Source organism: Acidisoma cellulosilyticum (genome assembly GCF_020621385.1).
GTDB lineage: Bacteria > Pseudomonadota > Alphaproteobacteria > Acetobacterales > Acetobacteraceae > Acidisoma > Acidisoma cellulosilyticum.
Window position 1 is genome coordinate 676,229 of sequence record NZ_JAESVA010000001.1, and the last position, 112,773, is coordinate 789,001.

Annotated in this window: 104 protein-coding genes, 2 tRNA genes and 1 other RNA gene (2 of these 107 only partly in view); 63 read left to right on the forward strand and 44 right to left on the reverse strand. The window is 63.9% G+C overall.

Annotation, left to right across the window (positions count from 1 at the left end):
- The 3 genes in view from purM to ACELLULO517_RS03175 are tightly spaced (at most 39 nt apart) and all read left to right on the forward strand, a layout consistent with a single transcriptional unit that may run on beyond the window.
- Positions 1-176: the end of a phosphoribosylformylglycinamidine cyclo-ligase gene (gene purM, locus ACELLULO517_RS03165; RefSeq protein ID WP_227305795.1), read on the forward strand. The gene continues 901 nt to the left of window position 1, outside the view; only the last 176 of its 1,077 coding nucleotides appear in the window; its start codon lies beyond the left edge, outside the window; it ends in the stop codon at positions 174-176.
- Entirely contained in the window at positions 176-763 is a 588-nt protein-coding gene (gene purN / locus ACELLULO517_RS03170; protein ID WP_227305797.1) for a phosphoribosylglycinamide formyltransferase, read from the forward strand. The genes purM and purN overlap by 1 nt, the downstream gene beginning before the upstream one ends.
- 39 nt (positions 764-802) lie before the next feature.
- Positions 803-1,096, forward strand: coding sequence for a GIY-YIG nuclease family protein (locus ACELLULO517_RS03175; protein WP_227305799.1), 294 nt, complete (start codon positions 803-805; stop codon positions 1,094-1,096).
- Positions 1,097-1,253: 157 nt separating this feature from the next.
- Here the strand turns inward: ACELLULO517_RS03175 and ndk are convergent, their stop codons facing one another.
- Positions 1,254-1,676 (reverse strand): nucleoside-diphosphate kinase, encoded by a 423-nt coding sequence (ndk, locus tag ACELLULO517_RS03180; RefSeq protein WP_227305801.1) that lies wholly within the window; start codon positions 1,674-1,676, stop codon positions 1,254-1,256.
- A 115-nt stretch (positions 1,677-1,791) separates the two neighbouring features.
- Here ndk and ACELLULO517_RS03185 point away from each other — a divergent pair, with 115 nt between their 5' ends.
- The 3 genes from ACELLULO517_RS03185 to ACELLULO517_RS03195 all read left to right on the forward strand — a co-directional run bounded on the left by ACELLULO517_RS03185 (position 1,792) and on the right by ACELLULO517_RS03195 (position 6,280).
- Positions 1,792-3,663 (forward strand): ABC-F family ATP-binding cassette domain-containing protein, encoded by a 1,872-nt coding sequence (locus ACELLULO517_RS03185; RefSeq protein WP_227305803.1) that lies wholly within the window; start codon positions 1,792-1,794, stop codon positions 3,661-3,663.
- 138 nt (positions 3,664-3,801) lie between these two features.
- Complete coding sequence (locus ACELLULO517_RS03190; RefSeq protein WP_227305805.1) at positions 3,802-5,850, forward strand: NAD(+) synthase; 2,049 nt, start codon at positions 3,802-3,804, stop codon at positions 5,848-5,850.
- 52 nt (positions 5,851-5,902) lie between these two features.
- Positions 5,903-6,280 (forward strand): response regulator, encoded by a 378-nt coding sequence (locus tag ACELLULO517_RS03195; protein ID WP_227305807.1) that lies wholly within the window; start codon positions 5,903-5,905, stop codon positions 6,278-6,280.
- A gap of 151 nt (positions 6,281-6,431) precedes the next feature.
- On the opposite strand, the gene ACELLULO517_RS03200 is transcribed toward ACELLULO517_RS03195, so the two are convergent.
- Positions 6,432-7,607, reverse strand: a complete 1,176-nt coding sequence (locus tag ACELLULO517_RS03200; RefSeq protein WP_227306067.1) for an MFS transporter — start codon at positions 7,605-7,607, stop codon at positions 6,432-6,434.
- A 199-nt stretch (positions 7,608-7,806) separates the two neighbouring features.
- Between ACELLULO517_RS03200 and ACELLULO517_RS03205 the strand changes: the two genes are divergently transcribed.
- Positions 7,807-8,352: a TetR/AcrR family transcriptional regulator gene (locus ACELLULO517_RS03205; RefSeq protein WP_227306068.1), complete on the forward strand. Its 546-nt coding sequence runs from the start codon at positions 7,807-7,809 to the stop codon at positions 8,350-8,352.
- A gap of 3 nt (positions 8,353-8,355) precedes the next feature.
- Here ACELLULO517_RS03205 and ACELLULO517_RS03210 read toward each other — a convergent pair whose 3' ends face one another.
- Positions 8,356-10,932 carry a DNA translocase FtsK gene (locus ACELLULO517_RS03210; protein ID WP_227305809.1) on the reverse strand — a complete coding sequence of 859 codons (2,577 nt, stop codon included), beginning with the start codon at positions 10,930-10,932 and terminating at the stop codon, positions 8,356-8,358.
- A 174-nt stretch (positions 10,933-11,106) separates the two neighbouring features.
- Positions 11,107-11,724 (reverse strand): hypothetical protein, encoded by a 618-nt coding sequence (locus ACELLULO517_RS03215; RefSeq protein WP_227305811.1) that lies wholly within the window; start codon positions 11,722-11,724, stop codon positions 11,107-11,109.
- 212 nt (positions 11,725-11,936) lie between these two features.
- Here ACELLULO517_RS03215 and ACELLULO517_RS03220 point away from each other — a divergent pair, with 212 nt between their 5' ends.
- From ACELLULO517_RS03220 to ACELLULO517_RS03255, 8 genes are all read left to right on the forward strand, one after another.
- On the forward strand, positions 11,937-13,412 hold the full coding sequence (locus ACELLULO517_RS03220) for a circularly permuted type 2 ATP-grasp protein (RefSeq protein ID WP_227305819.1): 1,476 nt from the start codon (positions 11,937-11,939) through the stop codon (positions 13,410-13,412).
- Positions 13,409-14,419, forward strand: a complete 1,011-nt coding sequence (locus tag ACELLULO517_RS03225; RefSeq protein WP_227305821.1) for an alpha-E domain-containing protein — start codon at positions 13,409-13,411, stop codon at positions 14,417-14,419. Before ACELLULO517_RS03220 ends, ACELLULO517_RS03225 begins: the two co-directional genes overlap by 4 nt.
- Positions 14,420-14,556: 137 nt before the next feature.
- The gene (locus tag ACELLULO517_RS03230) at positions 14,557-15,138 is read left to right on the forward strand and encodes a precorrin-2 dehydrogenase/sirohydrochlorin ferrochelatase family protein (protein ID WP_227305822.1); all 582 of its coding nucleotides are present in this window, start codon (positions 14,557-14,559) and stop codon (positions 15,136-15,138) included.
- Positions 15,139-15,149: 11 nt separating this feature from the next.
- Complete coding sequence (locus tag ACELLULO517_RS03235) at positions 15,150-16,952, forward strand: diflavin oxidoreductase (protein WP_227305824.1); 1,803 nt, start codon at positions 15,150-15,152, stop codon at positions 16,950-16,952.
- Between the two features lie 12 nt (positions 16,953-16,964).
- Positions 16,965-18,695 carry an NADPH-dependent assimilatory sulfite reductase hemoprotein subunit gene (locus tag ACELLULO517_RS03240; protein WP_227305826.1) on the forward strand — a complete coding sequence of 577 codons (1,731 nt, stop codon included), beginning with the start codon at positions 16,965-16,967 and terminating at the stop codon, positions 18,693-18,695.
- 148 nt (positions 18,696-18,843) lie between these two features.
- On the forward strand, positions 18,844-20,085 hold the full coding sequence (locus ACELLULO517_RS03245; RefSeq protein WP_227305828.1) for an arsenic transporter: 1,242 nt from the start codon (positions 18,844-18,846) through the stop codon (positions 20,083-20,085).
- Between the two features lie 59 nt (positions 20,086-20,144).
- Positions 20,145-21,353 (forward strand): MFS transporter, encoded by a 1,209-nt coding sequence (locus ACELLULO517_RS03250; protein ID WP_227305830.1) that lies wholly within the window; start codon positions 20,145-20,147, stop codon positions 21,351-21,353.
- Between the two features lie 76 nt (positions 21,354-21,429).
- Positions 21,430-21,645, forward strand: a complete 216-nt coding sequence (locus ACELLULO517_RS03255) for a hypothetical protein (protein WP_227305832.1) — start codon at positions 21,430-21,432, stop codon at positions 21,643-21,645.
- Positions 21,646-21,668: 23 nt separating this feature from the next.
- On the opposite strand, the gene folD is transcribed toward ACELLULO517_RS03255, so the two are convergent.
- The 7 genes from folD to dapA all read right to left on the reverse strand — a co-directional run bounded on the left by folD (position 21,669) and on the right by dapA (position 27,426).
- Positions 21,669-22,535, reverse strand: coding sequence for a bifunctional methylenetetrahydrofolate dehydrogenase/methenyltetrahydrofolate cyclohydrolase FolD (gene folD / locus ACELLULO517_RS03260; protein WP_227305833.1), 867 nt, complete (start codon positions 22,533-22,535; stop codon positions 21,669-21,671).
- A gap of 5 nt (positions 22,536-22,540) precedes the next feature.
- Positions 22,541-23,422: a formyltetrahydrofolate deformylase gene (gene purU, locus ACELLULO517_RS03265; protein WP_227305834.1), complete on the reverse strand. Its 882-nt coding sequence runs from the start codon at positions 23,420-23,422 to the stop codon at positions 22,541-22,543.
- Between the two features lie 112 nt (positions 23,423-23,534).
- Positions 23,535-24,236: a GTP cyclohydrolase II gene (locus ACELLULO517_RS03270; protein ID WP_227305835.1), complete on the reverse strand. Its 702-nt coding sequence runs from the start codon at positions 24,234-24,236 to the stop codon at positions 23,535-23,537.
- Complete coding sequence (gene ribD, locus ACELLULO517_RS03275) at positions 24,233-25,411, reverse strand: bifunctional diaminohydroxyphosphoribosylaminopyrimidine deaminase/5-amino-6-(5-phosphoribosylamino)uracil reductase RibD (protein ID WP_227305836.1); 1,179 nt, start codon at positions 25,409-25,411, stop codon at positions 24,233-24,235. The genes ACELLULO517_RS03270 and ribD overlap by 4 nt, the downstream gene beginning before the upstream one ends.
- Positions 25,408-26,055: a phosphatase PAP2 family protein gene (locus tag ACELLULO517_RS03280; RefSeq protein ID WP_227305837.1), complete on the reverse strand. Its 648-nt coding sequence runs from the start codon at positions 26,053-26,055 to the stop codon at positions 25,408-25,410. Before ACELLULO517_RS03280 ends, ribD begins: the two co-directional genes overlap by 4 nt.
- Complete coding sequence (gene smpB / locus ACELLULO517_RS03285) at positions 26,052-26,546, reverse strand: SsrA-binding protein SmpB (protein WP_227305838.1); 495 nt, start codon at positions 26,544-26,546, stop codon at positions 26,052-26,054. Before smpB ends, ACELLULO517_RS03280 begins: the two co-directional genes overlap by 4 nt.
- 1 nt (position 26,547) lies before the next feature.
- Complete coding sequence (dapA, locus tag ACELLULO517_RS03290) at positions 26,548-27,426, reverse strand: 4-hydroxy-tetrahydrodipicolinate synthase (RefSeq protein WP_227306069.1); 879 nt, start codon at positions 27,424-27,426, stop codon at positions 26,548-26,550.
- Positions 27,427-27,638: 212 nt separating this feature from the next.
- On the opposite strand from dapA, the gene ACELLULO517_RS03295 reads away from it, so the two are divergent.
- The 3 genes from ACELLULO517_RS03295 to ACELLULO517_RS03305 are packed head-to-tail and all read left to right on the forward strand — an operon-like array spanning position 27,639 to position 30,589.
- Positions 27,639-29,612 (forward strand): lytic transglycosylase domain-containing protein, encoded by a 1,974-nt coding sequence (locus ACELLULO517_RS03295; RefSeq protein WP_227305839.1) that lies wholly within the window; start codon positions 27,639-27,641, stop codon positions 29,610-29,612.
- Positions 29,613-29,617: 5 nt separating this feature from the next.
- Complete coding sequence (locus tag ACELLULO517_RS03300) at positions 29,618-30,073, forward strand: phosphatidylglycerophosphatase A family protein (RefSeq protein WP_227306070.1); 456 nt, start codon at positions 29,618-29,620, stop codon at positions 30,071-30,073.
- Between the two features lie 12 nt (positions 30,074-30,085).
- The gene (locus tag ACELLULO517_RS03305; protein WP_227305840.1) at positions 30,086-30,589 is read left to right on the forward strand and encodes a CinA family protein; all 504 of its coding nucleotides are present in this window, start codon (positions 30,086-30,088) and stop codon (positions 30,587-30,589) included.
- A gap of 243 nt (positions 30,590-30,832) precedes the next feature.
- Here the strand turns inward: ACELLULO517_RS03305 and ACELLULO517_RS03310 are convergent, their stop codons facing one another.
- From ACELLULO517_RS03310 to ACELLULO517_RS03345, 8 genes are all read right to left on the reverse strand, one after another.
- Complete coding sequence (locus tag ACELLULO517_RS03310) at positions 30,833-31,135, reverse strand: putative quinol monooxygenase (protein ID WP_227305841.1); 303 nt, start codon at positions 31,133-31,135, stop codon at positions 30,833-30,835.
- A gap of 128 nt (positions 31,136-31,263) precedes the next feature.
- Positions 31,264-32,136, reverse strand: coding sequence for a heme-dependent oxidative N-demethylase family protein (locus ACELLULO517_RS03315; RefSeq protein ID WP_227305842.1), 873 nt, complete (start codon positions 32,134-32,136; stop codon positions 31,264-31,266).
- A complete protein-coding gene (locus ACELLULO517_RS03320) occupies positions 32,129-33,130 on the reverse strand; it encodes an ABC transporter ATP-binding protein (protein WP_227305843.1) in 1,002 nt (333 codons plus the stop codon). The genes ACELLULO517_RS03315 and ACELLULO517_RS03320 overlap by 8 nt, the downstream gene beginning before the upstream one ends.
- Positions 33,127-34,170: an ABC transporter ATP-binding protein gene (locus tag ACELLULO517_RS03325; RefSeq protein WP_227305844.1), complete on the reverse strand. Its 1,044-nt coding sequence runs from the start codon at positions 34,168-34,170 to the stop codon at positions 33,127-33,129. Before ACELLULO517_RS03325 ends, ACELLULO517_RS03320 begins: the two co-directional genes overlap by 4 nt.
- A complete protein-coding gene (locus ACELLULO517_RS03330; protein ID WP_227305845.1) occupies positions 34,160-35,134 on the reverse strand; it encodes an ABC transporter permease in 975 nt (324 codons plus the stop codon). Before ACELLULO517_RS03330 ends, ACELLULO517_RS03325 begins: the two co-directional genes overlap by 11 nt.
- 5 nt (positions 35,135-35,139) lie before the next feature.
- Positions 35,140-36,177, reverse strand: a complete 1,038-nt coding sequence (locus ACELLULO517_RS03335; protein ID WP_227305846.1) for an ABC transporter permease — start codon at positions 36,175-36,177, stop codon at positions 35,140-35,142.
- A 165-nt stretch (positions 36,178-36,342) separates the two neighbouring features.
- Positions 36,343-38,013 (reverse strand): ABC transporter substrate-binding protein, encoded by a 1,671-nt coding sequence (locus ACELLULO517_RS03340; protein ID WP_227305847.1) that lies wholly within the window; start codon positions 38,011-38,013, stop codon positions 36,343-36,345.
- Positions 38,014-38,056: 43 nt separating this feature from the next.
- A complete protein-coding gene (locus ACELLULO517_RS03345) occupies positions 38,057-38,944 on the reverse strand; it encodes a proline iminopeptidase-family hydrolase (RefSeq protein ID WP_227305848.1) in 888 nt (295 codons plus the stop codon).
- Positions 38,945-39,143: 199 nt separating this feature from the next.
- On the opposite strand from ACELLULO517_RS03345, the gene ACELLULO517_RS03350 reads away from it, so the two are divergent.
- The 10 genes from ACELLULO517_RS03350 (at position 39,144) to ACELLULO517_RS03395 (ending at position 47,763) form a co-directional block, all read left to right on the forward strand.
- Positions 39,144-40,091 (forward strand): aldo/keto reductase, encoded by a 948-nt coding sequence (locus ACELLULO517_RS03350; protein WP_227305849.1) that lies wholly within the window; start codon positions 39,144-39,146, stop codon positions 40,089-40,091.
- 506 nt (positions 40,092-40,597) lie between these two features.
- The gene (gene ffh / locus ACELLULO517_RS03355) at positions 40,598-42,007 is read left to right on the forward strand and encodes a signal recognition particle protein (RefSeq protein WP_227305850.1); all 1,410 of its coding nucleotides are present in this window, start codon (positions 40,598-40,600) and stop codon (positions 42,005-42,007) included.
- Between the two features lie 71 nt (positions 42,008-42,078).
- Positions 42,079-42,435 carry a 30S ribosomal protein S16 gene (gene rpsP, locus ACELLULO517_RS03360; protein ID WP_227305851.1) on the forward strand — a complete coding sequence of 119 codons (357 nt, stop codon included), beginning with the start codon at positions 42,079-42,081 and terminating at the stop codon, positions 42,433-42,435.
- Between the two features lie 29 nt (positions 42,436-42,464).
- The gene (gene rimM / locus ACELLULO517_RS03365; RefSeq protein WP_227305852.1) at positions 42,465-43,049 is read left to right on the forward strand and encodes a ribosome maturation factor RimM; all 585 of its coding nucleotides are present in this window, start codon (positions 42,465-42,467) and stop codon (positions 43,047-43,049) included.
- Entirely contained in the window at positions 43,046-43,807 is a 762-nt protein-coding gene (trmD, locus tag ACELLULO517_RS03370) for a tRNA (guanosine(37)-N1)-methyltransferase TrmD (protein ID WP_227305853.1), read from the forward strand. Before rimM ends, trmD begins: the two co-directional genes overlap by 4 nt.
- Before the next feature lie 27 nt (positions 43,808-43,834).
- Positions 43,835-44,242, forward strand: a complete 408-nt coding sequence (rplS, locus tag ACELLULO517_RS03375) for a 50S ribosomal protein L19 (RefSeq protein WP_227305854.1) — start codon at positions 43,835-43,837, stop codon at positions 44,240-44,242.
- 142 nt (positions 44,243-44,384) lie between these two features.
- A complete protein-coding gene (gene leuC, locus ACELLULO517_RS03380; RefSeq protein ID WP_227305855.1) occupies positions 44,385-45,797 on the forward strand; it encodes a 3-isopropylmalate dehydratase large subunit in 1,413 nt (470 codons plus the stop codon).
- Between the two features lies 1 nt (position 45,798).
- Positions 45,799-46,419: a 3-isopropylmalate dehydratase small subunit gene (gene leuD, locus ACELLULO517_RS03385; protein WP_227305856.1), complete on the forward strand. Its 621-nt coding sequence runs from the start codon at positions 45,799-45,801 to the stop codon at positions 46,417-46,419.
- 72 nt (positions 46,420-46,491) lie between these two features.
- Positions 46,492-47,604 (forward strand): 3-isopropylmalate dehydrogenase, encoded by a 1,113-nt coding sequence (leuB, locus tag ACELLULO517_RS03390; protein WP_227305857.1) that lies wholly within the window; start codon positions 46,492-46,494, stop codon positions 47,602-47,604.
- Between the two features lie 82 nt (positions 47,605-47,686).
- Positions 47,687-47,763, forward strand: a tRNA-Arg gene (locus ACELLULO517_RS03395).
- Between the two features lie 124 nt (positions 47,764-47,887).
- Here the strand turns inward: ACELLULO517_RS03395 and ACELLULO517_RS03400 are convergent.
- Together ACELLULO517_RS03400 and ACELLULO517_RS03405 are read right to left on the reverse strand one after the other, a co-directional pair.
- Complete coding sequence (locus tag ACELLULO517_RS03400; RefSeq protein WP_227305858.1) at positions 47,888-48,214, reverse strand: zinc ribbon domain-containing protein YjdM; 327 nt, start codon at positions 48,212-48,214, stop codon at positions 47,888-47,890.
- 53 nt (positions 48,215-48,267) lie between these two features.
- Entirely contained in the window at positions 48,268-48,582 is a 315-nt protein-coding gene (locus ACELLULO517_RS03405; protein ID WP_227305859.1) for a hypothetical protein, read from the reverse strand.
- Positions 48,583-49,063: 481 nt separating this feature from the next.
- Between ACELLULO517_RS03405 and ACELLULO517_RS03410 the strand changes: the two genes are divergently transcribed.
- Positions 49,064-49,294 carry a DUF1902 domain-containing protein gene (locus tag ACELLULO517_RS03410; protein WP_227305860.1) on the forward strand — a complete coding sequence of 77 codons (231 nt, stop codon included), beginning with the start codon at positions 49,064-49,066 and terminating at the stop codon, positions 49,292-49,294.
- A gap of 1,100 nt (positions 49,295-50,394) precedes the next feature.
- Positions 50,395-53,061 carry a bifunctional diguanylate cyclase/phosphodiesterase gene (locus ACELLULO517_RS28840; protein ID WP_227305861.1) on the forward strand — a complete coding sequence of 889 codons (2,667 nt, stop codon included), beginning with the start codon at positions 50,395-50,397 and terminating at the stop codon, positions 53,059-53,061.
- Between the two features lie 259 nt (positions 53,062-53,320).
- On the opposite strand, the gene ACELLULO517_RS03420 is transcribed toward ACELLULO517_RS28840, so the two are convergent.
- Both ACELLULO517_RS03420 and ACELLULO517_RS03425 read right to left on the reverse strand, forming a co-directional pair.
- Positions 53,321-53,680: a hypothetical protein gene (locus ACELLULO517_RS03420; RefSeq protein ID WP_227305862.1), complete on the reverse strand. Its 360-nt coding sequence runs from the start codon at positions 53,678-53,680 to the stop codon at positions 53,321-53,323.
- On the reverse strand, positions 53,677-56,319 hold the full coding sequence (locus ACELLULO517_RS03425) for an MGH1-like glycoside hydrolase domain-containing protein (RefSeq protein WP_227305863.1): 2,643 nt from the start codon (positions 56,317-56,319) through the stop codon (positions 53,677-53,679). The genes ACELLULO517_RS03420 and ACELLULO517_RS03425 overlap by 4 nt, the downstream gene beginning before the upstream one ends.
- A gap of 126 nt (positions 56,320-56,445) precedes the next feature.
- Here ACELLULO517_RS03425 and ACELLULO517_RS03430 point away from each other — a divergent pair, with 126 nt between their 5' ends.
- The 3 genes from ACELLULO517_RS03430 (at position 56,446) to ACELLULO517_RS03440 (ending at position 58,923) form a co-directional block, all read left to right on the forward strand.
- Entirely contained in the window at positions 56,446-57,333 is an 888-nt protein-coding gene (locus ACELLULO517_RS03430) for an SMP-30/gluconolactonase/LRE family protein (protein WP_227305864.1), read from the forward strand.
- Between the two features lie 121 nt (positions 57,334-57,454).
- Positions 57,455-58,657 (forward strand): multidrug effflux MFS transporter, encoded by a 1,203-nt coding sequence (locus ACELLULO517_RS03435; protein ID WP_227305865.1) that lies wholly within the window; start codon positions 57,455-57,457, stop codon positions 58,655-58,657.
- Positions 58,658-58,722: 65 nt separating this feature from the next.
- Entirely contained in the window at positions 58,723-58,923 is a 201-nt protein-coding gene (locus tag ACELLULO517_RS03440; protein ID WP_227305866.1) for a DUF2934 domain-containing protein, read from the forward strand.
- Positions 58,924-58,969: 46 nt separating this feature from the next.
- On the opposite strand, the gene ACELLULO517_RS03445 is transcribed toward ACELLULO517_RS03440, so the two are convergent.
- Entirely contained in the window at positions 58,970-59,752 is a 783-nt protein-coding gene (locus ACELLULO517_RS03445; protein ID WP_227305867.1) for an SDR family oxidoreductase, read from the reverse strand.
- Positions 59,753-59,866: 114 nt separating this feature from the next.
- Here ACELLULO517_RS03445 and ACELLULO517_RS03450 point away from each other — a divergent pair, with 114 nt between their 5' ends.
- The 4 genes from ACELLULO517_RS03450 to ACELLULO517_RS03465 all read left to right on the forward strand — a co-directional run bounded on the left by ACELLULO517_RS03450 (position 59,867) and on the right by ACELLULO517_RS03465 (position 64,208).
- Positions 59,867-61,348: a mannitol dehydrogenase family protein gene (locus ACELLULO517_RS03450; RefSeq protein ID WP_227305868.1), complete on the forward strand. Its 1,482-nt coding sequence runs from the start codon at positions 59,867-59,869 to the stop codon at positions 61,346-61,348.
- 134 nt (positions 61,349-61,482) lie between these two features.
- Positions 61,483-62,367, forward strand: a complete 885-nt coding sequence (locus ACELLULO517_RS03455; RefSeq protein ID WP_227305869.1) for a sugar phosphate isomerase/epimerase family protein — start codon at positions 61,483-61,485, stop codon at positions 62,365-62,367.
- A gap of 21 nt (positions 62,368-62,388) precedes the next feature.
- On the forward strand, positions 62,389-63,741 hold the full coding sequence (locus ACELLULO517_RS03460; protein WP_227305870.1) for an APC family permease: 1,353 nt from the start codon (positions 62,389-62,391) through the stop codon (positions 63,739-63,741).
- A 200-nt stretch (positions 63,742-63,941) separates the two neighbouring features.
- Complete coding sequence (locus tag ACELLULO517_RS03465) at positions 63,942-64,208, forward strand: hypothetical protein (RefSeq protein ID WP_227305871.1); 267 nt, start codon at positions 63,942-63,944, stop codon at positions 64,206-64,208.
- A gap of 288 nt (positions 64,209-64,496) precedes the next feature.
- Here the strand turns inward: ACELLULO517_RS03465 and ACELLULO517_RS03470 are convergent.
- Positions 64,497-64,583 (reverse strand) — tRNA-Leu (locus ACELLULO517_RS03470).
- A 25-nt stretch (positions 64,584-64,608) separates the two neighbouring features.
- Positions 64,609-65,520 carry a 2-hydroxyacid dehydrogenase gene (locus ACELLULO517_RS03475; protein ID WP_227305872.1) on the reverse strand — a complete coding sequence of 304 codons (912 nt, stop codon included), beginning with the start codon at positions 65,518-65,520 and terminating at the stop codon, positions 64,609-64,611.
- Positions 65,521-65,723: 203 nt separating this feature from the next.
- Between ACELLULO517_RS03475 and ACELLULO517_RS03480 the strand changes: the two genes are divergently transcribed.
- Genes ACELLULO517_RS03480 through ACELLULO517_RS03490 form a run of 3 tightly spaced genes read left to right on the forward strand, consistent with a single transcriptional unit; the run spans position 65,724 to position 70,881 of the window.
- The gene (locus ACELLULO517_RS03480) at positions 65,724-67,610 is read left to right on the forward strand and encodes a transglycosylase domain-containing protein (protein ID WP_227305873.1); all 1,887 of its coding nucleotides are present in this window, start codon (positions 65,724-65,726) and stop codon (positions 67,608-67,610) included.
- The gene (locus ACELLULO517_RS03485) at positions 67,607-68,497 is read left to right on the forward strand and encodes an alpha/beta fold hydrolase (RefSeq protein ID WP_227305874.1); all 891 of its coding nucleotides are present in this window, start codon (positions 67,607-67,609) and stop codon (positions 68,495-68,497) included. Before ACELLULO517_RS03480 ends, ACELLULO517_RS03485 begins: the two co-directional genes overlap by 4 nt.
- Complete coding sequence (locus tag ACELLULO517_RS03490; protein ID WP_227305875.1) at positions 68,494-70,881, forward strand: hypothetical protein; 2,388 nt, start codon at positions 68,494-68,496, stop codon at positions 70,879-70,881. Before ACELLULO517_RS03485 ends, ACELLULO517_RS03490 begins: the two co-directional genes overlap by 4 nt.
- Here ACELLULO517_RS03490 and ACELLULO517_RS03495 read toward each other — a convergent pair.
- Positions 70,878-72,230: an MFS transporter gene (locus tag ACELLULO517_RS03495; RefSeq protein ID WP_227305876.1), complete on the reverse strand. Its 1,353-nt coding sequence runs from the start codon at positions 72,228-72,230 to the stop codon at positions 70,878-70,880. The genes ACELLULO517_RS03490 and ACELLULO517_RS03495 overlap by 4 nt on opposite strands.
- Before the next feature lie 182 nt (positions 72,231-72,412).
- Here ACELLULO517_RS03495 and minC point away from each other — a divergent pair, with 182 nt between their 5' ends.
- From minC to ACELLULO517_RS03520, 5 genes are all read left to right on the forward strand, one after another.
- Positions 72,413-73,108 carry a septum site-determining protein MinC gene (minC, locus tag ACELLULO517_RS03500; protein ID WP_319796407.1) on the forward strand — a complete coding sequence of 232 codons (696 nt, stop codon included), beginning with the start codon at positions 72,413-72,415 and terminating at the stop codon, positions 73,106-73,108.
- A gap of 41 nt (positions 73,109-73,149) precedes the next feature.
- Positions 73,150-73,965: a septum site-determining protein MinD gene (minD, locus tag ACELLULO517_RS03505; protein ID WP_227305878.1), complete on the forward strand. Its 816-nt coding sequence runs from the start codon at positions 73,150-73,152 to the stop codon at positions 73,963-73,965.
- Entirely contained in the window at positions 73,962-74,258 is a 297-nt protein-coding gene (gene minE, locus ACELLULO517_RS03510) for a cell division topological specificity factor MinE (RefSeq protein WP_227305879.1), read from the forward strand. The genes minD and minE overlap by 4 nt, the downstream gene beginning before the upstream one ends.
- Before the next feature lie 26 nt (positions 74,259-74,284).
- On the forward strand, positions 74,285-75,973 hold the full coding sequence (locus tag ACELLULO517_RS03515; protein ID WP_227305880.1) for a flavin monoamine oxidase family protein: 1,689 nt from the start codon (positions 74,285-74,287) through the stop codon (positions 75,971-75,973).
- Positions 75,974-76,064: 91 nt separating this feature from the next.
- Entirely contained in the window at positions 76,065-77,195 is a 1,131-nt protein-coding gene (locus tag ACELLULO517_RS03520; RefSeq protein ID WP_227305881.1) for an aromatic ring-hydroxylating oxygenase subunit alpha, read from the forward strand.
- On the opposite strand, the gene ACELLULO517_RS03525 is transcribed toward ACELLULO517_RS03520, so the two are convergent.
- The 7 genes from ACELLULO517_RS03525 to ACELLULO517_RS03555 all read right to left on the reverse strand — a co-directional run bounded on the left by ACELLULO517_RS03525 (position 77,172) and on the right by ACELLULO517_RS03555 (position 83,486).
- Positions 77,172-78,134, reverse strand: a complete 963-nt coding sequence (locus ACELLULO517_RS03525) for a phytanoyl-CoA dioxygenase family protein (RefSeq protein ID WP_227305882.1) — start codon at positions 78,132-78,134, stop codon at positions 77,172-77,174. The two genes, ACELLULO517_RS03520 and ACELLULO517_RS03525, sit on opposite strands and share 24 nt — an antisense overlap.
- 235 nt (positions 78,135-78,369) lie before the next feature.
- Positions 78,370-79,329: a phytanoyl-CoA dioxygenase family protein gene (locus ACELLULO517_RS03530; RefSeq protein ID WP_227305883.1), complete on the reverse strand. Its 960-nt coding sequence runs from the start codon at positions 79,327-79,329 to the stop codon at positions 78,370-78,372.
- A gap of 12 nt (positions 79,330-79,341) precedes the next feature.
- Positions 79,342-80,457, reverse strand: a complete 1,116-nt coding sequence (gene queG / locus ACELLULO517_RS03535) for a tRNA epoxyqueuosine(34) reductase QueG (protein ID WP_227305884.1) — start codon at positions 80,455-80,457, stop codon at positions 79,342-79,344.
- Positions 80,454-80,933: a preQ(1) synthase gene (gene queF / locus ACELLULO517_RS03540; protein ID WP_227305885.1), complete on the reverse strand. Its 480-nt coding sequence runs from the start codon at positions 80,931-80,933 to the stop codon at positions 80,454-80,456. Before queF ends, queG begins: the two co-directional genes overlap by 4 nt.
- Positions 80,926-82,050, reverse strand: a complete 1,125-nt coding sequence (gene tgt / locus ACELLULO517_RS03545) for a tRNA guanosine(34) transglycosylase Tgt (protein WP_227305886.1) — start codon at positions 82,048-82,050, stop codon at positions 80,926-80,928. Before tgt ends, queF begins: the two co-directional genes overlap by 8 nt.
- Positions 82,047-83,084, reverse strand: a complete 1,038-nt coding sequence (queA, locus tag ACELLULO517_RS03550; RefSeq protein WP_227305887.1) for a tRNA preQ1(34) S-adenosylmethionine ribosyltransferase-isomerase QueA — start codon at positions 83,082-83,084, stop codon at positions 82,047-82,049. The genes tgt and queA overlap by 4 nt, the downstream gene beginning before the upstream one ends.
- Positions 83,085-83,090: 6 nt before the next feature.
- Positions 83,091-83,486, reverse strand: a complete 396-nt coding sequence (locus tag ACELLULO517_RS03555; RefSeq protein WP_227305888.1) for a VOC family protein — start codon at positions 83,484-83,486, stop codon at positions 83,091-83,093.
- A gap of 174 nt (positions 83,487-83,660) precedes the next feature.
- Here ACELLULO517_RS03555 and ACELLULO517_RS03560 point away from each other — a divergent pair, with 174 nt between their 5' ends.
- The gene (locus ACELLULO517_RS03560) at positions 83,661-83,903 is read left to right on the forward strand and encodes a BrnT family toxin (protein ID WP_227305889.1); all 243 of its coding nucleotides are present in this window, start codon (positions 83,661-83,663) and stop codon (positions 83,901-83,903) included.
- Entirely contained in the window at positions 83,893-84,225 is a 333-nt protein-coding gene (locus ACELLULO517_RS03565) for a BrnA antitoxin family protein (protein WP_227305890.1), read from the forward strand. The genes ACELLULO517_RS03560 and ACELLULO517_RS03565 overlap by 11 nt, the downstream gene beginning before the upstream one ends.
- A 20-nt stretch (positions 84,226-84,245) precedes the next feature.
- Here the strand turns inward: ACELLULO517_RS03565 and ACELLULO517_RS03570 are convergent, their stop codons facing one another.
- Together ACELLULO517_RS03570 and ssrA are read right to left on the reverse strand one after the other, a co-directional pair.
- Positions 84,246-84,764: an SspB family protein gene (locus ACELLULO517_RS03570; RefSeq protein WP_227305891.1), complete on the reverse strand. Its 519-nt coding sequence runs from the start codon at positions 84,762-84,764 to the stop codon at positions 84,246-84,248.
- Between the two features lie 144 nt (positions 84,765-84,908).
- Positions 84,909-85,233: a transfer-messenger RNA gene (gene ssrA, locus ACELLULO517_RS03575) on the reverse strand.
- 6 nt (positions 85,234-85,239) lie between these two features.
- On the opposite strand from ssrA, the gene thyX reads away from it, so the two are divergent.
- From thyX to ACELLULO517_RS03610, 7 genes are all read left to right on the forward strand, one after another.
- Complete coding sequence (gene thyX, locus ACELLULO517_RS03580; protein WP_227305892.1) at positions 85,240-86,181, forward strand: FAD-dependent thymidylate synthase; 942 nt, start codon at positions 85,240-85,242, stop codon at positions 86,179-86,181.
- 102 nt (positions 86,182-86,283) lie between these two features.
- Positions 86,284-87,207 (forward strand): protein-L-isoaspartate O-methyltransferase family protein, encoded by a 924-nt coding sequence (locus ACELLULO517_RS03585; protein WP_227305893.1) that lies wholly within the window; start codon positions 86,284-86,286, stop codon positions 87,205-87,207.
- 197 nt (positions 87,208-87,404) lie between these two features.
- Complete coding sequence (locus tag ACELLULO517_RS03590; RefSeq protein WP_227305894.1) at positions 87,405-90,842, forward strand: transglutaminase family protein; 3,438 nt, start codon at positions 87,405-87,407, stop codon at positions 90,840-90,842.
- A gap of 38 nt (positions 90,843-90,880) precedes the next feature.
- Entirely contained in the window at positions 90,881-93,385 is a 2,505-nt protein-coding gene (locus ACELLULO517_RS03595) for a circularly permuted type 2 ATP-grasp protein (RefSeq protein WP_227305895.1), read from the forward strand.
- A gap of 13 nt (positions 93,386-93,398) precedes the next feature.
- Positions 93,399-94,277, forward strand: a complete 879-nt coding sequence (locus tag ACELLULO517_RS03600) for a transglutaminase family protein (RefSeq protein ID WP_227305896.1) — start codon at positions 93,399-93,401, stop codon at positions 94,275-94,277.
- Positions 94,278-94,355: 78 nt separating this feature from the next.
- A complete protein-coding gene (locus tag ACELLULO517_RS03605) occupies positions 94,356-94,889 on the forward strand; it encodes a hypothetical protein (protein WP_227305897.1) in 534 nt (177 codons plus the stop codon).
- Positions 94,886-95,341 carry a hypothetical protein gene (locus ACELLULO517_RS03610; protein WP_227305898.1) on the forward strand — a complete coding sequence of 152 codons (456 nt, stop codon included), beginning with the start codon at positions 94,886-94,888 and terminating at the stop codon, positions 95,339-95,341. Before ACELLULO517_RS03605 ends, ACELLULO517_RS03610 begins: the two co-directional genes overlap by 4 nt.
- 57 nt (positions 95,342-95,398) lie before the next feature.
- Here ACELLULO517_RS03610 and ACELLULO517_RS03615 read toward each other — a convergent pair whose 3' ends face one another.
- Positions 95,399-95,899 (reverse strand): hypothetical protein, encoded by a 501-nt coding sequence (locus ACELLULO517_RS03615; protein ID WP_227305899.1) that lies wholly within the window; start codon positions 95,897-95,899, stop codon positions 95,399-95,401.
- Positions 95,900-96,034: 135 nt separating this feature from the next.
- Here ACELLULO517_RS03615 and mscL point away from each other — a divergent pair, with 135 nt between their 5' ends.
- On the forward strand, positions 96,035-96,538 hold the full coding sequence (gene mscL / locus ACELLULO517_RS03620) for a large conductance mechanosensitive channel protein MscL (RefSeq protein ID WP_227305900.1): 504 nt from the start codon (positions 96,035-96,037) through the stop codon (positions 96,536-96,538).
- Positions 96,539-96,564: 26 nt separating this feature from the next.
- On the opposite strand, the gene ACELLULO517_RS03625 is transcribed toward mscL, so the two are convergent.
- From ACELLULO517_RS03625 to pdxY, 5 genes are all read right to left on the reverse strand, one after another.
- Positions 96,565-97,272 carry a hypothetical protein gene (locus ACELLULO517_RS03625; RefSeq protein ID WP_227305901.1) on the reverse strand — a complete coding sequence of 236 codons (708 nt, stop codon included), beginning with the start codon at positions 97,270-97,272 and terminating at the stop codon, positions 96,565-96,567.
- Positions 97,273-97,359: 87 nt separating this feature from the next.
- On the reverse strand, positions 97,360-97,815 hold the full coding sequence (locus ACELLULO517_RS03630) for a TspO/MBR family protein (RefSeq protein WP_227305902.1): 456 nt from the start codon (positions 97,813-97,815) through the stop codon (positions 97,360-97,362).
- Positions 97,816-98,006: 191 nt separating this feature from the next.
- The gene (locus ACELLULO517_RS03635) at positions 98,007-98,954 is read right to left on the reverse strand and encodes a CHAP domain-containing protein (protein ID WP_227305903.1); all 948 of its coding nucleotides are present in this window, start codon (positions 98,952-98,954) and stop codon (positions 98,007-98,009) included.
- 352 nt (positions 98,955-99,306) lie between these two features.
- Positions 99,307-99,657 (reverse strand): RidA family protein, encoded by a 351-nt coding sequence (locus tag ACELLULO517_RS03640; RefSeq protein WP_227305904.1) that lies wholly within the window; start codon positions 99,655-99,657, stop codon positions 99,307-99,309.
- A gap of 89 nt (positions 99,658-99,746) precedes the next feature.
- The gene (pdxY, locus tag ACELLULO517_RS03645; RefSeq protein WP_227305905.1) at positions 99,747-100,595 is read right to left on the reverse strand and encodes a pyridoxal kinase PdxY; all 849 of its coding nucleotides are present in this window, start codon (positions 100,593-100,595) and stop codon (positions 99,747-99,749) included.
- A gap of 188 nt (positions 100,596-100,783) precedes the next feature.
- Here pdxY and ACELLULO517_RS03650 point away from each other — a divergent pair, with 188 nt between their 5' ends.
- The 6 genes from ACELLULO517_RS03650 to ACELLULO517_RS03675 all read left to right on the forward strand — a co-directional run bounded on the left by ACELLULO517_RS03650 (position 100,784) and on the right by ACELLULO517_RS03675 (position 109,734).
- A complete protein-coding gene (locus ACELLULO517_RS03650; protein ID WP_227305906.1) occupies positions 100,784-101,875 on the forward strand; it encodes an NADH:flavin oxidoreductase/NADH oxidase in 1,092 nt (363 codons plus the stop codon).
- A 101-nt stretch (positions 101,876-101,976) separates the two neighbouring features.
- Positions 101,977-102,567, forward strand: coding sequence for a Spy/CpxP family protein refolding chaperone (locus tag ACELLULO517_RS03655; RefSeq protein ID WP_227305907.1), 591 nt, complete (start codon positions 101,977-101,979; stop codon positions 102,565-102,567).
- Between the two features lie 149 nt (positions 102,568-102,716).
- Positions 102,717-102,944: a 50S ribosomal protein L31 gene (gene rpmE, locus ACELLULO517_RS03660; RefSeq protein ID WP_227305908.1), complete on the forward strand. Its 228-nt coding sequence runs from the start codon at positions 102,717-102,719 to the stop codon at positions 102,942-102,944.
- A 168-nt stretch (positions 102,945-103,112) separates the two neighbouring features.
- A complete protein-coding gene (locus tag ACELLULO517_RS03665; protein WP_264481295.1) occupies positions 103,113-103,592 on the forward strand; it encodes an Hsp20 family protein in 480 nt (159 codons plus the stop codon).
- A 233-nt stretch (positions 103,593-103,825) separates the two neighbouring features.
- Positions 103,826-105,649: an autotransporter assembly complex protein TamA gene (locus ACELLULO517_RS03670; protein WP_227305909.1), complete on the forward strand. Its 1,824-nt coding sequence runs from the start codon at positions 103,826-103,828 to the stop codon at positions 105,647-105,649.
- Positions 105,649-109,734 carry a translocation/assembly module TamB domain-containing protein gene (locus tag ACELLULO517_RS03675; protein WP_227305910.1) on the forward strand — a complete coding sequence of 1,362 codons (4,086 nt, stop codon included), beginning with the start codon at positions 105,649-105,651 and terminating at the stop codon, positions 109,732-109,734. The genes ACELLULO517_RS03670 and ACELLULO517_RS03675 overlap by 1 nt, the downstream gene beginning before the upstream one ends.
- A gap of 114 nt (positions 109,735-109,848) precedes the next feature.
- On the opposite strand, the gene ACELLULO517_RS03680 is transcribed toward ACELLULO517_RS03675, so the two are convergent.
- Both ACELLULO517_RS03680 and ACELLULO517_RS03685 read right to left on the reverse strand, forming a co-directional pair.
- The gene (locus tag ACELLULO517_RS03680; protein WP_227305911.1) at positions 109,849-110,166 is read right to left on the reverse strand and encodes a hypothetical protein; all 318 of its coding nucleotides are present in this window, start codon (positions 110,164-110,166) and stop codon (positions 109,849-109,851) included.
- 146 nt (positions 110,167-110,312) lie between these two features.
- Positions 110,313-110,729: a DUF1489 family protein gene (locus ACELLULO517_RS03685; protein ID WP_227305912.1), complete on the reverse strand. Its 417-nt coding sequence runs from the start codon at positions 110,727-110,729 to the stop codon at positions 110,313-110,315.
- A 318-nt stretch (positions 110,730-111,047) separates the two neighbouring features.
- Between ACELLULO517_RS03685 and miaB the strand changes: the two genes are divergently transcribed.
- Together miaB and ACELLULO517_RS03695 are read left to right on the forward strand one after the other, a co-directional pair.
- The gene (gene miaB, locus ACELLULO517_RS03690; RefSeq protein ID WP_227306072.1) at positions 111,048-112,400 is read left to right on the forward strand and encodes a tRNA (N6-isopentenyl adenosine(37)-C2)-methylthiotransferase MiaB; all 1,353 of its coding nucleotides are present in this window, start codon (positions 111,048-111,050) and stop codon (positions 112,398-112,400) included.
- A 5-nt stretch (positions 112,401-112,405) separates the two neighbouring features.
- Positions 112,406-112,773 carry the start of a PhoH family protein gene (locus ACELLULO517_RS03695; RefSeq protein WP_406566237.1) on the forward strand. 709 nt of this gene lie beyond the right edge of the window, so the window shows 368 of its 1,077 coding nt (coding positions 1-368); the start codon lies at positions 112,406-112,408; its stop codon lies off the right edge, out of view.

The window sequence follows — 112,773 nt, forward strand, 5'->3', positions numbered from 1 at the left end:
TGCGCGTCTTCAACTGCGGCATCGGCATGGCGGTCATCGTGGCAGCCGAGCACGTCGCCGAGGCCCGCGCCATTCTGGAAGCGGAAGGCGAGCAGGTCTTCGAGATCGGCGCGCTTGAAGCCGCCGAGGGCGAGGCCCGCACCGACATCGCCATTCCTGCCGGCTGGCCTAGCTAATGGCAGCCCGCCGTCGCACGGCCGTTCTTATCAGCGGCCGTGGCTCGAACATGGTCGCCCTGATCGCGGCCGCCGCCGCGCCGGATTTCCCGGCCGAAATCGTGCTGGTTCTGTCGAACAACCCGGATGCCGGGGGGCTCGCGACAGCCGAGGCCGCCGGCATCGCGGCGATCGGGATCGATCACCGTCTGTTCGGGAAGGACCGCGCCGCGCATGAGGCCGAGATCGACGCGGCTTTGCGCGCCGCTGGCGTCGAGATCATCTGCCTCGCCGGCTATATGCGCCTGCTGACGCCTTATCTCGTGTCACGCTGGGAGGGCCGGATGCTCAATATCCACCCCAGTCTGCTGCCGGATTTCAAAGGGCTGCACACGCATGAGCGCGCTATCGAAGCGGGCGTCAGCGAAGCCGGCTGCACGGTGCATGTGGTGACGGAAGATCTGGACGCAGGCCCGATCCTGGCCCAGGCGCGGGTCGCCGTACTGGAAGGCGATACGCCCGACAGGCTGGCCGAGCGGGTGCTGGCCGAGGAGCATAGGCTTTACCCGGAAGCGCTGCGCCAGTTCGCGCTGTCGTTGGCGGATTAACGCCTCGCACCGACCATTTCGATATGACATCATATTGAAATGGTCGCCTGGGTCTATATCGTCAGCAATCAGCGAAACGGCACGCTTTATATTGGCGTCACCGCGCATCTCGCGGCGCGCATCCATCGGCATAAATCTCTGGATCAACCCGGATTTACACAGCGTTATAAGCTCACGAGGCTGGTTTATGCTGAGCGGCATGATGAGATTCTGAGAGCGATCCAACGGGAGAAATCCCTGAAACGCTGGCCTCGGACCTGGAAGCTCGCGCTCATCGAGCAACTCAATCCCGATTGGGACGATCTGTTCGGATCGCTATCGATGGAAATCTAGATGGGCGAGGCCTCAGATATTCGTCATCCCAGGGCTTGTCCCTGGGATCCATCCTGGGAGCGAAGGCAACGCCCCGTCCCGGCTGGATCCGCGGGTCAAGCCCGCGGACGACGATTTTAGTGGTCGCAGCCTTACGCGACTTTAGTGGTCGGTAATCTTACGCGACGATTTCGGTCTCGGCGAAGAAATAGGAAATCTCGGTCTTCGCATTGTCGAGGCTGTCCGAGCCATGCACGGAATTCGCTTCGATGCTCTCGGCGAAGTCGGCGCGGATGGTGCCGGCCTCAGCCTTCTTCGGGTCGGTGGCGCCCATCAGCTCACGGTTCTTGGCCATCGCATTCTCACCCTGCAGAACCTGCAGAACGACCGGGCCGGAGATCATGAAGCTGACCAGCTCGCCGAAGAAGGAGCGCTCGCTATGCACGGCGTAGAAGCCCTCGGCCTGCGCCTTGGTCAGCTGCACGCGCTTCTGGGCGACGATGGACAGGCCGTTCTTCTCGAAGACCGCATTGATAGCGCCGGTCAGGTTACGGCGGGTCGCGTCGGGCTTCAGGATGGAGAAAGTGCGCTCAATAGCCATGGGACTGTCTTTCTTTTTGGATAAGCAAAGTTGTGCGCGCGCCTTTAGAGGTTAAGGCAGAGCCCTGCAAGCCACACCGTTCCCGGCGCTGCCATTTGACGCTAGATGAGCCGCTATGAGCCTCCTGATCATTCGCAATCTCTCGATTTCCATCAAAGGCCGCCCGCTGCTGGAGAATGCCGACCTGACGGTCGATCCCGGACGGCGCATCGGTCTGATCGGCCGTAACGGCGCCGGCAAGTCCACGCTGATGCGCGCGATTTCCGGCGATCTGGCGGTCGACGGCGGCGATATCCGCCTCGCCAACCGCGCCAAGATGGGTGCGGTCGCGCAGGAAGCGCCGGGCGGCAGCATTACGCCGGTCGCGGTCGTGCTGGCTGCCGACAAGGAACGCACGGCTTTGCTGGCCGAGGCGGAAGCGGCGGAGACCGACGCGCTGCGCCTGGCCGAAGTCCATGAACGATTGAGGACAATTGAATCCGACAGCGCGCCCGCCCGCGCCGGCGCCATTCTCAGCGGTCTCGGCTTCAGCCTGGAACGGCAGCAAGGGCCGATGAGCGCGCTATCCGGCGGCTGGCGCATGCGCGTCGCCCTGGCCTCCGCGCTGTTCGGCAATCCCGACCTGCTGCTGCTGGACGAGCCGACCAACCATCTCGACCTTGAAGCCTCGCTTTGGCTGGAAGGCTGGCTGGCCAAATTCCCCGGCGCCGCGCTGATCGTCTCGCATGATCGCGGGTTGCTCGACCGCTCGGTCGAGGCCATCGCCCATCTCGATCGTGGCAAGATCACGCTCACCACAGGCGGGTTCGCCGAATTCCTCCGTTTGCGGGCCGAACGCTCGGCGCAGCAGAAGCGCATGGCTGAGAAGGTGACCGCGGAGCGCGACCGCATTCAGGCCTTCGTCGACCGGTTCCGCGCCAAAGCGACCAAGGCGCGCCAGGCGCAAAGCCGGCTGAAGGCGCTGGAGCGGCTGCCGCCCGTGGAAAACGTCATCGAGGATGCGCCGACCCGCTTCTCCTTCCCAGATCCGTCGCGCATCGCCCCGCCCATCCTGACGCTGGACCGCGTTTCGATCGGCTATGCCGGCAAGCCGGTGTTGAAAAACATCTCGCTCAACCTCGATACCGATGACCGCGTGGCTCTGCTCGGCGCCAACGGCAACGGCAAGTCGACGCTCGCGAAGCTCATCGGCGGGTCGCTGGAGGCGCTCTCGGGCGAGGTGCGGCGCGCCGCCGGCCTGAAGGTCGGCTATTTCGCCCAGGATCAGGCCGAGGCTTTGATTCCGGGGGAGACGCCGGTCGATCATATGGCGCGTGCTTTGCCGCGCGCCTTGCCACCGCAGGTGCGCGCTCAGCTCGCCCGTTTCGGCCTGGACGCCGACCGCGCGGATACCAAGGTCTCCGAACTCTCGGGCGGCGAGAAAGGCCGGCTGCTGCTGGCCTTGGCCACCCGCGACGCGCCGCATCTGCTGATCCTTGATGAACCGACGAACCATCTGGATATCGACGCCAAGGAGGCGCTGATCCGCGCGCTTGCTGATTATACCGGCGCGGTGCTGCTCATCACCCATGATCCGCATCTCGTGGAACTGGTCGCAGACAGTCTTTGGCTGGTCGCCGACGGCACGGCCGCGCAGTTCGACGGCGATATGGACGATTACCGCCAGCGTCTGGCCGGGCTGTCGAGCGGCCCCGGCAAAGTCGACACGGCACCCACGCGCCAAGACGACCGGCGCGAGCGCGCGGAAGCCCGCGCAGCCCTCGCCCCGCTCCGCAAAATCGCCCAGGACGCTGAAAAGAAAATCGCGAAACTGACGGCCGATAAGGACCGGATCGAGGCGATCCTGGCCGACCCCGGCTTTTACGAAAAGCATGGCGGCGCCGAGATTACGCGCGGCCAGCAGAAGCTCGCCGCCATCGCGCGCGAGATCGAGGCGGCCGAGGAAGCCTGGCTGGAAGCCCAGGGCGCGCTGGAGGAGGCGGGCTAGCAGACATTATCATCCCGCACCTTCCTTAACTGTAGAGAGGGGGACCGCGCAGGACATGGATTTGGGAAACCATGCCGCGAGTGCAGTGCAACACTGCCCCAGTTAACGACCGGCCCAGACCTCTGCTAATGTCGGCGCATGGAATTCCGCTCGCTCTACGCCCACGGCTTCGCCCGTGTCGCTGCCTGCACCATTCTGAGCCGTCCGGGCGATCCGGCGGCCAATGCGCGGGCGATTTTGGACGAGGCCAGGCTCTGCCACGATGACGGCGCGGTGCTTTGCGTCTTTCCGGAACTCTCCGTCTCCGCCTACGCCATCGACGATCTGCTGCTGCAGGATGTGCTGCTGGACGCCGTGCAAACGGCGATTGCCACCATCGTCGCGGGCAGCCGCGATCTGACGCCGATCCTGCTGGTCGGCGCGCCGCTGGCCCAGGGTACCAGGCTCTACAACACCGCCGTCGTCATCCATCGCGGGCGCATCCTGGGCGTCGTGCCCAAAACCCATCTGCCGAATTACCGCGAATTCTACGAGAAGCGGCATTTCGCTTCCGGCATGGGCACCGAAGGCCGCATGATCACGCTCGGCGGGGAGGACGTCCCTTTCGGTCCGGACCTGATCTTCGCGGCCGAGGACCTGCCCGGTTTCGTCCTGCATGTGGAAATCTGTGAGGATGTCTGGGTGCCGGTGCCGCCCAGCTCCCACGGGGCTCTGGCAGGCGCCACGATCCTGGCCAATCTCTCAGCCAGCAATATTACCATCGGCAAGGCCGAGACCCGGACACAGCTGTCCATCAGCCAATCCGCGCGCTGCAATGCCGCCTATCTGTATGCGGCTGCCGGTGCCGGGGAATCGACCACCGATCTCGCCTGGGACGGTCAGGCCTCGATCTTCGAGATGGGCGAGACCCTGGCCGAGACCGACCGCTTCCCGCTCGACGCCCAGCGCGCCATCGCCGATGTCGATCTCGACCGGCTGCGGCAGGAACGGCTGCGCATGGGCAGTTTCGAGGATAACGGCCGAGCCATCGGCGTCGAACCCGAGCAGTTCCGGCGCGTCACGCTGACCTTGGCGCCACCCGACCGCGACCTGGGCCTGAAGCGCCCGCTGCAACGCTTTCCCTTCGTGCCCGCCGACCCCGCGCGCCTGCATCAGGATTGCTACGAAGCCTATAACATCCAGATTTCAGGGCTTGTGCAGCGGCTGCGCGGCATCGGCTGCAAGCGGATGGTCATCGGCATTTCGGGTGGCCTTGATTCCACGCATGCGCTGATCGTCGCCGCGCGCGCCGCTGACCGGCTGGGCCTGCCGCGCACCAATATCCTGGCCTTCACCATGCCCGGTTTTGCGACCAGCGACGAAACCAAGGGCAATGCCATCCGGCTGATGGACAGTATCGGCGTGACCTGGAAGGAACTCGATATCCGTCCGGCCGCGACCCAGATGCTGGCCGATATGGGCCATCCCTTCGGGCAGGGTGAGCCGGTCTATGACGTGACCTTCGAGAATGTGCAGGCGGGATTGCGCACGGATTACCTGTTCCGTCTCGCCAATCATAACGAGGCGATCGTCATCGGCACCGGCGATCTGTCGGAACTTGCACTCGGCTGGTGCACCTATGGCGTGGGCGACCAGATGTCCCACTACAACGTCAATGGCGGCATCCCGAAGACGCTGATCCAGCACCTCATCCGCTGGGTCATCCAGTCCGGGCAGTTTTCCGAGGATGTCGGCGTGACGCTTGCTGCCATTCTCGACACCGAGATTTCACCGGAACTGGTGCCCGCCAAGCCGGGCGAAAAACCGCAGAGCACGGAGGCCAAGATCGGCCCCTATGCGCTGCAGGATTTCACCTTGTTTCACGTGCTGCGCTACGGCTTCCGCCCGTCCAAGATCGCCTTCCTGGCGATGACGGCCTGGGAAGATGCGGCCCGCGGCGCCTGGCCGCCGGGCTTTCCGGATGACCGCCGCCCGACCTATGCCTTGCCTGAGATCAAGCATTGGATGCGCGTCTTCCTGCAGCGTTTCTTCGCCTTCAGCCAGTTCAAGCGCTCGGCCATGCCCAATGGCCCGAAGGTCAGCGCCGGTGGCAGCCTGTCGCCCCGTGGGGACTGGCGCGCGCCCTCCGACGGCAATGCGACGGCCTGGCTGCATGAGCTTGAGACGATGATTCCTGACGAGCGCTAAGGCCATGGCGCAGCCTCTTGCCTTAATGCGCGCAGTCTGATGGAAGACCGGAATGGACAAAGAATCTCGACTGTCCGGCTTGCGCGTTCTTATTCTTGAGGACGAGGCGCTGCTGGCTATGCTGCTGGAAGATGTCTTGGCTGAATTCGGCTGCGTCCTGGTCGGGCCCTTTAGCCAGAATGACGAGGCCCTTGCCTTCCTCTCGGCCGAGCCTCAAGGCTGTGACATCGGCATTCTGGATGTCAATGTCGCCGGCCATCGCAGCGACGCGGTGGCGGCCGAGTTCGATCGCCTCGGCCTGCCTTTCGTCTTCAGCACGGGTTACGACGAATCCGCGCTGGATGAACGGTGGCGCAGCAAGCCCTGCCTGAGAAAGCCCTTCCGCCCGACCGATCTGGAACGGCTGCTGCTGGACGTTCTGCCGGTTTAGAGTCTGTCAGAGTTAAGTCGAATCGCGTCAAAAACTCGTCATGCCCGGCCTTGAGCCGGGCATCCATACGCGGTGACGCCCAAACATGGATAGCCGGGTCAAGCCCGGCGATGACGAGGAGAGAGGCTCTTCAGTCAGAGCCTTACAAACTCTAGCTGTGCCGCCGCTGGCCCGGCGGAAAGCCATGGCTGCGCGCACCCCACGCAACGGCCAGCGCGACCAATAGAAAAATAAGCAGAACCCAGGCGAAGGCGGCAATGCCCCATAGCGGCAACAACACGCCGCCCAGTAATCCGCCGGCTGCGATCGCCGTGTTCCAGACGACGACATTGATCGACAGCGCGACCTCGGCGCCCGGCCCCGCCGCGTCCGCGAGCGCGGTCTGCAGCAAGGTGGCCGCGCCGCCGAAGCTGAGACCCCAGATCGCCACGCCGACTATCACGAGCGCCGGAGAGAACGGCAGCATGCCGAAAGCCAGCGCCACCGCCGCGAACCCGCCAAGGCTCGCCAGCACGGCCGCGCGAAGCGCACGGTCGACCAGCCGACCGGTGACCCAGATACCGAGCAGGGCCGCGACGCCGAAAACCATCAGCATCAGATCGACGCGCGGCGCGAGGCCAACCGGCGCCAAAAATGGAGCGATATAGGTGTAGAGAAGATTGTGGCCGGTCATCCAGGCCATCACCACACCGAGGACAGGGATGACACCGGGCGTCGCCAGCACGTGCCGGATGGCCAGCCGGTCGCTCGGCTGCTGGCCGGGATAGTTCGGCATCACGATCAGCACCCAGCCCGCCAGCAGCAAAGCGAGGCCCGACATGATGGCGAAGGTCGCCCGCCATCCCACTGCCGCGCCAAGCCAGGTGCCCAGCGGCACGCCAATGGACAGCGCGATCGGCGTGCCGACCATCGCGACAGCCATCGCGCGTCCCTGCAACGGCCTTGCCACCATCCGCCGCGCATAGGCGGCAAGGATGCTCCAGGCGAGACCAGCCGAGGCGCCGGCCAGGAAGCGAGCCGCGAGCGTGACGCGATAATCGGCCGAGATGGCCGTCACGCCATTGAAGACCAGAAAGCCCGCAATCGTGAGCAGCAGGACGCGGCGCCTGGGCCATGCGCCGGTCAGGGTATTCAGCGGAATAGCCGCGACCACTGAACCCAAGGCATAGGCGGTGACAAGCTGGCCCGCGAGGGAGGGCGAGACCGCCAAACCATGGGCAATGCCGGGCAGAAGCCCGGCCGGAATCGTCTCCGTCGCGATGCAGAGAAAACCGGTCATAGCCAGCGCCAGCAGAGCCGCGATGGGCAAGGTTTCGGCTGCCGGCATCTTGCCGGCGGTCGGGGGAGAGGAATTGCTGGACAAATTGCGACTCACTTATGGACTGATCGATCCATAAATGAGAGCGCCGCAACGCTCTTGTCAATGACTTCCGGACTGATTAGTTCAAAAGTCATATCAGGAGATAATCACGGTGCGGACAGGACGCCCGCGCGGCTTCGACCGGGATGCGGCATTGGCAGGGGCGATGAACCTGTTCTGGGCGCAGGGCTATGAGGGCGCATCGCTGGAACAGTTGCGGCGCGCCATGGGTGGCCTGTCCTCCGCCTCCTTCTATGCCGCCTTCGGATCGAAGGAAGCGCTGTTCCGGGAGGTGCTGGATCTTTATCTCGGCACCCATGGCCAGGTTCTGAATGCGCTGCGCGATGAAACGCTATCGCCGCGCGCGCGAATCGAACTGGCACTGCGCCGGTCTGCCTGCATGCAGTCCGATGCGTCGCATCCGCCGGGTTGTATGATCACCCTGGCCGCGACCATCGGCTCGGCCGATTGCACCGCGATCCAGGCGCTGACAGCGCGGGAAAGGGCCGCGAACCGTCAGGCGATTCGGGCTTGTGTCGAGGAGGCGGTGGCGGCGGGCGCGCTGCGCGCCGAAACGGATGTTGCAGGGCTCGCCGCCGTCTTCGACGGCTTGTTGTTGGGCCTGTCGCTACAGGCGCGAGACGGGGTGCCGGGCAGCGCCATGGACGCCGGTATCACCGCCGTCCTCGCCGCCTGGGATAAGGCTGCCTGACCCTTACTCGTCCTCGTCATGGGTGCGGCGGACCAGCACCTCGCGCTTGCCGACATGATTGGCCGGCCCGACGATGCCGTCTTTCTCCATCTGCTCGATGAGACGGGCGGCGCGGTTGTAGCCGATCTGCAGATGGCGCTGGATGAAGCTGGTGCTGGCCTTGCCTTCGCGGGCGACGAGCGCGACGGCCTGATCGAACAACCCCTTCTCGCCTTCGCTGGCGCCCGGCATGGCCGAAGCACCGCTGCCGCTGCCGCTTGCCTCTTCCTGAGCCTCGGTCACTTCCTCAAGATAATTCGGCTCGCCCTGCTCGCGCAGGAAGGCGACCGCGTCCTCGACCTCGCGATCCGTCACGAAAGGTCCATGGACGCGGGTGATGCGCCCGCCGCCGGCCATGTACAGCATGTCTCCCTGGCCCAGCAGCTGTTCCGATCCCTGCTCGCCCAGAATCGTGCGGCTGTCGAACTTGCTGATCACCTGAAAGCTGATGCGGGTCGGGAAGTTGGCCTTGATGGTGCCGGTGATGACATCGACCGACGGGCGCTGCGTCGCCATGATGACATGGATGCCGGCGGCACGCGCCATCTGCGCCAGACGCTGCACCGCGGCCTCGATCTCCTTGCCGGCGACCATCATCAGATCGGCCATTTCGTCGATGACGACGACCAGGAAGGGCAGAGGCTCCAGCGCCAGCGCTTGTTCCTCGAAGATCGGACGTCCGGTCTCGGCATCGAAACCGGTCTGCACGCGGCGGGTGACGACCTCACCGCGCGAGCGGGCCTCGGCCACGCGTTCATTATAGCCGCCGATATTGCGGACGCTGAGCTGGCTCATGGCGCGATAGCGGCGCTCCATCTCACGCACGGTCCATTTCAGCGCCGTCACCGCTTTGGCGGGTTCCGTCACCACGGGGGCCATGAGATGCGGAATGCCGTCATAGACGGAGAGTTCCAGCATCTTCGGGTCGATCAGGATCAGGCGGCAATCCTCCGGCGACAGCCGGAAGAGCAGCGACAGGATCATGGCATTGATGCCGACGGATTTGCCCGAGCCGGTGGTGCCGGCGACGAGCAGATGCGGCATGCGCGCCAGATCGACGATGACCGGCGAGCCGCCGATATCCTTGCCTAGCGCCAGCGGCAGGCGGCCGGCATGGCTGCCCCATTCCTCGACCGACATCAGCTCGCGCAGAAAGACCGTCTCGCGCTTCGCATTCGGCACTTCGATACCGATGACATTGCGCCCGGGCACGGTCGCGATGCGCACGGCGGTGACGGACAGGCTACGCGCGACGTCATCGGCCAGGCCGATGACACGGGCGGAGCGGATGCCAGGTGCCGGTTCCAGTTCGTACAGCGTCACGACCGGACCGGGGCGGATTTCCACGATACTGCCCTGAACGCCGTAGTCCGACAGCACGGTCTCAAGCAGACGCGCATTGGCTTGCAAGGCTTCAGGGGAAATGCCGACCTCATGCTGGGCCGGCGGGTCCTTCAAAAGCTCGATCGGCGGCAGCTTCCAACCGGCATGGCTGACCGCCGGCGGCGGCTCAGGCCGCGTCGCCATGCGCGGCTTGTCGCGCTGGGTGCGGATGCGCGTGTCACCGGGGTTGGAAGCGGCCGCGGCGATGCCGGCCGCGCCGAATCCCGCCGCCGTCAGCTTCCCGCCCGGGGCCGTGCGCGGGGCCGGCGTGGCCATCACCGGCTCACGCCGGGCGTTGATCTGGCGATCGTCAGGATCGTCCGGGTCCATCGGCGGCAGGTTGAAGATCGGATGCGGGGACGCGTCGTCGGCGGGTTGCGCGCGGCCCCAGTCGGGGCGGCCCCAATCCGGCAGCCGGGAAAAGAGACCGCCGAGGCGATGGGTGACGCCGCCAAAACCGAAGCCACCGCGCCCGCTTCCATCATGGCCGTCGCTGCGCGACGTGCCGACCGATCGCATCGATCGCATGGAAAGGGAGGCAGCGCCCATGGCGCCGGACCGGGCGCGCGATCCGGCGGCGCGCCACTCCATCGCCGTCAGGCCGAAGCCGAAGGCGACCAGGCCAAGCCCCGCCAGCATCTCGATCACCCAGGCAATCGCCGTGCCGAGCGGACCGAAGGCGGAATGGGCCGTGCCGATGATCACATGGCCGACGCCATAGCCGACCGCACCACCCCAGCCGGCTGCCAGCCAGGCCGAGCTGCCGCTGGCCGGGACCGGCAAATTGGCGATTCCGCCGGCCAGCAGCGGCATCGCCGCGAGCAGCGCCAGGATACGGAAAGAAACATGGGTCAGACGCCGGTTCTCAGCGATACGCCAGCCCCACAGCAGCATGACCCAGACCGGCAGCGTTCCGACAACGCCGAACCCCTGCCAGGACAGATCGGCGATGACGGCACCGGTCGGGCCAGCCAGGTTTCGCACGACGGTTCCGGCCGTGTCGAAGGATGCGTCGGCGGGATGATAGGAGGCGAGTGCGACGCCAAGCCCGATCCCCGCGAAGCCGAGCAGCAGCCCTACCAGCGACGCGAGCCGGCGGCGCAGCACCGCCAGCATGGTCGGGGAGATAAAGCGGCGGGCTTCGGCGATGGCGGCCATCGGTATCCTTTCCAATGATGCCGGTGGTCCCCGGACAACACTCGATCGAGGCCGGGCCATGGTATCAGAAGGCTAATCCGGCGCAGGACTTTCCGCCGGCAAATATGGAGAGGGGGCCGTTCAGCCTTGCGGCAGCAGCCCCCTCTCCGTCACGACCAAAGCCGAGGCATCGGCCTAGAAAATGCTGGCGATGCCATGCCCGATATTGCCGAAGAAGCCGCGCTTGGGCTTGCCGTCGGGACCGGTCTGGGCAACGGCCGTCTGCTCTTTCGCGCCGGACGTGCCGGCACCGACCGGGGCCACCACCTGCACCAGGGTCGGGTGATAGATGTCGTGATGCGGTACGCCGCAGATGTCGTAGTTCACCGGCTGGACCATCGGCTTGTCATTGGCGAAGTCCAGCAGCTCCTTGGAGCTCTTCAGCGCCAGAACCTCACCGAACAGCGCCACGTTCTGCTGGCAGAACAGCGTGCCCTGCTTGATCGAGGCGTCGGACTGAACATTGGCAAGCTGGGTGATGTAGTCATCATGCTCGGACCGCCAGTTGCGGCCGTAATGATGGGAGAAATAGCTGTTCAGCGCCGTATCCTCCTTCACGAGGGTCGGGCGGAAATTGATGACGAAGCTGTTGTAGCGGTCGCGCGTATCGCAAGCGAGCGCCGTTACCATGAGCTGGCTTTTGAGGCCGGCCACATTCATCGCCGTCCCTTCGATGGGCTTCAAACAGGCGGCGGAGGCGATGCCGGGGGCAAGCATAGATGTTGCCACGAGGGTAGCGAACAGGCGGCGCATGGTTAACTCCGGGCCAAGGATAAGCGATTTAAGACGGCGACGCGGTTGACTGGGCGTGTGAGGTAAAGCCTGTATTCCTCAGATTTGCAAATAAATTTGTGCAACACAGGCCTCGGATCGAGATGATTTTTAGCCGCGAATTTTGCGCAATCCAACCCCGCCGAAAGACTGGCAGGACAGCGACAAACCGCTTATAGCCGAAAGACAGCCCCATGAACGCAGAGGTGGTTAAGATTCCCGAGGATCTCTTTCTGGACTGCGAGCCGGGCCCTTACGTCAGCGAGCTTGCAACCGACCGTCCCGGAGACAACGGCGCCGCACAGATTGTGCGAGACCGATTGAGTGCCATCGGGCTGGATGGGCTTCGGGCCCGGGCCAAGGCCGCCGAGAACGACCTCATGAGCCTCGGCGTGACCTTCACGGTCTATTCCGACGCGACAGCGATCGATCGTATCCTCCCCTTCGATTGCATTCCGCGGATCATCACCGCGGCCGAGTGGCGCAAGCTGGAAACAGGCGTTCAGCAGCGGGTCGCCGCCATCAACGCCTTCCTGCATGACATCTATCACGATCGCAAAATATTGCGAGACGGCATCGTTCCGGCTGAGCTCGTGCTTGGCAATGCCAATTACCGGCCGGAGATGGAAAATTTCCCGGTCCGATTCGGCACCTATGTCCATATCTGCGGCATCGACATCATCCGCGACCAATTCGGTGACTTCCGCGTGCTGGAGGACAATGCCCGCACGCCGTCCGGCGTGTCCTATGTCGTCGAGAACCGCCATCTGATGCGGCGCGCCTTCCCCGATCTGCTGGCGGGCATGTCGCTGATGCCGGTCGATGATTACGGCCGCCGGCTGCGCGAGGCGCTGACTGAAATCGCGCCCGAAGGCGTGGATGACCCGCAGGTCGTGCTGCTTTCCCCCGGCATCTACAACTCGGCCTATTTCGAGCATGTCTTCCTGGCGCGCGAGATGGGCGTACCCCTGGTCGAAGGCCCCGACCTTGTCGTCGAGGACGACCGGGTTTTCATGAAGACGACGGCCGGTCTCAGGGCTGTTCATTCCATCTACCGGCGCCTCGGCGACGATTTCCTGGACCCGACGGTCTTCCGGCCTGAAAGCCTGCTCGGCGTGCCGGGCCTGATCCGCGCCTGGCGGAAGGGCAATGTGGCCCTCGCCAATGCCGTCGGCACCGGCGTCGCCGACGACAAGGCGGTCTATGCCTATATGCCGCGCATCATCAAATACTACCTGGATCAGGATCCGATTCTGGCGAATGTCGAGACCAATATCTGTCGCGAGGCGGAGGGTCTGGCCTATACGCTCGACAATCTCGACCAGCTGGTGACCAAGCCGGTCGGCGAATCGGGCGGCTACGGCATCACCATCGGGCCGCGCGCGACCCGCGAGGAGCTGGAAGCGTCCCGCGCCGCCTTGATCGCCAACCCCTCCAATTGGATCAGCCAGCCCGTCATCGGCCTCTCCGTTTGCCCGACGCTGACCGATGACGGCATCCGTCAGCGCCATCTCGACCTGCGTCCCTTCGCCGTCACCGGCCGCAGCACCTGGGTTCTGCCCGGCGGCCTGTCCCGCGTCGCGCTGAAGGCCGGCAGCCTGATCGTCAATTCCTCCCAAGGCGGGGGATCCAAGGATACCTGGGTGCTGGCCGAGGAGTCGCGGCGATGACCCAGCAGATCCCGCTTCTGGCCCGCTATGCGGAAAGCCTGTTCTGGATGGCCCGCTACATGGAGCGGTTGGAGAATCTGGCGCGTCTCGTCGACGTCACCCAGACCTTCGAAAGCCCTGGCCTGGAGAACGAGGCCTGGGACTCGCTCATTCGCATCTATGCCAATGAGACCCACTTCGCGGAGACCCATGACGGGCTGGAACCGGATGCGGTCAAGCGTTACTACGTTCTCGAACGGCAGAATCCGAACTCTATCATCAGCTCGATCGAGGCGGCGCGCATGAATGCGCGCACGCTGCGCCCGCTGATCAGCACCGAAATGTGGAAGCATCTCAACGTTTTCCACCGCGACCTGCTGCAGATCGCGGAGCATGAGTTGCAGGGCGACAATTTGTCGCGCCTCTGCTCGCGCATCAAGGAAGGCGTGCAGGCCCATACCGGCATCACCGAAGGCACGCTGTTCCGCGACCAGGGCTGGCATTTCTACGAAATGGGCCGGTTGATCGAGCGCGCGGACCAGACGACGCGCCTGCTCGACATCAAATTCCACCGCATGCTGCCGAAAGGCTCCGAAGACCGCCGGCATGAGGAGCGGACCCAATGGGGCGGCGTGCTGCGTGCCGTCGCGGGCTACCACGCCTTCCGCCGCATCGCCCCGGTGGAGTTTTTGCCCCAGCATGTCGCGGGTTTCCTGCTGACCGATCCCTGCTTCCCCCGTAGCGTCTTGCTCTGCCTCAGCCAGACGGAATGGCACCTGACCCAACTGAGAACCAGCTATGGGTTGCGCGGCACGCGGACAGCGCTTGAGCAGATCGAGGACATGCGGGCAGCCCTGCTCGATCGATCGGCAGAACAGATCATTTCAATCGGCCTGCATGATTTCTTGGACGGGATGCAGCGTGACCTGATCGGCCTCGCGGCCAGCGTCGGCGATGCCTTCTTTCGCGATTGGAAGCCAAGCCTGCAACAAGCACAATCACAAAGCCAGTCGACCGCTCAACCATGAGACTGCCGGCGGATGGGGGTCCCGTCCGCCGGTTTCTCCCCGGCGTGACCGTAGAATTCGCCGCTTAATCACGCTCAATAGCCGTGAATGAGACGTGAATCTCTTGTCGCTGCCACCAAAGTCCTTTTTATGACGGCATGATCCCGGTCTCTCTCGATCCGCGGGCGTTGAACCTTGGCCTGGCAGGCCATGGACCGGCGGCCCTGCGTCGCTGGCAGCTTATCGCCGAAGGTGGCGCGATGCAGGCGCAATGCTTCGCGGATGCGCCGGACGCAGCCTTGCAGGCGAGCGCGGGGGAGGCCTGTCGGCTCGGCCTGCCGGATGAGGAAACCCTCAGCCGTCTCGACGTGCTCTGGATCGTCGGGATGCCCGACGATGAAGCCGCTGCCCTCGCCCAGCGGGCGCGCCGGCACAAGATTCTGGTCAATGTCGAAGACCGGCGGGAGCATTGCACCTTCCACAATGCCGCCGAGGTCCGTCGCGGCGCATTATTGCTGACGGTATCGACCGATGGGCGCAGCCCGGGCCTCGCCCAGCGCATCCGGGGCTTCCTGGCCCAGACCTTCGGCCCAGAATGGGGCGAAAGGCTGGAAATGATCGGCAACCAGCGGGACGAATGGCGCCGTGGCGGCGACGACCTTCCGGTTCTTGCCGCCAAGACTGAGACGTTTCTGCAGCAGAATGGCTGGCTCGCCGAGCTCACGCCCCATCGAAAGTGACCATCAAGACCATGGCAAGTCTGCCCATCCTGCCGAGCTCCGCGCCCTTCCGGCCTGAGGAGATCGCGGCGCTGAACGGCGTCATCACCAAGACCTCGCCCGAGCAGCGCGCTTGGCTGAGCGGCTTCCTGGCGGGCTTTCTCGCCGGGACAGGTGGCGCGCAAACCGCAACCGCTGCGGCGCCGCAGGCGCCGGCCAAAAAGGTGCCGCTGCTGATCCTGTTCGCGACCGAATCGGGCAATGCGGAAACCCTTGCGGCCCAGACCCGCAAGGCTGCCCAGAAGCTCGGCTTCGCCGCCAAGGTTTCTGACGTCGCCGACATCTCCCTCGCCGATATGGCGAAAGCCGAGAATGTGCTGATCATCGTCAGCACCTGGGGCGAAGGCGACCCGCCGCAGCGCGCCATGGACTTCTATAGCGGATTGCTGGCCGAGGATGCGCCGCGCTTCGATAAGACGCGCTTCAGCCTGCTGGCGCTGGGCGACCGCGCCTACGTCAATTTCTGCATGACCGGGCACATCATCGATGAGCGTCTGGTCGCCCTCGGCGCCAAGCGCTTCGCGCCGCTGGTGGAATGCGACGTCGATTTCGCGACGCCCGCCAATGCCTGGATCAAATCCACGCTCGACACGCTGCAAAAGGAAACGGCGGACGAACATGCCGTCATCCATGTCGATTTCGCACGAGCCGCGCCGGCCGAAGCGGAGACGGATGACGAGGCCGAACCGCTTTACACCCGCAACACGCCCTTCGCGGCGACGATCAGCGAGCTGATCAACCTCAACGGCAGCGGGTCTTCGTCCGAGACCTGGCATACGGAAATTTCGGTCGAGGGGTCGGGCCTTGTCCATGCGCCGGGCGACGCCCTCGGCATCGTCCCGGAGAACGATCCCGCCCTCGTCGAAGACATCCTCAAGGTCGCGGGCCTGACCGACGATGCGCTGGTCCGCGAAGCGCTGTCGGACGCGCAGGACATCACGACGCTGACGCGCCCGCAGGTCGAAGCCTATGCCAAGCTGACGGATAGCGCCCAGCTCAAGGCACTGACCGCCGACCCGAACGCGCTGACCGCCTGGCTGCAGGGCCGGCAGGTGATCGACCTGCTGGAAGCCGCACCCACCAAGCTGGACGCCACGACGCTGACCAGCCTGCTGCGTCCCCTGCCCGGCCGGCTTTATTCCATCGCCTCCAGCGCCAAGGCCGCCGAAGACGAGGTCCATCTGCTGGTCTCCGCCGTGCGCTACCAGACGCATGGCCGAAGCCGCGCGGGCGTCGCCTCGGTCGATATCGCCGAGCGCCGCAAGAAAGGCGGCTCGCTGAAGGTCTATCTGAAGCCCAACCCGCATTTCCGTCTGCCGGCTGATCCGGATCGCGCCGTCATCATGATCGGGCCCGGCACGGGCGTGGCACCCTTCCGCGCCTTCATGCAGGAGCGCGAGGCGATCGGTGCGACGGGCAAAAATTGGCTCTTCTTCGGCAATCGCCATTTCACCAATGACTTCCTGTACCAGCTCGAATGGCAGGATTGGAAAAAGAGCGGTCTGCTGACCCGTATCGAGACCGCCTTCTCGCGGGATCAGCGCGAAAAGGTCTATGTCCAGAACCGCATCTGGGAACAGCGCCGCGAACTCTATCGCTGGATCCAGAACGGCGCTGCGATCTATGTCTGCGGTGACGCGAATGCCATGGCGAAGGACGTGAACCACGCCTTGATCCGCGTCATCGCCGACCAGGCCGGCATCGATGAAACCGCGGCCGCCGCCAAGCTCGATACCATCCGCCGCGATGGCCGCTATCTGCGCGACGTCTACTGAAAGCCAGAGACCATGTCAGACGAAACCGAGAAGAAGCCGCTCTCCCGCAACGAAGGCATCAAATCCGCCAGCCGCGGCCTGCGCGGCGGCATTGCGGATGGCCTGACCGATGTCATCACCGGCCAGCTGGACGAGGACGATACCCAGCTGACGAAGTTCCACGGCATCTATCAGCAGGATGACCGCGATATCCGCGCCGAGCGCGGCCGCAAGAAGATGGAGAAGGCCTTCAGCTTCATGGCGCGCGTGCGCGTGCCCGGCGGGCAGATGACGCCGGCACAATGGCTGGCGCTGGATGACATCGCGGATGAGCGCGCCAACGGCACGCTGCGCGTGACGACACGCCAGGCGATCCAGTTCCATGGCATCATCAAAAGCAATCTGCGGCCCGCCATCAACAGCATCAACAAGTCCCTGCTGGATACGCTGGCCGCCTGTGGCGACGTGAACCGCAACGTCATGTGCGCCGTGAACCCCTACGAGAGTTCGGTTCACGCGGCCGCGCTGAAGCTATCGCAGGATATCAGCGACCACCTCTCGCCGCGCACCACCGCCTATCATGAGATCTGGATCGACGGCGAAAACGTGGTCGATACCTCCCGCGACGCGAAGGAGGAGGACGAGCCGATCTACGGCAAGACCTACCTGCCGCGGAAGTTCAAGATCACTGTCGCCGTGCCGCCGCAGAACGATGTCGATGTCTATGCGCATGACCTGTCCTTCGTCGCCGTGTTGAAGGACGGTGCGATCATCGGCTGGGACGTGCTGGTCGGCGGCGGCATGGGCATGACCCATGGCGAGACCGATACCTTCCCGCGCGCGGCCGATGTGCTCGGCTTCTGCACGCCCGAACAGGCGGTCGAAGTCGCTGAAAAGGTCGTCATCGTGCAGCGCGATTTCGGCGATCGGTCGGTGCGCAAGCATGCCCGCCTGAAATACACGATCGAAAACGGCGGCATCGGCTGGTTCCGCGAGCAGGTCGAAGCCCATCTCGGCTATAAGCTCGGGCCGGTGCATGTGCCGGACTTCAAAAGCCGTGGCGATCGTTACGGCTGGATCCAGGGCGATAACGGGCTTTGGCATGTCACGCTGTTCCTGGAAAGCGGGCGCGTGAAGGATTGGCCGGAGAAGAAGCTGCAGACCGGCATGCGCGAAATCGCCCGCATGCTGGATGGTGGCGTCATCATCCTGACCCCCAATCAGAACGTCACCATCGCCAATATCTCGGCCGAGCAGAAGCCGGCGGTGGAAGCGCTGCTGGCCGAGCATAACATGGCGATCACGGCCGATAGCGGGCTGCGCCGCAATTCCATGGCTTGCGTGGCGCTGCCAACCTGTGGCCTGGCTCTGGCCGAGAGCGAGCGCTATATGCCGGACCTGCTGACGGCGCTGGAAGAGAAACTGGCTTTGGCCGGTCTGACGGAAGACGAAATCACCATCCGCATGACGGGCTGCCCCAACGGCTGCGCCCGGCCTTATCTGGCCGAGATCGCCTTCGTCGGCCGTGGCCCCGGCACCTATAACCTGTATCTCGGCGGCAGCCTGGAGGGTGAGCGTCTGAACAAGCTCTACCGCCAGGATGTCGGCGAGGAAGCGATCCTGGCGGAGCTCGGCCCGTTGCTGCATCAATACGCGACCGAGCGGAATACCGGCGAAAGCTTCGGCGATTTCGTCATCCGCGCCGGTCATATCGCGGCAACCACGGCGGGGAACAACTTCCACGCCAATCTGCAGCTTGCGTGATTGACGATACGACTATCGTCAGTCGCACCCTTCCCACCGTCGCCCGCGGACTTGTTCCGCGGGTCTACCGGCGTTGGCGCCTCAACGCCGTCGCGGCGCCTCGTCGGGGAGTAGATGCGCGGAACAAGTCCGCGCCCGACGATCTTTCATGACGTCCCTCACCTGGCTGATCGTCATCCTCGCGACCGCCGGGGTTATCATCCGACCCTGGCGTATCCCCGAAGCCGTCTGGGCGGTATCGGGTGCGCTTATTCTGGTGCTGCTGGGCCTTGTGCCCATTGGGCAAGCGTTGCACGCCGTCGGGCGCGGCACCGATGTCTATCTGTTCCTGATCGGCATGATGCTGCTGAGCGAAGTCGCCCGGCGCGAAGGCCTGTTCGATTGGCTCGCCGCCTTCGCCGTGCGCCAGGCACGCGGATCCTCCCGCAAGCTTTTCCTGCTCATTTATGCGGTCGGCACTGTCGTTACGGCCTTTCTGTCCAATGACGCGACGGCGGTGGTGATGACGCCGGCGGTTTTCGCGGCCGCCAAGCATGCGCGCGCCGAACCGCTGCCCTATCTGTTCGTCTGTGCCTTCATCGCCAATGCGGCGAGTTTTCTGCTGCCCATTTCCAATCCCGCCAATCTCGTTCTCTACGCTGACCATGTGCCGCCGCTCTTCACCTGGCTCGGGCATTTTTTCATGCCGTCCCTCGCGGCCGTGGGCGCCACGCTTCTCGCGCTGCTGATCATCGAGCGGAAGCATCTGGCGGCCCCGATCCAATCCGAGATTCCGCAGCCGAAGCTGTCGCCGGGCGGCTTCGCCGCCGCCATCGGCATCGTGATGACAGCGATCCTGCTGCTGACGGCGTCCGCCGCCGATATCCAGCTTGGCCTGCCCACCGCCATTGCGGGCGGGCTCACCACCGGTTTCGTGCTCTGGCGCAAACGTGAGGCGCCTTGGGCGACGCTCCGCGGCATCTCCTGGCTTGTCCTGCCGCTGGTCGCGGGATTGTTCGTGCTCGTCGAGGGTCTGCGGCAGACAGGCGCTTTGGCGGCGCTGGCCACCTGGCTGCATCACGCGGCCGCCCATTCGGTGCAGGCGACCGCCTGGGGGTCCGGCATCCTGCTCGCCCTGGTTTGCAACGTCATGAACAACCTGCCGGCCGGGGTTGTCGCCAGTTCCACCATCGCGTCCGGGCATCTGCCGCAATCCGTGACCGATTCGCTGCTGATAGGCGTCGATCTCGGTCCCAATCTCTCGATCACCGGATCGCTCGCGACCATCCTGTGGCTGACGGCGATCCGGCGGGAGGGCGAGGACGTGACCTTCAAAACCTTCCTGATGCGCGGCGCCATCGTGATGCCGCCGGCCCTGGTGCTGGCGCTGGCCGGGTTGCTGCTGCGATAGAGATTGTCTGGGAAACGCAATGATGTCATTGCGAATTCGGCCGTCGGAGATCGCCCAGAATGAACCGCATGCTCGGAATGCTGCCTTTTCTGGCAGCCGTCTTCATTGATCTTTTTTCCTTCGGATTGATGTATCCCGTGATCGTCATCCTGTTCCGCAATGTCGCGGCCGATCATAGCTATGGTCCAGCGACGCTCAATCTGCTGCTGTCGCTGACCTTCTCGCTCTTTCCGCTCGGCATGTTCTTCGGCGCCTCGCTGCTCGGTGACCTGTCGGATGCGCTGGGGCGACGGCGGACGCTGCTGATCTGCATGACGGGCCTTGGTCTCGCCTATACGCTGATGTTCCTGGGCGTCGAGACGCGGTTTCTGGCTTTGCTGCTCATCGGCCGGCTGGTCTCGGGGCTGATGGCCGGTGCCGCGCCCATCGCGCAGGCCGCGATGATGGACCACAGCCGGCCCGAAGAGCGTGGCCGCGACATGTCCCGCGTCGTGCTGGTCAATTGCCTGGCCCTTGCCTCCGCCCCTGCCGCCGGCGGCGTGCTGACCGATATCTGGTTGCCGCTGCCCTTGCTGGTCACAATGATCCTGTGCGGCGCGGTTTTTCTGCTGATCTATCGCGCCAAATTCGCGGAAATGCCGTCGCGCAGCGCGCTCACCTTCAGTTGGCGCCGGCCGATGACGAATTTCGTTCTGGCGGCTCAGCATCCGCGCATCCGCTGGCTGGCGCTGGCCTTCTTCCTGTTCCAGTTCGGTTTCGCCATCTACTACGTCTATGTCATCGTGCTGATGGGCAATGTCTATCGGCTGGAACCGAGCTATCTCGGCCTCTTCAGCGCCACATTGGGTGTCGGCTTCGTCGTCGGCTCAACCTTGTTCTATCGGATTCTAGCTAAGCTAATCCCGAACGAGGTAAGGGCCTGCGGCTTGTCACTGGTTCTCTGCGGTGTCTTCGTCCTGTTCTCGGCCGGCGCCGGAGAGATCTGGCAATGGCCGATCGTCTTCCTGGCGGCCGTCACCAATTGCGCCTGCTATATCGCGCTGCTCTCGCTCATCAGCGGGGCTGCCTCCACGGATAGCCAGGGCTGGGCGATGGGCATCGGTTCAGCGGCGGTGGCGCTCGCCTTCTTCCTCTCGGGCCTCATCGCCAATGCGCTGGCCGTCATCCCACTGCCCGCGATCCTGGCCCTTGGCGGCATCGTCGTGGTGGCAAGCGCTTTGCCGCTCTTGCTCCTGCGGCAGCCGATGTCACGCGCCGAGTCAATTTAAACTAACAAAAATAGTTATTTTCTTCTGAATGGAGTTCTGTATCGTTAATTAAGTTAAATCCTATTCGGAGTGCCCAATGCGCCAGGCGGACAAACTGACAACGGTCGCAGGAAACGGAAAATTTGCGCTGACGCTATGGGCGCCAGCGCAGCATGATTCGCTCTCAGATGCTGTTTTTGTGGCTATCGATCGGGTCGAAGCCAGCAACCTTATCCGCTCGCTGGAAGAGTGGATTTTCCAGCAAAGCGTCATCGCCCGGCATCGCGATGACGGCGCCAGTGCGTCGCAGTGACCGCCAAACCTCAGCCGGCCCGATCAGCCGCGGCGAAGCTTCGCGGCTGTCAAAGTATTGCGCAGCAGGCAGGCGATGGTCATCGGCCCGACACCGCCCGGCACGGGCGTGATGCGGCCGGCGACCGCCACCGCCTCGGCGAATGCGACGTCACCGACCAGCTTGGTCTTGCCGGCGTCACCCGCGATCCGATTGATGCCGACATCGATCACGGTCGCGCCCGGCTTGATCCAGCTGCCGCGTACCATTTCGGCGCGGCCGACGGCGGCGACCAGAATATCCGCGCGCTGGCACTCCTGCTCCAGATCGCGCGTGCGGGAATGGGCGATCGTCACCGTGCAGCTTTCGGCCAGCAGAAGGGCCGCCATCGGCTTGCCGACGATATTCGAACGGCCGAGCACGACGGCGCGCAGACCTGACAGGTCACCCAGTTCCGCCTTCAGCATCAGCAGGCAGCCCAGCGGCGTGCAGGGCACCAGACCCGGCAGGCCGGTCGCGAGCCGGCCGGCATTGATGACGTGGAAACCGTCCACGTCCTTATCCGGCGAAATCGCGTCCAGCACGCGGGCGCTGTTGATATGCGACGGCAGGGGCAGCTGCACCAGAATGCCGTCGACCGCCTCATCATCATTCAGCTCGGCGATCAGGCTGAGCAGGGCTTGCTCGGTCGTCTCCACGCCCAGGCGGAATTCGAAGGATTCCATGCCGGATTCCTTCGTCGTGCGGCCCTTGTTCCGCACATAGACCTGGCTCGCCGGATCCTCACCGACCAGCACGACGGCCAGGCCCGGCGCCCGTCCGCCCGCCGCGCGGATGGACGCGACCTCGGCGGTCACCTCCGCCACAATGCCGGCCGCGAAGGCCTTTCCGTCGATGATCTTGGCGGCCATAGACTTTATTCCGTGAAGACGACGGTCTTGCCGCCATTGAGGATGACGCGTCCATCGAGATGGAAGCGCACGGCACGCGCCAGGACCCGGCGCTCGATATCGCGACCCTTGCGGACAAGATCGTCCGGCGTGTCGCCATGGCTGATCCGCTCGACATCCTGCTCGATGATCGGACCTTCGTCGAGGTCGCTGGTCACGTAATGGGCGGTCGCGCCGATCAGTTTCACGCCGCGTTCATAAGCCTGATGATAGGGCTTCGCACCCTTGAAGCCCGGCAGGAAGGAGTGGTGGATATTGATGCAGCGGCCATTCAGCTTGGCCGTCAGCCCATCCGACAGAACCTGCATATAGCGGGCTAGGACCACCAGATCGGTCTTGGTCTCGCGCACCAGGTCCCAAAGCTCGGTCTCCTGCTCCATCTTGGTCTGCTTGGTCACCGGCAGGTGATGGAAGCGCAGGCCGGAGAAATCGACGCCGGCATAGGTCTCACGCGGATGGTTGGCGACGATGGCGGTGATGTCCATCGGCAATTCGCCGTTCCGCCAGCGATAGAGAAGATCGACCATGCAATGGTCGAACTTGGAGACCAGGATCATGACGCGGCGCTTTTCCAGCCGGTCGCGCAGTGTCCAGTCCATGCCGAAGGTCTCGGCGATGGCCAGGAAATCCGTGCGGAAACGATCCAGATAGCCGTCGGTCTCGCCGACGGCCGTGAAAACCACGCGCATGAAGAAGCGCTTGCTCTGCAGATCGTCGAATTGCTGGGCTTCCAGAATATTGCCGCCGGCCTCGAACAGAAAGGTCGTGACGGCCGCGACGATGCCCGGGCGATCAGGGCAGGCAATGGTCAGGACGAATTGCGTTTGAAGGCTGGATGGCGAGGCCATGGCGGTCTTCCGGGTCAAAGTCAGGCAGTTGGAGAGGGAGGCAGGATGCGCGATCGCCGGTCCCAGGGGGCGGACGGTTGCGACCTGCGACTTGGTCTTTTGCGCCCAAGCGTTACTCGGACGCGGTGATACCTAGGCCCTCTTCACCCATACCCGCCGCAGCATCAGCGATCAGCGCCAGTGGATTGAGCAGATGGTGGTGGCGGACCTTCGCCTGCAGATAGGCGCGGTTCGCGTCGGTCACATAAACGCCGGTGCGGCTGACCTCGGCGACATCGATCCCCGCATCTTTTAACTGGGCGATCTTGTCGGGGTTATTGGTCAGCAGTCGGATATGAGTGACGCCGATCGCCTGCAGCATGCGCGCACCGATGGTGTAGTCGCGCGCATCCTCGGGCAGATGCAGCAAGCGGTTCGCCTCATAGGTATCGGCGCCCTGATCCTGCAGCCGGTAAGCGTCCAGCTTGGCATAAAGACCGATGCCCCGCCCTTCCTGGCGCAGATACAGCAGCACGCCGCCTTCTTCCGCCAGCATGCCGATCGCCTCATGCAACTGCTCGCCGCAATCGCAGCGGCGGGAGGAGAAGACGTCACCGGTCAGGCATTCGGAATGCAGGCGCACCAAAGTCGGACGCGCAGGATCGGAATTCCGGCCGGCGAAGCGGATGGCGATATGCTCCAGCCCGTCCAGCCCATCGAAACCGACGAATTCGGCCGGAATGCTGTCCGGGCCGAGCGGGATCATGACGGAGGTTCGGGCCTTGCACGCCAGCATCGGCTCACCCGGTCGGGCGATGGGCTTGAGATGGGTCATGCGAGGCTTCCAGACGACAAGGCAGGCGGGCTTTCAGGATCTATTTCACGCGCACGCGCGTGAGAAATAACATCATACGTTTCCAGCACGTCCTCTTCATACTCCTGCCGCGCCAAAAATCGCAGGCGAATTGCGTCTGTCAGCCTTTCGATGCCGAGGCCTTGAAGCGCCGGCAGACCGCTGTCGCCCAGCAGGATGGGGGCGCGATGCCAGGCCAGACGATCCACCAGCCCGGCCCGCAACAGCGCACCGGCCAATTGGCTGCCGCCTTCGTTCAGGATCGAGGTCAGGCCGACGCCCTTCAGCGCACGCAGCCCTTCCGTCAGATCCAGCTTGCCATGGGCATCGCGCGCGACCGTCAGGATGGTCAAGCCGGCATCCTGCAGAGCCCGCGCGCGGACCTTATCCGCATCGGGCGCGGCTAGCAGGATCAGCGAATGCGTTGCTGCATTCCGGACCAATTGGCTGTCCAGCGGGGTGCGCAGGGCGCTATCGGCGACCACGCGCCAGCGCGGCCGATCCGCGAAACCGGAGAGAGCCGAGCGCAGGCCGGGATCGTCGGCCAGCACGGTGCCGATGCCGACCAGGATGGCATCATGCTCAGCCCGCATGCGCTGCACGACCTTGCGGGCACCGGGACCGGTGATCCAACGGCTTTCGCCGCCCTTCGTGGCAATACAACCGTCCAGCGTGACGCCGAGTTTCACGGTGACCCAGGGCAGACCGTGGGTGACGGTTTTGACGAAACCCGCGACCACGGCCTGCGCATCGCGCTCCATCAACCCGGTCTCGACGGCAATGCCGGCAGCCCGCAGGCGTGCGGTGCCGCGGCCTTGGACGCGCGGGTCCGGGTCATGCGCGAAGGCAATGACGACACGGGCGATACCGGCTTCGATCAGCGCATCGGCACAAGGCGGCGTGCGGCCGTGATGGGAACAAGGTTCCAGCGTGACATAGGCGGTCGCACCCTGCGCGGCTGACCCTGCCTCGCGTAGGGCCATGACTTCCGCATGCGGACGGCCGCCGGGCTGGGTCGCCCCTTGCCCGACAACGCGATCCCCCTGCGCAATCACGCAACCGACCGCCGGATTGGGGGCCGTCGTACCCAGCGCGCCACGGGCGAGGTTGAGGGCGGCCATCATCATCCGCCGGTCGAGGGAGGTCCATTCGGTCATGGCGCCGGACGATCCTCTGTCGGCAAGGGAAGTGCAAGGGTGGCGCGTCCGCACAGGAAGCCTAGCAGGCCACCGGCAATGACATCGCCCAGGAAATGGACATTGCCGGCGACGAGGCCGAAAGCCGTCAGCCCGACGAGCAGCGCCCACAGCCACCGCAGGTGGGGAAGCCGCCACCACAACACGCCTGCGACGGCAGCGATCGCCGTCGTATGGCCGGACGGGAAGGACGACCAGCCCTCCCCGCCATGAAAGGGTGAAAAGCCGAAGACGCCGTCATGGATCAGGGACGGATTGTGATGCGACCAGGTTTCCGGCCAGGTGCGGCCAAAAGCCTCCTTCAGCAACCCTTTGAGCGTGATGGCAATCGTCACGGCCAATGCGACCGCGATCCAGGTCCAGCCGCGCGCCTGGGGGCGCCAGCCCCACCAGCCGGCGGCAGCCGCGATAACCAGTCCGGGCGCCGCGAAACTCAAGGGAATCTGGCCGATGGCGGCCAGTCCCAGAAACCAGGGGCTGTGATGGAACAGCCGGTGCATGAGAAATGCCAGCGGCCGGTCGACGAACAGGATGGAAATGACGATCAGCAGGAGGCAGAAACAAACGAGGATTAGCCCAGGGCTTAGCCGCGCCCTGGTGGTCATCCCTTGTTGCGCATCAACCGCGCCTTGTCCCGCTGCCAGTCGCGCGCCGCGACCGCATGGCGCTTGTCGGCCTTCTGCCGGCCTTCGCCGACGCCGAGCAGGACCTTGGCTATCCCGCGATCGTTGAAATGGATCTGCAACGGCACGATGGTGATGCCGTTGCGCGCGACCGACGCCGTCAACTGATTGATCTGCTTATGTTTCAGCAGCAGTTTGCGCGGCGCGCGCGGCTCGAACCGCGACAGCACGCCGCCCTGATATTCAGGGATATAGGCGTTAAACAGCCATAGCTCGCCGTCACGCTCGCCCGCCCAGGCCTCGGTCAAGGTCGCGCGGCCATGGCGGAGGGACTTCACCTCCGCCCCTTTCAGCACGAGCCCGGCTTCGACCGTTTCCTTAATGGAATAGTCGAACCGCGCCTTGCGGTTCTGCGAGGCGATGCCGTGCGAGATCAGGCCCGATTTGGATTTTGATTCTTTGGATTCGGCCATGTCAGTTCAGCAGGCCGACCTCAACCAGCGCGGCCCGCACCTGGTTGCGCGTCGCCTCGGTAATGGGGGCCAGCGGCAGGCGGCAATCCGGCGCGCCGAAGCCGAGCAGATGCGCCGCGTATTTCACCGGGCCGGGATTGGTCTCGACGAACATCGCGTCATGCAACGGCAGCAGGCGCAACTGGATCGCCATCGCCTCGGCCACGTCGCCACGCTGCCAGGCCATGTGCATTTCGGAGATCAGGCGCGGTGCCACATTGCCGGTGACCGAAATGCAGCCGACGCCGCCCGAGGCCAGGTGGGCTACGGCGGTGTGGTCCTCACCCGAAAGCTGGCAGAAATCCGGGCCGCAGGCGCGCAGCGTCTGCAAGGGCCGGGCGAGATTGGCGGTCGCGTCCTTCACGCCCACGATATTCGGGTGCTTCGCCAGACGCGCCATGGTCTCGACGCTCATATCCACGACGCTGCGCGGCGGCACGTTATAGACGATGATCGGAATATCGGCGCTGTCGGCGATGGTCTTGAAATGCAGATAAAGGCCTTCCTGCGTCGGCTTGTTGTAATAGGGCGTGACGACAAGCGCGGCATCGGCGCCGGCGTGCTTGGCGTGGCGGGCGAGGTCAACCGCCTCGGCCGTGCTATTGGACCCTGCCCCCGCGATCACCGGCACACGGCCCCCGGCGACCGCGATGGTAATCTCGACCACACGACGATGTTCCTCATGCGTCAGCGTCGGCGTCTCGCCGGTCGTGCCGACGGGCACCAGCCCATGCGTGCCTTCCGTGATCTGCCAATCGACAAACCGCTCCAGCGCTTTCTCGTCGATAGCGCCATCGGCCTGCATGGGCGTAATGAGGGCAACGAGCGAGCCCTTGAACATGGCGATATCCTCGACTGAGCACGGCTTAGGGTGGATGCGGAATTGCGGAAAGTAAGACCGGCCGCCTTGCATCGCAAGCCGCGCGCTGCTCGGCTGCGGCATGCGATAATGGTAGATGGCAAAAGCGTCACGCATGCATCGGCTCTCACGGCTTTGCGACGGGCCGCACATGCGCAATGATGCACAGGATTGAACGAGGTTTGCGGACGTCCATGCGCTTTCTTTCCCGATTGGGCTGCGCCAGCCTGCTGACCACCAGTGCTCTGGCTTTGCAAATCTCCGCAGCGTCGGCCCAGGGCGTGCAGACGCCGATGGATGCCGTGGCTGCCCGCAACTGGGACCAGGCCAATGCCATGGCGGCGCAATATGCCGACCCGGTGGCCACAAAACTCGTCACCTATTACCGGATGCTGACGCGCGGCCAGGCGAGTGCCGTCGAAATCCGCGCCTTCATGGATGCCAATCCGGACTGGCCGCAGCAGGCGCTGCTGGAAACGCGTTGGGAAGAGGCGCTGGCCGTGGAGCCTGATCAGGCGACAGCGCTGGCCCAGTGTCAGGCCCATATGCCCGCCGGGGCGCAGGCTTTGCTGCGCTGCGCGACCGCCTTCCAGACCGCGAATGACAGCGCCGATGCGGCGAAAGCCGTCCGTGCCGCCTGGACCGGCACCGGCATCACAGACCCCGGCGATGTCGCGGCTTTCCTCAGCCAATGGGGCAGCCTGCTGCAGTCGGATGACGCATGGGCAAGGTTCGTGGCGCTGGCCCGTATCGGCTCTCCCGCCGCCGGGGCGGAGATCGGCCGCTTGCCGAGCGACCGCGTGGCCGCCGCCTCAGCCTGGGTCGCGCTCAATACCGCGCAGCCCGATGCCGCGACCGCGCTGCAGGCGCTGCCGACCTCGGACCAGGAAAACCCCGGCCTGTTCCTGGCCGGCGCGCGCTATCTGCGGAAGAATGCCGGCGATCCGGTCGCTTTGCAGTTCTGGACCAGCCAAGGCTATGCCGCCTTCCAGGCGGGTGACGCCGTGCAGCAGCATGCGCTGTGGCACGAAGCGGCCTATCTCGCCCGCGATCTGATTTCCGACAATGACGGTCAGGACGCCTATGCGCTGGTCAAGCTCATCCAGCCCAGCGCGCCGGCTGACGCGGCCGACCAGCAGTTTCTCGCGGGCTTCATCGCGTTAAGGGTTCTGCATAACGCCAATAAAGCCGAGCCGTTCTTCCGCATGCTGACGACGCTCTCCACGGCCGCCATCACGCAGTCCCGCGCGCATTACTGGCTGGGACGGACTCTGGCCGCCGAAGGCAGCACCATGCAGGCGGCGAATGAATACAAGCTGGCGGCCGCCTATCCCACGACCTTCTACGGTCAGATCGCGGCACTTGCCTTGGGCGATACGCCGGCCGCGCTCAATGCGCGCATTCTGGCCGCACCGGAACCCGCCTGGAATGCGACCGATGCCATCGGCTTCGCCGGGCGAGAGACAGCGCGTGCCGCTGCCTTCCTGGTCGCCTGGAACCAACCGCGCCGCGCCTACGGCTTCCTGCTCGACGTCGCGTCCATCGCACCGGACCCGGCCGATTATGCCATGGCTGCGCAACTGGCCGTCGGTTTCCAGATCCCCTATGCCGGCGTCGGCCTGTCCCGCGTCGCTGGTCTGCACGGCACCATGCTGCTCGATGCCGGCTGGCCGATTCCCTTCCAGCCGCCGAGCAATGCCGGGATCGAACCCGCCGTCACCCTCGGGCTGATCCGCCAGGAAAGCAGTTTCGATGTCGGCGCGGTCAGCCCGGCGGGCGCCTTGGGGCTGATGCAGCTGATGCCGGCGACCGCCCGGCTGGTCGCCCATCAGCAAGGCACGGCCGTCTCGCCCTGGCAGCTGACGACCGCACCAGACGTGAACATGACGCTCGGCAACGCCTATTTCGCCGGTCTCATGGCGCGGTTCGACAATTGCCTGCCGCTGTCGATCGCGAGCTACAACGCCGGTCCCAATCGCGTCGACCAATGGCTGGCCCAGAACGGCGACTTCCGCACGCCGGGCGGCCCGGATGTGCTGGACTGGATCGAGCTGATCCCCTTCGACGAGACGCGCAACTATGTGCAGCGGGTGACGGAGGGCATCGCCATCTACCGTGCCCGTGAGGGCATCGCCGTGCCTTACCCGTTGCAGCAATGGCTGCATTGACGACCATGACCTTCAGCCGCGCCATCGCGAGCGTCGGCGGCACCGGGTTCTTTCCCTGGGCGCCGGGCACCGCCGGATCGCTGGTCGGGCTTGTCCTCGGCTGCGCCATCCTGGCCTTCGCCGGCCATTGGGTGCTGTTCATCCTCGCGATCATCGCCATGGTCGGCGGAATCCTCGCCATCCGCGCGGCGGAGGCGAAGGACGATCCGGGCTGGGTGGTGATCGATGAGGTTGCCGGGCAATGGCTGACCCTGCTCGGCCTCTCTCACGTCACCTGGATCGGCGCCATCCTCGCCTTCGCGCTGTTCCGGCTGCTGGATATCACCAAGCCCGGCCCGATCGGCTGGGCGGACCGGATGCACTCCCCCACCGGGGTCATGCTGGATGACGTGATCGCCGGGGTGATCGGTGGCCTGCTGCTTTGGGCCGTCCTGCTGTGGCACCCGGCTTTATTCGGTTAAGGACTCCACGCCATGTTCCCGACTGATCTTTTGGCCGAGGCTGAGACTCTATTGGCCGAAGCCCGCGCGCGCGGCTGGCGCATCACCACCGCCGAAAGCTGCACCGGCGGGCTGATCGCGGGATTGCTGACGGCCATCGGCGGATCATCGGACGTCGTCGATGGCGGGGCAGTCACCTATTCCAACGCCGCCAAGACGCGAATGCTGGGCGTGCCGGCGGAGACGATCAAAGCTCATGGCGCGGTCAGTGAGCCCGTCGCACGCGCCATGGCGGAGGGCGCGGGCTGGACGGCCGGGACCGAACTCGCCATCGCCGTCACCGGTGTCGCGGGTCCAGGCGGCGGCACGGCGGAGAAGCCGGTCGGCCTCGTATGGTTCGGCCTCGCCACCCCCGCCGGCATCATCGCCGAATCTCATATCTTTCCGGGGGATCGGACGGCCGTGCGGATGGCAACCGTCCGCCATGCGGTAGCGATGCTGCGGGCAGCCCTGGATAGCGGCCGCCGCTATGCCTGACCTCTGTCAGGTCTAGATTATTGTTTTTGTGAGCATCTTCACACAGTCAGACGATTCCCTCTGACTGTGATCTGCTCTAGAGTCCGTCAGGTTTAGTTGAAAACGCCACCAAATCTGTCGTGCGCGGGCCCCGACCCGCGCATCTACCCGGCGTAGCAAGCGATCGGCCGGCTGGCGCCGCGGCGGGTAGGTCCGCGCAACAAGTGCGCGGATGACAAATTATCTATCAAAACCTGACAGACTCTAGCCGGGCGCCTGCATCAGGTGGACATCGGCCTGGGCGAGGACGTGCTTGGCCGCTTCCAGGAAGGTCTTCAGCGCGTCGCCCTGGTTATGGGCATCCAGCGCCGCCTGATCCTGCCATTTCTCGATAACGACCAGCGTATCGGCGCCGAATTTGACAGAGGAATGGGCAAGATCGATGACCGGCTGATATTCGATGCAGCCCGGCTCGGCCCGCACATCGTCAATAACCGCGTTCAAAGCGGCCAGTAGAGCAGCGCGGTGGCCGATCTTGGCGGTCAAAATAGCGACGACGTGAATCATTCTTTTTCCCCGTTGAGCGGTCGGCCCTGCCAAACCAGCGGCCGAACATCCATGCCGATGTTTTAGCATCGCTGGCTAACGCTGTCCCCGCATAGCTCCGTGAAGAATCATGGCAAGCCAGCAATGGCTCAGACTGGGTCAGCCGCCTTGCTGTCGAGATAATCCATCAGCGCGGCGCGATAAGGCAGCAGGCTTTTATAGCGCTCCATCTCCGGCGGCAGACCGCGAATGGCCGAGGCCAGCTTCGCCGCCTCCCCATCCACTGCCACGACATCGGCGAGTGGCGTGATATGCAACCCGATGCCGAAGGCGACGACGCCGCTCTCGGGCAGCAGCCGGAAGGTCTGACGCTCCACCCTCAGCCACAGCGTCTCGCCGGCATTCGCCACCGTGATCGCGGCGTTATGGCCGGTCTGGCCATGGCCCTTGGGCTGGAACAGCTCGGGATCATCGATGAGCGACCAATTATAGCGCGTGGCAAGACGCCCGGACTTGATCGACGCCAGAAAACGATCGACCGGCTTGCCCAGCACCTCCTTATAGCCCGGCACCGGCACATGAATGGCGATCATCGGCCGGCCGATCTTATCGGCCAGCCGCCAGCGGCTGGGGAAACACAGGATGGCGGCGATCAGCACCGCGCCCTCCGGTCCCGGCTTCATGAGGCAGAAATCCTCGACCGCCCAAGGGCAGAGGGTCGCGAGCGGATGTTCGCCCGCATCCCAGGCCGGCCGGCGCCAGCCCGGACGATGCGCTTCCAGATGATCGGCCATCACATCGCGCAACTCCGCGCAGGCGGCCTCCGACCCCGGCGTATCGGCCAGTACTTCGACCCTTCGTTCGGCCAGAAGCTGCCCGCGATGGGCGATCTGGAAAGGTGCGCGCGCATCCCATTCCAGCCAATCCGGCTCCTGGATGGCGTTCAAGCCCATCACCATGCGCTGCTCGCCGGCTTCATACGGCAGGTAAAGCGGCGCAGGCGGCAATGCGGCGTCAAGCATGGGCGGCGACCGATCCATCCAGCGGGAAGTGACAGGCGACGGAGCGATTGTCGCCCAGGGACCGCAGCCGCGGAATTTCTGCCGAGCAACGGTCCTGCGCGACCGGGCAGCGCGTATGAAAGCGGCAGCCGGACGGCGGATTGGTCGGGCTCGGCGGCTCCCCGCGCAGGATGGTGCGGGCCTTGATATTGCCGTGCGGATCGGGCTCCGGCACCGCCGAGATCAGCGCGGCGGTATAGGGATGCGCGGGCCGGTGCAGAACGCGATCCGTCTCGCCCAATTCCACGATGCCGCCCAGATACATCACCGCCGTGCGCGTCGCGATCTGGCGTACGACGCTCAGATCATGGGCGATGAAGACATAGGTGAGGCCCAGCTTCTCCTGCAAGTCCATGAACAGGTTCACGATCTGCGCCTGCACCGAAACGTCCAGCGCGGAGACGGGTTCGTCCGCCACGATCAGACTGGGTGACAGCGCAATAGCCCGCGCGATGCCGATGCGCTGGCGCTGGCCGCCCGAGAATTCATGCGGAAAGCGCGTCAGGAAATCGGGCGAGAGATTGACCAGGTCCATCAGCTCGCGCAGCCGCGTCTGAATATCGCCAGCCGAATATTTGCCGTGGACGCGTAAGGGTTCGGCGATGAGGTCGCCCACGCGGCGACGCGGATTGAGCGAGGAATAAGGGTCCTGAAAGACCATCTGCATATCGGCGCGCAGCGGTCGCAGCTCCCGCTGGCTGAGACCTGTGATATCCCGATCCTTGAAGGTGATGCGCCCGTCGTTGACATCGTACAGGCGCAACAGGCAGCGGCCGAGCGTGGATTTGCCGCAGCCGGACTCGCCCACCAGCCCTACGATTTCACCCGGATAGACCTCGATCGAGACATCCTGCAGCGCGTGCAGGTGCTGAATGCCGCCGGCGCGAAAGCGGCTGCCGACCTTGAAGGTTTTGGAAACGCTGTCTGCCTTCAGCATGGGCTTGGCGGTGCTCATGCGGCTTCTCCCGTCGTGCGGATCGCCCGCTCATGCGCCCAATCGGGCAGGCCCTTGTCGGCCAGCCAGCAGGAGGCTTCCTGCATGCCGTTGCGGAACAGCGGCGGGCGCGTGGCGCAGGCATCCATGCGGAATTCGCAGCGTGGTTGGAAAGGACAGCCGGGCGGGCGGCCCATCGGCGAGGGCGGACTGCCGGGGATGGAGGGCAGACGATGCGGCTTTTCCCCATGCATCGGCGGAATGGAATGCAGCAGGCCGAGCGTATAGGGATGGGTCGGCTGCCCGAGCACATCGGGCTTGGGGCCACGTTCGGCGATAATGCCGGAATACATGACCATGACCCGGTCAGAGACGGTCGCGACCACGCCCATATCATGTGTAATCAGCATGACGGAGGAGCCGAAATCCGTCCGCAGCCGCTGTAGCAGTTCCAAAATCTGCGCCTGCACGGTGACGTCCAGCGCGGTCGTCGGCTCATCCGCGATGAGCAGAGACGGGTTGCAGGACAGCGCCATGGCGATCATCGCGCGCTGACGCAAACCGCCCGACAACTGATGCGGATAACGGGTGGCGGCCTTGGCCGGGGCCGGCACGCCCATCTCCCCCAACAATTCCACCGCGCGGGCGCGCGCGGCGTGACGGGACAGGTCCTGATGCGCGCGCAACTGCTCCTCGATCTGCCAGCCGATCGTATAGACCGGCGTCATCGCCGTCATCGGGTCCTGGAAGATCATCGCGATCTCCCGCCCGCGCAGGTCTCGCATCTCACGCGGGCTGAGCTTCAGAAGATCCCGGCCCTTATAGGTGATCGACCCGGTGATGATCGCATTGGGATCGGTGATCAGCCGCATGACCGCGAGCGAGGTCATGCTTTTGCCCGAGCCCGATTCGCCGACGATGCTGAGGATTTCGCGCGCACGGACGGTGAAAGACACATTCTCCAGAATGCGGATGATGCCGCGTTCGGAGCGGAAGGAGACGCAGAGATCCTGCACGTCGAGCAAGGTCTCCGCCGTATTGGGGATCTGATCAGCGGGCATCGCGCACTCTCGGGTCCAGCCAGGCATAGGCGATGTCGACCACGGCATTGGCGACAACGACGAAGAAGGAGGAATACATGACCGTCGCCATGATGAAGGGCAGGTCCAGGCTCTGCAGCGCGAGATAGGTCAGCCGTCCGACGCCGGGCAGGTTGAAGACGACCTCGGTCAGCAGCGCGCCGCCGCCGACCAGCGCGCCGAAATCCAGGCCGAACATCGAAACGAAGGTGATGAGCGAGGTGCGAAGCGCGTGGCGGAGCATGATCCGGGATTCCGACAGGCCCTTGGCCCGCGCGGTGCGGATGAAATCCTCCTGATAGGCTTCGACCAGATTGGCGCGCAGCACGCGGCCATAGAGGCCGATATAAAGGATCGCGAGCGTGACCCAGGGAATGACCAGGCCCTTGAACCACAGAAACGGATGCTGCGTCAGCGGCGTATAGCCAAGCCCCGGCACCCAGTGGAACAGCCAGGTATTATGGAAGCGCGACTGGGTAATGAGATTGGCGACCGATCCCACCCAGAAGACCGGCATGGATATGCCGACAAGCCCCAGGAACATCAGCAATCGGTCCGGGATACCGCCGCGCGTGGCCGCCGCAATCATGCCCATGATGATCGCGAAGACGACCCAGATGACGGCCGCACCGAAGACGAGCGAGAGCGTTACCGGTGTCGCTTCGACCACGGCCGGTATCACGCGCTCGCCGCGATTGACGAAGGAAGTCAGGTCGCGAGAGACGAAGAGCTTCTCCATCACCTTGAGATATTGCACCGGCATCGGCTGATCGAAACCGAAGGAGTGGCGCACCTGCGCCAGCACTTCCGGCGTCGCGTTGCGGCCGGCGATGCGGGCGGAGGGATCGGCGCCCGGGGTCGCGAAGAAGATGAGGAAAACGACGACGCTGATGCCAAACATCACGAACAGCATCTCGGACAGGCGCCGCAGAATGGGGAGCAGCATGGGGCCTAGTCCTTCTTCACGCGCAGCTTGGCACGCGGATCAAAGGCATCGCGCACGCCGTCGCCCAGGAAGTTGAGCGCAAGCACGGTGATGACGATCGCGAGGCCTGGCGCAATGGCGACCATGGGCTGGGTATAGAGCAGGTCCTCGCCGTCCAGGATGATCGTCCCCCAACTCGCATTGGGCGGCTGCACGCCGATGGACAGGAACGAGAGCGCGGATTCCGTCAGCATATTCAGCGCCATCATCAGCGGCGCGAAGACGATCAGTGTCGTCGTCACATTGGGCAAAATGTCGCGGATCAGGATGCGCGGCGCCGGCACACCCAGGCAGCGGGCGGCGAGCACGAAATCGCTCCGCGTCAGCGACATCACCTGGCCGCGGATCGGCCGCGCCACATAAGGCACGTAGACGATGCCGATGATCATGATCGGCAGAATCAGGCTGTTCGAGGGGATGTTGAAGGGCCCGATCTGGATGCCCTTGCTGATAAAGACGATCGAAAGCGAGATCGCGAGCAGATAGACCGGAAAAGCCCAGAGCACGTCGAGAAGACGCGCGAGCACCGTATCCGTCAGACCGCCGATGAAGCCCGCGATCGTGCCGACGATCGCGGCCAGCACCAGCGTCAGAACGGTTGCGAAAAAGGAAATGATGAGCGAGTTGCGGCCGCCGTACAGCATGCGCGCGGCAACGTCGCGGCCCTGATTGTCGGCACCGAAGAAATATTGCCCCCGCCAGGTCGGGCCGATCGGCGTCACGCCCAGGCCGAGGCCGGCCGTATCGGCCTGCATGATATCGACCGAATTGCCGCCGAGGGTGATCTGCCCGTCCAGATTGGACTGGAACGGATCGCTTTGCGAAATATGCGTGGCGTAAAAGGGCGCCGCACAACAGGCCAGGATGATCACGACCAGGACGATGATAGCGCCGACCGCGGTGCGGTCGCGCATGAGTTTGCGCAGCGCGACGCGCCAGGGGCCTTCGGGCCGCGCGGCTCTGGCCGTGTCGGGCAGGGTGGCGTCAGTGGTGGCGTCAGACATCGCACATCGCCTCCCGAAGTCGGAAGTCAGTCAAAGCATGCATAGGGTGGAGCCTCATGGGGCAGGCCGCAGCGGGCCGAAGGAGGTGAAGCGGCGTGACGCCGCCCCACCTTCTGCCGGAACATCCAAGCTTGGATGCCATAGTCGAAACAGGTCGGGCGTTAATTACTGAACCCAGACCTGGGAGTAGATCATGTGGAACTGGTCGCTGAAGGTGAAATTCTTCAGACGGCTGGAGACGAAATCGAGCTGCTTGGGCGTGAACATCGTGGCCCAGGGCGCCTGATCCGTCAGCTCATGATCGATCTTGCCCCATTCGGCATTGGCGGCCTTCTGGTCGGTGACGGCCGTGATCAGGTTCTTGTTGATCTCGGCGTCGATCCCCTTGTCGCAGAAGCCCGAGATATTGATCGAGGCATCCGAACCCGGATGGAAGGAGCCGCAGCTCAGCAGCACGTTGATGAAGTCAGAGGCGGCCGGATAATCCTGGTACCACTGGCTGATGCTGATCTGAACGTTGTTCTTGGTGTTCTGGATATAGGTGAACTGGATATTCGCCGAAATCACCTTCAGCGTCGCCTTGAAGCCGAGGCTGTTCAGCACGCTGACGAGATAGGTGCCAAGTGCCGGATCGACGTTCTGGTCATCCGCGATCACCGTCACCGGTGCGCCGGCCTGGCCGGAGGCCTTCATGAAGGCCTTGGCCTTGTCCATGTCAGGCGCGGACCATTTGGTGCCCGGATTTTTCGTATAGGGGCAATAAGCCGTGTAGCCAGGGAAGCCCGGCGGCAGAACCTGGCAGTTCGGCACGGCCAGACGCGGGCCACCATAGATATTCACGGCCGAGCGACGGTTCAGCGCGTAGTTCACTGCCAGACGCGCGTCCTTGTTGTTGAAGGGCGCGATATTGACGTTCATCGGCGCGTAGTAGATCGCGAACAGCGGGTTGATGTGGATGGAGCTCGGATACTTGGACGCCATTTCCGGCAGGCGGTCAGACGGCGGGCTGTCGAACATCCAATCCTGCTGGCCGTTCTCGATCGCGGTCACTTCGTCTTCCGGCTTGGGGCCGAAGGTATAATTGATCTCGTCGACATAGCCGGCCGGCTGAGCGTCCTTGTTCCAGACCTTGAAATAGGGATTCCGCTTCAGAATCATGTTCTTCTGCGGATCATAGCTCGTGATCATATAGGGGCCGGTGGCGGGCGCCGCTGTCGTGCCCAGATCCTTCGCCGGCGTGCTGGCCGGCACGATATCCGCGAAGGGCGTCGCCAGCTTGTAGAAGAATTCGGAATCCGGCTGGGTCAGATGGAAGGTGACCGTGTTGGCCGCGTCATCGGCCACGACACCGCCCGCGAGGGTGCAGGTCGCCGGGGTCTTCAAGCAGGCGTCAGAACCCACGATGACATTGTACCAGGAACCCGCGTTCGGGTTGCTGACCTTGAAGATGCGCTGGAAGGTCGCGACGACGTCTTCCGGCGTTATGTCCTGACCGTTCGAGAATTTGACGCCCTTGCGCAGCGTGAAGACATAGGTCTTGCCGCCGTCCTGGGGGGCTGGCACCGAGGTCGCGAGGTCGGCCACGATGTTGTTCGAAGCATCGCCGGAGACGTGCTTGAAGGCCACGAGGCCGTCATTGGTGATGAACAGCACCGACCAGAACTGGCTCGTATAGTTGATCTGAGGGTCGATCGTGCCCGCCGCCGCGGCGCCCGTCAGGTTGAGCGTGCCACCCATGTGATCAGCCGCCTGGGCGGTTCCCGCCGTGGCAGCAGCAAGGCCGCTCGCCGCGATCAGGGCCAAGGCTGAGCTATGGAGCCATCGTCGCAAAGTCATGGGTCTCTCCGGTTTTTTCGGTCGAGGGTTTGACGAAGGAAGTCTAAGCCGCGTCGAGGAAGGCAGCGACGGCCGCGAGGCACGCCTCCTTTTCCTCGACATGCGGCATGTGGCTGGAGTTCTCGAAAATCGTCCAGCGGACATCGGGGATAAAGTCGGCATAGGGCTGAACGCAAAGCGGCGTTGCCTCATCATGCCGGCCGGAAATAAGAAATGTTGGGACAATGATCTGGTGCAGGCGGCTCTCGATCGTCCAGTCCTTCATCGTGCCGATGACATGGAACTCGGTCGGGCCGTTCATCGTGTGATAGACGGTCGGGTCTTCAGCAATGGCGTCGAAGGTACGCTTGACCTCGGGCGGCATCGGCACGACGCGGCAGACATGACGCGCATAGAAGGCGTCGGACGCGGCCAGATACTCCGGACTGTCGATGGTGCCGGCGTCCTCGTTGCGCGTCAGCGCATCCTGAACGTCCTGCGGCATGTCCCGGCGCAGGCGGTTCGCCTCTTCGACCCAGGTCTTGAGCGAGGCCGGGGAATTGGCGATGACGAGACGACGCAGACCTTTTGGCTGGCGCACGGCGTGTTCGGCGCCCAGCATGCCGCCCCAGGACTGGCCCAGCACGTCGTAACTGTCGGCGATGCCGAGATGCGTCACCAGACGGTTCAGCTCTCCCAGGAACAGATCGACCGTCCAGAAGTCGCCGCCCTTCTCGGGCAGATGGGTGGAGCGGCCATTGCCGAGCTGGTCGTAATGCACGACGGCCCGGCCCGTGGCAGCCAGGTCCTTGAAACTGTCGACGTAATCATGCGTGCAGCCGGGGCCGCCATGCAGGATAACGAGCGGCGTCTTGGCTGCCCCAAGATCACCGGTGACCCGATACCAGGTGCGCCCGTGCGGGCCCTCAACATAGCCTTCGGTGAAATTCATGGGACCTCTGTTACGCGACACGGCGCCTTGGCGGCGTCTGGCCGGGGTCTATGCACGTCGTCGCTACCCGGAAGCAAGACCTGTTCCATCAGCCACCCTAACTTAAGCAAGGCGGCCATCTGCAATCGTTAGCCCCTGCATCGAGCGGCTGCGCTCTTATGTCCTTGTGATCGGCAACCAGATGAAGGCGCACGTTTCCATGGAAAAAAGACAGCTTGGACAATCCGATATCATTATTCCGCCGCTCGTCTTCGGCGGCAATGTTTTTGGCTGGTCCGCCGATGAGGCGGTATCGTTCCGGCTGCTCGACCAACTGGCCGAGGCCGGGCTGACTGCTATCGATACGGCCGATATGTACTCGGTTTGGGCAGAGGGGCACCAGGGCGGCGAATCGGAAACGATTATCGGCCGCTGGCTGGCCAGCCGGGGCGGTCGCGACAAATGCGTCATTATGACCAAGGTTGGCATGGATATGCCGGACGGCCGTGGTCTCTCGGCCGCCTGGATCAAGACCTCGGTCGAGCGCTCCCTCAAGCGCCTCCAGACCGACGTTATCGACCTCTATCAGGCCCATAAGGACGATGAGGCGACGCCGTTGGAGGAGACGCTCGGCGCATTCGCGGACCTGATCAAGGAAGGCAAGGTCCGGGCGATCGGCGCCTCCAATTACAGCGCCGCGCGTCTCCATGCGGCGTTGAAGGTCAGCGACGCCAACGGACTGCCCCGCTATGTCTCGCTCCAGCCGCAATACAATCTGGTCGATCGGCCGATGTTCGAGGATGAATTGGAGCCGCTCTGCCTTCAGGAAAACCTTGGCGTGATCCCTTATTATTCGCTCGCCGCCGGCTTCCTGACCGGCAAATACCGTAGCAAGGACGATCTTGGCAAAAGCGCCGTGCGCGGCGGCAGCGTCGCTAAATATCTGGAGGGACGCGGTCCGCAGGTCCTGACAGCGCTGGACGCCGTTGCGGGGGAAACAGGCACGAATCCGGCCCAGGTGGCGCTGGCCTGGCTGATCGCCCGGCCATCCATCACGGCGCCGATCGCCAGCGCGTCGAAGCCGGAGCAGATGGGCGATCTGGTGAAAGCCTGCTCGCTTTCCCTCTCGGCAGCGCAGATTTCCGCGCTGGACGCCGCGAGCGCTTAAGACAGACCTTGCTTGCGGGCCGACCCGTCAACGGAACTGCTGGAATTCGGAGCCGGAATAGCCTATCGTCCGTTCCGGTACATACGGACACACAGCACGCCTTCTACTGAAAGACCCTCGCCTGTTCCTGCAGGCGAGGGTCCATAGCCAAGGCTAGTGGAAGCTGGCGATGGCCAGGATGACCAGAATCAAGGTCATCACAACCATCGCCACGCGGTACATGTTATCGGGCACGAGCCAGCACCTCCTTCTGCCGCCCAGGATTCGACAGCACCGCTCTCGGCGGTGCTGTCCGAGCGGCGGTGACAGGAATACAGGGCCCAGCGCTGGCACAGCCAGCAAAAACGAGTCGAATTCGAAACAAAACCCCTTTCAGATGACACGCGCATGACGGCGTCTCATCGGCAGTTCTTGACTCCCACGTAGTCCGGGCGCAGAAGCCCCGCGATCTAAGACGTCGCTCCGCGAGTGTTCGCGCAGCGGCGCGCTTTGTTTTGGGAAGTCGGATGTTCGAAAGCCTCTCCAATCGACTCTCCTCAGTCTTCGACCGGCTGCGTGGCCGGGGTGCGCTGAGCGAGACAGACGTTCTGGAGGCCATGCGCGAAGTGCGCCTGGCGCTGCTGGAGGCTGACGTCGCCCTGCCGGTGGTGAAGGATTTCGTCACCAAGGTGCGGGAACGCGCCGTCGGCGTGGAAGTGCTGCGCTCCGTCTCGCCCGGCCAGCAGGTCATCAAGATCGTCAATGACGTTCTGATCGAGCAGCTGGGCGGCGAAGGCGCCGTTCCACTCAATATCAATGTGCCCGCCCCGGTGCCCGTCCTCATGGTCGGCCTGCAGGGCTCCGGCAAGACGACGACCGCCGGCAAGATCGCGCTGATGCTCCGCACCAAGGAGCGCAAGCGCGTGCTGCTGGCGAGCCTCGATACCCAGCGCCCGGCTGCGCAGCTTCAGCTCGCGCAGCTCGCGGAACGCGCCGAGGTCTCCTCGCTGCCCATCGTCCAAGGCCAGACGCCGGTGCAGATCGCCGTGCGCGCCATGGATGCCGGTCGTCGCGAAGGCTTCGATATCGTCATTCTCGATACCGCCGGCCGTCTCTCCATCGACGAAGAGCTGATGGATGAGGTGAAGGCGATCCGCGCGGCCACCAACCCGGCCGAGACACTGCTGGTGGTCGACGCCATGACCGGCCAGGACGCCGTGAATACCGCCCGCGCCTTCAATGAGGCCGTGGGCGTCACCGGCATCGTCATGACCCGTATGGACGGCGATGCCCGTGGCGGTGCCGCTCTCTCCATGCGCGCCATCACTGGCGCGCCGATCAAGCTGACCGGTTCCGGCGAAAAGCTGGACGCGATGGAGGCTTTCCATCCGGAACGTGTCGCCGGCCGCATCCTCGGCATGGGCGATATCGTCAGCCTGGTCGAAAAAGCGGCCGAGACGATCGACCGTGAGGACGCCGAGAAGCTCGCCGCCCGCATGGCGAAAGGCAAGTTCGACCTTGAGGATTATGCGAGCCAGCTGAAGCAGATTTCCAAGATGGGCTCGATCTCGGGCATCCTCGGCATGCTGCCGGGCATGGGCAAGATCAAGGAACAGCTCAACGGCGCCAATCTCGACACCAAAATCCTGAAGCGCCAGGCCGCGATCATCAGTTCGATGACGGTGGCCGAGCGTCGTGACCCGGACATCATCAAGGCCAGCCGCAAGAAGCGTATCGCGGCCGGCTGCGGCATGACGGTTCAGGAAGTGAACCAGCTTCTGAAGCAGTTCGACCAGATGTCGACGATGATGAAGCGCATGAACAAGCTTGGCCAGAAGGGCATGATGCGCGGCGGCCTTGGCGCCCTGATGGGCGGAATGGGCGGCGGCGGTGGCATGGGCGGCATGGGCAAGCCCGGCGGCCGACGCCCGCACTAAGAGTTTTCAACCTTTGCCCCCGGCCGTAGTGCCGGCAGGCAGTACCAACCACCAGTGGAGACCGACTTACTATGTCCGTGAAGATCAGGCTGGCCCGCGCGGGCGCACACAAGCGCCCCTTCTACCACATCGTGATCGCCGACAGCCGTAGCCCCCGCGACGGCCGTTTCATCGAGAAGGTGGGCAGCTACAACCCGATGCTGCCGGCCGACCATGCCGAGCGCGTGCGCCTGCATGACGACCGCATCACCCATTGGCTGAAGAACGGCGCCGTCGCCACCGACCGCGTTGCCCGCTTCCTGGGCAAGGCCGGTCTGGCCCCGATGCCGGCCTATACCGAGCAGCCGCAGCAGTCGGCACCGAAGAAGAAGGCCCAGGAGCGCGCCAAGGCCGCCGAGGCCGCCGCAGCCGCCGTCACCGGCGCCTGAGCCCTTAGCCGACCGAGGCAGATAGTCCTTTGTCTGAAGAGCGCATCTTGATGGGCGTCATCGGCCGGCCGCACGGCGTGCGGGGGCTTGTGCATGTCCAAAGCTATACCGCCGATCCCGACGACCTCGCCGATTACGGGGTGCTGTCGGACGATCGCGGCCAGCAGTTCAAGCTCGCCTGGGAGCGGGAGGGCGTTGCCCGCCTGTTTCAGAGCGTGAACGGACGCGACGTCCCGGTCTCTGACCGCGAAGCCGCAGCCGCGCTCACCAATACCCGTCTTTATGTGTCGCGCAGCGCTTTGCCGCCGGCAGATCAGGACGAGTATTATCTGACCGATCTGATCGGTCTGAAGGCTGAGGACCTATCCGGCCGCGTGCTTGGCACCGTGACCTTCGTCCATGACTATGGCGCGGGCACCAGCGTGGAAATCGCGTCGGCGCAAGGCTCCATGCCTCTGATCATCCCCTTCACGGCGCGTGCCGTGCCTGTGGTGGATGTCCCGGGAGGCCGGATTCTGGTCGACCCGCCGGAAGCCACCGACGGGGAAGAGCAGAACGGCGGCGGCCAAGGGAAGGCCGCGCCGGGCCAGGACGCGGGAGGACCAGACGCATGACGTGGCATGCGACCGTCCTCACTCTGTTTCCGGAGATGTTTCCCGGTCCGCTCGGCCTGTCCTTGGCCGGGCGCGCGCGGGACGACGGTCTTTGGACGCTGGACGCGCATGACATCCGTGCCCATGGCCTCGGCCGTCATCGCAATGTCGACGACACGCCGTTCGGCGGTGGCGCCGGCATGGTGATGCGCCCGGATGTGATCAGCACCGCAATCGCGGCTCATCGGCCCGAAGGCGATCCGCGACCGCTGATCTATCTGACGCCGCGGGGACGCCTGTTTTCCCAGGCTGATGCCGAACGCTTCGCGTCCGGTCCCGGTCTGATGCTGCTTTGCGGGCGGTATGAAGGTCTGGACCAGCGGATCATCGAAGCCTCCGGAGCCGAGGAGATCAGCATCGGCGACTATGTGCTGTCGGGTGGCGAACCCGCAGCCTTGGTGCTGCTGGATGCCTGTCTACGTCTTCTGCCCGGCGTCATGGGCGGTGCTGAGAGCGCCGAGGAAGAAAGCTTCGCCGGCGGTCTGTTGGAATACCCGCATTATACGCGGCCGGCCGAGTGGGATGGCCGCCCCGTGCCCCCCGTTCTGCTCTCAGGCGATCATGGCGCGATCAGCGCCTGGCGCCGGGCGCAGGCGGAGGACACGACCCGATTGCGCCGCCCCGATCTATGGGCGGCCCATCTCTCCCGACGCATATCTGGGCGCCAATCCCCCCAGGACATGACTGGATCTGTTGCAACGGCCTCGGCCGGACCCTAAAAGCCGCTTTACGAGAGGATTTTTCCCATGAACCTTATTCAGACCATTGAGGCAGAGCAGGTTGCTCGCCTCGCCGCCGCCCGCGCCGTGCCGGAATTCGAAGCCGGCGACACGCTGCGCGTCTCCGTCCGCGTTGTGGAAGGCGAGCGTACCCGCACCCAGGCTTTCGAAGGCGTCTGCATCGCGCGTTCGAACAAGGGCCTGAACAGCAACTTCACCGTGCGCAAGATCAGCTACGGTGAGGGTGTGGAGCGCGTGTTCCCGCTGTATTCCCCGGCCATCGCCGAGATCGCCGTCGTGCGCCGCGGCAAGGTTCGCCGTGCGAAGCTGTACTATCTGCGTGAGCGTAGCGGTAAGTCCGCCCGTATCGCCGAGCGTCCGCGTGATCTGCCGGCTGCGGCGAAATCCGAGGAATCGGCGGCTAGCGCCAGCTGATAAAAAGCCGGCCTGCCCTCAGAGCAGGCCGGCTCTGACTTTCACGGTCCTGGCAGATTCGGGCGCGCTGTCCCATTAATTACCTGGCGCACCCGTTGGCGCGCCCGGTTCTTTCCCAGAACCGAGATTTAGGAGAGTGAAAATGTCTGCCAGCCACCCCCGCACGCTATTCGACAAGATCTGGGCTGATCATGTCGTCGAGCAGCTCGAGGATGGCACCGCTCTCCTTTATATCGACCGCCACCTTGTTCATGAGGTGACCAGCCCGCAGGCCTTCGAGGGTCTGCGTGCAGCCGGCCGCCGCGTCCATGCGCCCGGCAATACGATCGCGACCGTCGATCACAACGTCCCCACCAGCGACCGCCGGCACGGCATCGCCGAGCCCGAAAGCCGCCTGCAGGTCGAAACACTGCAGGAAAATGTGCGCGAATTCGGCGTGCCGTTTTTCGACATGCTGGATGAGCGTCAGGGCATCGTTCATATTGTCGGCCCCGAGCAAGGCATCAGCCTGCCCGGCATGACGATCGTCTGCGGCGACAGCCATACCTCGACCCATGGCGCCATGGGTGCCTGGGCCGTCGGCATCGGCACATCGGAAGTCGAGCATGTGCTGGCGACCCAGACGCTGCTGCAGAAGCCGGCGAAGAATATGCTGGTGGAAGTGAACGGCGTGCTGCCGCCCGGCTGCACTGCGAAGGACGTGGTGCTGGCCATCATCGGTCGCATCGGCACCGCCGGCGGCACCGGCCATGTCATCGAATTCGCCGGTCCGGTGATCCGTAACCTCGACATGGCGGGCCGCCTGACGGTCTGCAATATGTCGATCGAGGGCGGCGCCCGCGCTGGCCTGATCGCGCCCGACGAGACGACCTTCGCCTATATCGAGGGCCGTCCCTTTGCCCCCAAGGGCGAGGATTTCGACCGTGCCGTCGCTTACTGGAAAACCCTGCCCTCTGACCCCGGCGCGCATTACGACACCATCGTCCGCATCGACGGGTCCGAGATCGCGCCGATGGTCACCTGGGGCACCAACCCCGAGGCCGTGCTGCCCATCACCGGTGTCGTCCCCAACCCGGACGAGGCTCCGGGCGAAGCCGAGCGCGCGCAGATGCAGCGGGCGCTGGACTATATGGGCCTGACCGCCGGCACCAAGCTCACCGATATCCCGGTGGACGTGGTCTTCATCGGTAGCTGCACCAATGCCCGGATCGAGGATATGCGGGCCGCCGCCGCCGTCGCCCGTGGCCGCCATGTGGCGCCCAATGTCCGCGCCCTCGTCGTGCCCGGCTCCGGCCTCGTGAAAACGCAGGCGGAGCAGGAAGGACTGGCCGAGGTCTTCATCGAGGCCGGTTTCGAATGGCGTGAGCCCGGCTGCTCGATGTGCCTGGCCATGAACCCCGACAAGCTGCTGCCCGGCCAACGCTGCGCCAGCACCTCGAACCGCAATTTCGAGGGGCGACAGGGCAAGGGTGGGCGCACCCATCTTCTCTCCCCCGCCATGGCCGCCGCTGCGGCCGTGACAGGGCGTCTGACCGATATCCGGGAGCTCGTGTGATATGCAGGCCTTCACCATCCTGACCGCGATCGCAGCACCGCTGCCGATCGCGAATGTCGATACCGACCAGATCATCCCGGCGCGCTTCCTCAAGACCATCAAGCGCTCCGGCCTCGGCAAATCGCTGTTCGCGGGCATGCGCTATGACGATGAGGGCGCCGAGCGGCCGGAATTCGTCCTCAATCAGGAGCCCTATCGCGGTGCCGATATCCTCATCGCGCATGAGAATTTCGGCTGTGGCTCTTCCCGCGAGCATGCGCCCTGGGCGCTGCTCGATTTCGGCATCCGCAGCGTCATCGCGCCGAGCTTCGCCGATATCTTCTATGGCAATTGCTTCAAGAACGGCATCCTGCCGGTGGTGCTGCCGCGCAGCGTCTGCGACCAGCTGATGGAAGACGCCAAGCTCGGCGCCAATGCGCGCATCACGGTCGATCTGGAGCGCCAGGTCGTCGTACGTCCTTCGGGAGAGGAATTTCCGTTCTCCGTCGATCCCTTCCGCCGCCACACTTTGCTGAACGGCTTGGACGAGATCGGCCAGACCATGCAGCACACGGCCGAGATCGCGACCTATGAGACTGTGCGCCACACGGCAAAGCCCTGGATGCCCTCGATCAGCCTCTGAACACCTGATTTCAAAGCGAGCGCTTCTTTTTCAAAAAAGAAGCAAAAACTTTGTTTCCTGAAAGATTGCACGATGCCCGCGAACAAGAAGCTCCTCATGCTGCCCGGTGACGGGATCGGCCCGGAAGTCATGCGGGAGGTCAGCCATATCCTTGAATGGCTCGACCGCCGCCGCATCGCGAGCTTCGACATCGGCCAAGGCCTGGTCGGCGGCGCCTCGATCGACGCGACCGGATTGCCGATCACGCCGGACGTGGTCGATCGTGCGAAGAACAGCGACGCGGTTTTGTTCGGCGCCGTCGGCGGTCCGAAATGGGACAAGATGGGCTTCGATCTGCGTCCCGAAATTGCGATCCTGACGCTGCGCCGCGAACTCGGCCTGTTCGCCAATCTGCGTCCGGCGACGGTGCTGGATCCGCTGATCGAGGCCAGCACGCTGAAGCCGGACATCGTTCGCGGCCTCGACATCATGATCGTGCGCGAAGCCACCGGCGGCATCTATTTCGGTGAGCCGCGCGGGATCGAGACCCTGCCGGACGGCCAGAAGCGCGGCATCAATACCGAGGTTTATACGACGAGCGAGATCGAGCGTGTCGCCCGCGTCGCCTTCGACCTTGCGCGTCAGCGTCAGGGCCGCGTCTGCAGCGTGGAGAAGGCCAATGTCATGGAGAGCGGGCTGCTATGGCGCCAGACCGTGACGGCGCTGGGTGCGGCTGAATACCCCGATGTGGCCCTGTCCCACATGTATGCCGATAACTGCGCGATGCAGCTGGTGCGAAACCCGCGCCAGTTCGACGTCATCGTCACCGGCAATCTGTTCGGGGATCTGCTGTCCGATCTCGCCTCCATGTGTACCGGCTCCTTGGGCATGCTGCCCTCAGCCACGCTGGGCGCGCCGGACAGCTCCGGCCGGCGCCTGTCGCTCTATGAGCCGATCCATGGCTCGGCGCCCGATATCGCCGGCCAAGGCATCGCCAATCCGCTGGCCCAGACGTTTAGTCTCGCCATGCTGCTGCGCTATTCCTTTGACATGAAGGAAGAGGCGGCCTTGGTCGAACAAGCCTGTCTGGCCGTGCTTGAACAAGGCCTGCGCACGGCGGATATCATGCAGGAAGGCAAGACCCGCGTGACCACCATGGAAATGGGCGCCGCCGTTATGCGCGAGCTGGAAAGGCTGGCGGCCTGACCTGCGTCTGGTGGGGGTCTTTTTTATGACACTGGGGGTTGCAGGACCCCCGCCCTTTCGGTAAATCCCCGCCCACGGCAATGCACCCGTAGCTCAATTGGATAGAGCACCAGACTACGAATCTGGGGGTTAGAGGTTCGAGTCCTCTCGGGTGCGCCACCTTCCTTGATTTTGGATTTTGCATAGTGCTGCAGGATAAATCCTGACAGGCGCATCATTGCGTTATGCAAAATATCATCGCCCCTGTCGCAGCCATGATCGGGCTGCGACGCGCGACGAACCCTTAAGATTTGCGCAGAAACTCCGCCTTCAGCATGAAGCCGCCGGCATCGACCGCATGGTCGCCGCTGCCGATACGGATGTTCTTGAGTTTGGTGCCCACCTTCAGCACCGTCAAAGATCCCTTCACCTTGAGATCCTTGATGACGGTGACGGTATCGCCGCTGGCGAGGATGACGCCATTGGCGTCGCGCACGGCCTCTTCCCCACTCCGCTCCTCTGCCACCTCAGCCGGCCATTCATGGCCGCAGGTGTCGCAGACATGGTTCGAGCCCAGGAGATGCGTCTCCGTCAGGCTGCATTGGGGACAGGCAAGGTCATCGGTGCTCATGCGGCGGACTTAGACCTTTGGCCTAGACCCCACAATCCGTCCTTCAATGAAGCTCAGGGCGAGGGTGCCCGGATCGCGGGCGAGCAATTCGTCCGACCCTGCATCACGCAGTCCTGTAAGGCGTCCGTCGTCCTTAAGGCCGTAATGATGTGCAGGCTGACGAAGATGAGCAGCGCCAGCAGGACCAGCGCCGCCAGGATGCCGCGACGGCTGGCCGAATGCTCCTCCGGCCCGCCATCGGGATCGGAGCGCCAGGGCAGAAACACCTGCCCTATCAGCCAGAGACAATTTAGCATCCTCACCCGACCGACCTCCGTAACCACACGGGACGACCGCACGGCCGCCGCGTCGCGCGGCGGGGTCATCATCCACAGCACAGTCCTCATACCACCGGATGCGCTCACAAACCGATATACTGTCGTGATTTTGAAGCGAAAACCGTCGCCTGGGCCTCGCTCATCACAGGCAGGCCTTCGTCCCGATGGCAGCGGGTGACCGCGCAACACCGTTTCCGATCTGCGGTCCGTCCCGCACCAGGCTTGGCAATCTCTCTTCGGACCGATTCGGCGCATTGTCCAACGGACAAGGCGATCCCTCCGCGGCAAAGCCAAGCGCGTGCGAAAATCGCCCCGGCCCAATCCAATCAAGCCCGTCGAAGCGATGTCTGGTTAAAGTTTTTTGAGAAAAACGGGCTGTCCGCCGACAAATTTCCACACCAACGGGCGAGTTCCGCAATTTGTGAAGGCGGACCCTTTTGCCTTGTCACCAATGTAACTTGCCGACGCGGAAGCCGCCAGCGCATCCTGAGCCTGAGGTCAGCCGCGAAGAGCGACCCAGGGGAATAATTCTATGTATCAGATCAAGGCCTATTGGGACGCGGACAGCCGAATGTGGCTTGGGGCCAGTGACGATTTGCCCAATCTATCGGTTCAAGCTCCGACGATGGAGGATCTGATCGTCGATGTCCGGCAACGGATCCAGGATGTCCTGCCGACCGACGATCATTGGCGCAACCATAACGACCCGATCTCCATCTCCTTCATCGCCAGCCGGTCCGAACAGGTCCAGCGCCGCTATTAGCGGTTGCGGGCGCGGCCGCCACCGAGGACGGACGGCAGCTCCACTCAGGCTGCCAAGCCGCTCATGTGCATGAGGACGAAAGCGATGAAGCCGGTGATGGCGGCAATAGACGCCACGTAAATCCAGCGTTTGGTTTTGCGCATGTTTTGCTCAGAGTTTGTTGACCCAGATCCAGATGAGCGCCCCGCCGATAAAAACGGCGAAAGGCGCCACCATTAGCATCGTCCTGACATCCATCAGAAATCAGCCCTCGGCCCTTGGATCTCGCTACGCTCACCACAAACGGCGGGCAGCGACCGAGATGTAATCTGCCCAGAAATCAGCGAAAGCCTCGTCCCGCGCATGGAAGGCCGGTGTTTTCAGAAAACACACTCATTCTCGGCTTTAGGATTGTTTTTGTTGAATTTTTCTTCTGCACCGCAGCATCCGCAGGGCTTCCATGTGCAGAATTTACCGCGCCAGACACTCGCGCCAGCGCGGGCTGGGCGCGATGGCCAAGCTGGAAGTCGGCGGCGGCGATCCTTAGGCACTTTAACTTCGGAGACCTGCCTTTACCCATACCGCAGCGTGCGTAAGCTCTTCGGACCGCCACGGTTAGGGAGGATCGCCTTGTGTTGGGCCGCCCTGCCCAAACTGGAGGAATGGCCTCTCCCGAGAGTTGTTTGACTTTGGCCTCTGCGGCTCGCGTTGAACAAGCGGATAGGACGTATAACAATCATGCGGAGGAGGACGGCGGTTCCCGCGTTGCGCGCATGCACAGCCCGTAATGCTTAGAATAATCGGGGAAAATCCCGTTACCTTTGGATAGGAAGGCAATGTGCACACACAGGATCGTGATGTGGTGCTTGTAGCTTGCGCGGTTTATGCAAATTGTAACGGATCAGAGACAAGGCTGCGTCGCTGAATGCATCATTACGACAAGCGTCGGTGTCATAAGGCAGGTTAGGTCTTAACGAGAGCAAGCGACCCTTACGGACCAGGACGAACCGATATCGAAATCGATAAGGCTCGTAAAAGGCCAATGGCTCATTCATTTATCCAATTGTTCCGAATGACTGACTAAAACCGGACGGAGAGCGGCGGCTTTGGCGAGATGGACCGTGAGCGGCCCAGGATTTTGGTCGGGCTTATCGCGCGCCAGTCGCAGGCTTCTGCTGTCCGGCGCGGTTCTGCTGCTTGCCATGATGGCAATGATCGGCCTCGCTATCGGAAGCATGCGCCTATCCACGCTGAATCTGGCCCAACACAGCATCGAACGAATCAGCTTTGCCGTCGCGGAACAATCGACCCGTGCCATACAGGGCGTCGATTTGATCCTGACCAATTTGCGTGACGAGGCGGAAAGACGGCACCCAACGCCATCATCCCTCGCGCCGCTGCTGCAAGATCCAGCCTCGAAAATCCGGAGCGACCTCAGAGACGCCGTTCTTCCTCAAGCTGATGGCTTTGCCATCATCGATGCGAAAGGCGATATTCTTGTCCATACATCGGCCTGGCCAGACAGCCTTGATCCCGGGCATGATCATGCTCGCCTGAATTACTTACGAATAAACAACGACAATCATATTTTTATCAGCCTGCCCTTCTGGAATGATTCCCGGCAGGATTGGTTTGTCTATATCGCCCGCCGCATCAACGATGCCGACGGCAATTACAGCGGGGCCGTGATCGGGGTCGTCAGCCTTGGTTATTTCCACAATTTCTATCGCACGCTGGTCGACGACGACCAGTTTGCCGTCACGCTTTTCAATCGCCAGGGCATTACCCTGGCAAGCTATCCTTTGGCGCTGCCCACCGGCCAAAGACCTGCCCGTCTCAGCAAACTCTGGGACCAGGTCGTATTCAGCGGCCAGGAACGCAGCTTCGAAGGGTCGGGGCTGACGGTCCAAGGTCGTCGCCTCATCGCGGTTCGTCCGATCGCCGCCTATCCTCTTGTCGTGAATGTCAGCATCGCCAAGGCCGCAGCACTCGCGACCTGGCAGAAACAGGCCTTGCTCGCCCTGGCTGGCGCCGTCTGTGCCACGCTTTGCACGCTGCTTCTGCTGCGCGCCGTCATGCTGCAGTTGCAGCGGCTGGAACAATCCGAATTCTCGCTCGCAGAACAATCGGCACGACTGGCCACGACCCTTGATCACATCACGGACGGGGTCGTCATGATCGATGCCGAGGACCGCATCTCGGTCTGCAATCAGCGCGTCCTGGAATTGCTGGATCTGCCCGCAGGGCTGATGTCGTCCCGCCCTACGCTGGAAACCGTCCTCGCCTATCACCGCGCGATCGGCGAATACCCCAACGAAGCGGTCGCCGATCATCTGCTGCAACAGCTTCGGGCGCGGACACCGAGTGTTGTCGAGCGACATCGGCCGAATGGCACCATTCTGGAAGTGCAGACCTTGCCGCTGCCGGAGGGCGGGCTAATCCGCACTTACACCGACATTACGGAGCGCCGCCGTTCGGAAGCGCAAATCCGTTACCTCGCCCATCACGATCCGCTGACCCATCTCGCCAATCGCGCTTTATTCCGCGACAGGCTGGAACAGGATATCGCCCGCGCGGATGCGGCCGGTCACCGGCTTGCGCTGCTCTATATCGATCTCGACCGTTTCAAATTCATCAACGACATGCGCGGCCATGAGGCCGGCGACAAGCTTCTGGTCGAAGTCGGACGCCGCATGCGCGCGATCACCAGCACGTCGGAAACGGTCGCCCGCATGGGGGGCGATGAATTTGCCGTCATCCTGCCGCTCGACCGGCCTGGGCGCACCGCTGCCGATCTGGCGAACGGCATTCTGCGCACGCTGCAGCGGCCGATGGAGATGGTCTCGGCCAGCTTTCACGTCAGTCTCTCGATCGGTATCGCGCATTATCCGGACCACGCCGGCAGTGCCGAGGATCTGCTGCGCAATGCCGATATCGCGCTCTATCAGGCGAAGACGGACGGCGTCGGCTTATGGCGGGAGTTCGATGCCACCATGCAAGCGCGTCAGGCCCTGCTGTTCGAGCGCGAACAGGATCTGCGCAATGCCTTGGGGAAGAAGCAATTCACACTCGCCTATCAACCCATTCTCGATACCGGCACCAGACAAAGCGTCGGTTGCGAAGCCCTGCTACGCTGGACCCATCCGACCCATGGCAGCGTTCCGCCGTCTGAATTCGTCGGCCTGATGGAAAAGCTCGGTCTTATCGTCCCGATCGGCCGCTGGGTGTTGGAAACCGCTTGTCTGGAAGCCGTCCATTGGCCCGCGGATACGCATGTCGCGGTCAATCTCTCCCCCATTCAAATGAACGATGAGGGGCTCGTCGACGAAGTCAAAGCCATCCTCATCCGCAGCGGCCTGCCGGCGCACCGGCTGACGCTGGAAGTGACGGAGACAAGCCTGCTGGAAGACAACCCTATCGTGCGCAACACCATGGATGCGCTGCGCGCCATCGGCATCCGTTTCAGCTTGGACGATTTCGGCACCGGCCATTCGGGACTCGGCTATCTGCGCCGTTTCCCTTTCGACGGCATCAAGATCGACAAGCTCTTCATACAGGATATGGTCGAACAGCCGGACGCCGCCGCGATCGTCAATGCTCTGCTCGCCGTCAGCGCCGAACTCAATCTTGATGTCGTCGCCGAAGGGGTGGAGACGGAGGCACAGTATGAGGCGCTCAGGCAGCGCCACTGTCAGTATGTGCAGGGCCATTATTTCGCGAAACCCTTGGCCGACACGGAGGCCCGCCGCTTCATCCTGACGCACCGCACAGCACCAATTCCGCTGTAGAGCAGATCACAGTCAGATGGAATCATCTGACTGTGTGAAGATGCTCGCAAAAACAATAATCTAGAGCGGTATCTGTGAGCGTAAGCGAGCAGGAAACGCTCTAGAGTTTGTCTGATTTTAACTGAAGCTTGTCCCTAATATCGTCATGCCCGGCCCCCGAGCCGGGCATCCATTCGTTGGGGCGCCCAAGGACTGGATGACCGGGTCAAGCCCGGCCATGACGGGGCAAGGGGTCGTTTCCACCTAAACCTGACGGACTCTAGATGCCCAGCGGTGGCTCCGGAATGCCAAGCTCTTCGCGCAGATGACCGAAACGGTCAGGGTCGAGATAACGACCGTCCTCATAAAGCCGTTTGAGCGCGGCCAGGCCCGTCTGCGTGAAGTACGCGCGCTGGCCAAGGTCTTCGGCCGGCATATCGATCAACCCGCGTTCGATCATGGCGCCCAGCACCGGCGGGATCTTGGGCTCGCCCCGCCGCGATCCGCTGGTCCAGAGATTGATGCGGATGCCCTTGGCCAAGGACGGGCGCACACCGAAGGCCGCAGCCAATTCCTGACGAATGAAGCTCCGCTCGGCCGCGGTGAAGGGTACGGCTCCAGGCGGTTGCCTTTCGGTCATCGCGCAATATCTCCAATCAATAGCGCGACCAGGCCGGTCCAGCCGGTCTGGTGAGAGGCACCGAGACCGCGCCCGTCATCGCCATCGAAATATTCGTAGAACAGGGACAGGTCGCGGAAATGCGGGTCGGTCTGTTCCTGCTGGGAATTCCCGATCGCCGCACGGCGGCCAGCTTTATCAGGCAGAAACAGGCGCGCGACGCGGCGCGCCAGTTCGTCGGCGATGTCATTCAGCGTCAGCTCGATGCCGGACCCGACCGGGTATTCGACCTTGAACTCATCCCCGTAATAGGCGTGGAACTGCCGCAGGCTGTCGATGATGAGATAGTTCATCTGCGTCCAGATCGGCCCGCGCCAATTGGAATTGCCGCCGAACAGCCCGGAATGGGATTCGGCCGGCCAATAAGGCAGCGTGAATTCCTGTCCGCCCCAGGCGAAGACATAGGGTTTCTTCTCATGCGCTTTGGACACAGAGCGCACGCCGTAGGGCGACAGAAACTCGTCCTCCGCCAGCATGCGGCGGAGCAGAGACTTCATGCGATGTCCGCGCAACATCGACAGCAAGGACACGCTCTGGACACCCGGCGTTTCCCAGTTCGAGACCAGCGCCGCCAGATCCGGGCGATGCTCCAGGAACCATTTCATCCGCGCCACCATTTCGGGCAGACGCGGCTGGTCGGAATGGCGCACGACTTCGACGGCAAACAGCGGAATCAGGCCGACGATGGTGCGGGCGCGGATGGGAATCTCCTGCCCGCCGGGCAGTTCCAGACGGTCGTAGAAGAATTCGTCCTGCTCGTCCCACAGGCCGCCATGCTTGGCCGCGGCTTCAACGATATAAAGGAAATGCTCGAAATATTTGATCGCCATATCCTGATAGGAAATATCGACGAGAGCGACTTCGATCGAAATCCGCATCAGGTTCAGCGCAGACATGGCCATCCAGGCAGTCGCGTCGGACTGGCTGAGCGTGCCCCCCATCGGCACTGGCGATGAGCGGTCAAAGATGCCGATATTGTCGAGGCCCAGGAAGCCGCCCTGGAAGATATTACGGCCGCCGGCATCGCGCCTATTCACCCACCAGGTGAAGTTGAGCATGAGCTTGTTCAGCATCCGCTTCAGAAATGTATAATCGGCAATACCCGTCTGATCTCGGTCTATCTGAAAGACGCGCCAGGTCGCCCAGCCATGAAGCGGCGGATTGGCATCGCCGAAAGCATATTCATAGGCCGGCAGCTGGCCATTGGGATGCATGTAGTTGTCGCCGACCAGAAGCAGCAATTGCTCCTTCGCGAAATCCGGATCGATCTTCGCCAGCGGCAGACTGTGAAAAGCCAGATCCCAGGACGCGTACCAGGGATATTCCCATTTGTCCGGCATCGAGACGATGTCGGCATTATACATATGGACCCAGTCCGCGTTGCGACCTTGCCAACGGCTTTCCGGCGGCTTTGGCTCGGCCGGGTCGCCCATCAGCCAGGCACGCACGTCGTAGTGGTAGAACTGCTTGGACCACAGCATGCCGGCGAAAGCCTGACGCTGCACAAGCCTGATCTCGGCATCGGTGACATCGGCCTGCACCGCATTGTAGAATTCATCGGCCTCGGCAATGCGCTTGGCAAAGACATCGTCGAAATCCGCGAAAGCAGGCTGTGCCGCTGTATCGGCCGCGCGGAAGCGCAGACGCAGCACCCGCTCCTCGCCCGGCGGCACCGTCATCTCATGCAGCGCCGCGCATTTGGTGCCCCAGCCTTCGGCGCGAACGGCGTCCGTCAGGCCGCCGATGACGTAGTCATGGATCCCGTCCTTGAAGGGGCCGGGCGCGTCCACCTCTCCATAAATGCGGCGGCGATTGGTCTCATTGTCGCAGAACAGAAGCTCGGCCGGCTGGCCGATATCGAGCCGCATCTCCGGCATCTCGGGATGCGTCGCCGAGGCCGCATTGTCCGTCACTGCGCGGATGACCGGCACGTCCGGCCGCGCCGTCCAATCCCAGATATTGCGCGCCCAAAGCTGCGGCAGCACATGCAGGCGGGCCTCATCCGGGCCGCGATTGGCGACCGTCACCCGCATCAGAATGTCATCGGGCCCGGCCTTGGCATATTCGACGAAGACATCGAAGTAGCGGTTCTCGGCGAAAATACCGGTATCGGTCAGCTCGAATTCCGGATCGTCATAGCCGCGCTTGCGGTTTTCCGTGAGCAGCCGTTCATAAGGATAGGTGCTCTGCGGATATTTATAGAGCATCCGCATATAGGAATGCGTCGGCAGCGCATCGAGATAATAATAGAGTTCCTTGACGTCCTCGCCGTGATTGCCCTCCTGGTTCGCCAGGCCAAACAGGCGCTCCTTCAGGATCGCGTCCTGACCGTTCCAGAGGGCGAGGCCAAGGCACCAGTGCAAATTCTGGTCGCCGAAACCAGCAATGCCGTCCTCGCCCCAGCGATAGGCGCGGCTGCGGGACTGATCATGCGTGAAATAGCCCCAGGAATCGCCGTTCGGACTGTAATCCTCCCGCACCGTGCCCCATTGGCGCTCGCTCAGATAAGGGCCCCAGACGCGCCAGGATTTGGACGAACGGGCCGCGATGAGCCTTTTGCCCTCAGCTGTGGCAAAGAGCGCGGCGGGAGAAGAAGGCATGGCGACGCTCCGATCTCGTCCGGGTTGACCTGCTATCGCCCGGACTGCTTCGTTCGTATAACCGGCTGATACGGATCGATAAACAGCGGAGCGCTCGGCTCTGCCTCCTTGCCGAAGGAATAGGCTGTGAGCACTGACCCTAGCTTGCTTGAAGCGACGCCGATCTGGACGGCACGCGCCGTGCTCGGCGAAGGCCCGCTCTGGTCCAAAAGACTGGGACGTGTCTTCTTCGTCGATATCCGCGGAAGCCGCATTCTGTCTTGCGATCTGGCCGGCGAGGCCCAGACCGAATGGGGAATGGAGCATCGCCCGTGCTGGATCATCGAAACGTCACATACCGATCGCTTCCTGGTTGGGCTGGAGCGCAGCATCGTCGTCGCCCGGCTGATCCCCGGCGAACCGGCTGAGATCCTGCACCGGCTGCCAGACGAATTGCCGGAAGGGATGCGTCTGAACGATGCCAAGGCCGGCCCTGACGGTCAGGTCTATTTCGGCAGCATGGACGATGCCGAGGCGGAAGCCTCCGGTCATTTCCTTATCCTGGCCGGTGACGGCCGCATCTCCCGTCTCGATCAGGGCTATACGGTGACGAACGGTCCTGCCGTCAGTCCCGACGGTCGGACCCTGTATCACACCGATTCCCCGGCCCGGACGATCTATGCTTTCGATCGCAGCCAGGACGCCAGCCTGACCGGCAAGCGCGTGTTCATCCGCTTTACCGAGGCCGACGGCTATCCGGACGGCATGACCTGCGATGCCGAGGGCGGTCTTTGGGTCTGCCATTGGGATGGCGGCCGCGTGACGCGCTTCCTGGCTGACGGCACGCGCGACCGGGCCATCGCCCTTCCCGTCTCCCGCGTCACCTCCTGCGCTTTTGCGGGTCCCGGACTGGATCAGCTGGTGATCACCACGGCTGCCTATCAGCGGGATGCGGAGCCGCTGGCCGGTGCCTTATTCGTCGTCACCCCGGGCATTCAGGGCCTTGCCGCGCATCCCGCGGCCTTCACGGGCTAACGCAAAACCCTTATGGCTGCGTCGCGGCCTATCCCTGCCGCGACCAGAGCGAGATAATTTCGGGTTCAATAAGCCTGAAATCTGAATCTCGCTTTCGATCGATAATTTATGAGGTTGGACGATGGCCGGCTCCGCGCTTTATCGCCGAGCGGTCGTGCTTGGGCTGACGATCGCCGTCGGCGCCTTCGCGATTGACATGTACATTCCAGGCTTCGCCGCGATCGCCCGGCAGTTGCATACCGATGCCGGTACCGTGCAGCTCAGCATGACCAGCTTCTTCGTGGCGCTCGCTTTGGGCCAGGTCATCTACGGACCGGTTTCCGATACCTTCGGCCGCAAGCGGCCGAGCTATGTCGGGCTGGTCATCTTCATTATCGCGTCCGTGGGCGCCGCTTTCGCACCCTCCATCCAGTTCCTGATTCTCTCGCGCTTCTTTCAGGGTCTGGGTGCCGCGGCGACGGCCGTCATTCCGATGGCGATCGTGCGGGACGAATATACCGGGCCGGATGCGGCCCGCCTGCTGTCCCTCGCCATGCTGGCGCTCAGTGTCTCGCCGATCCTGGCACCCGTCATGGGCGGGCTGGTCGTGCAATACCTGTCCTGGCGCCTGAACTTTGTCATTCTGATCGTCATCGCCGCCCTGGTGATGGTGATGATCTGGCGCATGCTGCCGGAAACTCTGCCGCCCGAGCGACGCGTCAGCGGGCGGTTGCTGAGCATCCTCTCGACCTATGTCCGGCTGCTGCGGCAGCGGATCTTCATCCTGCCCGTGCTGATCGCGGCCAGCGCGCAGAGCGTGCTCTTTTGCTTCATCTCGGGCTCACCCTTCGTCTTCGTCACGCTGCACCATCTGGCGCCCACGATTTACGGGATGCTGTTTGCCGTCCATGCCATGGTGCTGATCGGTATCAGCCAGTTCAACGCCCCGATGATGCGCTGGTTCGGCACCCGCCGGCTGCTGGGCTTTGCGACCGGAGCGGCGGCCTTGGCCGGGCTGTTGCTCGCCATCCTGGTCTTCTCGGGCATGACCATTCTCTGGCCTTTCGTGGCGCTGACACTCACGCTGTTCCTCTGCCTCGGCCTCATCATGGGCCCGGCCTTCCTGACAGCGATGGAGCCCTTCGGCGCAACCGCAGGGGCGGCCGCCGCGCTGGCTGTCGGTTTGGAATTCACCATGAGTTCGGTGACGACAGCGCTGATGAGCACGGTATCAGACGGCACCGCGCGGCCCATGGTCGCAAGCATGGCCGTCGTTGCCTGCTGCGGCTTCGCGATCTGGTGTGTTTTCATGAAATTAGTGCCACCTGCTGCTCGTTTCCCTTGAAGCCGAGGCCAAGCCACGCGATTTCTATGCTGCGCCATAGAGCGACGAAAAAGGGAAACGCGGCCATGTCCGACACTCAAGACGAAGATCGCCTGCAGCTTATCCGTGAAACCGCCTATGGGCTGTGGGAGCAGGAAGGCTATCCTGAGGGCCGCGAGCATGAATTCTGGCTGCGCGCCGAAAAGATTGTCGATGGCGAGGCTGAGGTCGACGCAGAGAGCGCCGACAGTTTTCCGGCCAGCGACGCGCCGTCCTTCAATCCGTAAGCTTGGCTGAAGACAGGGCGTCCCACGCGTGGGACGCCCTTGTTTGCTAGCCCATCGTAGAATTGAAGGCGCCGCCGTCGAGCAGCAGATTCTGCCCGACGATATAGCCGGCATGGGCCGAGCATAGGAACGCGCAGGCACGGCCGAATTCTTCCGGCTCGCCGAAACGCCCTGTCGGGTTCAGCTGGGCGCGGGCGGCCATCTCCTCCTCAACCGAATGACCGGCATTCTTGGCCGAACCTGCCATGGTCGTGCGCAGCCGATCCGTGGTGAAGGGTCCCGGCAGCAGATTGTTGATCGTCACATTATGCTTGGCCACCTGGCGCGACAGACCACCGACAAATCCGGTGAGCCCGGCACGCGCGCCGTTGCTCATGCCAAGGGCCGCAATCGGGGACTTCACCGAAGCCGAGGTGATGTTGACGATACGACCGAAGCGCCGGCCGATCATGCCGTCGACGACCGCCTTCATCATGGCGATGGGTGAGAGCATATTCGCGTCCAAAGCGCGCACCCAATCGTCCCGCTCCCAGTTACGGAAGTCACCGGGCGGCGGACCGCCGGCATTATTCACCAGAATATCGGGGTTCGGACAAACCGCGAGGGCTGCCGCGCGTCCGGCCTCGGTCGTGATATCCCCAGGGGCGATGTCGATGCGGCCGCCCGTTTCATGAGCAATTGCTCGCGCTGTCTGCAACAGCGTCTCGGCGTCTCGTCCCGTGATCGTGACGTCCACGCCTTCGCGAGCCAAAGCCGTGGCGCAGGCCCGTCCCAGGCCTTTGCTCGCGGCACAAACAATCGCTCGCCGTCCTTTGAGCTCTAAATCCATGACAATCTCTTCTCCAAACTGCGTTGAGACGGTATTGCTGGGGCGAAGGGCCGGCGGCAAGACCGGCTCTGACTATGCGTGCCGGATAAAGACGGACCGTTTTGGGAGAAGTCCATGATAAAACTCAGCAACGCCGCGCTGAGCGAGCTGCCGCCTGGCATCCAATGGGCGGGTTATGACCGCTCGCGCCTGACGGCTGGTATCGTTCACTTCAGCGTGGGGAATTTTCACCGCGCCCATCAGGCCGTCTATCTTGACCGTTTGATCGCTGGCGGCGGCCATGACGACTGGGCGCTCTGCGGGGTCGGGCTGCTCGACGACCCGCGCGAGCGGGCCAAGGCCGCCGCCTTCCCGGCGCAGGATTGCCTCTACACCCTCACCGTCTGCCCGCCCCATGGCGAGCCGGAAATCCACGTCATCGGGTCGATCGTCGAATACCTCTTCGCGCCCGATGATCCAGAAGCGGTCCTGGCGAAGCTCTGCGATCCCGCCATCCGCATCGTCACGATGACGCTGACCGAAGGCGGCTATAATATCGACGACGAAACCCAGGAATTTAAAACCGGCGCGCCGGACATCGTCCACGACCTCGCCAATCCGACGACGCCGCGCACCGCCTTCGGCTATGTCGCGGAAGCGCTGGCCCGCCGCCGGGCTGCTGGCCTGCCCGCCTTCACCGTGCAGTCCTGCGACAATCTTCGCCATAACGGCCATGTCGCCAAAACGGCCTTCGTCGGCTTCGCTCGCGCGCGGGACCCGGAACTGGCCGCCTGGATGGAGCAGGACGTCGACTTCCCGAACAGCATGGTGGACCGCATCACGCCTGCGACCTCGGACGCCGACCGCACGCGTCTGAATACGGCGAGCGATATCGAGGATGAGATCCCGGTCTTCTGCGAGGATTTCATCCAATGGGTGGTGCAGGATCAATTCCGCCTCGGCCGCCCGGCATGGGAAAAAGTCGATGCGCAGATCACCGACGATGTCTGGGCCTATGAGCAGATCAAGCTGCGCATGCTCAACTCCTCGCACAGCATGCTGGCCTTTCCGGGCACCAATGCCGGCTACCGCCTGGTGCATGAGACGGTGGCCGACCCGCTGATCGCGCAGCTGCTGTTCGATTACTGGAACAAGGACGTCATCCCGCTGTTGCAGGCGCCGCCCGGCATGTCGCTGGAAGGCTATCGGGACAAGCTGATGGAGCGCTATTCCAATCCGGCGACGCGGGACCAGACCATCCGCATCGCGACCGACGGCGCGTCGCGCATTCCGATCTTCTCGGGCGACACCATCCGCACGATCCTGGAACAAGGCGGGGATTTCCGCAGGCTTGCCTTCCTGGTGGCAAGCTTCGCTTTCTGCCTGGGCGGCGTGGACGACAAGGGCGTGCATTTCTCGACCCCCGAGCCGCGCCTGTCGGCCGCCGAACATGCGACGGCACAGGACCCTGACCCGATGGCTTTCCTCACCTTGCCGATCTTCGCCGGCCTGGGCATGGAGAGTTCACCGGACTTCGTGGCGACCTTCCAGGAATACCGGGAATCGCTCACCGCCAATGGCACGCTTGGCACGCTGAAAGACGTCCTTGCCGGCTAGGCCGGTATCGTTTCAGGATAAGGCCCGGGATGATGTCCCGGGCCTTTTTTGTTTCCAGGGCTTGGTCTCGCGCCTTGCCTGCTTAACCAAGAATAGCCGGCCCCAAAAATTGGCCGGCAAGGGAGATCGCGTCCATGAATCCATTGGGCATCCACGCCTTCGTCTGGTCGGGTGGGTCGACACCGGATGATCTCAACCGGTCGCTCGATCGCTCGGTCGAGACCGGATACAGCCTCATCGAATTCCCGCGCCTCGATCCGAAAAAGTTCGATGTCCCGGCTTTCGCGAAAAGCCTGGCCGCGCAGCGGATGGGCATTGCCGTCACCATGGGCCTGTCGCCGGCGCATGATATTTCGAGCGAGGATGCCGACACGGTGGCCAAGGGCGAGGCCGTTCTCCGCGAAGCCGTGTCGGTCGCGCGGGATCTGGGCGCCACCAAACTCGGTGGCATTCTATTCTCGGCACACGGCAAATACATGTCGCTGCCGTCCGCCCAAGGGCGACAGAACAGCATCGACACCTTGCGGAAAGTCGCGCGCTACGCGGCCGATGCCGGGGTCACGCTCAACCTCGAAATCGTCAATCGTTTCGAGACCAATCTGTTGAACACGACCGCGCAGGGCTTGCAGTTCATCGCAGAAATCGGTGAGCCGAATGTCTATCTGCATCTCGATACCTTCCATATGAATATCGAGGAGGCGAACCCGGCCGACGCCATTCGCGCGGCAGGCGACCGGCTTGGCTATTTCCATGTCGGCGAAAGCAATCGCGGCTTTCTGGGTGCCGGAACTATCCAGTACTCACCGATCTTCGATGCGCTGCTCGACAACGGCTATACGGATACGATCACCTTCGAATCCTTCTCGTCCGCCGTCGTTGACCGCGATCTTTCGATCATCACCGGCATCTGGCGCAATACCTGGGATGATAATGTGGCTCTGGCGAAACATGCGCGAAGCTTCATCACCGACCACTTGGAAAGTGCGGCGCGCCGTCGCAAAATAACGCGCACACCGTAACTTTACCGAAATGAGACCGCCATGGCCTTGCGCCGCAATCTGGGCCTGGTGGAGGTCATCGGCCTTTCACTGTCGATGATCGCACCGACAACGGCCATGGCGTTCAACGTCACCCTGACGGCCGGCGCCGCCGGGGTGGCAGCCCCCCTCGCCTTCGCGCTCAGCATTCCGGGACTGATCATCGTCGGCCTGTGCTTCGTCGCTTTCGCAAGACGCGTGGCGAGTGCGGGCTCGGCCTATGCCTATATCCGGCAGGAATTCGGCGCGCGCGCCGGTTTCCTGGCCGGCTGGGCCTTGCTGTTGACCTACCTCACCTTCGGCACCGGCATTGCCGTGCTGGTCGGCAGTTTTCTCGATGCGGCGCTGGGCAATTACCATCTCGGCCTGCCGCATTTTTGGATTCTGCACGGCACGCTCGCCATTCTGCTCGGCATCGCCTTTGCCTATCGCGACATGAAACTGGCGACGCGGCTGATGCTGGCGCTGGAGGGGATTTCGGTTCTCGCCATCATCGTGCTCGGGATCCTCGTTCTCGTCTCGGTCGGAAAGACGACCGGCCTGCCGATCACGCCCTTCCTGCCGGATCATCATTTCGGCTGGGCCGGCATCGGCTATGCGCTGGTCTTCGCCGTGCTGTCCTTCGCCGGTTTCGAAAGTGCGACGACTTTGGGCGAGGAAGCGGCCAACCCCGCCCGCGCCATTCCGATCGCGGTGATCGCGACCGTCATCGGTGCCGGCATCTTCTATGTCTTCGCGGCCTATACCCAGGTCATCGGCTTCGGCCTCGACAATATGAAGGGCCTCGCCAATGCGGCGGCCCCGCTCAATACGCTGGCGCTGAAATACGGGTCGCGCGATTTCGCGACCGTGCTCGATCTGGCGACCGCCATCTCCGCCTTCTCCTGCGTCCTCGCCTGCGTCAGCTCGGCCGCGCGCTTGCTGTTTTCGCTGGGACGCGCCGGGTTGGCGCCGGCGCTCGGCGTCGTGAACCCGACCTACGGCACGCCCAGCCGCGCGGTGCTGGCGGTCGGCGCCGTGATGCTGGCGGGTGCGCTAATCCTGGCGCCGCAGATAGGCGCCAATGACTATTACGGCGATATGGGCACGATCGGCGTGCTGGCCCTTATCCTCGTCTATGTCGGCGTGGCGGCCGCGGCCGGGCGCTATGCCTGGCAGCGAAAGAGCCTGGTCTGGGCCTCGTTCGGCCTGCTCGGCACAATCTTCATGCTCTGGCCGCTCTATAATTCCATCTATCCGGTGCCGGCTTTCCCCGGAAACCTCTGGCCCTATCTGGTCATCGCCTATCTTCTGCTCGGCCTTGGCATTCTGGCCTGTCGCCCCGGTCTCGGCCGGTACGTGCTGGAGACCGAATAGGCAGGGCGATTGAGCGCGCAGCATTACCTGCGCGGTCACCATAAGACCGCGATCGACCAAGGCTCGCGGCGGTCAAAAAAAAATCAACTCGACATAGGAACGTTCTCCAGGCAGCCTGCCTGACGAGAGGGACCAGCATGAATAGGTCGGGCAGCCAGTCATCCCTTGCAAAGGGTGATGGAGGGGACGATTTTGACAGTATGGATGAAATCTTAGCCTTAACCGCCAGGGTCGATGGCTTCGACAAGCGCATTGACCGCATGGAGACCAAACTCGATCAGGTCGATACGCGCCTGCGTGCGCTTGAGACAGGGGTGGCCAATATGTCCGGGAAGATCGATGTCCTTACCGGGCAAATCGTCGGGCGCTTGCCGACATGGTGGCAGCTCCCGGCGGTTATCGCGGGAACCGTCGTTTTACTGACGGCGCTGTATGCCGCGGCAAAGCACCTGCATCTTTTCAGCTAGAGTCTGTCCGAACGTGATAAAATCAGATACGAAACTCGTCATCCCGGCCTTGAGCCGGGATCTTCTTACTTGGGCGCCCACGAGAGAAGATCCCCCGTGACAAGCACGGGGATGACGTTGATTAAATGACAACCTGACAAACTTCAGATTTTTTAGGCTTAATATATATTTCGTCATCCGCGCACGCGTTGCGCGGACCTACCCGCCGTGGCGCCCAGACGGCCGCTTGCCTGCATGCAGGGGTAGATGCGCGGCATGAAGCCTCGCACGACGATGAATGCCAAAAAATGGTGCGGACGGCGGGGATCGAACCCGCACTCCCTACTGGGAGGCAGATTTTAAGTCTGCTGCGTCTACCGGTTCCGCCACGTCCACATCCATATCGGCTTGCGCCTCGGGACTACCCTTGAGCGAGGCGCTTCGCGATGTCCAGCCCCATCCGCACCAGATTCTCCGATGCCTCAGGCGTATTGAAGGCATCGTGGGAGGTGAGCGTCACATTCGGCAGGGTCGTCAGCACATCCGCCGCCGGCAGCGGCTCGGTATCGAAGACGTCGAGCGCCGCGTGGCTTATCTGGCCCGATTGCAGGGCCGCGATCATCGCAGCGGTATCGACAACGCCGGCGCGGGCCGTATTGACCAGGATCGCGCCCGGTTTCATCGCCGCGATGCGTTCGGCACTCAGGCTATGACGGGTCTCGTCCGTCAGCAGCAGATGCAGCGACAGCACGTCGCTCTGTGCCAGCAAGGTCGGCAGATCGACGAATTCGACCCCCGGATAGCTGCGCGGCGTGCGGTTCCAGGCGATGACGCGCATGCCGGAGCCGACGGCGATCCGCGCGACTTCGGCCGCGATGCCGCCGAAGCCGTAGAGGCCCAGCGTCTTGCCGGTCAGCTGAATGCCGCCGCCACGCGGCCAAGCGCCGGCCCGCACGCTGCGGTCGAGAAAGGAAATATTGCGCGCCGCCGCCCACATCAGGGCGATCGCATGCTCGCCCACCGCCGTATCGCCGTAACCGCGAATGGTATGGACCTGCAGCCCCAGCGCCTCGATGCCTTCGACATCCATATAAGAGCGCGCGCCGGTACCGAGGAAAATGACATGCTTCAGCCCCACGACCTGCGCCATCGCATCCGTCGGCAGAAAGGTATGGTCGTTGAGCATGAAATCATGACCGGAATAGAGGCCGGGCATCTGCTCCGGCGCGATCACGTCATGCTCATGCACCGTCACATGCGGATCGTCCGCCGTGTAGACCCGTGCGAAAACCTCAGCCAGACCGCCGCTCGCATCCGCATAGATGCCCTTCATACCCGTCTCCCGATCAAAATCCGGGGACAGGCTGCGTCGTCGTGACGTTTTCGGCAAGAGGCCCGCTTTTTCTTGACTGCATCCAGAGGTTGTCGCAAATCTCCCTTTGCACGTCCGGGTGATAGCGCGCTTCCTTCATGTTCAACATCAACTCGGGAGCCATGCGCTCATCGGCCTCGGTGCCTCCGCCCGAGGAAGATTACGTGCCAGCCCCCTACGCCCATACACCCTATGTGCCGCCCCGTTTTGCGACGCGGCCCTTCGAGGCCATGGAGGCGATCGATTACGAGGTGCCCGAACCGCCATTGGAGCGGGTCAGGCGCGCCGGTCGTGGATGGACGCGCCTGCTTCTGCCACTCCTGAAATGGTGCATCCTGATCGGCGTCTGGGGCGGTCTCGCCGTTGCTGTCCTGTTGCTCTGGTTCACCTGGGACCTGCCGAAACCCTCCGCCGGCACCGCGACGCTGCGTCGTCCGTCCCTGGTGCTGACGGATATGAACGGCAAGCTGTTTACCCATTTCGGCGATCTCTCCGGCCAGCCCCTGACGCTGAAAACGGTACCGGCCTATCTGCCGGAAGCGGTCGTGGCGGTCGAAGACCGACGCTTCTGGGACCATGGCGGCCTCGACTTCCTGGGCATGGCGCGCGCGACGGTGGTCGATCTGCTCGCCGGCCGTGTCGTGCAGGGTGGATCGACGCTGACCCAGCAGGTCGCGAAGACGCTGTTCCTCAGCAACGCGCGCACCTTCCGCCGCAAGATGCAGGAACTGCTGCTGACGCTTTGGCTGACGCATCACTTCACGCCGACCGAGATTCTGGAGATCTACCTCAACCGCGTCTATCTGGGGGCCGGCGCCTGGGGCATGGATGCGGCGGCGCTGACCTATTTCGGCGTGCCGGCCAGCCAGTTGAACCTATGGCAGGCGGCGATGCTGGCGGGCCTGCCGCGTGCGCCGTCGCGCTTCAATCCGCTGGCCGACCAGAGTGCGGCGACCGCCCGGACGAAGGAGGTTCTCGCCGCCATGGTCCGCTCGAACTACATCACCCAGGATCAGGCGGATGCGGCGGTCGCTGCCATCAGCTTCGCGCCGCATGCCGTCAGCGGCGACTACTGGTTCTCCTCCTGGGCCGCGCAGCAGGCCGGCCCGATGATCCCGGCGGATACCGATTCCCGACTGGCGACCACCTTCGACCCCAAGCTGCAGGCCGCCGCGCAAGCGGCGCTGACCGATATCCTGGCCGGACCCGGTGCCGCCGCGAATGCCCATCAGGGCGCCGTCGTGGTGCTGGATGCGGCCACGGGGGCCGTGCGCGCCATGGTCGGCGGATCGGGCGGCGGGCATGATTTCTTCAACCGCGCCGTGCTCGCCCGCCGTCAGGCCGGTTCCAGCTTCAAGGCCTTTGTTTGGCTGGCCGCGCTTGAGGCCGGAATGCAGCCGAGCGACATGGTGCTGGACGGGCCGATCCGTATCGGTGATTGGGCGCCGCAGGATTTCGAGCGCCGCTTCCGTGGCCCGGTGACGATGACGGAGGGGCTGGCATTGTCGCTCAATACCGTCTCCGCACGGCTGCTGATGAAGGCCGGCGGCCCGCTGGTGGTGGGCGCCGTCGCGCACCGGTTGGGTGTCACGGACCCGCTGCCGGATAACGCGACGCTGGCGCTCGGCACAGCCAGCGTCGGGCTGCTGGAAATGACCGGCGCCTATGCCACTTTCTTCAACGGCGGCCGGCGTGTGGTGCCGCACGGCATTACCGGGCTTTATGCGGATGGGCATGACCTGGTCGCGGCCCCGCCGCCGGCCACGCCCGTGATCAGCAGCGCTTTGGCGGGGGAGATGCGGCAGATGCTGGGTGCGGTCGTGGCTTACGGCACGGCGACGGCGGCGGCAGTTCCTGGCTATTTCGTCGGCGGCAAGACAGGCACCACACAATCAAGCCGCGACGCCTGGTTCATCGGCGGCGTCGACGGCCATATCATCGGGGTTTGGATCGGCAATGATGACAACAGCCCCATGTCCAAAACCACGACCGGCGGCAGCCTGCCGGCTGCGCTGTTCCACAGTGTCGCCTTGGCGGTGACGGGCCAGTGAAGCGCCGCACCCTCCTCGGCGGGCTCGCTGCCCTGCCCGCGCTGCCTGCCGCAACGGCCGAAGCAGCGCCGGGTTTCGTCGGCGCGAGCCGGAATTTTCGCACCAGCGACGGCGTCAATCTGCATTATATCGACGCCATGCCGGCCAGCGGCGCGGGCGCCGACCATGTCATGGTCTTCATTCCGGGCTGGACCATGCCGGCCTGGATCTTCGCCCCTCAGCTCACCTATTTCGCGCGCTATTGCCGCGTCATCGCGCTTGACCCGCGCGGCCAGGGCGATTCCGAAATCCCCAGCAGCGGCTATACGGCCCAGCGCCGGGGCCAGGATATCGCTGAGCTTCTGGCCGTGATCGGTGTGCCGAAAGTCGTGCTGATCGGCTGGTCGCTGGGGGTGCTGGACAGCCTCGCCTATGTCGCGGCCCATGGCGGCGGCCGGCTGTCAGGCCTCGTGCTGATCGACAATTCGGTCGGCGAGAACCCGCCGCCACGCGCCGAGCCGCAGCCGCGCGGTCGCTATCACAGGCCCCTCCCTTATCCGGTCCAGATGCGGGCCTTCGTGCGCGGCATGTTCCGCACGCCGCAATCCCAGGCCTATCTCGATCGGCTGACCGCGACCTGCCTGATCACGCCTGAGCCCGCCGCGCGCGCTTTGCTGAATTACCAGGTGCCGCGCGTCTTCTGGCGCAATGCGGTTTACGCCGCGCATGTGCCGATCCTCTATGTCGTGCGGCCGCATCTGTCGGGCCAGGCAGCGAACCTCGCCCATAACGACCCTGACGCCGAAAGCGTCATCTTCAGCGATGCCGGCCACGCCCTGTTCGTGGATGACGCCATCCGTTTCAACACCGTGCTCGCGAATTTCCTGCGTCAGAAAGTTTGGATTTGACCTTTTTGCTGCCTTTGCTTCTCGTCTCGCTTGCCTCCACCGGCATCGAGATCGCGCTGACGCGCTATTTCGCCGTCGCCTCCTGGTCCGAATATGGCTACTGGGTCATTTCGATCGTGATGGCGGGTTTCGCCCTCAGCGGTGTCGCCACCGCTTTGCTGCGATCCTGGCTTGAACGGCATAGCGTAAAACTCTTCGCTTTCCTGCCGGGACTGCTCATCCTGTCGGCCGCACTCGGCTATGCGGCGGCGATCCGCAACCCGTTCAATCCGCTGCAGCTGCAGAACCCGGTCACGATCGCGCCGCAGATCCTGTATATCGGTCTCTATTATCTTGAGCTGCTGCCGTTCTTTTTTCTGACCGGGCTGTTCATCAGCCTGTGTTTCGTCAGCGCACCGACGCGGACCACGCGGGTCTATGCCTTCGATCTTTGCGGCGCCGGCCTCGGCGCGCTGATCGTGCTCGGCCTGATGGCCGTGCTGCATCCCTTCAAGCTGATCCCGGCGCTGCTGCTGCCGCTGGCGGCCATGGCCTTCTTCGTGCCGCGCGATGCACACCGCCTCGGCGCCATCATCACAGCGGGACTTTGCCTGATCGCGGGCGAGACTTTGCTGATCGCCGGCGATGTCGCCGACTACAACCAGTTCAAGCCGATCTATGCGCCGCTGCATACGCCCAACGCCCGGATCCGCCAGCAGATCCTGTCGCCGCGCGGTGTCTATTCGCTGCTCGATGACTTTACCGAGCGCGTGGATACCGACCTGTCGAATGACAGCGCCATGATGCATCTGCCCGGCCCGCCGCGCACGCTGGGGCTGTATCGGGACGGTAGCCGCATCGCCGCCATCCCGCGTCCCGGCAAGCTCGATGTCGGTTACGCGCCCGGCACGCTGGCCGCCGCGCCCTATGAGTTGTTGAGCCACCCGCGCGTGCTGGCGATCGGCGACGAAGGCGGCTGGGCGGCAGCGCAAGCCCAGGCACTCGGCGCCGGCAGCATTCTGGCCGACGAGCCGGAGCCCGTCCTGCGCGCGGCCTTGCAGCCTCAGGACAGCGTCACCGTCAGTGGCGAAAGCCCGCTCGCCCTTGTCTCGGACGCGCCGTCCGGAAGATTCGATCTCATCGAACTCTCCGACAATTTCCTGGGCGCGGACCCGGCGGACGCGACCGCCTTCACCTCCGGCGCCATCGCCCTTTACCTGCATGCGCTGAGCGACCAGGGCATGGTTTCCATCCCCGTCTCGATCCGCGATTTTCCGGTCTATGCGCTGCGCATGATGGCGACGATCCGCGCCGGTCTGCTGCAGGCCGGCATCGCCGATCCGGGCGCGCATGTCATCGTCTATCGCTCGGCCTGGAACGTGCGACTGCTGATTGCCAAATCACCCTTCGACAGTGCGCGCATCAAGACCTTGCGCAAATTCTGCGACGACCGTTCCTTCGATGTCTCCTTCTTTCCCGGCATCGATGTCGCGTCGCTACGTGACGATATCTACAACGACCTCCCCGCCATCTCCTTCTCGAAGGGTGAGGTCGAAAGCGGCGGACAGGCCGATGATTCGATCGCCGATGAGGCTGTTGCCGTCATGAACGGCCAACCGACAGATTCGGCACGCGAGTTCGACCTGCGACCGGCGACGCTGGACCGCCCGATGTTCTTCGACATCCTGCGGCTCGATCACTTGGGCACCATCCTGAAGCGGCTCGAAATCCTGCCGCAGCAGGAGTTGGGGCCGCTGATCAATATCGCAGTGCTGGCGCAAGCTTTCGTGGTCGCCCTGATCGTGCTGCTGCTGCCGCTGGCCGCACCCCGCCGCATCGGCCGTGCGCGCGCGCCGATCGGCCGCGCGCTGCTCTATTTCCCGGCCCTCGGCCTCGGCTATCTGTTCATCGAAATCGCGCTGATCGGCGAGGCCAGCCTTTATCTCGACGATGTCACGACGGCCTTCGCGCTGGTGCTGTCCGGCATGCTGATCTTCTCCGGTCTCGGTAGCATGGCAGCGAACCGGATGCGGTTGCGCTTCGCCTGGCTTGTGATCCTGGCGCTGCTGATCCTGACGCTGGTCGCATTGCCCGCCATCATGCTGGCTACAATCGGCTGGCCGATGCCGCTGCGTCTGCTGGTTCTGCTGATCCTGCTGGCGCCGCTGTCGCTCGCCCTGGGCCAGCCCTTCCCCATGGGCTTGGGCGAGGCTGGGAAAACGGGCGCTGGCTTCCTGCCCTGGGCCTGGGCGCTGAACGGCGCCTTCTCCGTCATCGCCACGCCGCTCGCCAATCTGATCGCGACGGAGCTCGGCTTCCGTTGGCTGATCCTCGCGGCCTTGCTGCTCTATGGTGTCGCCTGGCTCAGCTTTCCGAAAACGGCAGATGCCCAGCCTGCCGCCTAATCCTGCGGCAGCGGGCGGCCTTTGGTCTCCGGCATCAGCGCCATGGCGATCACGCCCAGAATGCCGGAACCGATCATATACCAGGCCGGCGACAGCGGGTCGCCGCTGACGCCGATCAACCAGGCGAGCACGAATTGCGTCGTGCCGCCGAAAACCGTCACCGCAAAAGCGTAAGCCGTGGACAGGCCCGAGGCGCGGACGCTCGTCGGCAGCAGCTCGGGAATGGCGACGATGGCCGCCGCCGAACTCAGCGAACCCAAAGCCGACATCAACCCGGTCGTGATCAGCAAGGTCCAGATCGACGGATGACCGATCAGGAACACGAAGGCCGGATAGATCGCGAGGATCAGCACGATGCGCGGTACCAGCATCACGATCTTGCGGCCGTAACGATCGGCGAGCCAGCCGCCCAGCAGGGCGAAGATGATGGTGGTGAGACCGCCGATGAGCGGCGCGGTGATGGCCGACGGCGCCTTCAGCTTCAGCGCCGTCTCCCCATAGGTCGTCATATAGAGCCCGACATAGGTTGAGATGGTGCTCGTCATGATGGCGATCAGGCCAAGGAACAGCGGCCAGGGATGGCCCGACAGCAGATTGGTGAGAACGCGTGCTGCGCTCTGGCGGTGCGTGCGATCGCTGATCTGTGCCGATTCCGGGAGGCGCTGCCGGATGTAAAGGCCACCGGGGATGATGGTGAGGCCAAGCAGCAGGGCCACCCGCCAGCCCCATTCGGTCATCGCCTCCGACGACAGGGCATGCGCGAGCGTGAAACCGACGATACCGGCGGCGAGCAGCGCACAGCCCTGGCTCGCGATCTGCCAGGACGCCAAGCGCGCACGCCGGTCATCCGGCGCCACCTCGATCAGATAGCTGGTCGCGGGCCCGACCTCCCCGCCCAGCGCGAAACCTTGCAGCAGACGCGCGGCGACCACGATGACGGGCGCGGCATAGCCGATGACGGCAAAGGGCGGCGTCAGCGCCAGCATCAGCATGCCGACCGCCATCAGGGCGATGGTCAGCATCATCGCGGGCTTGCGGCCGGCATGATCCGCGAAGGCACCGATCACCAGCCCGCCCAGCGGACGGGTGCAGAAGCCGACGCCGAAAGTCGCGACCGAAATCAGCAGCGAGACCACCGGATCATGCGCCGGGAAAAAGCTGCGCCCGATGGCGACCGCGAAAAAAGTATAGGTCGTGAAATCGTAGAATTCGAGCGCATTGCCGAGCACGCAGGCAAAGACCGTGGCCGCAGGAAGCGCTGCCTTTTGGTTCGCGGTCGAGTCGGTCGATCCCGGAGGTGAGGGCAGCGGCGAGGAATGCGGCATCGGCAGTACAGGCTCCGTATCCATGCCCGGACTGGATGCCCAGAGCGCTATCACCACTTAACCCGAAACGGGCTCGCCTCAAGAGCCGGGGGCGAATCGATTCCCCACCCCAAGATATGGGCGGAACCCTGGCTTACTGCCCCATGATCTAGTGGAAGATTCGAAAAACCGTTGACCTTTGCTCAGGCCAGGGATACCCGTCGAGTGTGACAACGCTATCCCGCACCCGCCCCAATCTACGCGTCCGAGGCCGTTCTTTCATGGCCTTCGTGCTGTCGCCTGATGCGCCGCTGCGCAATTGGCTGGCCGAGCTTGACGCCCAAATCGAACGATCGGCGACCTTTTTTGCCGGGCGACCGATCGTGGTCGACCTCTCCGGCATCCCGGACAGCGACCCCGATCTGGACACCCTGTTCGATGAGTTGCGCAGCCGCGGCATTCGCATCATCGGGGCGGAAGGCGCTGACGGGCTGACGCCCGCTTTGCAATCCGTCGGCGGCCCGCTGATCGGCGGCCGGCCGCTCGGCCTTTATGAAGTGCCGGATGATCCGCCGGACGAACCGCCCGCGCCGGAACCGACATCGATGGTGCTGGACGAGCCCGTGCGCTCCGGCCAGACCATTTTGTTTCCGCAGGGCGATCTGACGATCAACGGGTCCGTTGCATCGGGTGCCGAGATCATGGCCGGCGGATCGATCCATGTTTATGGCGCGTTGCGGGGCCGGGCGATTGCCGGGGTGACCGGTAACCAGCAGGCCCGGATTTTTTGCAAAAAGCTCGACGCCGAACTCATTTCGATCGACGGCCTCTATATGACGGCCGAAGACATGGACAGCTTTAGAGGCAAGTCTATTCAGGCGCGCCTTGAGGGTTCCTCCATCATCATTACCGAGATCAGCTAGTTTTTCAGCTGAACCCGGGCGACGCGCATAGGGGTAAAGGCATGTCCAAAGTTCTCGTGGTGACCTCGGGCAAAGGTGGCGTGGGCAAGACGACGTCCACCGCTGCCCTCGGCGCTGCCCTGGCCAAGGCGGGTAAGAATGTCGTCGTCGTCGATTTCGACGTCGGCCTGCGCAATCTCGACATCGTGATGGGCGCGGAACGCCGCGTCGTTTTCGACATGATCAACGTCATCCAGGGCGATGCGAAACTGTCCCAGGCGCTGATCCGCGACAAGCGGGTGGAGACGCTCTCCATCCTTCCCGCCTCGCAGACGCGGGACAAGGACGCGCTGACCAGCGAAGGCGTGGAAAAGATCATCGCCGAGCTGCGCGAGAAGTTCGACTGGGTGATCTGCGATAGCCCCGCCGGGATCGAACGTGGCGCCACGCTCGCCATGCATCACGCCGATGTCGCCGTCATCGTCACTAACCCTGAAGTCTCCTCCGTCCGCGACAGCGACCGCATCATCGGCCTGCTGGACAGCAAGACCGAGCGCGCGGCGAAGGGGGAGCGGATCGAGAAACATCTGCTGCTGACCCGGTATGACCCGGTTCGTGCCGCCCGCGGCGACATGCTGAAGACCGAGGATGTGCTGGAGATTCTCTCCATCCCGCTGCTCGGCATCATCCCGGAAAGCCCGGAAGTCCTGCGCGCGTCCAACCTGGGCACGCCGGTCGTCCTGTCCAACCCGGACGCCGCACCGTCCCGCGCCTATGCCGACGCCGCCCGCCGCCTGATGGGCGAGCAGGTGCCGATGACGGTGCCCGGTGAGAAGACGGGTTTCCTGACCAAGCTATTCGGTAGGAGGGTTGCATGAGCTTTTTCAGCTTTCTAAGCCGGAAGCCGACTGCCGCTATCGCCCGCGACCGCCTGCAGATCCTCCTCGCGCATGAACGCGGGACCTTGGGCGGCAATAGCGACCTGGTGGCCATTTTGCAGGAGGAAATCCTGGCGGTCATCGCCAAGCATGTCTCCGTCGAACGCGAAAAGGTCCAGATCAAGCTCGACCGCGGCGATAGTTTCTCGACGCTTGAGATCGGCATTGAGATTCCGCCCGGTCTCGCGGAAAAGCAGGCTTCATTGAAACGGGCCGCTCTCCGGGCGTCCTGAGACGCTCGTGATGGGAGGCTGCCTGCATGTCTTTGTTGCCGGACACCGACACCGAAGCCAAGCCGCCGGTCACGACCTTCGGGCCTGATTTCCCGTTCGATTACGACCGCTGGATTTCCCATCCCGCAGGGTTAGGGCGCTTGCCCGATGCCGAACTAGGGCAGGAAGTCGCCGTCATCGGCGCAGGTCTTGCCGGTATCGTCGCGGCGCATGAGCTGATGAAGCTCGGCTTTAAGCCCGTCATCTACGAATCCTCCCGCATGGGCGGGCGCCTGCGCTCGGAACCCTTTAGCGGCGCCGATGGCGTCTTCGCCGAATTGGGCGGCATGCGCTTCCCGATCTCCTCGACCGGGCTGTATCATTACATCGGTCAGGTCGGGATCGAGACAAAACCCTTTCCCAATCCGCTGGATGAAGCGACGCCTTCGACCCTGATCGATCTCGAATCCGAGCAATTCTATGTCGAAGGCGCCGGCAAGGGTGAGCTTCCCCCGTTATTGCGCGAGGTGTCCGAAGCCTGGTCCGAGGCGCTTGAGGGCGGCGCCGATTTCACTGCCCTGCAGACCGCCGTTCGCACGCGTGATGTCGCGGCCTTGAAAGCGGTCTGGAACAAGCTTGTGCCACTTTGGGACGAGCGGACCTTCTATGATTTCGTCGCCTCCTCCCGGAGCTTCGCCCAGAAATCCTTCCGCCACCGCGAGGTTTTCGGGCAGGTCGGTTTCGGCACCGGCGGCTGGGACAGCGATTTCCCCAATTCCATGCTGGAAATCCTGCGCGTGGTGGTGACGGCGCAGGACGAGAACCAGCGCATGATGGTAGGCGGCGCCGAGCAACTGCCCCGACGCCTGTGGCAGCTGGCACCGACGACGCTGGCCCATTGGCCGGCGGGCACATCCCTCGCCTCGCTCCATGCCGGCGCGCCGCGACCGGGTGTCACCCGGATCGCGCGGGATGAGGGCGGCGCGATCGCCATCACGGATCGCTGGGGCGACACGCGCCGCTACAAGGCTGCCATCGTCACCTGCCATTCCTGGCTGCTGACGACCCATATCGATTGCGACGAGAGCCTGTTCTCCCAAAAGCTTTGGATGGCCCTGGACCGCACCCGCTACATGCAATCCGCCAAGACCTTCGTCATGGTCGACAAGCCCTTCTGGACCGAACGGGACGAAAAAACCGGCCGCTACAAGATGAGCATGACGCTGACGGATCGCATCACCCGCGGCACCTATCTGTTCGACAATGGGCCGGACAAGCCCTCGGTCATCTGCCTCTCCTATTCCTGGATGTCGGATGCGATGAAGGTGCTGCCGCTGGACGCCGAACGGCGGGTGCGGCTGATGCTGGCGGCTCTGCAGAAAGTCTATCCCGGCGTCGATATCGCATCCCATATCATCGGTGAGCCGATTACGGTGTCCTGGGAGAGCGACCCGAATTTCCTTGGCGCCTTCAAAGGCGCGTTGCCCGGCCATTATCGCTACAATCGCCAGATGTTCTGCCACTTCATGCAGGACAGCATGCCGGACGCCGAGCGCGGGCTGTTCCTGGCCGGCGACGGCATTTCCTTCACGCCCGGCTGGGCGGAAGGCGCGGTGCAGACGGCGCTCAACACCGTCTGGGGCGTGCTGCATCAATTCGGCGGCAAAACGCTGACCGAGAACCCCGGTCCAGGCGATGTCTTCGACGCCATCGCGCCAATCGACTTGCCAAATTGAGCCAAGCCCTCATCTGCCTAGGGAAGTTTACTTAGGGTAATCCCGGCCGCGGCCTATGCTGCGCGCTCTGCAGGCGTGAGGCTTCGTAAGCATGGACCACAGTTTTCTTTCCGATGACGAAGCGATCCCCTGCGCTGGCCTGGGACGGGATCTGCGGCGTGTCGGCGCCCATCCCGATCATTGGTATCCGCTCGCCTGGTCGCGCGAATTGAAGGCCGGAAAGACATTGGCCGTGCGTTTCGCGGACAAGCCGATCGTGCTGGCCCGGCCCAAGGACGCGGCCAGACCTGTCTTTGCGCTGGAGGATCGCTGCGCCCATCGCCAGGTACCGTTGAGCCAGGGACTGGTCGAAGGCTGCGCCATTCGCTGCGGCTATCACGGCTGGGCCTATGACCAGTCCGGCCAATGCACGGACGTGCCCTATCTGGGCAAGGGCAAGCTGCCCAATGGCGTGCGCGCCTATCCGGTCCAGGAGAAAGAGGGCCTTATTCTGGTCTTTCCCGGCGATCCGGCGCTGGCCGCGACCACACCCTTGCCGGCCTTAGGGTCGGTCGCCAACCCCGCCTACAAGACCCGCCGCTTCGGCCAGATCGTCGGCTGCCACTACACCTTCATGCATGAGAACCTGATGGACATGAACCATCAGTTCCTGCACCGCAAGCAGATGGGCCAGATGCGCCCGCGCTTCCTGGGTCAGGCGCAAGGCGAGGATTGGGTGGAGGCGCGCTACAGCTTCGCCCGCACGGACGGCAAGCAGCCCTGGGGCGAGGCCGCGATCTTCGGCCAGCGGCGCGGCACGCAGGCCGAGTTCGCGGATAAGGATGTCATGACCATCCGCACCGAATATCCCTATCAGACGCTGCGCATCCGCACGAAGGATGCGACCCCGGTCATGGATCTTTGGATCGCCTATGTGCCGCAGGACAGCGAGCAGCGCACCAACCGCACCTTCGGCCTGCTCTCCATCCACAAGCCGAAAATCCCCGGCATTCTGGAAGCGGCCTGGCCGCTGCTGATCCTGTTTACCGAGCGCATCTTCAAGGAAGACCGCGAAATCGTGGAACAGGAACAGGCCGCGCATGACATGCAGGGCCGCGACCTCAATCAGGAAGTCTTCCCGGTCATCCGCAATCTGCGTGCTTTGCTGATGGAGCGCGGCACGCCCGAGGATGTGCCCCGCGCCGTCAGCCGCGCACCCTCACTCGAACGCGTGGTCGAATAGGGCGTAGCTGCCGCCGCCGGCATGGGTGCTGCGGTACGGCATGTCCTTCCGGTGATTGATACCGGAATAATGCGTGATGAGGGATTTGCGCGGCATACGCGGAACGTTTGCGACGGACCCGCGGTGCATCAGCATGCCGTGCCAGATCAGAACATCGCCCTTCTTGCCGAGGAATTGCCGCACCGGCAGGCCCGTCTCCACGACCTGACGGTCGACGGCCGGGGTGATGAAGCGTTCGGCATATTTCTCCCAGGAATTATGCCCGGTCAGCGCCTCTTTCCGCTGCAATTCGTCATCGGTCAGATAGGCCAAGACCTTTTCGCGCCGCAGCAAGGGCCAGCGATGCGAGCCCGGCAGATATTCGAAAGGCCCGCTGTCGGGATGGATCTCGTCCAGCGCGATCCAGACGGCGGTGTACCAACTCGCGACATGGGGCGGGTTCAGATAATCGTCCTGATGCCAGGCCCTGGCCGTGCTGATCCAGCCGGTGAGCGCGAGATGCAGCATCATCGGTTCGCCGATCAGGCTCTGCATGATCTTCATGAGCGGCGGATAGAGGGCCAGGTCGCGCAGTTCCGGCACATGCAGATAGGGTGTGGCCTTCAGCCAACCGTGATCCGCGATGGGCGCACGCCGGGCAATATAGGCGTCCACAAGATCATCGGGCAGGAAGCCCTTGAGTTCGACCACACCCTGCTCGTGCCAGCTGCGTTGATAAGGCGTCAGCTTGGACAGATCGACGCCCGGCTGGTCGAGCGGCGGCAGTCTTGCCGGGTCCATGGGTTCTGAGAGATCGGCAAAGCTGATCGGGCGACCGTCGGGATGCGGCCCGGCATAGGGCACCGGACGCCTGAAACTGGCCGGTGGCTTTATCAGCCGAGAGCGGCGCAACCCGCACCGCCGCAGCAATTGGCGGACGCGCCATTTCAGATTGGCCATAACGAATCCTCTCTGCTGGCCCTTAATCCTGCCCAGAACAAAAACGACGGGCCCGAAGACGCGCCTTAACCCGGTCCTAGAGTTTGTCTGATTTTAACTGAAGCTTGTCCCTAATATCGTCATGCCCGGCCCCAGAGCCGGGCATCCATTCGTTGGGGCGCCCAAGGACTGGATGACCGGGTCAAGCCCGGCCATGACGGGGCAAGGGGTCGTTTCCAACTAAACCTGACGGACTCTAGCCGAAAGGATGGTCGAACAGGGCGTAAGTTCCGCCGCCCTCATGCTGCTTCCGCTTGGCCATGTCAGGCCGATGATTGATGCCGGAATAATGGGTGATGAGCGATTTGCGCGGCATGAGCGGAACATTCGCCACGGACCCGCGATGCATCAGCGCGCCGTGCCAGATCAGCACATCCCCCTTCTTGCCCAGGAATTGCCGGATCGGCAGACCGGATTCCGCGACCTTGCGATCGACCGCCGGGGTCACGAAGCGTTCGGCATAGCGCTCCCAGGAATTGTGCCCGGTCAGCTTTTCCTTCCGCTGCAATTCCTCATCGGTCAGATGGGTCATGACGACGTCCCGGCGCAGAAGCGGCCAGCGATGCGAGCCCGGAAGATATTCGAAAGGTCCGCTGTCGGGATGGATGTCATCCAACGCGATCCAGACGGCCGTGTACCAGCTCGCGACATGGGGCGGGTTCAGATAATCGTCCTGATGCCAGGCCCTGGCGGTGCTGATCCAGCCCGTAAGCGCGAGATGCAGCATCAGGGGCTCGCTGATCAGGCTTTCCATGACGGCCATGAGCGGCGGATACATGGCGAGGTCGCGCAGAGACGGCACATGAAGATAGGGGGTCGGCTGCAGCCAGCCGAGATGGTCGAGTTTCGAGCGCTCGGCGACATAGGCATCGACCAGGTCGTCGGGCAGGAAGCCTTTCAGCTCGACCGCACCATCCTGCCACCAGCTCCGCTGTTCGGGCGTGAGAGAAGGCAGATCAACGCCGGGCCTGTCCAGCGGCGGCAGCTGCGCCGGGTCCATATATTCCGCGAGTTCATCAAAACTGACGGGGTTCCCGTCCGGTCGCGGCGCTGCATAGGGCACGGGCCGGACATAGACAGGCGGCTTCGGTGTCGGGATCGGCCGCAACCCGGTCTGATGCAGAAACTGTCGGACGGTGGACCGCAAGGAAGCCATGGGCGAAAACCTTCACTCTGGATTGGCGGACCCTAGCGTCGGGACCCCCGCCTCATCAACACCCGGCAACAACTTTGGCATGGTACGCAGACGGACCGCAGCCCAGGCCGCAGCTTCCGCCAAGATGGCATCGGGGTCCTTGGCCAAACGCTCGACCTCGGGCAACAAAGCCGGATCGCCGCTATTCCCGATCGCTATCGCAACATTGCGCAGAAAACGGTCACGTCCGATGCGTTTGACAGGCGACCCCGCAAACCTGGCGCGAAAGCCTGCATCATCAAGACGCGACAGGTCGCGCAACGCAGGCGCTTCCAGATCGGCGCGGGCAGCGAGCTTCGCCTCGCGTCCTGCTTGCGCGAAACGATTCCACGGGCAGACGGCCAGGCAATCGTCGCAGCCATAGATGCGATTGCCTAAAGCTTCGCGGAATTCCTCGGGGATCGGGCCTTTATGCTCGATCGTCAGATAGCTGATGCAGCGTGTCGGCTGCAGCGTGTAGGGCGCGGTGATGGCCTCGGTCGGGCAGGCATCGATGCAGCGCCGACATGAGCCGCACCGGTCATCGTGAGAGCTGTCCGGTGACAGATCAAGTGTCGTATAAATTTCACCCAAAAACAGCCAGGAGCCGTGTTTGCGGGAGACGAGATTGGTGTGCTTGCCCTGCCAACCGAGCCCAGCTTGCTGCGCCAGCGGCTTTTCCATCACCGGCGCGGTATCGACAAAGACTTTCACCTGCGGCGTGCGCTCCCCCGCACGCGAAAGGACAAACTGCGCGAGGTGCTTCAGCTTTCCTTTGATAATGTCGTGATAGTCCCGGTTGCGGGCATAGACCGAAATATTGCCAGCCGTCTTATGGCCGAGCGTTGCCAGCGCATCGCCTTCCGGTGCGTAGCTCATGCCGAGAGAGATGACGCTGCGGACCTCTGGCCAAAGCCCGCGCGGGTCCGCGCGCTGCGCCATCCGCTCCGCCATCCAGCCCATCTCACCGTGATGGCCGGCGGACACGAGTTCGGCCAGACGCGCGCCCGCGGAAGGGGGCAGTTCAGCCCGCGCGAAACCCACCGCATCGAAGCCGAGCGCCTGCGCCTTGACGCGGATCTCGGCCTCAATGTCGGTGCGCGGCGTCATCCCCGGCCGCGATAGGTCGGCACGCCCTGGTCAGGCAGGAACACGCCCTCGGGCGGCTTGCCGGTCTGGTAAAACACGTCGATCGGAATGCCACCGCGCGGATACCAATAGGCGCCGATACGCAGCCAGCGCGGCGACAGCAGATCGATCAACCGCTGCGCGATCATCATGCTGCAGGCTTCATGAAAGGCGCCGTGATTGCGGAAGCTGGTCAGGAACAGCTTCAGCGACTTGCTCTCCACCAGCCATTCGCCGGGAATATAGTCGATAACGATATGGGCGAAGTCCGGCTGGCCCGTCATCGGGCAAAGCGAGGTGAATTCCGGCGCGGTAAAGCGCACGACGTAGTCCTGCCCCTGGTTCGGCGCGGGCACGCGTTCCAGCAGCGCATCCTCCGGCCGATCGGCCGGGCGCGCGTCCTGGCCAAGCTGCGTCAGACCCTCGTAGATCGATTCAGCCTTGGGCGACTTAGCCATCGTTCTGGTCTCCTTCCGCCCAACGGGCGCGGACGTCCGCGATATAGGCGTCGAGCCGTCCTTCGATAATGGCCGCACGGGCACCGGCGACCAGCGTTTGATAATAGGTCAGATTATGCCAGGTCAGCAGCATCGGCCCGAGCATTTCTTCCGCCCGGAACAGATGATGCAAATAGCCGCGCACATGGCGCTGACAGCCGAGGCAGGCGCAACCTGGGTCCAGCGGCTTGCCGTCATCGGCGAAGCGCGCGTTGCGCATGTTCAGAATGCCGCGCGACGTAAAGGCGCGGCCGGTGCGGCCCGCCCGCGTCGGCATGACGCAATCGAACATGTCGATGCCGCGCGCGATGGAGCCGAGCAGATCGTCCGGCGTGCCAACGCCCATCAGATAGCGCGGCTTGTCGGCGGGCATGATGTCCCAGGTCGCCTCGATCATGGCGAACATCATCTCCTGCCCTTCGCCGACCGCGAGGCCACCAAGCGCATAGCCCTCGAAGCCGATTTCCATCAGCGCCTCGATCGAGCGACGACGGAGATCGGGGAAGACGCTGCCCTGCACGATGCCGAACAGCCCGTAACCGTCACGCGGCACGAAAGCCGCGCGCGACAGGCCGGCCCAGCGCATGGACATTTCCATCGACGACTTGGCCTGTTCCTCCGTCACCGGAAAGGGCGGGCATTCGTCCAGCACCATGGTGATGGTCGCGTCCAGCTTGTGCTGGATCTGCACCGAGATCGCGGGCGTCAGCCGGTGCTTCGATCCGTCGAGATGGGATTGAAAGGTCACGCCGTCGGCGTCGAGCTTGCGCAGCCCCGCCAGCGACATGACCTGGAAACCGCCACTGTCGGTCAGAATCGGGCCCGACCAGTCCATCAGCTTATGCAGACCGCCGAAGGACGCGACCTTGTCCGCGCCCGGACGCAGCATGAGGTGATAGGTATTGCCGAGCACGATGCCGGCGCCGGTGGAACGCACGGCATCCGCCGTCATGCCCTTCACCGTCGCCGCCGTGCCGACCGGCATGAAGGTCGGGGTCGGCACATCGCCATGCGCGGTCTTCAGCGTGCCGGCGCGGGCATAGCCGTCACTCGCCGCTTTTTCCCAGGTCAGGCTCATGCCGCGCGCTCCAGCAAGGACGCATCGCCATAGGAGAAGAAGCGATAGCCTTGGCGTATGGCGTGGTCATAAGCGCTGCCCATGCGCTCCCGCCCCGCGAAAGCGGAGACGAGCATGAACAGCGTGGAACGCGGCAGGTGAAAATTGGTCATGAGCCGATCGACGATACGGAATTGATAGCCGGGAAGAATGAAGATGCTGGTGTCGCCCGCGAAAGCGCCGAGCGTGCCGTCCGCTGACGCCGCACTTTCCAGCAGGCGCAGGCTGGTGGTGCCGATAGCGACGACGCGGCCGCCGCCAGCCCGCGTGCGGTTGATAAGATCGGCGGTCTCAGCCGTCACGATGCCGCGCTCGGCATGCATGCGATGCTCGGTCACGTCATCGACGCGCACGGGCAGAAAGGTACCGACGCCGACATGCAGCGTGACGGTCGCACGTTTCACGCCACGCGCATCGAGCGCCGCCAGCAATGCGGGGGTGAAATGCAGCCCCGCCGTGGGGGCGGCGACCGCGCCATCCGGCTGGGCGAAAACGGTCTGATAGTCAGACGTGTCCTCCGGAGTCGGGCCGTCCGGCCGCTCGATATAGGGCGGCAAAGCCAATGCACCGGCCTGGGCCAGGGCGTGGGCGAAGGCATCCCCCTCTCGGTCGAAGCGCAGCGCGATGCTGCCATCCGCCCGGCGGTCGGCGACGGTCGCGGTTAGATCAGCGCCGTCGAAATCCAGCCGGTCGCCGTCATGCAGCCGCTTGGCGTTGCGGGCCAGCGCCTGCCAGGTGCCGTCGGCCAGCGGACGGTCCAGCGTGATGCCGATTCGCGCCTCACCGCGCTTGGCGGAAAGCTGGGCCGGGATGACGCGCGTATCATTGGCGACCAGGATATCGCCGGGCTGCAGCAGCCCGGGCAGGTCGCGCACGCTATGGTCGCCGAGCGCCGACGCGGTGACGTGCAGCAGCTTGGCCGCGTCGCGCGGCTTGACCGGGTGATGGGCGATGGACCCCGGCGGCAGATCGAAATCGAAATCGGAGAGGCGCACGGATGATCAGTCTTCGAGGTAGGAGGCGATCTCGATGAGATTGCCGTCCGGATCGCGGCAATAGACGGAACTCATCGGACCCAAGGCGCCCAGGCGTGGCACCGGCCCCTTCTCCACCGTCACACCGCAGCCAACCAGATGGCTGATGATGTCTTCGGTACCGACGCCGGTGATGAAGCAGATGGAGGCCGTGCCCGGACCCGCAGCCGCACCCGTATTCGTCGGGTCTTCGGACGCGGTGTAGAGGTTGATCTTCTGGCCGCCGAATTTGAGCGCGGTGCGGCCTTCCTGACCGAATTCCTCACGCTCCATGCCCAGCACGCGCTGAAACCAGGAGGCCGCGATTTCGACATCGCTGCAGGTGAGCGAGATATGATCAATCCGGTCGATGGTAAAACGCATGCCTCAAAGCCCTTCGATACGGGTGCCGGCAAAGCGGCTGAGCGCGGGCCATAGCGGAATAAGGCTGATGAGGGAATGTTTGGGGCGCGGGGCAGCATGTCCGCCTCCAAAAGCCTTGCTGAAATGTAGCTATGAGCGTAGCTACAACAAGGCTCCATCGGCAAAGGTTCCAGGATGGACATCGAATGGGATGAGGCCAAGCGGCGCAGCAATATCGCGAAGCATGGTCTCGATTTCATCGATGCCGATTTGATATTCCTCGGCGAGCATAAAATCGCCCAAGCACGGACAGTCAGCTGCGAAGAACGCTGGCTAGCGACCGGAATGATCCATGGCTTACGTGCTGCGGTGATCTTCACCATGCGCGGGCAGACAGTCCGGATCATCTCATTGCGGAGATCAAGACATGGCGAATGACGAAAACATCGTGAGATATACATCGGCCGAGCTAAAAGCGATGCGCGAGCGCGGCGAAAGCCAGACCGAATGGGAGCGCGTCCGTGCCAAGACGGAAGAACAACTAGCGCGTGATATCGCGTCTGATCCCGATTGGGCGGATATTCCGCGCGATTGGATGAAAGATGCCATCGCGGTCATGCCTGGACCGAAGCAACTGCTGTCGCTCCGGCTGGATCAGGACGTGGTGCAATGGTTCCGGGACCAGGGCCCAGGCTATCAGACGCGCATTAACGCCGTGCTGCGCGCCTTCGTGCAGGATCAAACCAAACGGCGCGCCTAGGCAGCACGACGCGACAAGCCTTATTCCTTGGGCGGCGACCGGCGGCGGAAGGCATCCAGGCTGACCACCTGCGGCGTCTCGGAAACCTCGGGGACAACCGGGGCGTCTTCGATCTCGCTCTCGACCTCGTCTTCGACCAGCATATCCTCGTCCTCGAAGGCGCGCGGCTGCATGCGCAGACCGAAGCGGACATGCGGATCGGCGAAGCCGATGATGGCGCCGGACGGGATAATGAGGGTTGCCGGAATGCCGGAGAAGGACAAGCCGACCGTCACCACCTCATCCTCGTCGATCTTCAAATCCCAGAATTGATGCTGAAGCACGATGGTCATCTCTTCCGGGTATTGCGCCGAAAGACGGGACGGGATCAGCACGCCGGGATAATCGGTGCGGAAGGTCAGGTAGAAATGATGAGCGCCGGGCAACCCATGCTCGGCCGCAAAGGCCAACGCACGGAGCGCCACCTGGCGCTGCGCCTCTTCAAACCAGCCGTCATACGGAAGCAGGCTGGGGGGCGGGTCGCTCGGCTCTTCTGTCACGCAATTCGTCTCCACATCAGCAGCACCCTGCGGCCCGCTCGGCCGCACGAAGACGGCCTTCAGAGGTTCGCATAGCGCGCTCGGCCAGAGAGGGCCAGACCAGCTGACATCAACCTGTCGAATTTAGGCAGTGTTGCGGGATTTAATAGGGGGCTTCTGTTGCCCGGTGCCCCCCGAACCGCGCTTGTCACTGCTTACGCAGCGATAGCGAATGCCTCATGGTTATCATTGGCATTTGTAAAATGACCCGATAACGGCGGTATCATGCCGAGCAAAAGATGTACCTTTACCGCGCGTGTCGAGCCTATTTCGCCCCCATGGGCCCCAGACCAAGGCCTGAGGTAAATGGTGGAGGCGCCGAGTACTGCCCCCGGGTCCACTACGCTTATTCCGAGCACCGTTTATCGCCATATCTGGCCACAGGGCCAGCGGATCGAATATAGGGCGCGGGACGTGTGAAGAGAAGAGGCATCCCGTGAGCGCCAGCGAAGACCAGACCATCGCGATACCCGCAGCTCCGGAGGCGACGCATACCACCCTGCGCGCCACGGTGCCCGCGCTGGAAGCCCGGCTCTATCAGCCCGTGGCGCTGCTCGACCATGGATTCGTCCGCGTCATCGACTATATGGGCGATGACCATGCCATCGTGCAGGCCGCCCGCGTCTCCTACGGGCGCGGCACCAAGAAGGTGAGCGAGGATACCGGGCTCATTCGCTACCTGATGCGCCACCGGCACACGACGCCCTTCGAGATGTGCGACATCAAGTTCCACGTGAAGCTGCCCATCTTTGTGGCGCGGCAGTGGATCCGGCACCGCATGGCGAGCGTGAACGAATATTCGGCGCGCTATTCCGTCATGGACCGGGAATTCTACATCCCCGAACCGGCGCAGCTCGCTGGCCAGTCCAAACTCAACCGCCAGGGCCGCGACGCGATCCTGGAGGGCGAGGACGCAGCCCGCGTGCTGGCACTGTTGCGCTCCGATGCCGAGCAGACCTACGACAATTACGAGTGGATGCTGAACGAGGGCAGCGCCGACAAGCCGGCCGACCCCGAGCGCATGGGTCTTGCCCGCGAACTCGCGCGGATGAACCTGACGCTCAACACCTATACGCAATGGTACTGGAAGACGAACCTTCACAGCCTCTTCCATTTCCTCTCGCTGCGCGCCGATCCCCACGCGCAATACGAAATCCGCGTCTATGCCGAAGCGATGCTCGACATCGTCGCGGCCTGGGTGCCGGTCGCCCATCAGGCCTTCCTCGACTACCGGATGGGGGCTGTGACCTTCTCCGGCCCGATGCTGGCCGTGCTGCGTCGCATGCTGAGCGGCGAAACGATCGCGCAGGCCGATAGCGGCCTATCCGTCCGCGAATGGCGGGAAATGATGGCGAGCCTTGAGATCGCGCCCAGCTGAACAGACGGCAATCCCTGCGACTTCATGATGACATGGCAAGGGTCGTTGACCCCGGCCTGGCTTTGCCGCATGCACCCTGCGCGAACGTGACGGAGGCCCCCGATGGCCAAGACGACCGACCTGACCCATGCCAATAGCCTGATCGGCCGGCGCTTGCTGCTGGCCGGTGCCGCTGCCGGCCTGGCTTTGCCGGCCTTGCCCGCTTTCGCGGATACAACCGCACCAGCGGTCTTGGGCACGGAGACCGAGGGCAAGCCTTGGACGCTCGCGCGCTATACACAGGCGATGGCCGAGTCGGACCGCCCGACGACGATCTCCCAGAATGAATTCGATGCCATCCAGGCGCGCAAGCCGGCCGCCATGGCGCTCATCAAAAGCTATCTGACGCAGCATTTCGGCTCGGCCGACCCGGCCGTGCTCGCCGCCTTTCAGCAGGTGCCGCGAGAATACTACCATTATATGTATCAGGAACATCTGGCGGCGCCGTCTGAGGCCTATGAGGCTGAGCCCAAACCCTGGGCCATCGGCTGGGGCTCCGCGCTGTCGGATTATCTCGGCCAGGCCTATATGACCCAGCTTCTGGCGCCGAAGCCGGGGATGGTATCGCTTGAAGTCGGCACCGGCAGCGGCTTCCAAAGCTCGCTTCTGTCCCGCATCGTCGATCACGCCTATTCGATCGAAATCATCGAGCCGCTGGGCAAAGCCGTCTCTCATATCTTCAAGCCGCTGGGCTATGACAATGTCACCACCCGCGTCGGCGACGGCTATTACGGCTGGCCGGAAGTCAAGGATGGTTTCGACGTCATCATCGTCACCTGCGCCGCGGAATTCGCGCCGCCGGCCTTGTTCGCGCAGCTGAAACCAGGCGGCAAGATGATCATCCCGATCGGCCAGCCCTTCAAGCGTGGACAGGTCCTGTATGTCTACCACAAGGACGAGAACGGAAAGATCCACTCCCGCCGCGACGTCGGCGTCTTCTTCATTCCGATGACCGGCGCCATCCAGAAGCAGCCGAAAGCGACCTGACGCGTCCGCCGCGCGCGCGATAGGGCGGACAGCAACCGCCCTTCGCCGCTCATTTCATTTGCGCGGTTAAACCACATTTATTGTCGCCAGCGCGTCAACGAGGCATCGACCCGGCTGGCGTTGTCAGGCAGCATTGTCGCATTAACCCGCCCGCTGACACCGCCCGCCCTACCCGAACGCGAGGAAGAGCCCGCCAGATGTCGATCCATGCTGCGCTGACGCATCGCACGACCTATACCTATGACAGATTGGTCAATCTTGGCCCTCAGACCATTCGGCTGCGCCCCGCCCCGCATTGTCGTACCCCTATTCTCTCCTATTCGCTGAAGATCTCGCCCGAACCGCATTTTCTGAATTGGCAGCAGGACCCGCAGGGCAATTTCCAAGCCCGTGTCGTCTTCCCCGAGAAGGTGCAGAATTTCGAGGTTCTGGTCGATCTCGTCGCCGATATGGCGACGATCAACCCCTTCGATTTCTTCATCGAGCCCGAGGCCGAGTTCTTCCCCTTCGCCTATGATCCGGTCTTGACCGAGGAACTGGCGCCTTTCCGCAAGATAACGCCGCCCGGTCCGGAACTGCTGCAGCTTCTGGCGGCGATCCCCCAGGATAAGAAAAAGACCGTCGATTTTCTGGTCGAGATCAACCAGCTGCTGGCCAGCCGCATCGCCTATATCGTGCGGTTGGAGCCGGGCGTCTGGACGCCGGAGGAAACGCTGACGAAGGCGACCGGCTCCTGCCGCGACAGCGCCTGGGTGCTGGTGCATCTGCTGCGCCATCTGGGTTTCGCCGCCCGATTCGTCTCAGGCTATCTCATCCAGCTGGTCGCCGATCAGAAGCCCGTCACCGGCCCCGCAGGCCCAACCGAGGATTTCACCGATCTGCACGCCTGGGCGGAGGTCTATCTGCCGGGCGCCGGCTGGATCGGCTTCGACGCGACCTCGGGCCTGCTGGCGGGCGAAGGCCATATTCCGCTGGCCGCGACGCCGGAACCTGCGTCGGCCGCACCGATCGAAGGCCTGATCGAGGAATGCGAAACCACCTTCGATTTCGAAATGAAGGTCGCGCGCATCAGCGAGACCCCGCGCACCACCAAACCCTATGATGACGCCACCTGGCAGGAGATTCTGCGCGCCGGCGCCCGCGTCGATCGCGCGCTGCTCGCCTCCGAAGTCAGGCTGTCGATGGGCGGCGAGCCGACCTTCGTCTCGGCCTCGGACTTCGATGCCGATGAATGGACGGTCGATGCGCTGGGCCCGACCAAACGACGCATGGCCGGACGGCTCATGCGGCGCCTTGCCCCGCTCTGGGCGCCGGGGGCGGCGCTGCAATACGGGCTCGGCAAGCACTATCCGGGCGAGCAGCTGCCGCGCTGGGCCTTGCATTGCCATTGGCGTAAGGACGGCGAACCGGTCTGGCTCAATCCCGATCTTCTTGCCTCCGACGACGATACCGGTGACGCGACGCCGGCCGATGCGGCGCAATTCGCGGCCCTTCTCGCCGAGCGGCTGGGCCTGGACCCGGCGCTGGTCATTCCGGCCTATGAGGATATCCACTACTTCCTGTGGCGGGAAAAACGCCTGCCCGCGAATGTCATCGTGGAAGACGCCAAGCTGAAGGACCCGTTGGAGCGCGCGCGGCTTGCCCGCGTCTACGGCCAGGGGCTGGCCGCCTCGGTCGGCAGCGTGCTGCCGCTGCGCCGCGTGGTGGATGGGGCAAACCTGCGCTGGGAGAGCGGCAAATGGTTCTTCCGCGATGGGCCGATGTTCCTGGTCCCCGGCGACAGCCCGGTCGGTTTCCGCCTGCCGCTGGAAAGCCTGCCCTGGGCTGATCCCTCCCACCTGCCTTACGAGACCGCGCGTGATCCCTTCGCGCCGGTCACGGCGCTGCCGCCGCATCCGCGACGGGACCGGCAGTTCCGGCTCCCGGTCGATGCCGGCACCGGCGCCCCCGGATACGGCACCTATGGCTCCGCCGCCAATTACGGCGCGGCCGGCTACGGCGCGGCCGGTTACGGCCTGGCTGGTTATGGGTCCGGTGCGAATGGTTATGGCGCGATCCCGGGCCAGAGGGTGTCGCAGGACCCGGATTGGGACCGCGAGCGCCCACGCGTCGGCCGGGAGGAGAGCGGGCTGGTCCGCACCGCCATGGCCATCGAAGCGCGCGGCGGCATGATCCATGTCTTCTTCCCGCCGCTGTATGAGGCGGAAGACTGGATCGATCTCGCCGCCGCCATCGAGGCGACGGCCGAGGAGATGGGCCGCAAGATCTTCCTGGAAGGCTATCAGCCGCCCTCCGATTCGCGCCTGTCCAGCTTCTCGGTCACGCCTGACCCCGGCGTCATCGAAGTCAACGTCCACCCGGCCGCGCATTGGGCCGAACAGGTGGAGCGTACCGAACAGCTGTATGAAATCGCCCGCGAAGAAGGCTTGGCGACCGAGAAATTCATGCTCGACGGCCGCCATATCGGCACCGGCGGCGGCAATCACGTCGTCATGGGCGGTATGGAAGTAGCGGAAAGCCCCTTCCTGCGCCGGCCGGATTTGCTGAAGTCGCTGCTCGGCTTCTGGCAGAACCATCCGAGCTTGTCCTACCTCTTCAGCGGCCTGTTCATCGGCCCGTCCTCGCAGCATCCGCGCATCGACGAAGCACGGATGGATAGTCTGAACGAGCTCGATGTCGCCTTCGGCCAGGTCAGTCCCTTCAAGGAAACGCCGCCCTGGCTGACCGACCGTCTGTTCCGCAATGTGCTGGCCGATATGACCGGCAATACGCATCGGACGGAATTCTCGATCGACAAGATGTATGCGCCGGAAGGCATTGGCGGCCGGCGCGGTCTGGTCGAATTCCGCGCCTTCGAGATGCCGCCGCATGCGCAGATGTCGCTGACGCAGGTTCTGCTGATGCGCTCGGCGATCGCGGCTTTCTGGCAGAAACCCTATGAGCGTCCGACGATCCGTTGGGGGGCGCGCCTGCATGACGAATTCATGCTGCGCCATTATGTCCAGCAGGATCTGCAGGACGCGCTGCTCGATCTTGGCGATCTCGGATTCCCGATCCCGGCCGCGTGGTTCGCGCCGCATATGGAGTTTCGCTTCCCCGTCATCGGCTCCGTCAGCGTGCATGGCACCGAGCTTGAGGTGACGCATGCGCTGGAACCCTGGCACACCCTGGCCGAAGACCCGGCAGCGGGGGGCACCGTGCGCTACGTCGATAGCTCGCCCGAGCGCCTTCAGGCCAAGGTGACAGGCTGGGTCGCGGAACGCTTCATCCTGTCCTGCAACGGGGCGGCGGTGCCGCTGCACGCGACCGATACTTTGGGCGAATATGTCGGCGCGGTGCGCTTCAAGGCCTGGAACCCGCCGAGTGCGCTGCACCCGACGATCAAGGCCCAGTCGCCGCTGGTCTTCGACATCTATGATCGCTGGAGCGGCCGGTCGCTCGGCGGGCTGACGCATTACGTCTCCCATCCCGGCGGGCTCAGCTACGATCGCTTCCCGATCAATGCGAATGAGGCCGAAGCCCGGCGTCGGTCAAGGTTCAGCGTCAATCGCCATAGCGCGGGGCCGATGCAGGAGCCGCGCGGTTGGGCGGGCCGCGAACATCCGCGCAGTCTGGATTTGCGTGCCTTTGCTTGAACAGGCCATAAGCTGTCCAAAATCATGACTGCGATGAGATGAACCTGTCCGGGCTCCGTGAAGGCGTTGATGAGATGGTGGATGGCACACGCCATGTCCGCCCTCATTGGCGCGCGGTGCTCGGCGGGCTTTCGATGCTCTCCGACAGCCTCGCCAACCGCCAGCGGCGGCTGGATCAGGCCTTTGAGGACGAGGGCGTGCGCAGCATCCTGCCCGGCGCGCCGCTGGACGGCGCGAACGAGGGCGACGGGCTGTGGCGCTGCGACCCCATTCCGCTGCCGATCTCGGCGCAGGAATTCATGGAATTGGAACAGGGGCTGAGCCAGCGGGCGAGCCTGTTCGAGGCATTGCTCGACGATTTATACGGTCGGCAGACCGCGTTGGCGGAAGGGCTGCTGCCGCCAGCACTCGTCTTCAACAATCCGGGCTTTCTCCGCGCCTGTCACACGCAGCCGACGGCCGATCACCCCAAGCTCAACTTTTATGCCGCCGACCTTATTCGCGGGCCGGACGGACAATGGCGCGTGCTCAGCGACCGCACGGCCGGTGCGGCGGGCGCTGGGATGGCGCGCGAAAACCGCCGGATTCTTTCCCGCGTCGTGCCGGAGATGTTCCGCTCCGTGCAAATCCGTCCGCTGCGGCCCTTTTTCGATCTCTGGCAGGATGCCCTGGTTAAGGCAGCCCCGCCCGGACGGCTGCATCCGAATGTGGCTTTGCTGACGCCCGGTCCCGGCAGTCCGCAATGGCTGGAACATATGCTGCTGAGCCAGGAACTGTCCTGCAGCCTGGTCGAAGGCGGTGACCTCACCATCCGTGGCGGCATCGTCTACCTCAAGATGCTCAACGGGCTGCACCGGATCGATGTCATTCTGCGGCGCATGAGCGGCCGCATGCTCGATCCGTTGGAACTCAATTCCGGCAGCCTGCTTGGCGTGCCGGGCCTGATGGATGCGGTGCGCGCCGGCACTGTGCGGGTCGTCAATCATCCCGGTTCGGGCCTCACGGAAGCGCCCGCGATCCCGCATTTCCTGCCTGGCCTGGCGCAGCATTTCCTGGGCGAGCCGTTGCGCCTGCCGAGTGTCGAGACCGTGTGGCTGGGTGACGCCGCCGGGCGGGCCAGGGTCGAGGCCGACCCGACCAGCTGGCACTTCCTGCCGGCCGTGGGCGGCAATGTCACGCTATGGCGGCCGCAGGACATGGCGCCTGCCGAGCGCGCGCTGCTGTTCAAGAAGATCGCAGCCCAGCCGCAGGACTACGCGGCCATGCTGGCGGTATCACCCTCCCTCGCGCCCTGTGCGCGTGGCAATGAACTGGTGCCGCAGCCGATCGTGCTGCGCCTGTTCCTGGTCAAAAACGGTGGCCATTGGCATGCCATGCCGGGCGGACTCGCGCGGCATATGGAGCCAGGCCAGCTCACAGGCCAATTGCCGGCGCGCGGTATCTCGAAGGACGTTTGGGTTCTGGCGGAGGGGATGGAGAATATCGTCGGTCCCGCCGCCGTGCCGCAGACGACCCTCGCCGTCCGCCGCACCTTCGGCGAACTGCCCAGCCGCACCGCCGATAACATGTTCTGGCTCGGTCGCTATATCGAGCGGCTGGAGACGGCGGCCCGGTTGACGCGCGCGATCATTCTGCGTCTTGGACGCAATCCGCCGATGCCGCGGGAACATCTGGAACTGCAGCTGCTTGATGCCTGCCTCGCGGCCGCACATCTCACGGACCCCGACCATTCCAGCAAAGGGTCGCCCACGGCCGCCGCCATCGTCGCCATGACGCGGGAAAACGGCCCCATCGGCCGGCTGCTCAGCCAGGCGGGAAGGTTGACCGGGTTGGTGCGCGACCGCCTGACCGGCGAAATGTATGCCGCCTTCATGCATATGCTGCGCGCCGCGACTGATGAGATCGCTGAGAGCGGCGGCAAGCTCGACGGTCTTGCCCATGCCATGGCAAGCATCCAGCGCTTCTCGACGGTCGTCGCCGGCCTTGCCGCCGAAAACATGGTGCGCGGCGGCAGTTGGATCTTTCTTGATATGGGCCGGCGGGTGGAACGTGCCGTGCTCACGGCGGACAGCCTCGCCATCGTCTTGGATCAGCCGGAACCGCGATGGGAGCTGGGCCTGCGCCTGGCGCTGGAGATTTGCGACTCGGCCATCACCTATCGCAGCCGCTATTTCACGACCTTGCAGGCGGGACCGGTGCTGGACCTCGTCATCGCCGACGACAGCAATCCGCGTGCGCTGGCCTTCCAGCTCGCCACGCTCAACCGGCTTCTGCACAGTATCGGCGACGGTGGCGATGACCGCGTCACCGCGCAGGCCGAAGCCTTGCTACAGTCGACGCAGGACATCGTCACCGATGTTCTGACGGCACAGGAAAACGCGGCCTCGCTCGCCGCCGTGCCGGATCAGCTGCACGCGCTGGCCGAAGGCATTCGCGGGCTGTCCGACCTCATCTTCCGCCGCTACTTCGCGCTCCTGCCCATGCCCCGCGCGGTGGGCGTGGAACAGGAAGACGAAGCCCCGCTGTTGCGCGGCGCGGCCTGATCGGCCCAGCAACATGCGGTTCAAACTTCGCCACACCACCAGCTACAGCTATGACGAGCAGGTCGATCTCGCGAGCCATATGCTGCATCTCAGCCCGCGCAGCCTGCCCTGGCAGCAGGTCACCGACGTCGCCATCCATTGCGACCCGACCCCGGCGCGCACAGCACAGGCGATCGATCATTTCGGCAATCGCGTCGAATGGATCTTCATCGAGGAGCCGCATGACCGGCTGGAGGTGACGGCGGTCTCCGAAATCGATGTCGCCTTCCCCAAGGCGCCTGAACCGGAAGCGACGCCGCCCTGGGAGACGGTCGCGGCGGAGGCGGCGGCCGGCGGCCTCCATGCCTGGGAAGCCGCCGAATTCACCTTCGCCGGCCCCCTGGTGCCGAACGATCAGGGCGCCGGCCCCTATGCGGCTGAATCCTTTCCGCCGGGGCGACCGATTCTTGCCGGGCTGATCGATCTCAATGCCCGGATCAAGCGGGACTTCGCCTTCCGGCCGCTCAGCACGACCATCACCACCTCGGTGGCCCGCGTCATGGCGCAGCGCGCGGGCGTCTGCCAGGATTTCGCGCATCTCATGATCGCCGGGCTGCGCAGCCTCGGCCTGCCGGCGCGCTATACCTCGGGCTATATCCGCACCTATCCGCGGCCGGGCCAACCCCGCCGCATCGGCTCGGACGTCTCCCACGCCTGGGTCGGCGCCTGGCTCGGCTCGGCTCTCGGATGGGTCGATCTGGATCCCACCAACAACCTTATCGTTCGTGACGAGCATGTCGTGCTCGGCTGGGGACGGGAATTCAGCGATGTTTCGCCGCTGCGTGGCATCATCCTGGGCGGCGGTCCGCACGGCTTGGACGTCTCGGTCGACCTTGAGCCGCTTGAGGATTGAGAGCGCTTGCAGGACAGGTTTTTCCGCGACACGGCGCGTGATGCTGGCGCAGACAAGCGGGTCAGGGCATTCTGGCTTATGGCTGACGAATCCGCATCCCCTTCCGTCGAAGTGCGCGACTACGGACCCGACCACTTGCTGTATCGTGTGGCCGTGCCGCCGGCCGCCATGCCGCCGGTTCTCCTGAAAGAGCTTGAAGCGGCCTGGGATGCCGCGCGCGCCCATTCCCTTTCGGCCAATTGGGGCGCTCAGCGCAGCTTTCGCTTCCAGAAGTCCGACGGGCAGATCGCCGATTTCGATCTGACGGACCGTGACGCGCGCTGCTGGGCCGGCGCCGTCGATGACGTGACCAATCTGGCGACGCTCGGCGGCGTTTCGCTTTGCCTGCGTCTGCTGGCCCTGGTCCAGCTTCTGGCGACGGCCCCTTGGGCCAAGCTCTATTTGTCATCGAAACGAGATGGCACGCGGATCGACCCTGCGCTGATGCGGGCGGCGGCGCGGGCGGATCTGACCGATGACGCCCGATTCGATGAAGTCTCCCTTCGCCGCAATCTGCCCGTGCGGCTTTCCGACCGCGATGGCGGCCAGACCTTTACTGGAGTCTCTGCATGAGCCCGACCACCGCTTCCCGCCGTCTCAGACAGAGCCTTGCCACACTGGCCGCTCTGGCCTTGCCGCTCGGCCTGCTGGCCGCCTGCGCGGAGGCGCCGCAACAGTCCCGCAGCGAGCAGTCGCAGTATGACGCTTGCCACCGCATCGCGGATCAGGTGGTGACCCATGCCAATGCCGATGCGCTGGCACAAAGCGACCCGACCAGCTCGCCTTTCGCCGCCACGTCCACCTTGCCCAATTCGACCAATGCGCTGGCGATCGAGCATCAGCGCCAGGACGTGATGACGGATTGCATGCGCCATCTCGACACGCAGCCCGCCAATGTCGGGGATATCACAGCGACGCCGCAGGGCGGCGCTACGGGCCAGCCGATCACGCCGCCCCCCGCGGACCTGGCGGAACCGACCGGCAGCGATCTCACCAAGCCGCCGATCCTGCCGCCCGCCCAGTAAGCCAGGGCGACAAGCCGCACAAAAGGCGAGTCCCGACCGGGACTCGCCTTTTGTGTTTTACGGCGAAAGCTGCGTCGGCTGGCCGCCGGGTGGCGGCGTCAGGGACTGGCTTTGAATCGCGCCACTCGGCGGCATCGCCTGGGCTCCCGGCGAGGGGGCACCCGGCGAGGGCTGCTGATATTGCTGCTGATCCTGGTACGGCGCCGGGCCGTTGCTTGTCAGGGGCTGTGGCGGTGGCATGCCGCCATAGGCGTTACCACCGGCCACGGGCGTGCTGGACGGGACAGGCGGCGCGCCATGTTCCCTTGCCCAAAGCGGGTCACCGAGATCGAGCTGCTTCGGCGTCGTATTGGTGGCGGTCAGCGCGCCGGCGCCAGCGCCGACAGCGGCACCGACGACAATGCCGATCGGACCACCGATGATGCCGATTGCGGCCCCCGTGCCGGCACCGGTCGCGACCCCACCGGACGTTCGCCCGGGATTGCTCGATCCGCAGGCCGTCAAAAAACCCACTGCGGCCAAGGCCAGACTGTAACGGATCGTGAGCTTGCTTGTCATGCTGACCCTTCTAAGGTTGGGATCTGCCTCTTCCCTTCAGGCATTCCGAACCCATTGTCGAGTAAGCCGAACGGAAGAAGCGTTTCAGGGTGCTGCCATGGATTGAGGCGGCACATGTCAAAAGGAGGAATCGCGATGGCGCAATTCGACTTGAAGGGGCTGCCGCAGCGCCCTGCCTGGGTACAGGAATTTCAGGCTTTCATCATGCGGGGCAATGTTATCGACCTCGCGGTCGGTATCATCATCGGTGCCGCTTTCACGGGGATTGTCAGCAGCCTCGTCAAAGACATCCTCAATCCGATTCTGGGTCTGATCGTGGGCGGCATCGATTTCAGCAATCTGTTCCTGACGCTGAAGGGTCCGCATGTGGCGACGCTGGCCGATGCGCAGAAGGCCGGCGCGGTGACGATGAATTTCGGCCTGTTCATCAATGCCGTGATCAATTTCCTGATCGTGGCCTTCGCTATCTTCTGGCTGGTGAAGATGATTTCCAAGCTCCACAGCAAGCCTGAAGCCGCTCCCCCGCCGGGGCCTACGCCCAGCGAAGTGCTGCTGACGGAAATCCGGGATCTGTTGAAGGCGCAGGAAGGTCTGGCTGGGCCGACCGTCGTCAGCCCGAAGTTGATCGACCCGACCTGACGGCCGATGGCTGGGTGTGGGCGCGCTTACTGTGCGCCTGCACCGAAGCCCACGAAACCGGCCGACGCGTTGGGGGAACCGGAACCGCCGGAAGACGTCGGTGCGCTCTCGGCAAAGCTGGTCGTGCTGGCGGACGGGCGGGCCGCGACCGTCTGATAAGATTTCGACTTGCCGGTCTTTGCCTTAGCCGCCGGTTGCGGCGCATCGAAAAAGCCGACCGGCGTGGTGACCGTCTTCTGATCCTTGGAGCTGAGGCCCAGCGTATTCGCCGGCGGCTGGGCCATCGGGCCCTGCGCATCGGTGATGTCGCCGCCACCGGCATGCAGCAAGGTCACGAGCAGGAAGGTAATGCTGTTGCGGGCGAGGGAGACCGAGAGGTCGATCGGCGTCTGCCCCACGGCATCCGTCGCACTCAGATCGGCGCCGCGCGAGAGCGCATCGCGCGCGGCCGTGATGTCGCCGCGGTTGATCGCGTCGAACAGCTCGTCATTCGGGGAAAGCAGGGTCGCGTCGATCGTGCCCTGATTGACCGGGCCGGACCGGCGCGCACCGGGCAGACCGGCGACGGACGGCTGCGCCGCCTGACCACCATTGCCGCCTTGCACGACGGGACCCATGGAGGTCGGTTGAGGAAGGGCCGCCTGGGCCATCGCGGAATGGCCCGGCAGGGTCGCGGCCGCGACGAGGCCGATGAGCAAGCCGGGCGCAACCCGCGTGATGATCCGACTGGTCATATCTTAATCGTCTGCTCCGTCCCGGAAAGCGGAGGGCAAAGGCCGGCCCCGTCTTTCGCGTTATGATGGCGTCCGCTGCAGGCAAGATCAGCCGAAAGCGGGGTTCAGCCACCAAAATCCTACATTGAGATAGGCTCCATAGCAGAGCCAGAGCAGAGAAGGGAGTAACAATGCGCCCGCAAAGCGGTGCCGATACCAAAAAGCATAGGTAGTGGCGGAAGCGGTGCCGATCAGCAGGAGCATGACGACAAGCCCGGCCCCCGGCGAGTGCAATCCAAAAAAGACCGGTGCCCAGAGCGCGATGAGCGCGATTTCCCAAGCCCAGAGCCGAAGAGCCGCCCGCGGGCTGAGGCGCCAGGGGTCCATTTGGCGCCATAACACCCAGGCCGCGATACCAAGGCTGACATCGGCCAAGGCCCAGATCAGGGAAAAGACGTGACTCGGCGCGGTAAAGGGGGGCCGACGCAGCGAAAGATACCAATGCGTCAAAGCATGGTCAGCGACACCCGAGGCCGCCACCTGCACCAGCAGAGACAGACCCACGAATCCGACCAATCCCAGGATCTGGCCGCCACGGCTGTGGCCGCCGCCGAATTGCCCCAAATTCTGGAAAACACGCCCCCTTCCGTGCGCAAGCGTTGCTTTTGCCGGAGCTTAGGGGGCGATTATGAAGCTTGGAAGACCGTCATGACAGAAAGCGGACGGGTGAGCGGCTCAACCCGTCGTGATCGCTGTCAGCGCAGGTTGCGGTCAGGCGCGCTGGCTGCGATTGCCGGACCGTTGAAATCCGGTGCGGCGGCCAATTGGACGCTCTGCGTGAACAGCGCGTTGTTATGACGGCGCTGCGCGGGGCTGCGCAGATCCGCCGGCGGGCGATCGCCCAGCGCGATTTGCGGCGCCGGCCCGTTGGACGCCATCAGGGTCGCCGGGGCGCCATGCGCATAGATGAACCCGTAGGTCGGGTAGACGGACCCGTAGGTGGCGGCGTGGCCGAGCGCCATGCGCACCGCCGTCCAGTCGTTATTCGGAGAGACGTCGACGACGGAAATATCCGAGGAAACGCCGCCACGCACGAAGCCGGGGCCGCCCCAATTGGCCTGAGTGATCAGGATTTCACGACGGTTGACCACTTCCTGCACGACAGCGACATGGCCGAGGCGCATGCGGCCATTGGCGCGGAAATTCAGCACGCTGCCGGCCTCGGGGCTCTGGCCACGCTCATAACGGCCGGCGGCCTCGTTCCACCAGGTAAAGGCATTGCCGGAGAGCGAAATGCCGGAAACCTGGCGGGCATAGGGCACGCATTCCAGGTAACCGTGATGATAGACGCCGTCGCCGTAGAGCGCGACCGCATTGCGGGTGCGCCAGATCGTACGGGTATAAAGCTTGCCGTGACGGCGATAGCTGTAGCTGACCCGCTCCTTCGTCGCATGGCCATGCGCATTCGCGGACGCAACGGCATTGCCATGATGGCGATCGTTATGCGCGATTACGCGGCCATGATGCTTACTGCTCGCGACGCGCGTCGTCCCATGCTTGTGGGATGCGGCAGCATGCAGATGGTGGTCAACTTTGTGTGTGTGTGCGAAAGCCGAGACGGAAACCAGCGATGAGCCTGCAACCAAAAATGATGCAAAAACACAGACTTTTCTGAGCATGTTCTGCATCGGTTTAAGGGCCATCCGTCTGAGGGTCTTCATCAGTTCGTGAGACCGGGGTAACGGAGCCGTGTTTCCCTGACAACCGCAGATCGACAAAAATGCATGTCAAGGCGCGTTTTAGACGAATTTCGCTACAGAACGTGATGGGTTTTTAGGATCAAATTCCTAAAAACTACCCCTGACAGACTTGAACGCGGTTCAAGACGCCCACCAACCGTGAGAATTCCAGATTCGGGTGCAGTGCAGCAAAACGGTCGGGCAAGGGAAATCGGCCACAGACGGCCAGATGGGTTCAGCACGAAACGGGTCCGATGCGGGTCCCGATCGGCAGACACAGAGCCGCCGCGCACGGCCGCTCTGTGTCGTCAGGCGGTTACTTGCAGGCAGTGACCATGATTTCGACGAGGTGCTTGTCATCGGCCATATTGGCTTCGACACAGGCGCGGGCCGGCGCCATGCCTTCCGGCAGCCAAGCCTGCCACACGGCATTCATGGCCGGGCGATCGGTGATGTGCTTCAGCCAGATCTGGGCGGTCAGCAGGCGGGTCTTGTCGGTGCCGTGCAGTTCCAGCAGCTCATCGATCTGAGCCAGGACTTCTTCGGTCTGACCGGTCACGTCCTTGTCGAGGTCCTGGCCCGTGCAGCCCTGGAGGTAGACGAAGCCGTGATATTCAACAGCGGCCGACAGGATCGGGCCGGCATTGGTGCGGAGAATCTTGCTCATGAGAAATCCTCGGAGGTGAGAATAAAGCGCGCGGCGGTTGCGCGCCCTGGCGACCTATAGCGCCCTTCCCGCCGCCGCGCGACGTGCCGTCAGACGGAAACCGGGCGCAAAACGGTCGAAGGCGAGACAAGCTCCTGCTGCGCGGCGATCAGCGCAATCTCGCGCTGCCCCAGTTCGGCCGTCCGGCGCAGGATGCCGAAAATGGCGGAACCCGCCGCACTCAAAGCGTCCGCCGCCGATTTCCCTTGCAGCGTATGGACCAGGAAAAGTGCCGCGACGGCGTCACCCGCGCCATTGACCGACAATGGCAGCAGCGGCGCACGAAGCCGATGATAGTCTCCGCCCTCGGCCGCCAGCATATCCAACTGGTCGTCCGGCGTTTCCGGCGTGCGCAGGCTGGTCACCAGCACGCGGCGCGGGCCGCGGGCCTGCAATGCCGCGACGGCATCTTTGACGCCTGCCAGCGTATCGCAGGGCAGACCGGTAAGATGGCGCAACTCGAACAAATTCGGCGTCAGGATATCGGCGGCCGGGACGATCTGGTCCCGCATCAGCTCGGCAATCCCCGGGCGCACATAGACGCCGGTATCATCGTCGCCGATCACGGGGTCCGCGCAATAGATCGCGCGCGGGTTCGCGGCCTGCAGCCGGGCACGCGCATACAGCACGGCCTCGGCCACCTGCGGATCGCCGAGATAGCCTGACAGCAGCGCGTCGCAGCGCGGCAGCGCTCCCCGCTCCTCGATACCGGTCACGACCTCGCGGATCAGGTCCGGCGGCAGCACGCTGCCGCGCCAGCTGCCGTAGCCGGTATGGTTCGAGAACTGGACCGTATTGATGGCCCAGACCTCCGCCCCCAGGCGCTGCATGGGGAAGACGGCGGCGGCATTGCCGACATGCCCGTAGGAGACCCAGGACTGAATCGAGAGAATGTTCATGACATTCTGACTAACACGGGTTTGTGCGGCGGCTGAGAGGCGCCTGCGCCATACGCGCCATGAAGCCGCCTCATGTCGGTTTCAGTCTCCCGCTCGTCAGCGGTGGCAAGAATCACTCGCCCCCCCATATGCCGCCCGACTAAGCCGGTCGTCACCGAGTTTTGCCCCCTCCAGCTGAGGACGCTTCCATGGCGCGCACGCCGCTTCTGTTCCAGCCCATCAGTTTTCGGGGCGTCACCGCCCGCAATCGCATCGCGGTCTCGCCCATGTGCCAGTATTCGGCGAGCGACGGCGTGCCGAACGACTGGCACATCCAGCATCTGGGCGCCCGGGCCATGGGCGGCGCCGGCATCGTCTTTACCGAGGCGAGCGCGGTTTCGGCCGTCGCCCGCATTACGCCGAACGATCTCGGTCTCTATAATGATACGCAGCAGGCGGCTTATGCGCGCCTGGCTGCGCTGATCACGCTGGGCGGCGCCGTGCCGGGCATTCAGATCGCCCATGCCGGCCGCAAGGGTAGCTGCACCCGTCCCTGGGAAGGTGATCGCTATATCCCGGTCGCCGAAGGCGGCTGGCAGTCGGAAGGCCCGACCGAGCAAGGCTTTTCGGAGACGAAGGACCCGGAGCCTCATGCCCTGACGCCGGCCGAAATCGGCACCGTCGCGGCGCAATTCGCGGGCACCGCACGGCGGGCGCTGGCCGCCGGCTTCAAGATCGCCGAAATCCACGCCGCCCACGGTTATCTGCTGCATTCCTTCCTGTCGCCCATCAGCAATACCCGCAGCGACGCCTATGGCGGCGACGTGCGCGGCCGTGCCCGCATGCTGATGGAAGTGCTGGACGCGGTGCGGGCCGTCTGGCCGACCGAACTGCCGCTTTTCGTGCGCCTGTCCTGCTCGGACTTCATTCCCGGCGGTCTGACGCCCGACGGCGATATCCTCACCATCGCGCGCATGATCGCGGCGCGCGGCGACGTCGATCTTATCGATTGCTCGGCCGGCGGCATTTCGCCCGAGCAGAAAATTCCCTCGCTGCATCCCGGCTATCAGGTGCCCTTCGCGGAGATCATCCGCCGCGAAGCCGGGATCGCGACCGGCGCGGTCGGGCTGATCGAACAGCCCACCCATGCCGCTGAAATCATCGCCAACGAGCGGGCCGATATCGTTCTGCTCGCTCGTGCGGTGTTAGCCGATCCTGCCTGGCCCCTGCGCGCGGCGCGGCGTCTGGGGGTGGAGGTCGACCTGCCCGGTCCCTACGGACGGGCGACGGTCCACGAATAGCAGGCGGCCGGAACGATAGTCACAGGATGACATATCGTTTCTAATATGAAATAAAATGACGACCTCGCACCGGGTCGCTCCCTACCCAAGGATGAAAGCCGATGAAGTTCACCGCACCTGCCTCGCCGCGTCTGGTCCTGGCCCTCGGGCTTGCCGCCGTCTGCGGCTTGGGCCCGGTTCGCGTCATCACCGCGGCCCATGCCCAAACCACGCCAGCACCAGCCGCCGCGACCGCGCCCGCCGCCGCCAGCCCGACCACGCCGGCCGAGGTTCCTGCCCCGTCGAAAACCTCTCCCACCGCCAGCGCCACCGGCGCAGCCCATCGCCACGGCAGTCAGGCGCTGAACACCTACCTGACGGCGCTCCATCAGGACCTGAAGATCACGGCGGACCAGGAAACCCAATGGACGGCCTTCGCGGATAGCATGCGCGATAACGCGGCCACGTTGGGGCAAGCCTATCGCACCCGGCGTCAGCAATTGCCGACCATGGACGCGACCCAGGACCTCAGCTCCTTCATTCAGGTCGAACAGCTGCGGCTGGACGGGCTGAAGAAAAGCTCGGATGCCTTCTCTGCCCTCTATGCCGTGATGCCGGCCGAGCAGAAAAAGGTCGCGGATGCGGTCTTCCTGTCCGATCTGCCGGGCGGTCCGCGCCATAAGGCGCCAGCCAAGGGCAAGACGACGCCCTGACACCAGCCGTCGCCTGCCTGCAGGGCGCGGGGCTGACCCTACTCAGTGGCAACTGGCAATCTCGCAGTTGCCATAAGCCTTCGCGCCCTTTATAGGCGACCGCTTCCGCGCTTCCGGTCGTATCGGCGGCGCCGACTGGAACGGAAGCCATGAAAGCCAATATTCATCCCGACTACCACGAGATCAACATCATCATGACCGATGGGACCGAGTATAAGACTCGTTCATGCATGGGGTCTGCTGGTGACACGCTGCGCCTGGACATCGATCCGAAGTCGCATCCGGCCTGGACGGGCCAGCAGCGCATCATCGATACCGGCGGCCAGATCGCGAAGTTCAACAAGAAATTCGCCAGCATCGGCGTCCGCAAGGGCTGATTTCGCTAGTTTCTAGCGTCTGACGATTTTTTGAGAGCCGCTTCTTGAACGAGAAGCGGCTCTTTCTATTTCTAGATCATCGAGGCGCCCCTGTGGGCCTTGATACTAAAGGGACCGGCCAATCGGCGGTCCAGGCAGCATGACCTTGCTTTATCAGGAGGTTTTATAATGACCCGTGATTTCACGCCCTTATTCCGTACTGCGATCGGCTTTGACCGCCTTGCCCAGATGGTCGAAGGCTTGCAGGACACATCCCCCACAACCTTCCCGCCCTATAATATCGAGAAGACCGGCGACGAGAGCTATCGCGTCTCGGTCGCCGTTGCCGGTTTCGCGCCGGACGATCTTGATGTCACCGTGCGCGACAATACGCTTCTCGTCTCCGGCCGCGTGCAGCCGGCACAAGGTGAAAAGGTCGCGACCCTCTATCGCGGCATTGCCGGGCGGTCCTTCGAGCGTCGTTTCGCGCTCGCCGACCATATCGTGGTCGAAGGTGCCAATCTCGATAACGGGCTTCTGCATATCGCCCTGAAACGAGTCGTGCCCGAAGCGCTGAAGCCGCGCCGCATCGGTATTTCGACCGGCGCCACGCAGAAGGTGATCTCGGCCGACTTGCCTGCGGCCGAGCAGCCGGCCCAGGCAGCGTAACGACACGGCGCTGACACTGACGATTGGAAAAGGGCCGGGCAACCGGCCCTTTTTCATGTCCGGGCAAAAACGGCCCTTCCGCCCTCACGCGACCTTGACCCGTTTCGCTTCGCCTCCACCTCATAAGCGACTGGATAGGCATCGACCATCGCCGCCGGACGAGGTTAAGGAAGAGCTCGGCGAAGGAGGGTCGGAGTCTGGTTTTTCACCTACGAATCCGCCGGCTGCCCGCCGTGCCGCCAACCGTCTGGCTGGCCTCCGCCGTTATCGGCTTGTCGCTTGCGTCACCGACGCGGGCTGCCGACCCGCAGCCTTACGCCGTCACCTTCAAGCCCTCCGGCGACAAGGCGATGGACAAGCTGGTGTCCCAGACGTCCAATCTCGTCGCACTGCGCACCAAGGCGCCAGCCGGCCCCTTCGCGCTGGTGCTGCGCGCGCGCGGCGATGTGACGCGACTTGAGACCGTGCTCAACAGCGCAGGCTATTATGATGGCGCCGTCACCATCACGATCGACGGCAAATCGCTCGACGATCCCAATCTGCCGCAAGCGATCAACGGCTACGGCGGTGCGACGCCGATCCCGATCGTCGTCACACTGACGCGCGGGCCGCTATTCCATCTCGGCCGCGTCGATGTGAAGGGCGACGTACCGCCGGCGGCGATGAAAGTCTTTCACCTGAAAACCGGCGACCCGGCGCAGGCCGCGAATGTCATCGCGGCGGGCGCCGACCTGCAAAGCGAATTGCAGAACGAGGGCTATGCCTTCGCCAAGGTCGCGACGCCGGCGGCCTATGAGAATCCGGGCAAGCATACGATCGACGTCACGTACAAGGTCACCCCGGGCCCACGCGTTGATATCGGCCCGATCAATATCGCCGGCCTGAAGAATGTCCATCCGGGCTTCGTGCGGCGGGAACTGACGGTCAAGGACGGCCAGCTATACAATGCCGGCGATATCGAGACGGCGCGGCAGAACCTCGCGGGGCTCGGCGTCTTCTCCTCCGTCCAGGCCGTGCCAGCGACGGCGGTGGGGCCTGACGGGCGGCTGCCCATCACCTTCGTCATGCGCGAAGGTCCGCCGCGCACGGTCAGTTTCACGGCCGGCTACGCGACCGATACCGGTGGCGTGCTGGGCGCCAGCTGGACGCATCACAACCTGTTCGGCAATGGCGAGACGCTGCTGCTGAGCGCCCAGGCGACAGGCCTCGGCGGGTCCAGCACCACCGGGCTCGGCTATAATATCGGTGCCACCTATACGCTGCCCGCGTTCTTCCGGCGCGACCAGCAGCTGAGCTTCAACATCAGCGCCTTCAAGACAAACTACACGGCCTATCAAGAGACGGGCGAGACCCTCGGCACCACCTTCACCCGCCAGCTCGACAAGAATTGGAGCCTGTCGGCCGGCCTGTCCGGCACGACGGAGGAAGTGGAACAGGAGGGGGCGAGCAATCACTATCTTCTCGTCCAGCTGCCGCTGACGCTGAAATACGACAGCACCAACTCGCTGTTCGACCCGACCAAGGGTGTGCGCGCGACGGCCAGCATCACGCCGAGCGAATCGCTGCTCTCGCCCTCCGCCTTCTTCACGAGCATGCAGCTTTCGGCCTCGACCTATCTCGACCTCTCCGGAAAAGGTCGCAGCGTCATCGCGCTGCGCGGATTGGTGGGGACGGTGCAAGGTGCCTCCACCTTCCAGCTGCCACCTGACCAGCGCTTCTATGCCGGCGGCAGCAACACGATCCGCGGCTACGAATATCAGTCGGTCGGGCCGCAATTCGCCGACGGCAATCCGATCGGTGGCACCTCGATCGATGCCGGCACCGTCGAATACCGCCAGCGCTTCGGCAAAAGCTTCGGCACCGCGCTTTTCGTCGATGCCGGTCAGGTCGGCGCGACCTCGGCCCCCTTCCAGGGCGGCATCAAGGTCGGTGCCGGTATCGGGCTGCGCTATTACACGCCGATCGGGCCCATCCGTGTCGATTTCGCGGTGCCTGTCGTCCATCAGGACAATAGCGGCAATTTCCAGATCTATATCGGCATCGGGCAGGCCTTCTGATGCGCATCGTAAAGCGCATCGCCAAATGGCTAGGCATCGCCATCGGCGTCCTGCTGCTGCTCGTCCTGATCATCATCGGCGGCGTCATCGGCGCGCTGAACACCCTGGCCGGCCAGCGCTATGTCGAAAACCTCGCCAATACATACGGCGGCGGAACCTTCCGCATCGAAGGTCTTAGCGGCACCGTGCCGACCGACCTGCATGTGGCTCATCTGCTGCTCCTCGATCATGACGGCACCTGGGGCGAGCTCTCCGGCGTCGCGCTGACGCTGCAGGCGACGCCGCTGATCCATCGCACCCTCGTCATCGACGCGGTTCATGCCAACAGTATCTCTCTCCTGCGGCCGCCGGTGGCAGCGCCCAACGCCAAACCGGCACCGCCCTCGACCGCACCGATCTCGGCCTCCATCCCGCCGCTGCCGATCAAGGTCTATCTCAAGGACCTCAGCATCCCGAAGGTCAGCATCGCCAAGGCCTTCACCGGCAAGGCCGCGATCGATGTCAGCATCAGTGGTCATGCGCAGGTGACCGGTGAGAATGCCGGCAACGCGCATTTGGCGATCGCCGATCTGGACGGTGCCGGCCGTTATGGCGCCGATGTTGCGCTCGACGGAAAGACGCTGACGGCCAGTCTTGCCGTCGATGAACCGGCGCATGGCATGATCTCGCGCGTCGCCGGCCTGCCCGACCTTGGCGCGCTGCATCTGGCCGCCAAGCTGGACGGTCCGCAGAATGCGGCCCCGCTGACGCTTTCTCTCTCGGCCGGCGAGCTGACGGCTAAGATCGACGGCACCGTGGATATTCCGGGTGAGGCAGCGGATCTCGCCATCAAAGCCCATGCCCCGGCCATGAGCCCTGCGCCCGGCCTGCACTGGCAAAGCGTCGATATCGCGCTGAAGACCAGCGGTCCCTTCACCAAGCCGAACGCAACCGGTCATGTCAGCCTTCAGGGCCTGGCCGCGCAAGGCATCGCGCTCAAATCGCTCGACGCCGATCTGCAGGGCAATCTCGGCGCCGTCGCGCTGAAAGCGAGCCTCGCCGGCCTCGTCGTGCCTGGCCTGCCGGCAAGCCTGCTGGGCGATACGCCGATCGCCATCACAGCCGGCGCGCGGCTGGACCAGCCGGATGAACCTGTCCAAGTCACCATCGACCATCCGATCGCGCATCTGGCGCTGACCGGCCATCTGAAACCGGCGATGGCGGCCGATGTCACGCTCGACCTGCCCAATCTCACGCCGCTGGCAGCCCTCGGGCAGCAGGATATAGCGGGCAGCGCCCATATCACCGCGCATGCGACGCGCAATGCCGATGGCACCGACACCCAGGCGACGGTCGCGGCCGATATTGCCCTGACCCGCGCTCTGCCCCAGGCCATGGCACTGACCGGCGGCAAGGTTCATCTCGCCCTTGCCGCCGATATGGCCGGGCAGACGGTCAAGCTCTCCAACCTGACCCTGCATGGCGCGCATATCGATCTCGGTGCGAAGGGCAGCCTGGAACAAGCAAGCCAGACGGTGGCGCTCGACTGGCAATTGGCCCTCAGCCGGCTCGCCGATATCGCGCCCCAGGTGACGGGGGCCTTGGCCATGACCGGTCATGCCGCCGGTACCTTCAAGAACCTCGCGCTCCAGACGGAGGTGAAGGGAACGGTCGGCACCACCCAGGGCGGTAAAGCGGTCGAGCAACTGTCCGGCCCGATCGATCTGAAGGTCGATGCGACCGGCCTGCCGAATGCGCCGAAGGCCGATATCACGCTGACCGGCAAGCCGGCGGGCTCGGCCGCCGACATCGCGATCGAGGCCGCCCGCAGCGCCGATGGTGCGATCACCGCCAGGATCGACCGCATGAGTTGGAAAAGCCTGTCCGGCCAGGGGTCCGTCGCACTTGCCAATGGGGCGAAACTGCCGACCGGCAGCATCGCGATCGACCTCAAGCGCCTCGCCGATTTCCGCTTCCTGATCGCTGCCCCGCTCTCGGGCAGTCTGGCGCTGAAGCTGGACGCGCCACCGCAGAAGGCCGCCCATCTGGTGCTGCAAGGCCGCAGCCTCGCCTTCGGCACCAACCGGGTCGCGGCGGTGGACCTGACCGGTGACGTCACCAACCCGACGACGGCGCCTGATATCAATGCGCGGGTGACGCTTGGCGGCATCGATGCCGCGAGTGTACGCGGCAATGCGACCGTCACGGCCAAAGGCCTGCTTTCGGCCCTGGTGCTCACGCTCGACGCCAAACTGCCTGATCTGCAGGGTGCGCCGGCCAGCGCGCAAACCCGCGCGACGCTGGACCTTACGCATCGGCGCGTGGCGCTCGCCGCGCTCACCGCCGCCTGGCATGGCGAGACGCTGCGGCTGCTCGGCCCGGCGCATATCGATTTCGGCAAAAGCATGGGTGTAGACCGGCTGCGGATTTCGCTCGGCACGGCAACTATCGACGCTGCCGGCACCGTCAGCCCACGCCTGAACCTGCATGTGGCCCTGGCCAATGTGACGCCGGCGCTGATCAAACCCTTTGCGCCGACATTGCAGGTCGCGGGGCGGATCGACGCTGACGCCCGCCTGTCCGGCACCATGGCCGCGCCCGGCGGCACGGTGACGCTGCAAGGCCGTGGCCTGCGTGAAACCTCAGGGCCGGCGGCGTCCCTGCCGCCCGCGACGATCGACGCCAAGGCCAATCTTGCCGGACGGTCCGCACGCGTGCAGGTGCAGGTGGCGGCGGGATCGGCCAGTCATATCACTCTCTCCGGCACAGCGCCGCTGTCGATGACGGGCGAACTGAACCTGGGCATCAACGGGCCGCTTGATCTCGCCCTCATCAATCCGATCATGGAAGCATCGGGCCAGCAGGTGGCAGGAAAGCTCAACCTGGCCCTGCGCGCCTCGGGCAGCGCGAAAGCGCCGCAGATCGCGGGGTCTATCACGCTGGCGGGCGGCCGTTTCCAGGATTTCAGCCAAGGGCTGACGCTCTCTGCCATCACGGCCCATATCAGGGCCCAGGGTGAGCAGCTGATCATCGACAGTTTCTCGGCTCAGGCCGGCAGCGGCAAGATCGGCATCAGCGGCTCGGTCGGCGCACTGGCACCCACGATCCCGCTCAACCTGACCGTCACAGCCGAGAATGCGGATCCGATTCAAAGCGACCTGCTGACCGCGCATTTCGATACGCAGATCCATGTCTCGGGCGCGGTGACGAGCGGTATGAATGCGGCCGGCACCATTCGCATCCGCCGGGCGGATATCAATATCCCGAGCAACCTGCCGCCCAGCGTGGCCGTGCTGCATGTCATCCGTCCGGGCGACAAGCCGGCGCCGCCCGCCGGCCCTGGGCTGCCGATCAATCTTGACCTGACGCTGATCGCCCCGCGCGCGGTCTTCATCCGCGGCGACGGGCTGGAGGCCGAACTCGGCGGCCGACTGCATCTCGGCGGCTCGCTCGCGGCGCTGAAGCCCTCCGGCCATTTCGATATGATCCGGGGTCAATTCTCCCTGCTGACGACGACGCTCAATTTCACGACCGGGCAGGTTGGTTTCGACGGCGGCGACATCACCGATCCTTCGATCGATTTCGAGGCGGTCACGGATAGCGGCAACTACACCTGCACCCTGGCCGTGACGGGCTATGCGAGCGCGCCCAAGATCACCCTCAGCGCGAACCCGAGCCTGCCACAGGACGAAATCCTGTCGCAGATCCTGTTCAAGACGAGCACAACGAGTTTGAGCCCGTTTCAGCTGGCCGAGATCGCCTCGGCGCTCGCCTCGATCGCCGGTGTGAATACCGGTGGCACCGCCGGCATTCTAGGCAGCGTGCGCAAGGGTCTGGGGCTCGATCAGCTGTCCATCGGCAGCGGCATGGGCAATCCGACCGGCGCCACCAGCACGACACAGACGAAGAACCAAAGCGCACCGACCCTGCAGGCGGGACGCTATGTCGCACCGGGCGTCTATGTCGGTGCCGCGCAGGGCACCAGCGGCGGGTCGAACAGCACGGCCGCCCAGGTGCAGATCGACATCGCCCGCGGGTTGAAACTGCAGACCCAGGTCGGTGGCGACAGCAACGGCGTCGGCGTGACCTATCAGTTCAATTACTGAGACGGGATTCGGCCGGGAACCGTCCTCAAACGAAAAACCCCCGGGCCGAAGCCCGAGGGTTTTTTGAAGCAATTCTGATGACAGCCCTCGAAAGAGGTTTGCCGCCGATTTCGCTTAGTTCGTGCCGGTCGTCTTCAGGTGGGTAGCGCTCGGCCCCTTCTTGGTGCCGCCACGGACGTAATCGTAATGCTTGCCATAGGCCTTCTTGTGGGCGCGCTTATGGGTCTTGCCGTGGGCCGTCTTGTCGATGGACGGACCGCCCGTCGGCACCGAATTGGTACCCTGACCCGACTGCCCGACCGGATTGGTGGTGGTGATGGAGGCCTTCGGGTTCGGCGGCGGCACAGAGCTGTTGGAAGCCTGGGCCAGGGCAGCCGCGGGAGCCAGGGCTAGACCCAGAACGATGGCGAGGGAGGGTTTAAGGATACGCATCAATAACATTCCTGTTGAAATGGAGGACATGCGGTCTGGTTCGGCTCTACCGTGGAAGAGGGTGTCTCCCTGGTCAGGCATATCGCCTATATTCTCGTAACAACTCAAGGGATTTTGAGCATCAGTTGTCTACTTAAATCATGATCTTACAGCAGACACAGTTCCCGCAGTGCAAGACGGAGCCCCGGCGGCAGATCCGCCCCCGCCTCTCCAGGCTCACCAAGGTCCTGCGGCGCGTCGTTCCGGTTGAGATAGCGCCAGCCCTGAAACGGCTTGGTGGGCCGTGGTTCCACAAGGACGAGGTTCGGGTCGAGCACGAATGCCGTCGCGGCGCTGCCATCCTCATAGGGCGCGGACTCGATATCCAGGACGCGCTGACGAGCCTGCACCATGCCGGCGATAACCCAGTAAATGGAACCGCCGTCCAGAATTTCCTCGCGCCGCTTGGGCCCGTGGCGCGTCCGATGCCGCAATGGCGGGTCGGACAAAGCCCGCTCCCGTTGGGCCGCGCGCAGATGATCGACATCCCGTATGCCGACGCTGAGTTTGATGAGATGGACCATGGCTTGTCCAATTAAGCCAAGCGAACCCGATTCGACACCTGCGGAAGAACCGGTTCAGAACAGCCAAACGCGATCTTGTCATGATGCAAAGCTTGACAGTCTCCCCCCTGCCTCTGCGAAGCTGCATAGGAGGAATAGGAGTCGACAAGCCTCATTGCGCTTGACCCTAAGATTGCGGAACGCGATTGGTCCGATGCCGCCGGTGATTCTGGACGGCTGGACAGGATCTTTCGCCCTATGAGCCTCCCGGAATTCCGCTTGACTGCTGCCTCCGCGACCCTTCCGGCCGCTGACCAAAAACCGCTGCGCCGCCTGCACATGATCACCTGGGGTTGCCAGATGAATGTGTATGACAGCGGGAAGATGGCGGATGTCCTGGCGCCGCTGGGTTACGGCCCGGCCGACGGTCCGGCCGACGCGGATATGGTCATCCTCAATACCTGCCATATCCGGGAACGCGCGACCGACAAGGTCTTCTCCGAATTGGGTCGCCTCCGGGTGATCAAGGAAGCGCGCGCCGCCGACGGCAAGCAGACCATCCTCGCCGTCGCCGGCTGCGTGGCGCAGGCCGAAGGCGCCTTCATCACCGAGCGCGCGCCCTATGTCGATATCGTGCTCGGGCCGCAGACCTATCATCGTCTGCCGGAAATGGTCGCCCGCGCCCACCGCGCCGCCGGCCCGGTGATCGAGACGGATTTTCCGGTCGAGCAGAAATTCGACTTCCTGCCTGAGACAGCGCCAAGCCAGGACCGGGCCGTCACCGCCTTCCTCACCATCCAGGAAGGCTGCGACAAATTCTGTTCCTTCTGCGTCGTGCCCTATACGCGGGGCGCGGAAGCAAGCCGCCCTGCGGCCGCGGTGATCGCGGAAGCAAGACACTTGGTCAGCCTTGGCGCGCGCGAAATCACGCTGCTCGGCCAGAACGTGAACGCCTATCACGGCGCCGGCGCCGATGGGCGCGATTGGGGCCTGGCCCGCCTCGCCTATGCGCTGGCCGACATTCCGGGTCTGGACCGCATCCGCTATACGACCTCGCATCCGAGCGACATGGATGACGCGTTGATCGCGGCGCATGCCGAGATTCCCGCGCTGATGCCCTTCCTGCATCTGCCGGTGCAGTCGGGCTCGGATCGCATCCTCGCCGCCATGAACCGCCGCCACACCGCCGACGCGTATCGCCGGCTGATCGATAAACTCCGCACGACGCGGCCGGATATGGCATTCTCGTCGGACTTCATCATCGGGCATCCGGGGGAGACGACGGCAGATTTCGATGCGACCCTGCAACTGATCCGCGACGTCGGCTTCGCGCAGGCCTATAGTTTCAAATACTCGCCGCGCCCCGGCACGCCGGCGGCCGGCGCCCCCGGTATGGTGGCGGAGGCCGAGAAGGACCGACGCCTGTCGGAATTGCAGATCCTGGTGCGCGAGCAGCAGGATGATTTTAACGCCCGCACCGTGGGATTGGAGATCCCGGTGCTGGTGACCGGCCCTGGCCGCCATGCGGGCCAGATCGGCGGTCGATCTCCTTATCTCCAGGCCGTGCATATGGATGGACCGATCTCCCTCGCAGGGCAGATCGTGCCGGTGAAAGTTGATAGCCTGATGACGAATTCGCTTTCCGCTACCCTTCTCAACGCCTCCCCCAGACAGGAGCGAGCCAGCGCTTGACCCAGATCTCGGCTGACGAACGGTCGAACACCAACGGCTTCGAGGGCAAGGGCGCACCGCCCGCCCCCGGACGATCGGTGACCTTGCAGTTTGGGAACAATGCCTTGTTATCGCAGTTGTTGGGCGACCATGACCGACATCTCATACGCATGGAGCAGGCGCTGGGGATCCGGCTGGCCTGCCGCGGCAACCGTATCGCGATCACCGGCAATGAGGCGGGGGTCGAGACAGCACAGGCGACGCTGAACGGTCTGTATGAGCGGCTGGAACGCGGCCAAAAGCTGTCCAGCAGCGATATCGATGCCGCCATCAAGCTGAACATGCGCGGCGCCGAGCCGCGACTGCCCTTGGCCGATCTGCCGGCCATCCGCAC

What these genes read in the sequence shown, in the direction of transcription:
- ACELLULO517_RS03635 (WP_227305903.1), bottom strand. Translation starts at nt 98,954, where the DNA reads ATGGCCCTTAAACCGATGCAGAACATGCTCAGAAAAGTCTGTGTTTTT.
- ACELLULO517_RS03210 (WP_227305809.1), bottom strand. Translation starts at nt 10,932, where the DNA reads ATGGCCGCCATCGCCGAAGCCCGCCGCTTTATCTCCCCGACCATGCTG.
- dapA (WP_227306069.1), bottom strand. Translation starts at nt 27,426, where the DNA reads ATGTTCAAGGGCTCGCTCGTTGCCCTCATTACGCCCATGCAGGCCGAT.
- ACELLULO517_RS03195 (WP_227305807.1), top strand. Translation starts at nt 5,903, where the DNA reads ATGGACAAAGAATCTCGACTGTCCGGCTTGCGCGTTCTTATTCTTGAG.
- ACELLULO517_RS03270 (WP_227305835.1), bottom strand. Translation starts at nt 24,236, where the DNA reads ATGACCCATCTCAAGCCCATCGCCCGACCGGGTGAGCCGATGCTGGCG.
- ACELLULO517_RS03345 (WP_227305848.1), bottom strand. Translation starts at nt 38,944, where the DNA reads ATGAATTTCACCGAAGGCTATGTTGAGGGCCCGCACGGGCGCACCTGG.
- leuB (WP_227305857.1), top strand. Translation starts at nt 46,492, where the DNA reads ATGCCCGCGAACAAGAAGCTCCTCATGCTGCCCGGTGACGGGATCGGC.
- ACELLULO517_RS03220 (WP_227305819.1), top strand. Translation starts at nt 11,937, where the DNA reads ATGAACGCAGAGGTGGTTAAGATTCCCGAGGATCTCTTTCTGGACTGC.
- queG (WP_227305884.1), bottom strand. Translation starts at nt 80,457, where the DNA reads ATGACGCCGCGCACCGACATTGAGGCCGAGATCCGCGTCAAGGCGCAG.
- ACELLULO517_RS03330 (WP_227305845.1), bottom strand. Translation starts at nt 35,134, where the DNA reads ATGCTGCTCCCCATTCTGCGGCGCCTGTCCGAGATGCTGTTCGTGATG.
- ACELLULO517_RS03435 (WP_227305865.1), top strand. Translation starts at nt 57,455, where the DNA reads ATGGCCGGCTCCGCGCTTTATCGCCGAGCGGTCGTGCTTGGGCTGACG.
- ACELLULO517_RS03595 (WP_227305895.1), top strand. Translation starts at nt 90,881, where the DNA reads ATGAACCTGTCCGGGCTCCGTGAAGGCGTTGATGAGATGGTGGATGGC.
- ACELLULO517_RS03410 (WP_227305860.1), top strand. Translation starts at nt 49,064, where the DNA reads ATGTATCAGATCAAGGCCTATTGGGACGCGGACAGCCGAATGTGGCTT.
- folD (WP_227305833.1), bottom strand. Translation starts at nt 22,535, where the DNA reads ATGGCCGCCAAGATCATCGACGGAAAGGCCTTCGCGGCCGGCATTGTG.
- ACELLULO517_RS03200 (WP_227306067.1), bottom strand. Translation starts at nt 7,607, where the DNA reads ATGCCGGCAGCCGAAACCTTGCCCATCGCGGCTCTGCTGGCGCTGGCT.
- ACELLULO517_RS03340 (WP_227305847.1), bottom strand. Translation starts at nt 38,013, where the DNA reads ATGACTTTGCGACGATGGCTCCATAGCTCAGCCTTGGCCCTGATCGCG.
- ACELLULO517_RS03320 (WP_227305843.1), bottom strand. Translation starts at nt 33,130, where the DNA reads ATGAGCACCGCCAAGCCCATGCTGAAGGCAGACAGCGTTTCCAAAACC.
- ACELLULO517_RS03465 (WP_227305871.1), top strand. Translation starts at nt 63,942, where the DNA reads ATGGATGAAATCTTAGCCTTAACCGCCAGGGTCGATGGCTTCGACAAG.
- purN (WP_227305797.1), top strand. Translation starts at nt 176, where the DNA reads ATGGCAGCCCGCCGTCGCACGGCCGTTCTTATCAGCGGCCGTGGCTCG.
- ACELLULO517_RS03295 (WP_227305839.1), top strand. Translation starts at nt 27,639, where the DNA reads ATGCGCTTTCTTTCCCGATTGGGCTGCGCCAGCCTGCTGACCACCAGT.
- ACELLULO517_RS03445 (WP_227305867.1), bottom strand. Translation starts at nt 59,752, where the DNA reads ATGGATTTAGAGCTCAAAGGACGGCGAGCGATTGTTTGTGCCGCGAGC.
- ACELLULO517_RS03610 (WP_227305898.1), top strand. Translation starts at nt 94,886, where the DNA reads ATGAGCCCGACCACCGCTTCCCGCCGTCTCAGACAGAGCCTTGCCACA.
- ffh (WP_227305850.1), top strand. Translation starts at nt 40,598, where the DNA reads ATGTTCGAAAGCCTCTCCAATCGACTCTCCTCAGTCTTCGACCGGCTG.
- ACELLULO517_RS03615 (WP_227305899.1), bottom strand. Translation starts at nt 95,899, where the DNA reads ATGACAAGCAAGCTCACGATCCGTTACAGTCTGGCCTTGGCCGCAGTG.
- ACELLULO517_RS03525 (WP_227305882.1), bottom strand. Translation starts at nt 78,134, where the DNA reads ATGGCCAATCTGAAATGGCGCGTCCGCCAATTGCTGCGGCGGTGCGGG.
- leuC (WP_227305855.1), top strand. Translation starts at nt 44,385, where the DNA reads ATGTCTGCCAGCCACCCCCGCACGCTATTCGACAAGATCTGGGCTGAT.
- rplS (WP_227305854.1), top strand. Translation starts at nt 43,835, where the DNA reads ATGAACCTTATTCAGACCATTGAGGCAGAGCAGGTTGCTCGCCTCGCC.
- ACELLULO517_RS03420 (WP_227305862.1), bottom strand. Translation starts at nt 53,680, where the DNA reads ATGACCGAAAGGCAACCGCCTGGAGCCGTACCCTTCACCGCGGCCGAG.
- ACELLULO517_RS03400 (WP_227305858.1), bottom strand. Translation starts at nt 48,214, where the DNA reads ATGAGCACCGATGACCTTGCCTGTCCCCAATGCAGCCTGACGGAGACG.
- ACELLULO517_RS03520 (WP_227305881.1), top strand. Translation starts at nt 76,065, where the DNA reads ATGGACCACAGTTTTCTTTCCGATGACGAAGCGATCCCCTGCGCTGGC.
- ACELLULO517_RS03565 (WP_227305890.1), top strand. Translation starts at nt 83,893, where the DNA reads ATGGCGAATGACGAAAACATCGTGAGATATACATCGGCCGAGCTAAAA.
- ACELLULO517_RS03230 (WP_227305822.1), top strand. Translation starts at nt 14,557, where the DNA reads ATGATCCCGGTCTCTCTCGATCCGCGGGCGTTGAACCTTGGCCTGGCA.
- ACELLULO517_RS03685 (WP_227305912.1), bottom strand. Translation starts at nt 110,729, where the DNA reads ATGGTCCATCTCATCAAACTCAGCGTCGGCATACGGGATGTCGATCAT.
- ACELLULO517_RS03680 (WP_227305911.1), bottom strand. Translation starts at nt 110,166, where the DNA reads ATGCGTATCCTTAAACCCTCCCTCGCCATCGTTCTGGGTCTAGCCCTG.
- ACELLULO517_RS03555 (WP_227305888.1), bottom strand. Translation starts at nt 83,486, where the DNA reads ATGCGTTTTACCATCGACCGGATTGATCATATCTCGCTCACCTGCAGC.
- purU (WP_227305834.1), bottom strand. Translation starts at nt 23,422, where the DNA reads ATGGCCTCGCCATCCAGCCTTCAAACGCAATTCGTCCTGACCATTGCC.
- ACELLULO517_RS03310 (WP_227305841.1), bottom strand. Translation starts at nt 31,135, where the DNA reads ATGATTCACGTCGTCGCTATTTTGACCGCCAAGATCGGCCACCGCGCT.
- ACELLULO517_RS03185 (WP_227305803.1), top strand. Translation starts at nt 1,792, where the DNA reads ATGAGCCTCCTGATCATTCGCAATCTCTCGATTTCCATCAAAGGCCGC.
- ACELLULO517_RS03605 (WP_227305897.1), top strand. Translation starts at nt 94,356, where the DNA reads ATGGCTGACGAATCCGCATCCCCTTCCGTCGAAGTGCGCGACTACGGA.
- ACELLULO517_RS03255 (WP_227305832.1), top strand. Translation starts at nt 21,430, where the DNA reads ATGCGCCAGGCGGACAAACTGACAACGGTCGCAGGAAACGGAAAATTT.
- ACELLULO517_RS03560 (WP_227305889.1), top strand. Translation starts at nt 83,661, where the DNA reads ATGGACATCGAATGGGATGAGGCCAAGCGGCGCAGCAATATCGCGAAG.
- ACELLULO517_RS03450 (WP_227305868.1), top strand. Translation starts at nt 59,867, where the DNA reads ATGATAAAACTCAGCAACGCCGCGCTGAGCGAGCTGCCGCCTGGCATC.
- ACELLULO517_RS03280 (WP_227305837.1), bottom strand. Translation starts at nt 26,055, where the DNA reads ATGACCACCAGGGCGCGGCTAAGCCCTGGGCTAATCCTCGTTTGTTTC.
- ACELLULO517_RS03655 (WP_227305907.1), top strand. Translation starts at nt 101,977, where the DNA reads ATGAAGTTCACCGCACCTGCCTCGCCGCGTCTGGTCCTGGCCCTCGGG.
- miaB (WP_227306072.1), top strand. Translation starts at nt 111,048, where the DNA reads ATGATCACCTGGGGTTGCCAGATGAATGTGTATGACAGCGGGAAGATG.
- pdxY (WP_227305905.1), bottom strand. Translation starts at nt 100,595, where the DNA reads ATGAACATTCTCTCGATTCAGTCCTGGGTCTCCTACGGGCATGTCGGC.
- ACELLULO517_RS03305 (WP_227305840.1), top strand. Translation starts at nt 30,086, where the DNA reads ATGTTCCCGACTGATCTTTTGGCCGAGGCTGAGACTCTATTGGCCGAA.
- smpB (WP_227305838.1), bottom strand. Translation starts at nt 26,546, where the DNA reads ATGGCCGAATCCAAAGAATCAAAATCCAAATCGGGCCTGATCTCGCAC.
- ACELLULO517_RS03455 (WP_227305869.1), top strand. Translation starts at nt 61,483, where the DNA reads ATGAATCCATTGGGCATCCACGCCTTCGTCTGGTCGGGTGGGTCGACA.
- ACELLULO517_RS03425 (WP_227305863.1), bottom strand. Translation starts at nt 56,319, where the DNA reads ATGCCTTCTTCTCCCGCCGCGCTCTTTGCCACAGCTGAGGGCAAAAGG.
- ACELLULO517_RS03640 (WP_227305904.1), bottom strand. Translation starts at nt 99,657, where the DNA reads ATGAGCAAGATTCTCCGCACCAATGCCGGCCCGATCCTGTCGGCCGCT.
- ACELLULO517_RS03250 (WP_227305830.1), top strand. Translation starts at nt 20,145, where the DNA reads ATGAACCGCATGCTCGGAATGCTGCCTTTTCTGGCAGCCGTCTTCATT.
- ACELLULO517_RS03600 (WP_227305896.1), top strand. Translation starts at nt 93,399, where the DNA reads ATGCGGTTCAAACTTCGCCACACCACCAGCTACAGCTATGACGAGCAG.
- ACELLULO517_RS03625 (WP_227305901.1), bottom strand. Translation starts at nt 97,272, where the DNA reads ATGACCAGTCGGATCATCACGCGGGTTGCGCCCGGCTTGCTCATCGGC.
- ACELLULO517_RS03315 (WP_227305842.1), bottom strand. Translation starts at nt 32,136, where the DNA reads ATGCTTGACGCCGCATTGCCGCCTGCGCCGCTTTACCTGCCGTATGAA.
- ndk (WP_227305801.1), bottom strand. Translation starts at nt 1,676, where the DNA reads ATGGCTATTGAGCGCACTTTCTCCATCCTGAAGCCCGACGCGACCCGC.
- ACELLULO517_RS03240 (WP_227305826.1), top strand. Translation starts at nt 16,965, where the DNA reads ATGTCAGACGAAACCGAGAAGAAGCCGCTCTCCCGCAACGAAGGCATC.
- ACELLULO517_RS03495 (WP_227305876.1), bottom strand. Translation starts at nt 72,230, where the DNA reads ATGGATACGGAGCCTGTACTGCCGATGCCGCATTCCTCGCCGCTGCCC.
- minE (WP_227305879.1), top strand. Translation starts at nt 73,962, where the DNA reads ATGAGCTTTTTCAGCTTTCTAAGCCGGAAGCCGACTGCCGCTATCGCC.
- rpsP (WP_227305851.1), top strand. Translation starts at nt 42,079, where the DNA reads ATGTCCGTGAAGATCAGGCTGGCCCGCGCGGGCGCACACAAGCGCCCC.
- ACELLULO517_RS03205 (WP_227306068.1), top strand. Translation starts at nt 7,807, where the DNA reads ATGAACCTGTTCTGGGCGCAGGGCTATGAGGGCGCATCGCTGGAACAG.
- ACELLULO517_RS03245 (WP_227305828.1), top strand. Translation starts at nt 18,844, where the DNA reads ATGACGTCCCTCACCTGGCTGATCGTCATCCTCGCGACCGCCGGGGTT.
- trmD (WP_227305853.1), top strand. Translation starts at nt 43,046, where the DNA reads ATGACGTGGCATGCGACCGTCCTCACTCTGTTTCCGGAGATGTTTCCC.
- minD (WP_227305878.1), top strand. Translation starts at nt 73,150, where the DNA reads ATGTCCAAAGTTCTCGTGGTGACCTCGGGCAAAGGTGGCGTGGGCAAG.
- ACELLULO517_RS03225 (WP_227305821.1), top strand. Translation starts at nt 13,409, where the DNA reads ATGACCCAGCAGATCCCGCTTCTGGCCCGCTATGCGGAAAGCCTGTTC.
- ACELLULO517_RS03325 (WP_227305844.1), bottom strand. Translation starts at nt 34,170, where the DNA reads ATGCCCGCTGATCAGATCCCCAATACGGCGGAGACCTTGCTCGACGTG.
- mscL (WP_227305900.1), top strand. Translation starts at nt 96,035, where the DNA reads ATGGCGCAATTCGACTTGAAGGGGCTGCCGCAGCGCCCTGCCTGGGTA.
- queF (WP_227305885.1), bottom strand. Translation starts at nt 80,933, where the DNA reads ATGGCTAAGTCGCCCAAGGCTGAATCGATCTACGAGGGTCTGACGCAG.
- ACELLULO517_RS03335 (WP_227305846.1), bottom strand. Translation starts at nt 36,177, where the DNA reads ATGTCTGACGCCACCACTGACGCCACCCTGCCCGACACGGCCAGAGCC.
- ACELLULO517_RS03475 (WP_227305872.1), bottom strand. Translation starts at nt 65,520, where the DNA reads ATGAAGGGCATCTATGCGGATGCGAGCGGCGGTCTGGCTGAGGTTTTC.
- tgt (WP_227305886.1), bottom strand. Translation starts at nt 82,050, where the DNA reads ATGAGCCTGACCTGGGAAAAAGCGGCGAGTGACGGCTATGCCCGCGCC.
- ACELLULO517_RS03665 (WP_264481295.1), top strand. Translation starts at nt 103,113, where the DNA reads ATGACCCGTGATTTCACGCCCTTATTCCGTACTGCGATCGGCTTTGAC.
- ACELLULO517_RS03350 (WP_227305849.1), top strand. Translation starts at nt 39,144, where the DNA reads ATGGAAAAAAGACAGCTTGGACAATCCGATATCATTATTCCGCCGCTC.
- ACELLULO517_RS03530 (WP_227305883.1), bottom strand. Translation starts at nt 79,329, where the DNA reads ATGGCTTCCTTGCGGTCCACCGTCCGACAGTTTCTGCATCAGACCGGG.
- leuD (WP_227305856.1), top strand. Translation starts at nt 45,799, where the DNA reads ATGCAGGCCTTCACCATCCTGACCGCGATCGCAGCACCGCTGCCGATC.
- ACELLULO517_RS03405 (WP_227305859.1), bottom strand. Translation starts at nt 48,582, where the DNA reads ATGATGACCCCGCCGCGCGACGCGGCGGCCGTGCGGTCGTCCCGTGTG.
- ACELLULO517_RS03190 (WP_227305805.1), top strand. Translation starts at nt 3,802, where the DNA reads ATGGAATTCCGCTCGCTCTACGCCCACGGCTTCGCCCGTGTCGCTGCC.
- ribD (WP_227305836.1), bottom strand. Translation starts at nt 25,411, where the DNA reads ATGACCGAATGGACCTCCCTCGACCGGCGGATGATGATGGCCGCCCTC.
- ACELLULO517_RS03515 (WP_227305880.1), top strand. Translation starts at nt 74,285, where the DNA reads ATGTCTTTGTTGCCGGACACCGACACCGAAGCCAAGCCGCCGGTCACG.
- ACELLULO517_RS03585 (WP_227305893.1), top strand. Translation starts at nt 86,284, where the DNA reads ATGGCCAAGACGACCGACCTGACCCATGCCAATAGCCTGATCGGCCGG.
- ACELLULO517_RS03460 (WP_227305870.1), top strand. Translation starts at nt 62,389, where the DNA reads ATGGCCTTGCGCCGCAATCTGGGCCTGGTGGAGGTCATCGGCCTTTCA.
- ACELLULO517_RS03675 (WP_227305910.1), top strand. Translation starts at nt 105,649, where the DNA reads ATGCGCATCGTAAAGCGCATCGCCAAATGGCTAGGCATCGCCATCGGC.
- ACELLULO517_RS03235 (WP_227305824.1), top strand. Translation starts at nt 15,150, where the DNA reads ATGGCAAGTCTGCCCATCCTGCCGAGCTCCGCGCCCTTCCGGCCTGAG.
- rpmE (WP_227305908.1), top strand. Translation starts at nt 102,717, where the DNA reads ATGAAAGCCAATATTCATCCCGACTACCACGAGATCAACATCATCATG.
- ACELLULO517_RS03440 (WP_227305866.1), top strand. Translation starts at nt 58,723, where the DNA reads ATGTCCGACACTCAAGACGAAGATCGCCTGCAGCTTATCCGTGAAACC.
- ACELLULO517_RS03650 (WP_227305906.1), top strand. Translation starts at nt 100,784, where the DNA reads ATGGCGCGCACGCCGCTTCTGTTCCAGCCCATCAGTTTTCGGGGCGTC.
- ACELLULO517_RS03590 (WP_227305894.1), top strand. Translation starts at nt 87,405, where the DNA reads ATGTCGATCCATGCTGCGCTGACGCATCGCACGACCTATACCTATGAC.
- ACELLULO517_RS03215 (WP_227305811.1), bottom strand. Translation starts at nt 11,724, where the DNA reads ATGCGCCGCCTGTTCGCTACCCTCGTGGCAACATCTATGCTTGCCCCC.
- ACELLULO517_RS03300 (WP_227306070.1), top strand. Translation starts at nt 29,618, where the DNA reads ATGACCTTCAGCCGCGCCATCGCGAGCGTCGGCGGCACCGGGTTCTTT.
- ACELLULO517_RS03175 (WP_227305799.1), top strand. Translation starts at nt 803, where the DNA reads ATGGTCGCCTGGGTCTATATCGTCAGCAATCAGCGAAACGGCACGCTT.